Annotated in this window: 93 protein-coding genes and 2 tRNA genes (1 of these 95 running past the window's edge); 54 read left to right on the top strand and 41 right to left on the bottom strand. The window is 57.4% G+C overall.

Annotated features, from left to right (window positions below):
- Positions 1 to 640, bottom strand: the start of a protein-coding gene (locus OHL21_RS16010; protein WP_263418284.1) for a glutamate synthase-related protein. It extends 3,839 nt beyond the left edge of the window; 640 of the gene's 4,479 nt are visible here — the first part of the coding sequence; its start codon is at positions 638 to 640; its stop codon lies off the left edge, out of view.
- Positions 641 to 970: 330 nt separating this feature from the next.
- Between OHL21_RS16010 and OHL21_RS16005 the strand changes: the two genes are divergently transcribed.
- The 7 genes from OHL21_RS16005 (at position 971) to OHL21_RS15975 (ending at position 7,693) form a co-directional block, all read left to right on the top strand.
- A complete protein-coding gene (locus tag OHL21_RS16005; RefSeq protein ID WP_263418283.1) occupies positions 971 to 1,411 on the top strand; it encodes an arginine repressor in 441 nt (146 codons plus the stop codon).
- Positions 1,412 to 1,414: 3 nt separating this feature from the next.
- Positions 1,415 to 2,500, top strand: coding sequence for an N-acetyl-gamma-glutamyl-phosphate reductase (argC, locus tag OHL21_RS16000; RefSeq protein WP_263418282.1), 1,086 nt, complete (start codon positions 1,415 to 1,417; stop codon positions 2,498 to 2,500).
- Complete coding sequence (argB, locus tag OHL21_RS15995) at positions 2,497 to 3,279, top strand: acetylglutamate kinase (RefSeq protein WP_263418281.1); 783 nt, start codon at positions 2,497 to 2,499, stop codon at positions 3,277 to 3,279. Before argC ends, argB begins: the two co-directional genes overlap by 4 nt.
- A 29-nt stretch (positions 3,280 to 3,308) precedes the next feature.
- A complete protein-coding gene (locus OHL21_RS15990) occupies positions 3,309 to 4,559 on the top strand; it encodes an aspartate aminotransferase family protein (RefSeq protein WP_263418280.1) in 1,251 nt (416 codons plus the stop codon).
- Complete coding sequence (argF, locus tag OHL21_RS15985) at positions 4,552 to 5,616, top strand: ornithine carbamoyltransferase (RefSeq protein WP_263418279.1); 1,065 nt, start codon at positions 4,552 to 4,554, stop codon at positions 5,614 to 5,616. The genes OHL21_RS15990 and argF overlap by 8 nt, the downstream gene beginning before the upstream one ends.
- 84 nt (positions 5,617 to 5,700) lie before the next feature.
- Positions 5,701 to 7,101, top strand: coding sequence for an argininosuccinate lyase (gene argH, locus OHL21_RS15980; protein ID WP_263418353.1), 1,401 nt, complete (start codon positions 5,701 to 5,703; stop codon positions 7,099 to 7,101).
- Entirely contained in the window at positions 7,094 to 7,693 is a 600-nt protein-coding gene (locus tag OHL21_RS15975) for a GNAT family N-acetyltransferase (RefSeq protein WP_263418278.1), read from the top strand. Before argH ends, OHL21_RS15975 begins: the two co-directional genes overlap by 8 nt.
- A 60-nt stretch (positions 7,694 to 7,753) precedes the next feature.
- Here the strand turns inward: OHL21_RS15975 and OHL21_RS15970 are convergent, their stop codons facing one another.
- From OHL21_RS15970 to OHL21_RS15875, 20 genes are all read right to left on the bottom strand, one after another.
- On the bottom strand, positions 7,754 to 8,623 hold the full coding sequence (locus OHL21_RS15970) for a dioxygenase family protein (RefSeq protein WP_263418277.1): 870 nt from the start codon (positions 8,621 to 8,623) through the stop codon (positions 7,754 to 7,756).
- 108 nt (positions 8,624 to 8,731) lie between these two features.
- Complete coding sequence (locus OHL21_RS15965) at positions 8,732 to 9,565, bottom strand: ABC transporter ATP-binding protein (protein WP_263418276.1); 834 nt, start codon at positions 9,563 to 9,565, stop codon at positions 8,732 to 8,734.
- 228 nt (positions 9,566 to 9,793) lie between these two features.
- Positions 9,794 to 10,945, bottom strand: coding sequence for an aminofutalosine synthase MqnE (mqnE, locus tag OHL21_RS15960; RefSeq protein WP_263418275.1), 1,152 nt, complete (start codon positions 10,943 to 10,945; stop codon positions 9,794 to 9,796).
- 35 nt (positions 10,946 to 10,980) lie between these two features.
- Complete coding sequence (locus OHL21_RS15955; protein ID WP_263418274.1) at positions 10,981 to 13,014, bottom strand: beta propeller repeat protein; 2,034 nt, start codon at positions 13,012 to 13,014, stop codon at positions 10,981 to 10,983.
- A 76-nt stretch (positions 13,015 to 13,090) separates the two neighbouring features.
- On the bottom strand, positions 13,091 to 14,695 hold the full coding sequence (locus OHL21_RS15950) for a hypothetical protein (protein WP_263418273.1): 1,605 nt from the start codon (positions 14,693 to 14,695) through the stop codon (positions 13,091 to 13,093).
- A gap of 178 nt (positions 14,696 to 14,873) precedes the next feature.
- Positions 14,874 to 15,491, bottom strand: coding sequence for an NADH-quinone oxidoreductase subunit B (locus OHL21_RS15945; protein WP_263418272.1), 618 nt, complete (start codon positions 15,489 to 15,491; stop codon positions 14,874 to 14,876).
- A 95-nt stretch (positions 15,492 to 15,586) separates the two neighbouring features.
- Positions 15,587 to 16,267 carry a hypothetical protein gene (locus OHL21_RS15940; RefSeq protein WP_263418271.1) on the bottom strand — a complete coding sequence of 227 codons (681 nt, stop codon included), beginning with the start codon at positions 16,265 to 16,267 and terminating at the stop codon, positions 15,587 to 15,589.
- Complete coding sequence (gene glnD / locus OHL21_RS15935; RefSeq protein WP_263418270.1) at positions 16,257 to 18,878, bottom strand: [protein-PII] uridylyltransferase; 2,622 nt, start codon at positions 18,876 to 18,878, stop codon at positions 16,257 to 16,259. Before glnD ends, OHL21_RS15940 begins: the two co-directional genes overlap by 11 nt.
- 62 nt (positions 18,879 to 18,940) lie before the next feature.
- Positions 18,941 to 19,279, bottom strand: a complete 339-nt coding sequence (locus OHL21_RS15930) for a P-II family nitrogen regulator (RefSeq protein WP_147648226.1) — start codon at positions 19,277 to 19,279, stop codon at positions 18,941 to 18,943.
- A gap of 31 nt (positions 19,280 to 19,310) precedes the next feature.
- Positions 19,311 to 20,672, bottom strand: a complete 1,362-nt coding sequence (locus OHL21_RS15925) for an ammonium transporter (protein ID WP_317889990.1) — start codon at positions 20,670 to 20,672, stop codon at positions 19,311 to 19,313.
- Positions 20,673 to 20,825: 153 nt separating this feature from the next.
- Entirely contained in the window at positions 20,826 to 21,110 is a 285-nt protein-coding gene (locus tag OHL21_RS15920; RefSeq protein ID WP_263418269.1) for a hypothetical protein, read from the bottom strand.
- Positions 21,107 to 22,036 (bottom strand): alpha/beta hydrolase, encoded by a 930-nt coding sequence (locus tag OHL21_RS15915; protein WP_263418268.1) that lies wholly within the window; start codon positions 22,034 to 22,036, stop codon positions 21,107 to 21,109. The genes OHL21_RS15920 and OHL21_RS15915 overlap by 4 nt, the downstream gene beginning before the upstream one ends.
- 227 nt (positions 22,037 to 22,263) lie before the next feature.
- On the bottom strand, positions 22,264 to 22,749 hold the full coding sequence (locus OHL21_RS15910) for a hypothetical protein (RefSeq protein WP_263418267.1): 486 nt from the start codon (positions 22,747 to 22,749) through the stop codon (positions 22,264 to 22,266).
- A gap of 70 nt (positions 22,750 to 22,819) precedes the next feature.
- Entirely contained in the window at positions 22,820 to 23,014 is a 195-nt protein-coding gene (locus OHL21_RS15905) for a hypothetical protein (RefSeq protein WP_263418266.1), read from the bottom strand.
- Positions 23,015 to 23,120: 106 nt separating this feature from the next.
- Positions 23,121 to 24,590, bottom strand: coding sequence for a rhamnulokinase (locus OHL21_RS15900; protein ID WP_263418265.1), 1,470 nt, complete (start codon positions 24,588 to 24,590; stop codon positions 23,121 to 23,123).
- Positions 24,587 to 26,785, bottom strand: coding sequence for a bifunctional rhamnulose-1-phosphate aldolase/short-chain dehydrogenase (locus OHL21_RS15895; RefSeq protein WP_263418264.1), 2,199 nt, complete (start codon positions 26,783 to 26,785; stop codon positions 24,587 to 24,589). Before OHL21_RS15895 ends, OHL21_RS15900 begins: the two co-directional genes overlap by 4 nt.
- A 591-nt stretch (positions 26,786 to 27,376) precedes the next feature.
- Positions 27,377 to 28,021, bottom strand: a complete 645-nt coding sequence (locus OHL21_RS15890) for a LutC/YkgG family protein (RefSeq protein WP_263418263.1) — start codon at positions 28,019 to 28,021, stop codon at positions 27,377 to 27,379.
- The gene (locus tag OHL21_RS15885) at positions 28,014 to 29,465 is read right to left on the bottom strand and encodes a LutB/LldF family L-lactate oxidation iron-sulfur protein (RefSeq protein WP_263418262.1); all 1,452 of its coding nucleotides are present in this window, start codon (positions 29,463 to 29,465) and stop codon (positions 28,014 to 28,016) included. Before OHL21_RS15885 ends, OHL21_RS15890 begins: the two co-directional genes overlap by 8 nt.
- Positions 29,462 to 30,199: a (Fe-S)-binding protein gene (locus OHL21_RS15880; RefSeq protein WP_263418351.1), complete on the bottom strand. Its 738-nt coding sequence runs from the start codon at positions 30,197 to 30,199 to the stop codon at positions 29,462 to 29,464. The genes OHL21_RS15885 and OHL21_RS15880 overlap by 4 nt, the downstream gene beginning before the upstream one ends.
- Before the next feature lie 124 nt (positions 30,200 to 30,323).
- Positions 30,324 to 30,674, bottom strand: a complete 351-nt coding sequence (locus tag OHL21_RS15875) for an FtsB family cell division protein (RefSeq protein ID WP_263418261.1) — start codon at positions 30,672 to 30,674, stop codon at positions 30,324 to 30,326.
- A 93-nt stretch (positions 30,675 to 30,767) separates the two neighbouring features.
- On the opposite strand from OHL21_RS15875, the gene cutA reads away from it, so the two are divergent.
- The 3 genes from cutA (at position 30,768) to proC (ending at position 33,331) form a co-directional block, all read left to right on the top strand.
- Entirely contained in the window at positions 30,768 to 31,106 is a 339-nt protein-coding gene (gene cutA, locus OHL21_RS15870; RefSeq protein ID WP_263418260.1) for a divalent-cation tolerance protein CutA, read from the top strand.
- Positions 31,107 to 31,487: 381 nt separating this feature from the next.
- Positions 31,488 to 32,339: an MqnA/MqnD/SBP family protein gene (locus tag OHL21_RS15865; RefSeq protein ID WP_263418259.1), complete on the top strand. Its 852-nt coding sequence runs from the start codon at positions 31,488 to 31,490 to the stop codon at positions 32,337 to 32,339.
- Positions 32,340 to 32,467: 128 nt separating this feature from the next.
- Complete coding sequence (gene proC, locus OHL21_RS15860; RefSeq protein ID WP_263418258.1) at positions 32,468 to 33,331, top strand: pyrroline-5-carboxylate reductase; 864 nt, start codon at positions 32,468 to 32,470, stop codon at positions 33,329 to 33,331.
- A 67-nt stretch (positions 33,332 to 33,398) separates the two neighbouring features.
- Here proC and OHL21_RS15855 read toward each other — a convergent pair whose 3' ends face one another.
- Positions 33,399 to 34,724 carry a hypothetical protein gene (locus tag OHL21_RS15855; RefSeq protein WP_263418257.1) on the bottom strand — a complete coding sequence of 442 codons (1,326 nt, stop codon included), beginning with the start codon at positions 34,722 to 34,724 and terminating at the stop codon, positions 33,399 to 33,401.
- Between the two features lie 522 nt (positions 34,725 to 35,246).
- On the opposite strand from OHL21_RS15855, the gene smc reads away from it, so the two are divergent.
- From smc to OHL21_RS15815, 8 genes are all read left to right on the top strand, one after another.
- Positions 35,247 to 39,125 (top strand): chromosome segregation protein SMC, encoded by a 3,879-nt coding sequence (smc, locus tag OHL21_RS15850; protein WP_263418256.1) that lies wholly within the window; start codon positions 35,247 to 35,249, stop codon positions 39,123 to 39,125.
- Between the two features lie 176 nt (positions 39,126 to 39,301).
- Positions 39,302 to 40,234 carry a YihY/virulence factor BrkB family protein gene (locus tag OHL21_RS15845; RefSeq protein ID WP_263418255.1) on the top strand — a complete coding sequence of 311 codons (933 nt, stop codon included), beginning with the start codon at positions 39,302 to 39,304 and terminating at the stop codon, positions 40,232 to 40,234.
- Positions 40,235 to 40,415: 181 nt separating this feature from the next.
- The gene (locus OHL21_RS15840) at positions 40,416 to 41,309 is read left to right on the top strand and encodes a phosphoribosylaminoimidazolesuccinocarboxamide synthase (RefSeq protein ID WP_263418254.1); all 894 of its coding nucleotides are present in this window, start codon (positions 40,416 to 40,418) and stop codon (positions 41,307 to 41,309) included.
- Between the two features lie 49 nt (positions 41,310 to 41,358).
- Positions 41,359 to 41,892 (top strand): CvpA family protein, encoded by a 534-nt coding sequence (locus OHL21_RS15835; protein ID WP_263418253.1) that lies wholly within the window; start codon positions 41,359 to 41,361, stop codon positions 41,890 to 41,892.
- Positions 41,893 to 41,926: 34 nt separating this feature from the next.
- A complete protein-coding gene (locus OHL21_RS15830) occupies positions 41,927 to 42,217 on the top strand; it encodes a helix-turn-helix domain-containing protein (protein ID WP_263418252.1) in 291 nt (96 codons plus the stop codon).
- Positions 42,218 to 42,356: 139 nt separating this feature from the next.
- Complete coding sequence (locus OHL21_RS15825; RefSeq protein WP_263418251.1) at positions 42,357 to 44,201, top strand: type II and III secretion system protein; 1,845 nt, start codon at positions 42,357 to 42,359, stop codon at positions 44,199 to 44,201.
- A gap of 56 nt (positions 44,202 to 44,257) precedes the next feature.
- Positions 44,258 to 44,332, top strand: a tRNA-Gly gene (locus OHL21_RS15820).
- A 38-nt stretch (positions 44,333 to 44,370) separates the two neighbouring features.
- Positions 44,371 to 44,445, top strand: a tRNA-Cys gene (locus OHL21_RS15815).
- A gap of 159 nt (positions 44,446 to 44,604) precedes the next feature.
- Here the strand turns inward: OHL21_RS15815 and OHL21_RS15810 are convergent.
- The 5 genes from OHL21_RS15810 to OHL21_RS15795 all read right to left on the bottom strand — a co-directional run bounded on the left by OHL21_RS15810 (position 44,605) and on the right by OHL21_RS15795 (position 48,988).
- Entirely contained in the window at positions 44,605 to 44,817 is a 213-nt protein-coding gene (locus OHL21_RS15810; protein ID WP_263418250.1) for a hypothetical protein, read from the bottom strand.
- Positions 44,818 to 45,059: 242 nt separating this feature from the next.
- On the bottom strand, positions 45,060 to 45,203 hold the full coding sequence (locus tag OHL21_RS24530; protein WP_399258745.1) for a hypothetical protein: 144 nt from the start codon (positions 45,201 to 45,203) through the stop codon (positions 45,060 to 45,062).
- 300 nt (positions 45,204 to 45,503) lie between these two features.
- The gene (locus OHL21_RS15805) at positions 45,504 to 46,928 is read right to left on the bottom strand and encodes a neutral/alkaline non-lysosomal ceramidase N-terminal domain-containing protein (RefSeq protein ID WP_263418249.1); all 1,425 of its coding nucleotides are present in this window, start codon (positions 46,926 to 46,928) and stop codon (positions 45,504 to 45,506) included.
- A gap of 162 nt (positions 46,929 to 47,090) precedes the next feature.
- Positions 47,091 to 47,591, bottom strand: a complete 501-nt coding sequence (locus OHL21_RS15800) for a chitobiase/beta-hexosaminidase C-terminal domain-containing protein (RefSeq protein ID WP_263418248.1) — start codon at positions 47,589 to 47,591, stop codon at positions 47,091 to 47,093.
- A gap of 119 nt (positions 47,592 to 47,710) precedes the next feature.
- A complete protein-coding gene (locus tag OHL21_RS15795) occupies positions 47,711 to 48,988 on the bottom strand; it encodes a hypothetical protein (RefSeq protein WP_263418247.1) in 1,278 nt (425 codons plus the stop codon).
- Between the two features lie 411 nt (positions 48,989 to 49,399).
- Here OHL21_RS15795 and OHL21_RS15790 point away from each other — a divergent pair, with 411 nt between their 5' ends.
- Complete coding sequence (locus tag OHL21_RS15790) at positions 49,400 to 50,584, top strand: aldose epimerase family protein (RefSeq protein WP_263418246.1); 1,185 nt, start codon at positions 49,400 to 49,402, stop codon at positions 50,582 to 50,584.
- 179 nt (positions 50,585 to 50,763) lie between these two features.
- Here the strand turns inward: OHL21_RS15790 and OHL21_RS15785 are convergent, their stop codons facing one another.
- The gene (locus tag OHL21_RS15785) at positions 50,764 to 52,734 is read right to left on the bottom strand and encodes a glycoside hydrolase family 30 protein (RefSeq protein WP_263418245.1); all 1,971 of its coding nucleotides are present in this window, start codon (positions 52,732 to 52,734) and stop codon (positions 50,764 to 50,766) included.
- 228 nt (positions 52,735 to 52,962) lie between these two features.
- Between OHL21_RS15785 and OHL21_RS15780 the strand changes: the two genes are divergently transcribed.
- On the top strand, positions 52,963 to 53,769 hold the full coding sequence (locus OHL21_RS15780; RefSeq protein ID WP_263418244.1) for a TIGR03435 family protein: 807 nt from the start codon (positions 52,963 to 52,965) through the stop codon (positions 53,767 to 53,769).
- 20 nt (positions 53,770 to 53,789) lie between these two features.
- Here the strand turns inward: OHL21_RS15780 and OHL21_RS15775 are convergent, their stop codons facing one another.
- On the bottom strand, positions 53,790 to 55,895 hold the full coding sequence (locus tag OHL21_RS15775) for a beta-galactosidase (RefSeq protein WP_263418243.1): 2,106 nt from the start codon (positions 55,893 to 55,895) through the stop codon (positions 53,790 to 53,792).
- Positions 55,896 to 56,186: 291 nt separating this feature from the next.
- Between OHL21_RS15775 and OHL21_RS15770 the strand changes: the two genes are divergently transcribed.
- The 8 genes from OHL21_RS15770 to OHL21_RS15735 are packed head-to-tail and all read left to right on the top strand — an operon-like array spanning position 56,187 to position 67,267.
- Positions 56,187 to 57,635, top strand: coding sequence for a B12-binding domain-containing radical SAM protein (locus OHL21_RS15770; RefSeq protein ID WP_263418242.1), 1,449 nt, complete (start codon positions 56,187 to 56,189; stop codon positions 57,633 to 57,635).
- Positions 57,629 to 59,191, top strand: a complete 1,563-nt coding sequence (locus OHL21_RS15765) for a B12-binding domain-containing radical SAM protein (RefSeq protein ID WP_263418241.1) — start codon at positions 57,629 to 57,631, stop codon at positions 59,189 to 59,191. The genes OHL21_RS15770 and OHL21_RS15765 overlap by 7 nt, the downstream gene beginning before the upstream one ends.
- A 15-nt stretch (positions 59,192 to 59,206) precedes the next feature.
- Positions 59,207 to 60,694, top strand: a complete 1,488-nt coding sequence (locus OHL21_RS15760) for a B12-binding domain-containing radical SAM protein (protein WP_263418240.1) — start codon at positions 59,207 to 59,209, stop codon at positions 60,692 to 60,694.
- Positions 60,691 to 62,088 (top strand): B12-binding domain-containing radical SAM protein, encoded by a 1,398-nt coding sequence (locus tag OHL21_RS15755; RefSeq protein ID WP_263418239.1) that lies wholly within the window; start codon positions 60,691 to 60,693, stop codon positions 62,086 to 62,088. Before OHL21_RS15760 ends, OHL21_RS15755 begins: the two co-directional genes overlap by 4 nt.
- Positions 62,085 to 62,891 (top strand): class I SAM-dependent methyltransferase, encoded by an 807-nt coding sequence (locus OHL21_RS15750; protein ID WP_263418238.1) that lies wholly within the window; start codon positions 62,085 to 62,087, stop codon positions 62,889 to 62,891. Before OHL21_RS15755 ends, OHL21_RS15750 begins: the two co-directional genes overlap by 4 nt.
- The gene (locus tag OHL21_RS15745) at positions 62,888 to 64,351 is read left to right on the top strand and encodes a B12-binding domain-containing radical SAM protein (RefSeq protein WP_263418237.1); all 1,464 of its coding nucleotides are present in this window, start codon (positions 62,888 to 62,890) and stop codon (positions 64,349 to 64,351) included. Before OHL21_RS15750 ends, OHL21_RS15745 begins: the two co-directional genes overlap by 4 nt.
- Positions 64,348 to 66,237: a methyltransferase domain-containing protein gene (locus OHL21_RS15740; RefSeq protein WP_263418236.1), complete on the top strand. Its 1,890-nt coding sequence runs from the start codon at positions 64,348 to 64,350 to the stop codon at positions 66,235 to 66,237. The genes OHL21_RS15745 and OHL21_RS15740 overlap by 4 nt, the downstream gene beginning before the upstream one ends.
- Complete coding sequence (locus OHL21_RS15735; RefSeq protein ID WP_263418235.1) at positions 66,230 to 67,267, top strand: radical SAM protein; 1,038 nt, start codon at positions 66,230 to 66,232, stop codon at positions 67,265 to 67,267. Before OHL21_RS15740 ends, OHL21_RS15735 begins: the two co-directional genes overlap by 8 nt.
- 108 nt (positions 67,268 to 67,375) lie before the next feature.
- On the opposite strand, the gene OHL21_RS15730 is transcribed toward OHL21_RS15735, so the two are convergent.
- The 4 genes from OHL21_RS15730 to OHL21_RS15715 form a co-directional block, all read right to left on the bottom strand.
- Positions 67,376 to 67,882: a DinB family protein gene (locus OHL21_RS15730; protein ID WP_263418234.1), complete on the bottom strand. Its 507-nt coding sequence runs from the start codon at positions 67,880 to 67,882 to the stop codon at positions 67,376 to 67,378.
- Between the two features lie 10 nt (positions 67,883 to 67,892).
- Positions 67,893 to 68,282, bottom strand: a complete 390-nt coding sequence (locus OHL21_RS15725) for a M14 family metallopeptidase (RefSeq protein ID WP_263418233.1) — start codon at positions 68,280 to 68,282, stop codon at positions 67,893 to 67,895.
- A 56-nt stretch (positions 68,283 to 68,338) separates the two neighbouring features.
- Positions 68,339 to 69,481, bottom strand: coding sequence for a PepSY-associated TM helix domain-containing protein (locus tag OHL21_RS15720; RefSeq protein WP_263418232.1), 1,143 nt, complete (start codon positions 69,479 to 69,481; stop codon positions 68,339 to 68,341).
- Positions 69,482 to 69,647: 166 nt separating this feature from the next.
- Complete coding sequence (locus OHL21_RS15715) at positions 69,648 to 71,195, bottom strand: cation:proton antiporter (protein ID WP_263418231.1); 1,548 nt, start codon at positions 71,193 to 71,195, stop codon at positions 69,648 to 69,650.
- Between the two features lie 214 nt (positions 71,196 to 71,409).
- On the opposite strand from OHL21_RS15715, the gene OHL21_RS15710 reads away from it, so the two are divergent.
- Both OHL21_RS15710 and OHL21_RS15705 read left to right on the top strand, forming a co-directional pair.
- The gene (locus tag OHL21_RS15710) at positions 71,410 to 73,977 is read left to right on the top strand and encodes a TonB-dependent receptor (protein WP_263418230.1); all 2,568 of its coding nucleotides are present in this window, start codon (positions 71,410 to 71,412) and stop codon (positions 73,975 to 73,977) included.
- An 83-nt stretch (positions 73,978 to 74,060) separates the two neighbouring features.
- A complete protein-coding gene (locus OHL21_RS15705) occupies positions 74,061 to 74,948 on the top strand; it encodes a LysR family transcriptional regulator (RefSeq protein WP_263418229.1) in 888 nt (295 codons plus the stop codon).
- 65 nt (positions 74,949 to 75,013) lie between these two features.
- On the opposite strand, the gene OHL21_RS15700 is transcribed toward OHL21_RS15705, so the two are convergent.
- Entirely contained in the window at positions 75,014 to 76,000 is a 987-nt protein-coding gene (locus OHL21_RS15700) for a beta-propeller domain-containing protein (protein WP_263418228.1), read from the bottom strand.
- Between the two features lie 209 nt (positions 76,001 to 76,209).
- On the opposite strand from OHL21_RS15700, the gene OHL21_RS15695 reads away from it, so the two are divergent.
- The 12 genes from OHL21_RS15695 to OHL21_RS15640 all read left to right on the top strand — a co-directional run bounded on the left by OHL21_RS15695 (position 76,210) and on the right by OHL21_RS15640 (position 93,164).
- Positions 76,210 to 77,469 carry an efflux RND transporter periplasmic adaptor subunit gene (locus OHL21_RS15695; RefSeq protein WP_263418227.1) on the top strand — a complete coding sequence of 420 codons (1,260 nt, stop codon included), beginning with the start codon at positions 76,210 to 76,212 and terminating at the stop codon, positions 77,467 to 77,469.
- Between the two features lie 26 nt (positions 77,470 to 77,495).
- Positions 77,496 to 78,206: an ABC transporter ATP-binding protein gene (locus OHL21_RS15690; RefSeq protein WP_263418226.1), complete on the top strand. Its 711-nt coding sequence runs from the start codon at positions 77,496 to 77,498 to the stop codon at positions 78,204 to 78,206.
- Positions 78,207 to 78,210: 4 nt separating this feature from the next.
- Positions 78,211 to 78,576 (top strand): hypothetical protein, encoded by a 366-nt coding sequence (locus OHL21_RS15685; RefSeq protein WP_263418225.1) that lies wholly within the window; start codon positions 78,211 to 78,213, stop codon positions 78,574 to 78,576.
- 64 nt (positions 78,577 to 78,640) lie between these two features.
- Positions 78,641 to 81,193 (top strand): ABC transporter permease, encoded by a 2,553-nt coding sequence (locus tag OHL21_RS15680; RefSeq protein WP_263418224.1) that lies wholly within the window; start codon positions 78,641 to 78,643, stop codon positions 81,191 to 81,193.
- Positions 81,194 to 81,212: 19 nt separating this feature from the next.
- Positions 81,213 to 81,920, top strand: a complete 708-nt coding sequence (locus OHL21_RS15675; protein WP_263418223.1) for an ABC transporter ATP-binding protein — start codon at positions 81,213 to 81,215, stop codon at positions 81,918 to 81,920.
- A complete protein-coding gene (locus tag OHL21_RS15670) occupies positions 81,917 to 83,815 on the top strand; it encodes a TolC family protein (protein ID WP_263418222.1) in 1,899 nt (632 codons plus the stop codon). The genes OHL21_RS15675 and OHL21_RS15670 overlap by 4 nt, the downstream gene beginning before the upstream one ends.
- Positions 83,816 to 83,831: 16 nt before the next feature.
- A complete protein-coding gene (locus tag OHL21_RS15665) occupies positions 83,832 to 85,238 on the top strand; it encodes a sigma-54-dependent transcriptional regulator (protein ID WP_263418221.1) in 1,407 nt (468 codons plus the stop codon).
- Positions 85,228 to 86,679, top strand: coding sequence for a sensor histidine kinase (locus OHL21_RS15660; RefSeq protein WP_263418220.1), 1,452 nt, complete (start codon positions 85,228 to 85,230; stop codon positions 86,677 to 86,679). Before OHL21_RS15665 ends, OHL21_RS15660 begins: the two co-directional genes overlap by 11 nt.
- Before the next feature lie 154 nt (positions 86,680 to 86,833).
- Positions 86,834 to 89,365: an ABC transporter permease gene (locus OHL21_RS15655; RefSeq protein WP_263418219.1), complete on the top strand. Its 2,532-nt coding sequence runs from the start codon at positions 86,834 to 86,836 to the stop codon at positions 89,363 to 89,365.
- A gap of 186 nt (positions 89,366 to 89,551) precedes the next feature.
- Positions 89,552 to 91,366, top strand: a complete 1,815-nt coding sequence (locus tag OHL21_RS15650) for an alginate lyase family protein (RefSeq protein WP_263418218.1) — start codon at positions 89,552 to 89,554, stop codon at positions 91,364 to 91,366.
- A gap of 113 nt (positions 91,367 to 91,479) precedes the next feature.
- Positions 91,480 to 92,367 carry a VOC family protein gene (locus OHL21_RS15645; RefSeq protein ID WP_263418217.1) on the top strand — a complete coding sequence of 296 codons (888 nt, stop codon included), beginning with the start codon at positions 91,480 to 91,482 and terminating at the stop codon, positions 92,365 to 92,367.
- Positions 92,368 to 92,420: 53 nt separating this feature from the next.
- On the top strand, positions 92,421 to 93,164 hold the full coding sequence (locus OHL21_RS15640; protein WP_263418216.1) for a 3-keto-disaccharide hydrolase: 744 nt from the start codon (positions 92,421 to 92,423) through the stop codon (positions 93,162 to 93,164).
- A gap of 12 nt (positions 93,165 to 93,176) precedes the next feature.
- On the opposite strand, the gene OHL21_RS15635 is transcribed toward OHL21_RS15640, so the two are convergent.
- Both OHL21_RS15635 and OHL21_RS15630 read right to left on the bottom strand, forming a co-directional pair.
- On the bottom strand, positions 93,177 to 94,250 hold the full coding sequence (locus OHL21_RS15635) for a D-arabinono-1,4-lactone oxidase (RefSeq protein ID WP_263418215.1): 1,074 nt from the start codon (positions 94,248 to 94,250) through the stop codon (positions 93,177 to 93,179).
- The gene (locus tag OHL21_RS15630; RefSeq protein ID WP_263418214.1) at positions 94,247 to 94,531 is read right to left on the bottom strand and encodes a hypothetical protein; all 285 of its coding nucleotides are present in this window, start codon (positions 94,529 to 94,531) and stop codon (positions 94,247 to 94,249) included. Before OHL21_RS15630 ends, OHL21_RS15635 begins: the two co-directional genes overlap by 4 nt.
- 273 nt (positions 94,532 to 94,804) lie before the next feature.
- Here OHL21_RS15630 and OHL21_RS15625 point away from each other — a divergent pair, with 273 nt between their 5' ends.
- The 5 genes from OHL21_RS15625 to OHL21_RS15605 all read left to right on the top strand — a co-directional run bounded on the left by OHL21_RS15625 (position 94,805) and on the right by OHL21_RS15605 (position 101,037).
- Complete coding sequence (locus OHL21_RS15625) at positions 94,805 to 95,086, top strand: hypothetical protein (protein ID WP_263418213.1); 282 nt, start codon at positions 94,805 to 94,807, stop codon at positions 95,084 to 95,086.
- A gap of 219 nt (positions 95,087 to 95,305) precedes the next feature.
- Positions 95,306 to 96,697 (top strand): chloride channel protein, encoded by a 1,392-nt coding sequence (locus OHL21_RS15620; RefSeq protein ID WP_263418212.1) that lies wholly within the window; start codon positions 95,306 to 95,308, stop codon positions 96,695 to 96,697.
- A gap of 217 nt (positions 96,698 to 96,914) precedes the next feature.
- Complete coding sequence (locus OHL21_RS15615) at positions 96,915 to 97,565, top strand: tetratricopeptide repeat protein (protein WP_263418211.1); 651 nt, start codon at positions 96,915 to 96,917, stop codon at positions 97,563 to 97,565.
- Positions 97,562 to 99,280, top strand: coding sequence for a chloride channel protein (locus tag OHL21_RS15610; protein ID WP_263418210.1), 1,719 nt, complete (start codon positions 97,562 to 97,564; stop codon positions 99,278 to 99,280). Before OHL21_RS15615 ends, OHL21_RS15610 begins: the two co-directional genes overlap by 4 nt.
- A gap of 167 nt (positions 99,281 to 99,447) precedes the next feature.
- Entirely contained in the window at positions 99,448 to 101,037 is a 1,590-nt protein-coding gene (locus tag OHL21_RS15605; protein ID WP_263418209.1) for a hypothetical protein, read from the top strand.
- 52 nt (positions 101,038 to 101,089) lie between these two features.
- Here OHL21_RS15605 and OHL21_RS15600 read toward each other — a convergent pair whose 3' ends face one another.
- Positions 101,090 to 103,990, bottom strand: coding sequence for an FAD-binding and (Fe-S)-binding domain-containing protein (locus OHL21_RS15600; RefSeq protein WP_263418208.1), 2,901 nt, complete (start codon positions 103,988 to 103,990; stop codon positions 101,090 to 101,092).
- Positions 103,991 to 104,183: 193 nt separating this feature from the next.
- Positions 104,184 to 105,668: a MocR-like pyridoxine biosynthesis transcription factor PdxR gene (gene pdxR / locus OHL21_RS15595; protein WP_263418207.1), complete on the bottom strand. Its 1,485-nt coding sequence runs from the start codon at positions 105,666 to 105,668 to the stop codon at positions 104,184 to 104,186.
- 107 nt (positions 105,669 to 105,775) lie between these two features.
- Here pdxR and OHL21_RS15590 point away from each other — a divergent pair, with 107 nt between their 5' ends.
- The 6 genes from OHL21_RS15590 (at position 105,776) to msrA (ending at position 109,237) form a co-directional block, all read left to right on the top strand.
- A complete protein-coding gene (locus OHL21_RS15590; RefSeq protein ID WP_263418206.1) occupies positions 105,776 to 106,240 on the top strand; it encodes a carboxymuconolactone decarboxylase family protein in 465 nt (154 codons plus the stop codon).
- Positions 106,241 to 106,249: 9 nt separating this feature from the next.
- A complete protein-coding gene (locus tag OHL21_RS15585; RefSeq protein ID WP_263418205.1) occupies positions 106,250 to 106,630 on the top strand; it encodes a cupin domain-containing protein in 381 nt (126 codons plus the stop codon).
- Positions 106,631 to 106,712: 82 nt separating this feature from the next.
- Entirely contained in the window at positions 106,713 to 107,156 is a 444-nt protein-coding gene (locus OHL21_RS15580) for a DoxX family protein (RefSeq protein ID WP_263418204.1), read from the top strand.
- A gap of 255 nt (positions 107,157 to 107,411) precedes the next feature.
- Positions 107,412 to 108,059: an HD domain-containing protein gene (locus OHL21_RS15575; protein ID WP_263418203.1), complete on the top strand. Its 648-nt coding sequence runs from the start codon at positions 107,412 to 107,414 to the stop codon at positions 108,057 to 108,059.
- Positions 108,060 to 108,255: 196 nt separating this feature from the next.
- Positions 108,256 to 108,708 (top strand): peptide-methionine (R)-S-oxide reductase MsrB, encoded by a 453-nt coding sequence (msrB, locus tag OHL21_RS15570; protein ID WP_263418202.1) that lies wholly within the window; start codon positions 108,256 to 108,258, stop codon positions 108,706 to 108,708.
- 1 nt (position 108,709) lies between these two features.
- The gene (gene msrA / locus OHL21_RS15565; protein WP_263418201.1) at positions 108,710 to 109,237 is read left to right on the top strand and encodes a peptide-methionine (S)-S-oxide reductase MsrA; all 528 of its coding nucleotides are present in this window, start codon (positions 108,710 to 108,712) and stop codon (positions 109,235 to 109,237) included.
- A gap of 360 nt (positions 109,238 to 109,597) precedes the next feature.
- Here msrA and OHL21_RS15560 read toward each other — a convergent pair whose 3' ends face one another.
- Entirely contained in the window at positions 109,598 to 111,793 is a 2,196-nt protein-coding gene (locus OHL21_RS15560; protein ID WP_263418200.1) for a glycoside hydrolase family 3 C-terminal domain-containing protein, read from the bottom strand.
- Between the two features lie 393 nt (positions 111,794 to 112,186).
- Here OHL21_RS15560 and OHL21_RS15555 point away from each other — a divergent pair, with 393 nt between their 5' ends.
- The gene (locus tag OHL21_RS15555; RefSeq protein ID WP_263418199.1) at positions 112,187 to 112,831 is read left to right on the top strand and encodes a YqaA family protein; all 645 of its coding nucleotides are present in this window, start codon (positions 112,187 to 112,189) and stop codon (positions 112,829 to 112,831) included.
- A gap of 46 nt (positions 112,832 to 112,877) precedes the next feature.
- Here OHL21_RS15555 and OHL21_RS15550 read toward each other — a convergent pair whose 3' ends face one another.
- Entirely contained in the window at positions 112,878 to 113,681 is an 804-nt protein-coding gene (locus tag OHL21_RS15550) for a hypothetical protein (protein WP_263418198.1), read from the bottom strand.
- Positions 113,674 to 114,993, bottom strand: coding sequence for a multicopper oxidase family protein (locus OHL21_RS15545; protein ID WP_263418197.1), 1,320 nt, complete (start codon positions 114,991 to 114,993; stop codon positions 113,674 to 113,676). The genes OHL21_RS15550 and OHL21_RS15545 overlap by 8 nt, the downstream gene beginning before the upstream one ends.
- Positions 114,994 to 115,343 lie beyond the last annotated feature (350 nt).

Genomic DNA, 115,343 nt, shown 5'->3' with positions numbered 1-115,343 from the left:
GAGCGAAGGACGTCACGAAGGCTTGATTGGCCAGGTCAGGAAAGAATTCCGGCAGCAGGCGGCCGGCGCACATCGACTTGTACACGATGGTCTGAGTCGAGAGCGAACAAAGGTATCCGTCGGCTTCACCCGAAGCCAGGAAGCCGTCAAACTTCTTGCGCGCCAGATACAGCCGACGCTCCACGTCTGTGGACGTATCGTCGGTGGTGGCGATCACCTGCTTGATGACAGGCATGGTGGAGAGGGCGATCTCTCCCAGCGTCTCCGGACGGGTCGGCACCGTACGCCACGCCAGGACCTTAAACGACTGAAGCTCCAGCGAGCGGACAATGGCGGCCTCAGTTTTGGCCGAATCCACCGGCAGGAAGCACATGCCGACGGCCAGCGGTTTGTCCGCCGGGAGGTCCAGTTTCAGCTCTTCCAGCAGCAACGCACGCGGTACTGCCGCCATAATCCCTACGCCATCCGACGATTTGCCATCGGCCGCGACCGCGCCGCGGTGGGCGAGACGGGCTAGGGCGGTCAGCGCTTTGGCCAGAATGTCATACGACGGTGTGGCAGACACCTGGGCGACGAATCCAACGCCGCAGGAGTCATGGTCAAAGCGAGAGTCGAGAAGCGAGGGCACTGACATCTTCATAGCGATGAACCTGGGTAAAGCCTTCCTGTCATTCGGGGACACCTGCAGGTAGACGCTCGCGATGGCGCGTACACTTCGCCTTGAAAAGCGGCACTGCTGGGGTCCAGTCTGTATTCTACGCCGATTTCCCATCCGGATAGCGTCCGGAAGCATGGATCTCGACCTTGAGAGCAACACCGCCCGGCACTTGACATAGCGGCTGTGAATATTTATACATGATCTTGTATTTTTATGCATCAACAACGTAGTGCCGGCTGTCAAAAGCAGGTGCTGCGTTTTTCTGCTGTTCAAAGCGGCAGAGGATGCAGGATGGATGAATAGAAATTCAGGATGAAACAGCAAAGGCACAGTGCAATTCGAGAGCTTCTGGTGACGGCGACGATCACCAGCCAGGATGAGTTGCGCAAAAAGCTGGCCAAGCGTGGTTTCAATGTAACGCAGGCTACGTTGTCCCGGGATATGCGTGAATTGAACCTCTACAAGGGCCCGAACGGATATACGCTCGCCAACGTCGCAGCGACCGAGGATGACCGGTCTCCGGAGATCGATGACCTGTTGCACAGCTTTGGCCTGGAAGTGCGGCAGGCCATGAATCAGGTCGTCATCATCACGACGACTGGCGGGGCTCAGCCGGTAGCTGCCGCCCTGGACTACGAAGATTGGGAAGAGATTGTAGGCACCATTGCCGGGGATGATACCGTGCTGGTGATCTGCGGCGATATCGAGCAAGCTAAAACCATAACCGCACGGATTGCGGAGCTTATCAGGTAAGAGATGACGACGGCGACAGAGGTAAAGACGGAGATGACAGCAACAACGGGCGGCGTGCGCACGGCGGTTGCGGGCGTGAGCGGCTATGCCGGCGGAGAGCTGGCGCGGCTGCTGCTGAAGCACCCCCGGTTGCAGGAAACCAGGCCCATGTTTATTGGCCGTGAGGCGACCACGCTGAGCGAGCTACAACCGCATCTCTACGCCATTGACGAGCAGGAGCTGCCCGTAGTTCCCTACCCCGCGTGGAGCGAGCTGAAAGCCGCCGGAGTGGAGATCATCTTTCTGGCGACGCCGCATGAGCAGTCGCGGGAATGGGTACCGCAGATTCTGGATGCCGGACTTCGGGTGGTGGATCTGAGCGGCGCCTGGCGGTTAAAATCGGCCTCGAACCGGGCTGTCTATAAGCTGCACGATGCCGATGCGGAACTGGCGGCGAAGCTGGATGCCGAAGCGGTCTTCGGCTGCCCGGAGTTGCACCATGACGCCATTCGCAATGCACGTCTGGTCGCCAATCCTGGCTGCTACGCCACCAGCATCATTCTGGCGCTGCGTCCGCTGGTAGCCGCGGGGCTGGTGGACATCGAACACGGTATCGTCTGCGACGCTAAGAGCGGCGTAAGCGGCGCCGGCAAGGCTCCGACGGCAAAGACACACTTTATGCACGCCGCCGACAACCTGAGTGCCTATGCCGTCTTCGGACACCGGCACACAGGCGAAGTTTTGGAGCAGGTGGGTCTGCCGGCGGATGCGCTGCAGTTCACACCGCATCTGCTGCCAATTCCCCGCGGCATTCTGTCGACGATCTATCTGCGGCTGAAGTCGCGGATGGACAAGGTAGCCGTGGAGCAGGTCTTCCGCGAGTTTTATGCCGGCCATCCGCTGGTGCGGGTCTTCAAGGCCGGGAGCCTTCCACAGATCCAGTACATCGTGCGGACGAACTATTGCGATCTGGGCTTTGAGCTTGCGGCCGATGGCCGACGCATGGTGCTGGTGAGCTGTCTCGATAATTTGCTGAAGGGCGCGGCCGGACAAGCCGTGGAGAACATGAACGTGATGTGTGGATGGAAGGAAGAGGAGGGCCTGCTGTGAAGTACGTCGTGAAATTGGGCGGTGCGGGCCTGGAGAGCGAGAAGTTGCGGATGGATTGCGCGCGCGCCATTGTGGAACTGGCCAAAGATGGCCACCAGGTGGCCGTGGTGCATGGCGGCGGTGTACAGCTAACCAAGACGCTGACGGCTCTGGGCAAGAAGAGTGAGTTTATCCATGGGCTGCGCGTCACAGACGCCGAAACCCGCGATGCGGCCCTGATGGTGCTCGCAGGCCGGGTCAACAAGTCGCTGGTAGCGGCTTTGGGGCAGCTCGGCCAGCAGGCCGTCGGGCTTGCCGGCGGTGATGGCAATGTCTTCCGTGCACGAAAGAAGAAGACCAATCCGGACCTGGGTTTTGTCGGCGAGATTGCCGCAACCGATCCGACGTGGCTGGACGCTATCTGGAAGATGGGCGCCATTCCGGTCATCTCATCTATCGCTTTAGGTTTTGACGGTGAGTACTACAACGTAAATGCAGATGAGATGGCCTCCGCTGCCGCGGTCGCCACGAAGGCTGATGCCCTGGTGTTCCTGACAGATGTTCCCGGAGTAAAGGGAGCGGACGGAGCGGTGATGCGATGGCTTTCGTTGAAGGAGATTCCTCAGCTCGAAAAGAGCCAGGTGATCTCCGGTGGAATGCTGCCCAAGCTGAAGGCGTGCAAGGATGCTCTTCTGGGCGGTGTAAAGCGGGTTCGAATTTTGCCGGCGGAGGCAGCATCCGTGCTGCCGGATCTCGTCCATACACGAGTCAACGACGGTACAGAAGTGATGGTGGCGTAGAGATGAACAACCAGGAAAGGGTGAAAAAAATGGATCTTGCATCGATTCAGGCGGCGGAAAAGAAGTTCCTGCTTGAGACCTACGAACGCAACCCGGTGATGTTTGTAAGCGGCAAGGGCGTCTATCTGCGCGACAGCGAAGGCAACGACTATCTGGACCTGTTGAGCGGTATCGGTGTTTCGGCCCTGGGGTACGGGCATCCCGCGATTGAGAATGCGATCGCGGAGCAGTCGAAGAAACTGCTGCACACCTCCAACCTGTTCTTTCATGAAGGCACGGCCACGCTCGCGCTCAAATTGACCGAGCTGACCGGCATGGACCGGGTCTTCTTCTGCAACTCGGGTACAGAGGCCTGGGAGGCGGCGCTGAAGCTCGCCCGCGCCCACGCCGGCGTACTGCGCGAAGAGGGCAGGACGATCGGGACGAAGTTCCTCGCGCTGGAGCACAGCTTCCATGGCCGGACAATGGGATCGGTCGCCACAACGCATAAGGACAAGTACCGCGAGCCCTTCGCTCCCGTGATGCCCGATGTTGAGTTCGTGCGCTTCAATGACATCGAAGACCTGAAGGCAAAGTTCTCCGACGACGTCTGTGGCATTTGCATTGAGGTGCTGCAGGGCGAGGGTGGCATTCACCCTGTCTCGAAGGAGTTCTTCGCAGCGGCACGCGCGCTGTGCGACTCGACCGGCGCCCTGCTGCTGGCCGATGAGATTCAGAGCGGGATGGGCCGGACGGGCAAGTGGACGGCGTACCAGCACTTCGGTGTTCAACCCGACATTACGACCCTGGCGAAACCGCTCGCGGGTGGCCTGCCGATGGGCGCCATGCTTTGCAGCGAGGAAGCTGCCCGTGCCATGAAGCCCGGTCTGCATGGAACCACCTTTGGCGGAGGCCCGCTGGCCTGCGCCGTAGCTACAGCGGTGATCGATGAGATCGAGAAATCAAACCTGCTGGCTCATGTGACCGAGGTCGGTAACTACTTTATGGAGCAGTTGCAGGCCCTTGCTGTAAAGCACCCTGAAATCATCTCGGTACGTGGTATCGGTATGATGATCGGCGCGGAGATCAAACACCCTGAGTTGGCAAAGCTGGTTGCCACGCAGATGATGGACCGCCGTATTCTAATCAACCGCACCAGTGAGACGGTACTGCGGTTCCTTCCGCCTTACCTGATCGAAAAGAAACATGTAAACATTGCAGTAAGCGCTCTGGACGAGATTTTGAGGCAAGCCAAGGACGCAACGACTCCAGTGCTTGCCGGTGAGGCAGCCCATGGATAGCAAAACCATCGTCATGAGCCCGAGGAATGAGGGAGTAGCAGTGCCGAAAGTATCATTGGGAATTCAAAGCGATAGCGCATTCAGCGAGGCCGCAAAGCGCTTGAAGGGCCGCGATCTGTGTTCGATCGCCGATCTGACGGTGGAAGAGATGGCAGCCATCATGGAGCTGGCTCATGCCGTCAAAAACCATCCGGAAGATTTCAAGACAGCCCTCGATGGCAAACAGATGGTGATGTTCTTCGAAAAGGCGTCGTTGCGTACGCGCCTGACCTTCGAAGCCGCCATCAATACCATGGGCGGCAACGCCATCTTCGTCGACCAGACGCAGAGCCCCCTGGGTGAGCGCGAGAGCCTGGCCGATATGGCCCATAATCTTGAGCGCTGGATGAGCGTGATTGTCCTGCGCACGTATTCGCACGACACCATCACCGAGATGGCTGCTTCCGCCAAGGTGCCTGTCGTCAATGCCCTTTCGGATTATGAGCATCCGTGCCAGGCGATTGCCGACTTCCTGACGCTGGAAGAGAAGTTCTCAACCTGCGAAGGCCTGAAGTTCACCTACGTCGGTGACGGCAATAACGTCTGCCACTCCCTGATGCTGGCCGCGGCGCAGCTCGGCGCACATTGCACCATCGCGACGCCGAAGAATTACGGACCGAAGCTGGACGTGATTCACAAGGCCATCGAGATCGCGGAGCAGACCGGCGGAAGCATCACGCTGACGCAGGACCCCATCAAGGCCGTCACCGGCGCTGATGCGATCTATACCGATGTCTGCACTTCGATGGGCTTCGAACACGAGGCGACCAAGCGCGCACCGATCTTCAAGCCCTACCAGGTCAACGACGAGCTCATGTCGCATGCCAACGATCAGGCCGTCTTCATGCACTGCCTGCCGGCACACCGCAACGCCGAAGTGACCGACGCCGTGCTGGATGGTCCGCAGTCGATCGTCTTCGATCAGGCGGAGAACCGGATGCATGCGCAGAAGGCCATCCTGCTGATGCTGCTCGGAGGCGCCAAGCGCATTCCGAAGGCGAAGAAGCGGTTCGTCTAACAGACAGGCGGTAGAAACACCGCACTCTGTCCGGTCACCTGCACGCAGGTGACCGGACGCAATGAAAGAGGTTGTGACGTGAAAATGTGGTCTGGGCGGTTCCGGGAACCGCTCAATCGCAAATTCGAGCTGTGGCAGCGGTCGTTTCCCTTTGACTGGCGGCTGATCCCCCAGGAGATCCGTGCGTCAAAGGCTCACGCGAAGATGATCGCGGCCGCAGGCATTCTGACCGAGACCGAGTTGGCGGAGATTCTCGCCGGGTTGGATCGCATCGGCGCAGACTTCGCCGCAGACACATTGGATCTCGCATCGGAGACGCCCGAAGATGTACATCACTTCGTCGAACTGGAGCTGACGAAGCACATTGGCACGCTGGCGCTTAAGCTGCATACCGGCCGTTCGCGCAATGAACAGATCGCGACCGACCTACGCCTCTTCGTGCGCGACTCGATCGACCAGGTGCTGACCGATCTGGCTGCATGGGCCGATGCTTTGCTGGACCAGGCGGTTAAAGCCGGCGACGCCGTGATGCCTGGCTACACACATCTGCAGCGCGCCGAACCGGTTCTTCTGGCGCACTGGCTGCAGGCTTATGTGCAGATGATCCTGCGGGACGCCTCCCGCTTTGCCGATGCTCGCAAGCGGATGAATCTGTGCCCGTTGGGCTCAGGGGCGATTGCCGGTGCAACGCTCGCACTGGACCGTAACATCGCAGCAGAGGCACTTGGCTTTGATGCTCCGACGGCGAACAGCATGGACGCCACCAGCGACCGCGACTTCGCCCTGGAGTTCTCTCAGTGCGCTGCCGGACTGGGGCTGCATCTGTCTCGCTTCGCCGAGGAGATCACGCTCTACGCGACCCAGGAGTTTGGCTTCATCGAACTGCCGGAGGCGTTCTCGACCGGATCGTCGGCCATGCCGCAAAAGAAGAATCCTGACCTGACTGAGTTAGTCCGCGGCAAGAGCGGTCGCCTGCTCGGCGCTGCGACGACCTTCGCAACCATCATCAAGGGGCTTCCTCTGGCCTACAACAAGGATATGCAGGAGACCCAGGAGGCTACCTTCGAGGTCGCTGCCACCCTGTCAGGAATGCTGCCCCTGATGGCGCCCTTCACCACCGCCCTTCAGTTCCGGTTAGACCGGATGGAGACAGCAGCCTCGACCGGCTACCTGAATGCCATGGCCGCAGCCACCTATCTGGTGCATAAGGGAGTTCCCTTCCGCAAAGCGCATGAGAAGATCGGGAACGCCGTCCGCTATGCTTTAGATAAGGGTTGCGAGCTGAACGAACTGACTTTGGACGAGCTGAAACAATTCGGAGATGAGTTTGGCGTGGACTTCCACGAGGCCATTACGCTGCAGGCGACCGTGGACTGCCATGACGTCATCGGTGGCACAGCGACGGCGCAGGTGGCGGCATCACTGGCTCTGGCGCGCGAGAAGATCGCGGCTCTGACTCCACAGCAGGAGCAGGTCCATGTCTAGTGTGATCAGTGAATCGACCGTGTCGACGCGCCCACGCGTCAACGGCGCCCAGGTGCGTAAAGCGCGCCTGCAGGATGCGAATAATATCTTCGACATCGTCAATTCCCTGTCGGGCGACGGCACACTGCTTCGTCGCAGCTATGCCGAGATCTGCGAAAACGTTCGCGATTTCACTGTCGCCGAATCAGAGAGCGGCATCTTCCTTGGTTGCGGAGCACTGCACCTGTACGGACCGCATCTAGCCGAGGTCCGTTCCATCGTCGTAAAACCTGAGGCGAAAGGCCAGGGAGCAGGCGGCAGAATCCTGCGTGCCCTGCTGGAAGAGGCCGACGATCATGGAGTTCCGTCGGTGTGTCTCTTCACCCGGATCCCCGACTTCTTCTTCCACTTCGGCTTCCGCATCACGATGGATCGCGCGGCTCTGCCGGACAAGATCTACAAAGACTGCCAGAACTGCCCTCGCCTGCACGCCTGCGATGAAGTCGCCATGGTGCGTGGACCGATTCCTCGCGTCGCTGTACTCGGTCCCAGCCGGGTGCAGGACACAGAGCTGGTTCCCATCCAGATTCCATTTAGCGGCGAACGGCACTAGTCGAACAAAGGACGATACACGAGGCGGAGCAAAAGCTCCGCCTCGTGCGTTTTAGATGTTCTAGCTCGAAAACGGAAGACCGATTCCGTACGCGCTGCTCGTGTATCCCGCACTCACGGAACCACTCAGACTAAGCAGTAAGGACGCTTTGTAAATCGAGTCGTTAGTGTTGTAGGTATCGCGAGTCTTCGATCGCGTGTAATACGACGAGTTGCTGTAGACGAGGCTGGAGATCGCGTCGTCAACGAAAACCTGTGTGGTGACGTTTGTCGCAACGTTGCCCGAGGAATCATAGGTACGAATACGCAGATGCACATGTGTCGTCCGGCCGCCATACCATCCGGGAAAGATCGACGTGAAAGAAACCAGGCCACTGGAATCGGTAAGTTGATATCCCCGAAGGAAGTTATCGTTTGACGTATCTTCGGTTGTCTCCGACTGAGAAGATTCCTGGGAATAAACCCCTCCGGCATCCGCATGCCATACGTCGACACGGGCATTCTGCAGCGGTGTACAACCGCTCGACGAATACTGATAGATCGCGAAGTTCATGTAGAACGGCACACCCGATAGTCCGCGTGACGATGCAGTACCGACCGTGTCAGGGCGGATATCACTCCGCAGCGGAGTAGCGGTATCACCATCTACCCAGTACGGCCCTTGAGTCGTGCTACTGCCCTGGGAGCACGTCGTCGTGCTACTGCTGGAGCTTGTCGAGCTGCTGCTGCTTGAGGAAGATGAACTACTGCTCGATGAGGATGAGGCCGTGGTTGCTGCGGTTCCACCGGAGCCGCAGCCTGCAAGCGCTGCCAGACCCGCTAAACCCATCAGTTTTACTGCGCGCCTGCGAGAAGAGGCGCGCACAATTACTGCAATTTCGGGAGGCAAAACTCCCATACGAAGATATTGATCCGGGGCAATGTCACACATGGCCGAAAACTCCTGAGTCGTTGCCCCTGCGCAGAGACGATACGCCATGAATAGACGCAAAGTATGCCGCGGGGATTACCCAAAAGCCATGCCATCCATCCTGATTACCTAAGCCATGGAATAAAAGCCGTCACGCTCCCGAAGCTCAACTTCGGTATCAAAAAGCTGAGAGAGCCGCTTACCAGTCAACAGATCGCGTTTTGCGCCATCGGCGACAATACGTCCATCGCGCATCATGATGACGCGCTCGATCTCCGGCAGAATGTCTTCGATGTGATGCGTGATGAGCAGAATGCCGGTTCCCCGCTGTGCGAGGCTCCGTAACGTCAAACGCAGACTGCGTTGGGCAGCGATATCCAGCGCGTTCGACGGCTCATCCAAAAGCAGCATCTCGTTGCTCCGCACCAAAGCGCGCGCAATCATGACACGGCGCTGCTGACCGGCAGACATTTGTCCAACAAACTTGTCAGCCAGCACTTCCCCCTCGACCAGGCGCAACGCATCTTCAGCCTTGCTTCGCATCTCGTCCGTTATGGTGAGATTGGGCCAGAGCGTCGAGCTCGAAAAGAAGCCGGAGACCACAGCGTCCAGGCCGGTGGTCTTGAGTGTTGGCTTGCCCGGCAGTTCCGGAGAGACCACACCCAGCCGACGCCTTAGCTCCTGTAGATCCCAGCGCTCACGGCCAAAGATGCGGACACGCATTCCGGGCTCGAACAACGGATAGATCTCGCAGGTCATCGCTTTGATGAGTGTGGACTTGCCGCAGCCATTCGGACCGAGAATCACGACGTTCTCACCCGGGCGAATGCTGAGGTTGATGTCATGCAGCACCCGCTGAGAACCGCGTGCAACATTTACATGTTCGAACAGGAGAAATGGCTCAACGCTTGCTTCGCACATCAGGCCTTCAGGATATCGTCCTGAAGGCCCAGGGCGTGTCATCAAATTCCTGTCAGTCAGCGCCGGGAGCAGATTGTGACGAAGAGATCGGGAAAATCTGCCGCGGCCCTTCGGGTTGCGGCGGAAATTGGTCCATACTTCGTTGTCAGCCTCGACGGTGGACCCGCCACAGTCATCGGCCTCCGCCTCGTCTGGAGCAATTTCCGCTCGCAACGCTGACTGACAGGAATTTGATGACACGCCCTTCGCTTATGAGTCTTGAAGAAGTCGTTATACCGCGATGGTGAAGCTGTCTTCGCTGCGGGTGACGGCGCGGTACATGGTGTCTCGCTCAAACGGAACACGGCCTGCTTCGCGAATCAGGCGCTCCAGTTCAGCACGGCGCATGCCCTGAGGAGTAGTGGCGCCGGCATCGTGATAGATCTTCTCTTCGACTACTGTGCCATCGATATCGTCCGCGCCAAAACGCAGCGAGATCTGGGCCATCTTCGGTGTCACCATCTGCCAGTAGCTCTTGATGTGCGGGAAGTTGTCCAGCATCAGACGGCCGACGGCAATTTGCTTGATGTCGAGCATGCCGGTCGTACGAGGCAGATGTCCCAATGGCGTGTTGTCGGGGTGGAAGGCCAGAGGGATAAAGGTCTGGAAGCCTGCGGTCTCGTCCTGAACGGCACGCAACTTCAAGAGATGATCAACCCGATCTTCTTCGTTCTCAATATGGCCATAGAGCATGGTGGCATTCGAGCGCAGGCCTGCCTTGTGGGCAAGACGCGCTGTCTCCAGCCACTCGGAGCCATCGATCTTGTGGTCGCAGATGATGTGACGAACTCGGTCAGCAAAGATTTCTGCGCCACCGCCCGGGCAGGAATCGACACCGGCAGCCTTCATGCGCTCCAGCACCTCAGGAATCGAAAGCTTCGCTCTCTTGGCAAGAAATGCGACCTCAACCATGGTGAAGGCTTTGATATGCACCTTCGGAAAGCGCTCTTTCAAGCCGCTGACCAGGTCCATGAAGTACTGGAATGGCAGATCCGGATGGAGACCACCAACGATATGAAACTCCGTGACCGCTTCGCTATACCCCGAAGCCGCCGCTTGCCAAGCCTCTTCCAGGGCCATTGTGTAGGTGCCGGGAGTATCTTTCTTGCGGCCGAAGGCGCAGAGGCGGCAGCTTGCGACACAGACGTTCGTCGGATTGATATGCCGATTGACATTGAAGTACGCCACATCTCCATGCAGCTTTTCGCGTACCGAATTGGCCAGCCAGCCTACGGCCAGAATGTCCGGACTGCGATAGAGGGCTAGGCCATCCTCATACTCCAGCCGCGTGCCGGAGAGGACCTTGTCCGCAATGGGCTCAAGGCGTGGGTCATCTGTCTGAAATGCATGGCGCGGCCGCGAGGAGATTGAGGTAGCTGTCATCGCACTTTCCATTCTAATCCTCCTTGCGGCAGCCGTTATCTTACCGCGGATTCAACCATCCGAGGCTGAACGACGATCCCGTCATAAAGGGTAGCGCCGATCAGGTGATCTCCCACAGGACGGACAAAGCGAAGATGCCATCCCGTATCCCAGAACGAGATATGGTCATCCGTGAGGCTCACAGCATAGGTCAGGGTCGTCGAGCTGTTAGCCGAGATCAGCATCCGCTTCCCCGCGCCGTCGTAGAAGATGCTATTGACGTCTGCAACGTGAAGCTCCGGGAGACCTTGCCAGCTTGTCCCGGTATTGGAGCGGAAGACACCCTCGCGGCCGCCGGCCCAGAGCCGCCCTTTGTCATCGACTCCAATCGCGGTGATCTGGGCAAGTCCGCCAGGCACCGAAGCCTCCGTCCACTGCTGCGTCAAGGGGTTCAGAAATGCGATCCGATGAAGACCCGCAACTACAACGTTCCCGCCTGGCGCCGCCCCGGAATAACGGAAATCCTCGCCGGTAAGAGACGTGATCCGCCATGTGGTTCCGGAATCGTTGCTCTGCAATATGCCAAGAGGAGTCGTGGCATAGAGCATGTTGCCGGAGCGCACGATGGAAGAAGCCGGAGCATCCAGAACACGGCTTGGTCCCAAAGGACGCGGCACAGCCTGGCGCACAGGAACAGGACGGCGCGTCTTCGCTGCGCTTTGACTGCCAGCACTCCGCAGCCCCACGGCACTCTTCACAGGGGCTACTGCGGGTTTCATAGCTGCATTTCCAACAATCGTTCCGCTGGGAACCCAGACGGCTCCCTGCAGGCGGAAGATACCGTGTGAAGTTCCGGCAATAACGGTGCCATCCGGAGCCTGCACCAACGCGAGAACATCCAAGCCATTCAAGCCGGAGCTGAGCTGATCCCAGGTCAGTCCTCCGTTGGCGCTGGTGAAGACACCGCCGGAATCCTTGTCATTGAGCACACCGATATAGAGCTTCGCCGGGTTAACGTAGTCGGCGGCATACGCCGTAATTTGACGAGAGGTGAAGCCGGAGTTGGATGTGCGGAACGAGAAACCGCCGTCATCACTCATCAGGACGCCGCTGCGATCTGTCGCGAGCAGTACATGTTCTGGATTTTCCGGATCGACAAAAACGTCATTCACGATCGTGGTGGGGTCAGTGGTGCGGCGCCAGGTTGCCCCCGCATCGGAGCTGCGCCAGAGCCCTTCGGTCGTACCGGCAAACACGGTATCAAGATGCTTCGGATCCTGCATCAAGACACGCGTCCGACGTGCTGAAGATGGAATGCCCTGTACCTTCGTGAAGCGATCTCCGGCGTTCTCGCTCTTGTAGATACCGGAGCATGCGCTGGCATAGACAATCGATGGAGTCTTTGGATGGACGATGATGGAAAACACGTCCGAATCATCGATAATTCCGTCTTTGATGTTCTTCCAGTTGAGTCCCCCATCAGTCGTCTTCCACGGCAAGTGCCAGGTTCCGGCATAGATCGTATTAGGATCCTTCGGATCGATTGCAATGGATTCGACCTCATGAATCTCTGTGCTGCCTACCGGGCTAATCTGCTTCCAATGCTGCCCGCCATCCGAACTCCTGAAAATGCCATCGAGTGTCCCAGCAACTAATGTCTTCGGCGATGAGGGAGAAGCTGAAAGTGAGCGAATCGATTGGCCGTGCATCGAGGGTGATTCCACCCATGTCATACCGGCGTCGCGGCTGATATAGAAAGCTCCATCCGTGCTGCCGAGCACCCAGGCACCGGCGTAAAGCACATTCGGCTCTGAAGCGTCGACCACGATATTGTCGATCACCAGGTCGTCACGCTTCCCCAGACGAGCAAGCCGCTTCCAGGTACGACCGCCATCATGGCTGTCGTACATCCAGCCGATGGCTGTTCCCAGATACACATGCTTGTGATCGTGTGGATCCTCCGCGAAGGCACGAGCATCGCCCCCATCCGGACCAAACGGGAACCACGTCACAGCGTGTAGCCAGGAAGACACCAGAAACGGAATAGAGAATGCAGCAACGCGGATTGCTCCGCCAAAGGACTTTCTCATTAACTTATTTTCTCTTAAATAAACCAAGGGCCGGCTGGCATATCGCCAGTCGGCCCTGAGCCTTTATAGGTTCGTTTTACTTCTTCTTGGCAGCGTGCTTGCGAACCGGCTTGGCAGGCTTGACCGGCGCAGTCACTTCCGTGAGGCCGCTGGTGCTGAAGGTAGCGCCAGCAGGGATCAGCGTGGTGGTGACGGTCTTGCCTTCGGTGGTGGAGGTGTAGGTGGCAACGCGGGAAGCGTCGATACCCTTATCCTTCACCAGGTACTCCTTGGCGTTCAGAGCACGCTCAGAAGCTACCGTGTCACCGTGCTTCTCCTTCGCGTCGGCGGAGCCGGCCAGAGCAACCTTGGCATCGGACGAGCGCTGCAGGTTCAGAGCGACATCGTCGAGGCAAGCCTTGCCCTCGTTGTCAACACGGGTCGGACGCTTCTTATCGCGCTCGAAGTTGACCGTGCAGAGGCTCGAGGTCTTCGGAGCCGGCGGCGGCGGCGGAGCAACAACGCTGACCGAGGTCGTAGCCGAAGCGGTCTGGCCCTTATCGTCAACCACGTTGCAGGTGACGGTAAGGGTGCCAGGCGCAGCGCCGGCGGTGCTCAGGGTCGCGGAGGTTCCGTTGCCGGAAACCGAACCGGAGGTCGAGCTGTAGCTATAGGTCAGAGGACGGTTCTGCGGGCTGACGCCATTCGCAGTGATCGTCGCAGACTCACCCGGACGAACGCTGGACGGGCTGGCCGAGCAGCTGATGGTCGGCGGCTCGAAGGCCTTGACCGTGAACGGAGCCGAGCAGTCAGCAAACTGGCCAACCTTCTTGCCCTCTTCCACGTGACCCTTGACGGTGTAGCTGCCGGGGTTCAGCGACTTGGTGTCAACGTTCGCGGTGCTGGAAGTACCGGAAACAGTGCCGGCATCCGAGGTCCAGCTATAGGTCGCGGTCTTCTTCGGGTTCAGGTTCGCGGCAGTGCCGGTCACCGTGACAGGATCACCCGGGAACACGGTCGCAGGCGACGCGACGCAGGAGTAGGTCACCGGCGGCGGAGGAACGATGCTTCCAATGTGCCACAGGATACCGCTGCTCAGCTGTGCAGCGCTGATGTTAGCGCGTCCACCGAGCATGCCTGAGGCAGGGATGGCCGGACCAAAGTTGTCGTGGATGTACTGATAGTCCGCCTGGAAGAGGCGAATACCTAGCTTGTGATTGAACAGCGGCGTGTCATAGTCCATACCGCCGCCTGCCGTCAGAGCAGTACCCCACTTCGTCGGGTTGTAGCCCGCAATCGTGTTCGGCCCACCGAGATTTGCGCCGCCAACCAGACCGTGAGCGAAAACGGTAAAGTTCTGGGCGGGGTAACGGAAGATCGGACCGGCAGAGATGGTATAGAGCGAGTCGTTCTTACCATCCGGGTGAGCTGCGAAAACAACCTCGCCGCCGACATACTTATTGAAGTAGTAAGCACCACTACCGATCGCACCAAGGTCGATGGAGCTGTACTGGATGTTGGCAGGCTTGATGGGGCTATGCGTACCGAAGTACGAGTATCCCAGGAAAATATCAGCGCGCGACGGGTTGGGTTCCGACGGAGCCGCCGGGGCCGTCTGCGCTTGCAGCCCGGTGACCCCAAGGCTGACGGCGCAGGCAGCGAGTAGAAGTCTACCGATACTGCGAACTGGGCGTTCGAACATTTATTTCCTCCGCGAATACTTACATGTTGTGCTCTGAGCTCAAATGCTTACAGACTCAGTGGCTTACGAATTCCCCAAAAGTGTAGCGCACCTGTGTTTCAGGTTCAGCTACAAATTCCGGGCGGTACTCAACTTACTACCCCGTTTTACGGTATTTTTACCCCATGAAACGAGTTTCTCAGGCAAGGTTCAACGCTTTCTTCAACGTTCCCCTCTCCTTTTGAATCTTTTCCTGCAATAAGGTAATGGCATAGATGAGCTGTTCTGGACGGGGCGGGCACCCTGGCACGTAGACGTCGACCGGAATAACCTGGTTTACGCCCTGCATCAGTGCATAGTTATTAAAGACGCCTCCCGAGGTTGCGCAGGCGCCCATCGAAATAACCCACTTCGGCTCCGGCATCTGCTCATATAAGCGGCGGATCACAGGAGCCATCTTCTGTGACACGCGGCCTGCGATCACCATCAAATCGCTTTGCCGGGGCGAAGGCCGGAAGACCTCAGCGCCAAAACGCGCGATATCGTACCGCGAGCCCCCCATCGACATCATCTCGATCGCACAGCAAGCCAGGCCGAAAGTCATAGGCCATACCGAATTCTTTCGAACCCAATTAATGGCCGCATCCATAGAGGCCAAAACGACGCCTTCTGGCTGATCGTAGCCCCAGGACACCTCTTCCAGCTTTTCGCGATTCTTGCCAAAGCTGTCCAAATTGCCAAAGAGATAACGGTCATTCTTTTCGGGCCCATTCATCGGGCGGCCATTGCTCGTGGTTTCCTGCGCCGGAGTGCTCATACTCTCAATATATCGAACGGATTACGCGGATGTGGAACAAGCCAGAATCTCCCCTATCTGTCATGATGCCTGTGGAACCTGAGATGTTGCCTGTTTTATCTGCAGAACACCGTATTTCCTGTGTTCTTTTCCGGCAACCTGAGCGATATTCGGAATCGAAACCATGTAATGCGCCCCAGGGGGGAAATCAGTTCACCGTGTGTCGGTACTACTGAATGGGCGGTTTCACTGAGGTGCGAAGCGACCATTGCCGCCGAGCCTGCCTGATCTGCCGTGCCAGCGACGATCCTGGCGTCCAGAATACGGAGTTCCCCCGACTGCGTCTGCTGCACCAGGGAGGTCAACCGCCCTTCTGCCGAACGCCGTGAGACAGGATCCTGAGCCCCGATGTAATTGTTATAAGCCACCATGAGCCTGTTGAAAGCATCAGACGCTGCCACAAAACGGAAGTTGCGCGGATTCCACGCGATCGCATCCTGTGCGCGAAAGCTGTAGTCCGTCGAAATCGCCAATGGCGTCACCGACTGATACGGAGGGGTTGCAAGTTCGGCATAATCATGCTGCGGACGAGGTTTGCCCGCCGGCAGCACACGCAATAGCCATCCAGAAGGTAAAGGGTCGAGTACGAGCTCCAGATTACTGTTGATCGCATGGTGATAGCTCTGGCCATATGAAACCTCACCCTCGAAGCTCGAGACCGTGCACTGCTGGTTCTGCCCCCAGGCTGTTAACGAAATGCAAAACAGCGCAAGGGTACTGAGGGCCCTAGCTCGCATTATCCCTGACCGCCTTGAACAACGTTTCCTTCAGCCGGGCCTGATCGGTCTGGCTGAGTTTGCCCCCTTCGTGCGTTAGATAAAACACGTCGATGGCGGTATCACCTTCGGTATCGATCAATGCGACCTCAATGTTGCAGCCAAACGCCGCCAGAGCCTCACTGAGCGCATGAAGCAAGCCCGGGACATCCTGGGCTACCACCTGCAGCAGTGTGCAGTGCGTAGAAGCGATGTCATCGAAGCTGACGGTTGTCTCTACAGTGACGAGCGGGGCGCGTCTCCTGGTGCGGCGCCGCCCGGCAAGAAACTTCGCCAGCGGAATCTCCCCGCCGGCTACCTTTCGTACGCTTTCCAGGAACGGCTCACGTTCGCTGGGATTGAGCTCCAGGGTCCGGAAGCTATCGGTGAAGTGAAAGCTGTCGACGACGATTCCGCTGGCGTCAGAGAAAGCGTCCGCAGTCACGATATTCATGCCCCAGCCTGTGAGAGCGCCGGTCATAGCCGCAAAGAGCATGGGACGGTCTTTGGCAATCAGCGTTATCTCCCAGTCAGCGCTGCTCTGCTGAAGACTGAGCTGAATCGAACCGTCCTGAGCTTTTTCCGCCATCTGAAAGTGCACCCGGATCTCCTCCGGAGTTCTTGTGTGCAGGTAACGCTGGGGAAAGCCATCAAGAAACTCGCGGATGGATTCGGCCTTGGATGGCTGCAGTGCGGTGACACGACGGACGAGCTCGCGCTCCATCTTCGTGTCCACGCGGTCTTCATCCACGCTGCGATCCAGATAGTTGGAGGTTGCCATATACAACCGCCACAGGTTCTCGGCCTTCCATGGGGTCAAGGCATCAGGATGGACGGCATTGATGTCGGCGTAGGTGAAAACAACCAACATGCGGAGCTGCTCATGTGTCTGCACCTTGGAGGCAAAGATGCGTACCGTCTCCTGGTCAAAGATGTCGCGGCGGAGAGCATTCGACATCTCCAGATGATTCTGGATGAGCGACAGGACCAGGCCGGTTTCATGAGAATCGAACTCCAGACGCGAGCAGACGCTCTGCGCCATGCGTGAACTTTCGACCGCATGGTCGTCACCGCTTCGTCCTTTGCCGGTATCGTGCAGCAGCGCTGCCAGATACAGCAGTGCCGTGTGCTCGATCTCATCGCGAATGATTCCGAACTTCTTCGCCCAATCCGCCAGTGGACCCTCAACAACCCGCGGCAGGCCATGCAGGGTGTCAATCAGCAGGAAAGTATGTTCGTCGACGGTGTACCGGTGGTAGGCATCGCGAATCACCAAAGCGTCGATGCCATGAAACTCAGGCAACATCAGCTCCAGGATGCCCAGGGCATGCATGGTACGCAGCGCCTGGCCGGCAAAGGGACCGGTCAGGATGGCACTGAGGTGCCTCCACAACGCGGGCCCATCTTCGAGGCTCGCAGAAAGCATCGGAAGCGCATCGGCGAGGCGCATCTCCGCATTACGGTTAAGGCGCAAGCCCTGAGCGGCGATCGCTTCAAAGATCGCGAGCACGGTCTCCATCTCATGCGCGGGATCCATTCCCTTTTCCGCTTTGTCGAGAAAGATAATCCCGCGCTCCGCACGAAAACCGTGGGGCGCCTGTTTTCCGCCGGGCTTCAGTCCCAATGCAAGCGCCGCGAGGCTCTTCTTCTGCGGAATCTCATCGAGCAGTTGCAACGTACGGCTCTCAATGCTGCGCGCATGGCGGAAATAGTTCCGCATCCAGTAAGCGGCATCCGCCTTCCCTCGCCCGCTGAGACCGATGCGGGAGGAGGCGGCTCCATCCTGCGCCTGCCAGTCCAGCACATTGTCATCCCGGTCATGACGGTAATGCAGGTATGCCCGCACGGTCTTTAGAAAGTCGACCGCTTCAGAAAACTCGGCATCGTCTGCAATCGGGAACTCAGGAACGGGCTTCCCCTTGCCATCCGCCGCCAGCTTGAGGATCCGCGGCAACCAGCCGCAGACGTGCGCATCACGAAGGCCGCCCGGGCATTCCTTGATATTGGGTTCGAGATGGAAGAGCGTGTTGCCATAACGGGCATGGCGCTCCGCGGTCATCTGCTGCAGTTGGGCCAGAAGTCCCGCACTTTCCTTTGCCAGAAGACGCGGCAACAGCCTATCGCTGAGCGTAGCGTAAAGTTCCTGGCTACCCGTAAGGAAACGATGATCGAGCATGGCGATGGCAAACTCGACATTAGTCGGGTCGAACCGTTCGCATTCCAGCAGAGACCGCGTTACCGGAGCCAGACGAATACCGCAGTCCCACATCTGCTGCGAGAGCGTCCGCACGCCATCGGTCAGAGCTTTGGTTGGCCTGGCGTCAGTCAGCAGCACCAACAGGTCGACATCCGAGCAGGGATAGAGCTCCTGACGGCCGTAGCCGCCGATCGCAATCAGCGCAGCCGCATCTCCAAGGCCGGTGGATTGCCATAGCGCTCGTACAACTTCGTCGACGGCAATCGACCGGGCGGCAACCATGCGTGAACCGTCGGGCAACTTCTCAAAGACCTGCCGGACTGTCTCCATCTGATGCTCGTAGATCTCGCGCACCGGAGATGTGACCTTACTTGCGGGCTGTGACTTAAAAGACATTCGCTGTATGCAGAGTATGAAGCTCCAGCATACAGCGAAGAGAGGTGGATGTTGTGGAGGAGTTAGATAGCGATCTCACCGCGTTCTTCGTTACGAATCCGAATCACCTCTTCCACGCGGGAGACAAAGATTTTGCCATCGCCGATCTTGCCGGTCTGGGCAGCCGCGATGATGGCATTAATTGCCTTCTCGGCAATATCGTCCGCAACAACGGTCTCGATCTTGATCTTTGGGAGCAGGTCCACGGAGTATTCGCGACCGCGATAGAACTCCGTGTGGCCCTTCTGGCGGCCGTGGCCGCGTGCTTCCAGGATGGTCATTCCCTGCACGCCGATCTCGACCAGAGCGTCTTTTACTGCGTCCAGTTTTCCGGGTTGAATCACCGCTTCAATCTTCAGCATCGTTTCAGTCCTTTTTCCGTGCGGCGCGTGCTTAGTGCGCCGAAGCCTCTGCGTGGTAGCCCTCTTCTCCGTGCTGCGACAGGTCAAGGCCAATCGCCTCATCTTCCGGCGAAACCCGCAGACCAATCAGCTTATCAACAATGAAGAGCAGGATGAGTGTTCCGACGATAGAGATACCCCACGCCAGCCCCACCCCGATAGCCTGGTTCAGGACCTGCGTATGGTTTCCCTCGAAGAAGCCCGTCGCCTTCCCTGCCCCAAGCAGCGGATTGATGGAACTGTTGGCAAAGATACCGGTCAGGATGGCGCCCAGCGTTCCGCCTGCGCCGTGGACGCCGAAGGCGTCCAGAGAGTCGTCGTAACCGAAGATGGTCTTTACCTTCACCACCATGTAGAAGCAAAAGACACCGGCAATCGCGCCGATCGCCAGAGCGCTCATCGGAGTCACAAAGCCGGCTGCCGGGGTAATGGCAACCAGGCCGGCGACAGCTCCAGAGATACCACCCAGAGCGGAAGGCTTACCGTTGCGGAACCACTCCGCTGCCAGCCAACCCAGAGCCGCAGCCGCGGCGCCAAAGTGCGTCGCTACAAAGGCGGAAGTTGCCAGGGTACCGGAGGCCAGAGCGGAACCGGCGTTGAAGCCGAACCAACCCACCCACAGAAGACAGGCGCCGATGAAACTGAGGACGACCGAGTGCGGCGGCATGGGCTCCTTCGGGAAGCCGATGCGCTTGCCGAGATAGATAGCCGTCACCAGAGCCGAGACACCTGATGTCACGTGCACCACGGTGCCGCCGGCAAAGTCCAGGCATGGGAACTTACCGCCGAGCGCTGCGTTCAGCAGACCACCCTCGCCCCAGACCATATGTGCCATTGGCGAGTAAATAAAGAGCGCCCACAGAATACTGAAGACCAGCATGGCCGAAAACTTCATACGCTCGGCAAAGGCGCCGGTGATAAGCGCCGGCGTGATGATGGCGAACATGAGCTGATAGACCATGAAGGTCTGCTCGGGAATCGTCGCCGCATAGGTCGGATTCGGCGTAAGGCCAACACCTTTGAGAAACAGGTGGTGGAAGCCGCCGATGAATGCATTTCCATGGCCGAAGGCGAGAGAGTACATCACCACTGCCCACAGAACCGTGATCACCGCCATCATGGCGAAGGTCTGCATGAATGTACCGAGTACATTCTTCTTACGCACCAGGCCACCGTAAAAGAGAGCAAGTCCTGGACCGCTCATCATCAGCACCAGAGCGGAGCTGACCAGCATCCAGCTATTGTCGCCTGAGTCGACTTTGGGAGTGCTTGCTGCCTGTCCAAATGCAGGAGCGGTCGCCAGAACCAGCCCCAGAAGTACCGCTAGATACACTTTCACACTACGAAGACGCATGGACATATCACCTGTTCTTCTACTAAGGCCCGAAGGGCTACCGAAAGCTCTGCAAACGGGGCTGACGCCAACCGAAAGCATGCAGATGTTTCGTGGATGGCTCTACTTTACACAATTGTGAAGACACCACAAAAGCTTTCTCTCCAGGGCGTGTCATCCAATTTCCGACGCCAGCAGAGACTCGGCAATAGACCGCCATTCCTCTTCGAGAGATCCCCGGAAGACGGGCTTCCCTGCCCGGCGGTACCAGTAACCGGCGTTCCCGTCGTCGCCTTCCTTGCGGTGCAGGTAGGCATGGACCCAGGCGCAGTCACCAAACTCTTCTACCTGGGCCGTCTCGTGAGCCGCATTCCAGTCACCATGGGCATCGTGCCACAAGGCACGCAGAGCTCGCGGCAGGCCCTCAGGCCTGCCTGCCATCATCTCTTCGACCGTCATGGCTTCGCCGCCCATCCATTGGCCTGGAGCCAATGCAGCAACAGGTTTGGCCACTCGCGAAGAGCCGGATCTGCCTGGGCAAGACCGCTGCCGTGCGAGCCGTGCTGGAAGGCATGCAGCTCCACTGGAATCCCGGCCTTTACCAGTGCCTCGTACCACAGAACACTATTCATGACCGGCACGGTCTTGTCGTCGGTCGTGGTGTAAAGGAAAGTTGGCGGTGTCTTTGAGTTCACCAGGCCGGTCAACGACATCTTCTCGACCAGCGCATCGTCCGGGGTCTCCCCAAGCAGCATCTTGCGCGAGCCGGAGTGCATGTATGGCGCGTCCAGACGAATGACGGGGTAGCACAGAATGACGAAGTCCGGACGGCTGTTCTCATGATCAATGGAGTCACCGGTTGCAAGACCATCGTCGAACAACACACTGGTAGACGCCGCCAGGTGGCCTCCGGCGGACGATCCCATCATGCCGACCTTTCCTTTATCGATGCCCCATTCTGCCGCACGTGCGCGCACGGTACGAATCGCACGCTGTGCATCACCAATCTCGATGGGATGGTGATATTTCGGCCCGAGCCGGTACTTGAGTACAAATGCCGCGACTCCCTGCGCATTGAGCCACTGCGCAAACATGGTTCCCTCTTTTTCAGTCGCGAGGTGTGTATATCCCCCGCCGGGAGCGACAACAACTGCGGCCCTGGTCGGGTTTTGCGCAGGAATAAAGGCCGTCAGGGTGGGTTTGTCCTCATCAGCATCTCCTTGCGCTCCAGGGGCGCCATTCGGCCAAAGCAACATCGGGGCTGGAACCGTTGTGGGAGTTGCGGGACCTCCTGGAGGATAGGCAACGGCGGGAGGAGGGGTTTGAGCGTGTATGGAGACGGCCGCTGCAGACAGGACAAGACTCACAAGGGCGGAACGGAGCATCGACGAAGATCACCTCTCGCCATACACCATGCCCGTTTGGGCGCATGGCTTGCAACTGGAAATGGCTGTCGTGTTAGGAACCGTCTCATTTCGCGAGAGGATTTCCACAACTAAGAGCCTAAAAGGGATGGGGCATCCCACACCAGGTTTCCCCTTGTCCATTGGTACGCACTACAGAATGCTGACGTTGACCTGCCGTGAGATTTTGATGCCTAAGGCTCACGAGACTAAATACTGTCCTGAAACGCCGGCCACCAAATCTGATTTTCGCCACTTCCCCACTGATACGTAATGACCTGAGTACCCGGTCCCCAGCCTCCTGCACCGTAGAGCGTCATGACACAGATTGGAGAGGAGCCTGCTTGCGATGAGATAAAGGGAAGATAGCGTGGCATTCGACCCGACACTGGTGTCCCTAAATTCCAACCTGCCCATTCATCAATCTGTGATCCATCGACAAGGCTCACGCCTCCGCCATTCGGCATGCCTGAGTTACAGCAGATGTATTTGCCATTGAGTTCGCTGCGGATACCGAAACCCTTAAAAACAGATTCCCCGTTGAAAAAAGGAACAAACCTCCACAAGTACTTTTTGTAGATGGTGGGTGAACCCGGCCCAGTATCTACCGTAAGGGACGACGCGTCTGTGGCCACGGCAGCAAGATTACTTGCCCCGCAAAGGAGCAAGAAAGGCTTATCAATGTAGAGTGACATGGCGACCTGTATACCACACGCATGGAAGTACCCGACATAAATTTCGTCAGGCACTAATAGGAGCGCGTTTCTAACTGCTTTGGCCCTCACACAACCATTTCAAGCCGGCGTCTGCAAAATCTCCCATCGCAGGCTGGTCTATTCCACGATGATTTGTGACGATAACCGTCTCTTCCGAACCGCGAACCCGCACCGCAAACATCCGGAAGCTGCGGTTGGAGCCGTCTTCCAGACCACCGTGCGCTCCTTTCCGTTCAGAATCCATGCGAACGCTCGAGACATGATTGCCTCATACGGTGACGAGGCCCCATCGGTTCTGTGCGAAGAAAAAGGCCGCCATCGAGGCAGCCTACCTGTCGTAGCGAGAATGGTTATTTCATAGCGGCATTGCAGAAGAGACCGGCCCAGTCGACAACGCTTTCGGCAAAGACTCCTGTGACCTTGTCTCCCATACCTTCCAGGCACGCCATCTGCACAGCGAAGTTGCCGATCGTCGAGCTCTCGACCGCACCACGATGTACGGCGAGTCCAGTAGCCTCCGCCGTGAGACGGTTAAGAAACTCATTCTGACTGGCGCCGCCGACGATATACAGCCGCTTGAACTTCTTGCCGCTGTGTAGCGAGATGCGATCCAGCACCTTGGCATATCGCGCAGCGAGCGAGTAGAAGATCAGACTCGCGATGACCGGTGCACCCGCCGATGAGGTGTCGAGGGCCGGCAAGCCTTTCTTCGCACGTTGTGCATTGATGCGCTCCGGCATTCGCTCGGGCAAAAGCAGGTCTTCATCATCCACATCGAGCAGAGCATCCGGCTTGCCAATCTGTTCGGCAGCCTTTACCAGGTCCGCAATATTCCATGGTTTACCTTTGGCCGACCAGTACGCCATGGATTGCTCGATAAGCCACATGCCATTGACGTTCTTATGGAAGCAGATACGGCTTCCCACAGCTCCAAGGTTAGTAAAGTTGTCTGCCTTAACGGCGTCGCTGTTGCGGGGCTGCTCCAGCAGCGTACCAACCAGCGACCATGTTCCCGAGCTGATGTAAGCCCAGTCACGGCCGGAGGCAGGAATACCCGCGATCGCTGAAGCGGTGTCATGGCATCCGGGAGCAATGAGCCTGGTTCCCTTAAAGGCTGGTAATTCGGCAAGTGGGCCGCGTACCTCGCCGAGATCCGATCCTGGAGGAACAATCTTCGGCGCGGAAGCGAGATCGAGACCGACGGAGGTGAAGATCTCATGGCACCACTGCGGACGGTACAGCTCTACCAGTTGCGTGTGCGTGGCGTTGGTCAACTCAGCTACACGAGCTCCTCCCCATCGTGAGAGGAAGTACTCCGGCAGATTCATCCACTGGTCGCCTTCAGGAACGCCGGCCAGTTGATCGGCATGGAGCTGATAGAGAGTGTTAATGCGAATGAGCTGGATACCTGTCAGCTCACGCATGCGGTCAGGACTGCAGCGGCGATGCACAGACTTCTCGGACTTGATCGTCCGCTCATCGCGATAACAATACGGATCTCCAAGGGGATTACCTGACGTGTCTATGCGCACGTAGTCGACGGCCCAGCCATCCACAGCAATCGCGCGGACACCCTCGGTCGCGATCTCGGCCGCTTTGCGCAAACCCGCCTCAAGTCCCTCGGTGATCATTGTGAGATCCCAGAACAGACCCCCATTGATCTCACGCGGCGCATTGGCGAAGCGATGCACCAGCGAGATCTGCGGCTTATTCTCAACCCACCGAAGCAGAGAAACCCTGCAGCTACCCGCGCCGAGGTCAACTGCGACCAGAGCGCGGGTATCTGAAGGGCGAAGGGTTTTAGGTGCGGTGCGTCTCAACGGAGATAAGCCTCCACCAGACCACCATCCACCGGAATCAGATGTCCGGTGGTTACCGGAGTCTTTGGACCAGCCAGGAACAGGATCGCCTCGGCGCAGTCCTTCGGATCGATCGGCACGTGAGTCAACGTGCGCTTCGCGTAGAAGCCAGCCAGCTTGTTGCGTAGACCGTCGTCCGTCTCATTCTCTTCGAAGGCGATGTTGTACTTGGCAAGCGATGCCTTTACACGATCGCGCGGGAACATGGTCGATCCCTTCACGACCGTTGCCGGGCTGATGCCGTTGACACGGATCTTCGGCGAGTAGGTGACAGCAAGCTCCCGTACCAGGTGGCTCAGGGCCGCCTTGGAGACGTCGTACGCTTCTGTTCCCTTCTTGGCAACAACCGCGTTGGCGGAGCTGGTCAGCACCATGCTGCCGTCCAGCCCCTGCTTCGCCAGGACCTTCTGCGCCTCATCCGTGAGCAGATAGTTCGCCGTGACGTTGATCTCCAGCGTCAGAGCCCACTGTGCGTCACTGATGACGCCATCGGGAGAAGACGGGAAGATGGCGGCGGTATTGATCAGGATATCCAGTCCGCCAAACTTCTCGATGGTGGCATCGAGGGCTGCGCGGATGGCGTTGCGGTCGCGGATGTCAATCGAAGCGAAGGTCACGACTTCCTTGCCGGCGATGGCCTTGCACTCTTCAGCAACCTTCTCGGCTCCAGCGACATCGCGATCGGCGACGACAACGTGTGCGCCACGCTCTGCTGCGAGCAGAGCGACCTCACGGCCGATGCCCGAACCGCCACCGACAACGAGGGCGATGCGGCGGCTCAGCTCTTTCTCAGGAGGCATGCGGCGAATCTTGGCCTCTTCCAGTGCCCAGTACTCGATGCGGAAGGCCTCGCTGGGCGGCAGCGCAACGTAGTTCTCGTAGACGGTGAACTCACCTGCGCCTGCGGCCGGACCGGCCTGCGGAACATCGACACAGTCAACACCGGAACCAAGAGAACCGGCGCCCTGCATCACGTGGATGGCGTTAGTGTAGAACTCACCCGTCAGGCGCGACTCGGTCTTGTTCTTTCCAAAGGTGAACATGCCGACACCGGGGACAAGCACTACCGTTGGGCTGGCATCACGCATTGCGGGTGAATCCGGCAGAGCGTGCTTCTTGTAGTACTCCGCATACTCATCGCGATAGGTCGCGAGCGTGGAGTCGACCAGCGATTCCAGCTCCTTCGGATCGCCCGCCGGGTTCCACTCGAGATACATCGGGCGGATCTTGGTACGGATGAAGTGATCCGGGCAGCTTGTCCCCAGATGCGCCAGTTTCTTGGCCTGCGAAGAGTTCACAAACTCCAGCACGTCCGCACCATCGAAGTAGGTGCCAATCCAGCGCTGCTTGCGCGAAACGGCGCCGCGGATGACCGGGAAGATTTTCTTCGCGATGTCGGCGCGATCTTCGCGGGTCTTGAATTGGGCACCACCGAAAGCCGGAACGTTCTTTGCAACCGCGTGCTTCTCGATGAACTGGCCGATCTGATCAATGATCGTGATGGTGTTCAGGTAGCTCTCGCGCTGCGTATTGCCCCAGGTGAACAGGCCGTGTCCACCGAGGATGATGCCATCGCAGCCGGGGTTCGACTCAACGGTGCTCTTCAGCATCATGGCCAACTCGAAGCCGGGGCGCTGCCACGGCACCCATGCCAGCTTATGGCCGAACTCCTTGTTGAACTGCTCCATCTTCTCCTTGCCGTTGGACGAAGCTGCCAGAGCGATTCCCCAGTCGGGGTGCAGGTGGTCGACGTGCGGGAAAGGCAGGTAGCCGTGCAGCGGCGTGTCAATGGATGCGGCGACCGGATTGTTGCCGAAGGTGATCAGCGGATACATCGCGACCATCTCGTCTTCGCGGGCTACGCCGGGATAGATCTTCTCCATGCTGAGCAGGCGATCCATATACAGGGTGGCAAAACCGGCACGCTTGATGCTGCCAAGGTCACCGCCTGATCCCTTTACCCAGAGCACCTTGACCGTCTGACCGGTCAGGGGGTCGACCTGGTCGAGCTTCGAGCTGGTATTGCCACCTCCAAAGTTGGTGATGCGCAGGTCCGAGCCCAACAGATTGGAGCGGTAACGGAGGAGCTCCGGTTCATCCAATTTCGACGCGATTGAGTCGTCCCAACGATCTTCCAAGAACTTTAGACCTGACATCTTTCCCTCTGTTTCGATTCACTTTTGTGGATTGCGCGCTTGGCGCGACACGGTGATTCTACACGCGAAAATACTGGTAAATCCCTGCGCTGGGCCACTCTACACCTGTCCCCGGCGGTATGTCATGCCAGTGGTTTGCAATCGCCGGACATCCTCCTGCAAAACACGAGAAATTGGTCTGACCACGGAGCTAAGGTTACAATCGCGTGGCTGCGGTGGTATTTTTCGCATTGTTCTGTGTCGCCGCTGCCAAGACCGATAAACGCGCAGACTTCTTCGAGTGAGGAATTGTTCCCGAAATCCAGGGTGAGCCGTTGAGGCGAGCCTGTGGCTGGTCAACCAGTGGTGAGGAAAAGATTTTTCGAAAAAATTTCTCGAAAGCAGCGATGCGACCTCGATATCCGCTGCCAATCTCCGGCAAAACTCGAAGCCCGCTCACGCTAAGCATGAGCGGGCTTCGATAGCGAATTCGTGTTGCGTTAGAGCATTTTCCCTGTAGGAGTCCAGAGGTTTCCGCATCTATGTGCGTTTTCCGCAAAGAAAACGCAGCTGCAGGCCCCTTCCGGGATACCCAGCAACAGGAAAAAAGCTCTAGTCCAGCACAAGAACGACATCCAGAAAGCGCGGACCGTGGACACCCTTAATACGAGTCATCTCGATGTCGGCCGTAGCCGATGGGCCGGAGAAGAATGTAATGGGAGCGGTATTCCAGGCCTGTAGCAGGCGCATCGCCTCAGGTACCGTCTTCACGACGGAGCTCGCAAAGACAACGCAGAGGTGATAGTCCGGCACCAGGGTAATAGCCCGGCGTCCCTGCCCTGCTGTGTTGCGGACGACGATGCTGCCCGTATCGGCAATAGCCACCGTGCAGCCGGTCAATACACCGTCCACACGATCCAGTTCGCCGTAGGGCAGATCGTGATCGACAACAAAATCGACTCCCTCGGCAGGCAGCCATGTGGGGTCCGTTCCCTCAGGAATGGCCATCCTCGACTTACCGCGCTTATCCAGCAGAGCTTTCACAACACCGGCGATCTCACCAGGAGCACAACGCTCGACGGCTGCATCGTAGTCCAGCAGGCGATCTTCCAGAAGATGCAGAATCTCCTCACGGCTCAACGCTGAGCCGGCAAGGAAGCCGCGCGAAATCTGATGCCAGGCGGTTGCCTTGTCTCCGAAGCCCGCAGGCTTCACAGCACGGATCTTCTCAAGAATTGCAGAACGAGCATCAGCCATTGCGGACCTCCTTCTTGTCGCGCTTCTCCCACCACTCGCGGAAGGTCTCATCGGGCATGGCCTGCAGGTCACGGGCCTGAGTCCAGCCACCCAGCATTCCGGGCAGCCACCCGATCCAGCCGTCACGGTTCACCAGCGGCTTCTCGGCGGTACGGCCGAACTTCTGTGCCGCGCGGAAACGGGCTTCACTTCGGAAGATGTTGGCCATCACGCGCATCGCAACCGCTTCAGGATTGAGTTTGCCGAGACCTTTGGTCTGCTTCTCCACCACCTTGTGGCGCAGGTGGATCAGCACCTCGGGGATGTTGATCTTGACCGGGCAAACCTCATAGCAAGCGCCACAGAGAGACGATGCATACGGCAGGCTCTCCGCATGATGCAGCTCCTGCAACTGCGGCGTCAGGATGGCGCCAATCGGCCCCGCATACACACTGCCGTAGGCGTGACCGCCGGTCTGGCGATAGACAGGGCAGGCATTCTGGCAGGCGCCGCAACGGATGCAATGCAGCGTCTGGCGTCCCTCTTCGTCGGCCAGAATCTCCGTACGAGCGTTATCCATAATGACGACGTGGAAGTTCTTCGGCCCATCGCCCTCGTGCACGCCCGTCCAGATCGAGTTGTACGGGTTCATTCGCTCGCCTGTGGCGGAACGCGGCAGCGTCTGCAGAAAGACCTCGAGGTCCTGGAAACGTGGAATCACTTTATCAATGCCGGCGATGGTGATCAGTGTCTCCGGCAACGTAAGGCACATACGTCCGTTGCCTTCGCTCTCGACGATGCAGACACTACCGGTCTCAGCAATCAGATAATTCGCGCCGCTCACTGCCGTTGGCACAGTAAGGAACTTATGACGCAAGTAGGAGCGTGCGGCTTCGGCAAGATCGGCAGGAGTATCGCCGAGATCTTTGAGTCCCATCTTCTGCTTGAAGATCTCACGCACCTGGTGCCGATTCTTATGCAATGCGGGAACGACGATATGCGACGGCTGATCTTCGCCGAGCTGAATGATCAATTCGGCGAGATCGGTCTCAACCGCCATGATGCCGGCGGCTTCCAGCGCATTGTTGAGGTGGATCTCTTCCGAGGTCATCGTCTTGATCTTGATGACTTCCTTGGCGCTAACCTCCCGCGCAAGACGGGTTACGATCTCGCAGGCCTCTTTGCCGTCGCGCGCCCAATGCACATGACCGCCGGCTTTGGTGCAGTTCCGCTCGAACTCTTCCAGATACTGATCCAGATAGCGAAGCGTATGCTGACGAATCTGACTGCCGCTCTCGCGCAGCTCCTGCCAGTCATCGCGCTCTTCCACCATCCGCTTGCGCTTCGCTTGAATGACGTCGGTAGCATGGCGCACATTGCGGCGCAACTGCTGATCGCCAAGAGACTTCTTCGCCGCCTTCGGGAAGGCCGGCGACGTGGCCGGATCGAGTGGGATACGGCTCATTGCCCTGCCTCCTCGCCGGCGAGGATCTCCGCCAGATGAATGGTATGCACGCCGGCCTTTTGACGATGCAGAGAACCCTCCAGGTGCATCAAGCAGGAGTTGTCGCAAGCGGTGCAAACCTCAGCACCGGTCTTCAGCACAGAACCGATCTTCTCTTCCAGCATGGCGGTTGAAGTATCAGGATTCTTTACGGCGAAGGTTCCTCCAAAGCCGCAGCAGCGATCGAGATTTTCGATCTCAATCAACTCAAGGCCCTTCACCTGACGAAGCAGTTCCATGGGACCGCCCTTGATGCCGAGGTTGCGCAGACCATGGCAGCTTGCGTGATAGGTCACCTTGTGCGGATAGTAGGCGCCCACATCTTTCAGACCAAGACACTCGGTAAGGAACTGAGAGAACTCCCACACCTTGGGCAGTAGCTGTTTCAGCTCTGCCTTCAGTGTTTCATCCTTCAACTGCTCCGCCATCAGCGGATAGTGATCTTTCATCATGGCAACGCAACTGCTCGACGGCACCACGACTGCTTCCGCATTACGAAACTGCTCGACAAAACGCTGCACCAGCGGAAGTGCTTCCTTCTGGTAGCCGGTGTTCCAATGCATCTGCCCGCAGCATGTCTGGCCGGCAGGAAACTCCACCGTATGACCTAACCGCTCGAGCACACGTACAACCGCCTTCCCTGTTCCGGGAAAAAGCGTGTCGTTATAACAAGTGATAAAGAGTGAGACCCGCAGAACGCCTCTCCTTGTTCCAACGGTATATGCCCCAAGGAGTTGATGCAGTGCAATGACACCGTTAGTCAACACTGCTTTGTCCTGGAACCAGTCAATCGGAACGAGTCAATCTTACTTGCAGCAACTACTTTTTGGCAGGCGGGGCAGGCAGTGTATAGATGACTTCACCGGGGCGGGTATAGTGCAGTTCTTCCCTTGCCTGATGCTCAATGGCACTCGGGTCATTCTGCAGACGCTCGATGTGACCTGACATCTGCTCGTTCTCTTTTTGCAGACGCTTCAGCTCTATATCCAGCTCTTTGGCTTCACGTTTCTTCTGCTCATACATGGTCAGACCATTCTGGCCGAAGATGACGTGATACCCGAGTGAAACCGCCAACCCCACAGCCGCAACAGTTGCAAGCTTGCGGCGACCGCTATAGAGCCGTTCACCCGCGCCGATCAATCTGTTCCAGAGGCTGGAAGAGTTCCTCATACAGTTCCAGAAGTATCGACGACCCTCGCTGCGGTCAAGCAAAACTCTTTCCCCGGAACCCGGCTAGATACAGGGCGTGGAATACTCCTATGCATGACAGAGCCCGTCTTAGTTCTGACAACCGTCGGCACGCGGGAGACCGCGGAGGCGCTAGCGGACATTCTGGTGCACGAAAACCTGGCCGCATGCGTGAGCATCAGCGGACCGGTACGATCGGTCTATCGCTGGCAGGGCGTCATCGAACGCAGCGAGGAATATCAGCTCACGATCAAATCGCTCGGAACAAATCTCAACCGGATCGACGAGAGAATCAACAACTTCCATGCCGAACGTCCGGACGGATATTCCTTACCGGAGTTACTGGTCGTGCCACTGACAGGAGGCAGCGCGGCGTACCTTGCGTGGTTACGGGAGAACGCGCAGCCCGGCTAGCTACGCTTTGATATCCTTTTCATTGTCTGATGCAGATTCTTTTCGCAGTCGCCGTGCTTTCCGTGTGCGCTCTTCTATGGGCGTCCTGGGCTATTGCGCGTCACGTCCGCAAAGCCGCTTCGGCAGGCCAAAAGCCTGGGAATCTGACCGCAGAAAATATTTTTGAAAAGCACCACGACGTGTCGAACATCGAACACAAAGAGAGTGTTATACCGATGCGTCGCCAGCCGCACGGACGACCGTGGTCATCGAATGACGCGGGCGATCTGAGCGACCCGTACCAGCGACCGCGCTCCGTGCAGCGTCGCGCCGCACACTGATCGACATCCGCAAGTCCACAGACACTAACCGCTGTATCCTTTCCAGAGGTCATCCGATTGTATGAGTAGTTCCGCCATTCGCGAGATCACCATCGCGCACTCTCCTGATTCCGACGACGCATTTATGTTCTATGGCCTGGCGACGAACAAGATTCGAGTCCCGGGCTACAAGTTCAGCCACACGTTAACGGACATTGAGACTCTGAACCGGAAGGCCATGAATGAGGCCTTTTACGATGTGACCGCCATTAGCTTCCACGCCTACCCCTATCTGCAGGACAACTACGCGCTGATGGCCTGCGGCGGCTCCGTTGGTGATGGCTATGGTCCGATGATCGTGGCTCCGAAGAAGCTGACTACGGATGAGGTCAAGAAGGTGAAGATCGCGGTTCCGGGTACATTGACGACTGCCTACCTGGCCCTGAAGCTCTTCGCTCCTGATGTTGAGACCGCAACCATTCCCTTCGATGAGATTATTCCGCGTGTCGCCGGCGGTGAGTTCGAGGCGGGGCTCATTATTCACGAAGGACAGCTCACCTACGGAAACAGCGGACTGCATAAGATTCTGGACCTTGGGCAATGGTGGCGTGATGAGACCAATGGTTTGCCGCTGCCGTTGGGCGGCAATGCAATTCGCCGCTCGCTCGGCTCGGATGTCATGAAAACTACGACCCAGGCGCTGCGTGACAGCATTCAGCATGCCCTCGACAACCGCGAGGCGGCGCTGCAATATGCCATGCAGTTTGCGCGCGATCTCGATACCAGCCTGGCGAACCGCTTCGTCGGCATGTATGTGAACGAGCGCACCCTCAACTATGGCGATGATGGGCGTGAAGCGATCAAGAAGCTGCTCGAACTCGGTTACGAGCGCGGCATCATTCCGCACAAAGCCAAGGTTGATTTCATCGACTAGAACATTTTTCCTGTAGGTGTAGTTTAGGGCTTCCGCATCTATGGGCGTTTTCCGCAAATGAAAACGCCTCGCACTTCCTCTCCCGGGATACCCAGCAACAGGGAAAATGATTCTAGTACGACACACTTATGGCGAACGACGATCTGAAAATCGAGATACCCACCCTCGGGCCCGCATCCTTGCCCGGCATCAAGGTCGCTGTCCTTGGCGCCGGCAAGATGGGCGGCATTCTGCTGCAGGCCTTCCTGAAGAACAACCTGCTGCACCCGGAACAGATTATTGCCACAGTGGCACATCCGGAGCGCGCACAAGCCCTCTCCGTCCAGTTCCAGGTGGAGGTCACGACCGATAACCTGGCGGCAGCCAGAGCGGCCGACATCCTTCTGGTCGGCGTAAAGCCGACTCAGGTTCCAGCGCTGATCGAAGAGATCAAACCGGCGCTGACGCCGCAGAAGCTGATCGTCTCTTTTGCCGCTTCGGTAAAGACCAGCGCGATTGAAGAGGCTGCCGGGATTAATATTCCGGTGATCCGCGCGATGCCAAACACACCTTCCATGCTGGCAGCGGGCGTTACGGCGCTTTGCCCGGGGCGCTTCGTCTCTGGCGATCAGCTTGTGACGGCGCAGAAAATCTTCAATACGGTAGGACGTTCCGTCATCGTTGATGAAAAGCATATGGACGCGGTGACGGGGCTTTCCGGCTCAGGCCCGGCGTATGTGTACATCATCGTGGAATCCCTGGCTGAGGCCGGCGTAAACGTCGGGCTGCCCCGCGATGTGGCCACACTGTTGGCCGCGCAGACGGTCTTTGGCGCCGCGCGCATGGTGCTGGAGACGGGGTACCATCCAGCCCTGCTCAAAGACCAGGTGACAACGCCCGCCGGCTGCACTGTGGATGGCATTCTGGAGCTGGAGGAGGGCGGACTCCGGGTGACCCTCATCAAGGCCGTAAAACGGGCTACAGAGCGAGCTAAACAGCTCGCAGCGGGGTAAGGACAACTTCAAGGGAAAGAAGAAGGGCAGCCCCTCGGGGCTGCCCTTCTGTTTCTCTGGACCGCAATTACTTCCTGCGGGCCGGGGCGTGGTGTACCGGAGCCTTAGGCTTCGCCGGAGTCTTCTTCGGCTGGTCCACGACAGCGTCCTTCATTGTGATCATTACCGGAACGGCCTGTCCGGGGCTCTGGGTGTAGGAGTCATAGGTACCGGCAACGGTGATCTTGTCACCAACTGCGGGAACCTTGGTGAGAGGTTCCTTCAGGTTGAAGGTAAAGTCGGCAGTCTTGGCCTGGACGGCATCATCGGAGACGGAACCCTTGATGACCGACTCCGTCGCTTCAACCACAACCACGTCAGGAATCTTTACGTCCTTACCCTGCAGCACAGCCCACATCTTGTCGGCATCTTCCTTCTTGCCGTAAGCCAGGATGAACTCGCGGTCGCTGAGAGCCAGCGTCGAGAGGTCCGGGGTGGAGGAGATGGTCTGGGCAACGATATCAGCCGGCGAAGGAGCCGGATCGATCTTGAAGTCAGCCGGAGGATTCAGGCTGGACTTGACAGCGGCCTGCACGGTCTCATAACCATCGGCCTTGCCGTGGTACTTGGTGTAGCAGTACTTGGCGGTAGGAGCGTACTGGCTCTTATAGGGCTCTGGAGCGATCTCGACGAAGCGGGTGGTGTACCAGGTGCAGTTCACGTAGTCAGGCGGAGTGGACTGCAGATAAGCCAAGCCGAGGAAGAAGGTGTCCTGCAGGAAGGGTCCGGGAGTAGCGGTCTGCTCGACCGGAACAGCGGCCAGCTCCTTCTTGTAGTTGTCGATCGCTGTGGCAGTGTCCTTCTTGTTGAGGGCGGCAGAGGCGATTGCGCTGTACAGGTACGGTGTCGCCTGCTTGATCATCGCATCCCAGGTCGCCTGATCGATGTCCTTACCCTTCGTCGCGGTCAATGCCTTCTTGGCGGCATCGGCGGCCTTGTCGAGTTCAGCCTGCTTCTCTGCCGGATCCGTCTTCTGATCGGCCATACCCTTGTGCAGACTCATCTCAGTGGTAAGGCCGCGAAGATTCTGCGGATTTACCTGCAGGAGTTTGTCAGCAGCACTAAGCATACCGGCAGGATCATTGAGCTGACCGTAGGTGCCCATGATGAGCTCCAGGACGCCCTCTTTCACGCTGCTCTGCGGATACTTGTCGAGGTATGCCTGCAGAGCGGCAACCTTGGCCTTCGGATCGGCGGTCTTCGTGGCCGCATCGTAAGCGTTGTACTCTTCCTGCGACATCTGCACGCCGCCACCCTGGGCTTGGCCCATGTTGGCCGTTGCTGCCACCAGGGCGATAGGGGAGGCCGTGACCGCGGCGGCCGCCAGGAACGAGGCGAACAAAACCTTCTTCATTTGATAAGGCTCCTAAGTACTCTCAAAATCTACTGTGCGATGTCTATGAAGGTACAGCAGGGAGAATTTTTCCCCGATGGACCAGAGGTTCACTGCACGACAGCGATTGCGCGCTGCGCCGCTTCGCCCTGCCATAGGGGGTTGATGCGGATTATAAGAAGCCCGTTGCTCTCTGGCAAGAGGTCGAAAAGAGCCGGACGTAACGAGGAACTGCGGCATATCCTTCACCGTCACAGTGGTTTGACCACCTTGTAACGGGATCATGACAACCTATAGACGCTCTCTTCGGGAAACTGTCACTGTATTTGTCCGACAGGCCAGGAGCTGACGTTGCCCCTCTCCGGGCGGACCTTTCGAGTGTAACCTGCGCCCATTTGTGGGGTTACGGCCGCTTTATCCACAAAATCTTGGGTTGCCCTTGTTGATTCATGCCGCCCGCCATGCACACAATTGATATGAGGCTCTGGAGCGTCCAATGTTCAAGGACCCTCACGGCCTGTTTCGGTTGGAGGCACCCATTCCATGCTCAAGTTGAAGCGCATTCAGATTCTCGGCTTCAAGTCTTTCTGCGATCGCACCGAGGTTCAACTCGCCGGCAACGGCATTGCGGCCATCGTAGGCCCGAACGGTTGCGGCAAGTCGAATATTTCGGACGCCATTACGTGGGTACTGGGTGAACAATCCGCCAAGAGCTTGCGCGGAACGAAGATGGAAGACGTCATCTTCGCCGGAACCCGCGACCGCAAGCCGACAGGCATGGCCGAAGTCTCTCTGACGCTGGTGGACCCCGAGGTCTATGACGGCCAGTTGCTGGCGCCGGGCGAGACACCCGAGATCGAGATTGAAGACGAGCATCCCGAAGACAGCACGGCTATCAAGCCCAACGGCGACTGGGATGAAGCTGCCCTGCGTGCGGAGCGCGCCGCGGAGACCGAAGCCGCGGTTCTGGAAGCGCAGCCTGGCCAGGTAATCGATGGCGAAGCGCATCCCCAACAGCAGCTCGAGGGTATTCCCGAGGGCGATGCGGCCAACAACGTCGTTCTGAAGATCCGCCGCCGCAAGTTCAATCGTGCCCCTGTGCGCGCCGGCGAGATCACCGTAACCCGCCGTTTATTCCGATCCGGCGAGTCCGAATATCTGATGAATGGCAAGATCTGCCGCCTTCGGGACATCCAGGACGTCTTCCTCGGAACCGGTCTCTCCGGCGAGAACTACGCCATCATCGGTCAGGAGCGCATCGGCCAACTGCTGAGCTCGAAGCCTCTGGACCGCCGCTCCATCATCGAAGAGGCTGCCGGCGTTACCCGCTTCAAGACCAAAAAGCGTCTGGCTGAGCTTCGCCTTGAAGCTGCAAAGCAGAACCTCGCCCGCGTCAACGATATCTTCGACGAAGTCACACGCCAGATGGCCAGCCTGAAGCGCCAGGCGGCCAAGGCAGAGCGTTATGTGGCCCTGCGCGATGAGCTTCGCACCAAACTGCGGGTTGTGCTGGCAAGCAAGTTGGCGCAGATGGACGCAGAACAGGCGAATACGGCCCAGCAGATCGCTTCTCTGACAGAAACAATCGACACTCAGGCCGCGGAGATCGAAACTTTGGACGCCGAAGCCAGCACCGGCCGCGCCCGCGGCTATGAGCTGGACGCCGCCATCCGCGAAGCAGGTGTCCGCTCCAACCAGACGGCCGTCGAGCTTGAACGCGTGGTGGCTCGCACTGCCTCGAACACCGACCGCATCTCCGAGTTGGAGACGCGTCTTGAGACAGGCAACGCCGAGCTGGCCCAGATTCGCCAGCAGATGGAGACTCTGGCCGCTGAACGTGCCGAGACACAGTCGTTCCTGGAGTCGGCAACGGCTGAAGCTACTGCAGCCCGCGAACTGGCTCAGCAGAAGCAGGCTGAAGCCCAGGAAGCGGTGCGTGCAGTAGGGTCCTCAGAACGTGAAGCCGAGGCACACCGTCAGCAGGCCATCCAGTGGATGCAGCGCACGTCCCAGGCCCATCGCGAAGAGGCGCAGGCCGCTGAGTCGCTGGCCGGCCTGGAGCGCGAAGCCGAGCGCCTGACGGCCGAGTCGGAGACAGCCCGGCAGGAGCTTGAGGCTCTGGGGCAACGTCGTGGACAGGTTTCGATGGAGTTTGAGTCGGCCACCGACCGCCTGCAGCGCCTTGAAGCAGAGATCGCCGATCTGCGCATTCAGCTTGAGAGCAAGCGGTCGGAAGAGGCTGAGACCAAGCGCCGCGGCGATCAGCTTCGCGCCGAGGTTGCTACCCTGCTAGGCCGCCGTAACTCACTGGAAGCCCTGATCCGTGAGCACAGCTATTCGACGGATACTGTCCGCAACATCTTCCGCCACAATGCAGCGGCCAGCGCGGTTGCGCCCATCGGAACTCTTGCCGACTTTCTGGAAGTTGATGGCCAGTATGAACAGGTCGTCGACGAGTTCCTGCGTGACGAGTTGAACTACATCGTCGTCAAAAGCTGGGACGCCGCCGACCAGGGCATGCAGATGCTGCGGTCGGATGTTGAAGGCCGTGCGACGTTCCTCGTGCATCCTCCGGACTCACAGGCCCGCTTCCCTTTCACTGCGGGCATGGAATCCACGGCGAACACAACCGGACATTCCGGCATTGTGCCGCTGAAGAACTGCATTCGCGTCTTGAACGGTTTCGGCAAATCCCTTGAGGTTGTCCTGCCGAAGCTACGTGAGGGATATGTCACTCCGGACTCTTCCACCGCGCGTGACCTTGCCCTGCAGAATCCCGACGCCTTCTTCCTGTCGCCCTCCGGTGAGACCTTCCATAACGTCACGGTTACCGGTGGACGTCCGCGCGGCGAAGGACCTCTGGCCCTCAAGCGCGAGCTGCGTGAGATTCAGACGAAATTAGAAGCTCTCGAAGCAGAGCTGTCGCAAACCGAGATTCATGCGGCTACCCTGGCCCGTCAGATCACTGAGCTGACGCAGCTTCTGGAGCATAAGCAGGCTGAGCGCCGCGAAGCCGAGCGAGAGTCTGCCAACCAGGGTGCCGCCCTGCGCCAGATGGAGTCAGAGGCTGCCCGCATTGAGCGCCGCCTGGCAGACTGGCAGCTCTCTGTCGAGCGCAACCGCGAGGCTCGCAACGCTAAGCAGGACCTGATCAGCCGCAAGCAGGAAGAGGCTGCGAAGTACGAGGCCGAGCGTGTCGCCGCTGAAAGCCGTATCGCCGAATTCACAGCACGCATGGACGAGCTGCGTCTGAGCCGCGAGGTGCTGCAGTCTGAAGCCGCCGCTGCGTCAGCCCAGCTCGCCGGCCTGGAAGAACGCCGTCGCAACGCAACGGCCGCCTTTGAACAGAACCAACGCATGTTCAACGGCCAGCAGCAACGGCTCCTCCAGATGGAGCAGCAGCTTACCTCCGGAGCTACGGAGAAGCAGCGTCGTGAAGAGGAGAACCTGCAACTGGCCGAACAGCAGACCGTGCTGGCAGCGCAGCGGGAGCAGGCGATCTCCGAACAGCAAACACTCACCTCTGAAGCGACTGCACTCCGCGCCTCGCTGACGGAGCTCGAACAGAGACTGAAGACGCTGCGTGCCGAGACGGATGCGCAGCGGGAAAAGCGCAGCGCACTCACCGCACAGGCAGCACGCCTGAGCTCTGATATCGAACATCTCGAAGCACAGACCATGGCGGACCTTGGCGTGGAGGCAGCCGAACTGCGGGCTGACGAACTCACTCTGCGTATTAGCGGCGATGAGCTTGCCGCCGCCGGCGAAGAGACAGGCAATCTGAAGCAGAAGCTCGAGAACATGGGACCGGTCAACATGATGGCCTTGGAAGAGTTCGCCGAGACCGAGCAGCGCCACGGCTTCCTCGAAAGCCAGCGTAAGGACCTGCTGGACTCGATCGAAAACACCCAGCAGTCGATCAAGGAAATCGACGAGGTCTCGCGTACCAAGTTCGAAGAGGCCTTTGCTCAGATCAACGAGAACTTCTCAACCACGTTCACCAAGCTCTTCAATGGCGGCCAGGCCATGATGAAGCTGACCGATCCGGACAACATCTCCGAGAGCGGTATCGACATCATCGCTTCGCCTCCGGGCAAGAAGCTGCAGAACATTCTGCTGCTCTCCGGTGGAGAAAAGGCACTTACCGCCTTCTCCCTGCTGGTCGGCATCTTCCTCTACGCTCCGGCGCCGTTCTGCATCCTGGACGAAGTCGATGCGCCTCTGGACGAAACCAACGTTGGCCGCTTCGCCAAATTGGTAAGCGAGATGTCAGCAAATACCCAGTTTGTGGTGATTACCCACCACAAACGCACGATGTCAGAAGCCGACATGATCTATGGCGTCACCATGCAGGAGCCGGGCGTCTCGCGCATTGTCAGCGTGAATCTGAACCGGGCGGACCGGACGACGAACGCAGCCTGAACGTGAACGACCGACGCACCAGGGGCCTCCATCGCGAGGCCCCTGGTCTTGTGTGGGATACCCGACATGACATCCCATCCAAACCTTCCTGCAATCCAGCCATCCAACGTAGATGCATGTTGCTGGGTGCCCAACCCGAGCCGAGGAGTCCATCCGCGCCGGAGTACGTGTGGGATATGGTCAATCGGTCTCCGCTGCGGTCTCTATGGAACCTGGAAGGCATCAGCCTGCGCGTAGTGCTGCGGCGAACCGCGCGATCGTTCCTGAAAGATGACTTGTTGGGCCGCTCAGCACAATTGGCGTATTACTTCCTGTTTGCAGTCTTCCCGGCTCTTATCGCAACCAGTTCCCTGCTCGGCATTGCGGCCAAATCTGCGACAGGGTTTTACATGAAGATCCTGCAATATCTCGCCAAGGTGATCCCGCCAGAGGCATTCGACCTGGTATTGCGAACCTTTCATCAGACGACGGCACATTCCACGACCGGAAAGGTCACCATCGGCTTGCTAGCGGCACTATGGTCTGCCTCCGTCGGTGTTTCGGCCATGCAGGAGGCGCTCAACTCGGTCTATAACATCCGGGAATCGCGCTCATACCTGCGCGCGCGTCTCTCAGCCATGGTGCTGACGGTCGTGATCTCCATCATCCTGACCTTCTCTCTGTCATCCATGCTGGGAGGCGACCTGCTCGGACATTGGCTTACGGCAACGATTCACCTTCCGTCAGTGTTGGGTTGGACGGCGCGGATTCTGGGATATGCCGTGGGCGGTTCCTTCCTGGCATTAGCAATCGCCTTGCTCTATTACTTCGCGCCAAACTTCACGGTCCGCGCCTGGCGATGGCTCACCCCTGGAGGAGCGCTCGGCATCTCCTGTTGGCTGCTGGCATCTATCGGGCTGAGAATCTATCTTCAATTCTTCAACAACTACTCTGTCACCTACGGCTCTCTGGGCGCTGTCATCATCCTGCTTACGTGGTTTTATCTGACAGCCCTCACAATCCTGCTGGGGGCGGAGTTTAATTCAGAGCTTGAGGCGGCAATCGCCGAACGCAAGCTCGCGCGGGAACAGCTCTCGCATCCGGCTAAGCCACGGAATGAAGCGGCCTAGAACATTTTCCCTGTAGGTGTAGTTCACAGCATCCCCATCTATGGGCGTTTTCCGCAATGAAAACGCCGCAGCACGCCCCTTTCGGGACACCCGACGACAGGGAAAATGCTCTAGAACGTATTCGCGCCGCGGTATCTTCGCGCAGCCAAGTAACCGCTTGATACACTCATGTTTTCCCCATATGCATCAGGCGTTACTTCAAACCGACCTGCCTCTGCCGCTCACTGCTCGCGGTAAGGTACGCGATATTCTGGCGGTCAGCGACCGCGAACTTCTGTTCGTTGCCACCGACCGCATCTCGGCATTCGATCATGTGCTGGGCTCTGGCATTCCGGACAAGGGTAAGGTGCTTACGCAACTCTCTCTCTTCTGGTTTGAGCACCTGAAGGAGATCGTCTCCAACCACCTGATTACCGCCGATGCCGCAGCGTACCCGTTTCCGTTGCCGGAATATGCCACGCAGCTCCAGGGGCGCTCGATGCTGGTAAAGCGGGCGGAGATGTTCCCGGTTGAGTGTGTCGTTCGCGGATACATCTCCGGTTCCGGTTGGAAGGACTACCAGAATACCGGCATGATCTGCGGCATTCCGTTACCCAAAGGCCTTCGCGAGTCCGACCGGCTGCCTGAACCGATCTTCACCCCCGCAGCCAAGAACAACGTTGGGCATGATGAGAACATCTCGTTCGAGGATGTGATCCGGGTGGTCGGACGCGAAACGGCGACCAGGCTGCGGGATCTGACACTGGCCATCTATGCCAAGGCCTCGGCTCATGCCGAATCGAAGGGGCTGATCCTGGCGGATACCAAGTTCGAATTTGGTGTGATCGATGGTGCTATCACGCTGGCGGACGAGGTGTTGACGCCGGACTCCTCACGTTACTGGCCCGCCGATCTGTACTCGCCGGGCGGGGCGCAACCCTCCTTCGACAAGCAGTACGTGCGCGATTACCTGGAATCGATCCACTGGAACAAGCAGGCTCCGGCGCCCGCTCTGCCAGAAGAGGTCATCGTCAATACCCGCGCCAAGTATCTCGAGGCCTATCAACGCATCACCGGCCACCCTCTTGAGGTGTAGCCAAAGAGTCAACAGCTAAATCCACCGGGTGTCACTCAAAATAGGAGTAATGACCCCGGTGGACTATGCCATCGTCGCTTTGCTTGCCTGGTCGGTAATTGCCGCCTTTCTCCGCGGCTTGATCCGGTCACTGTTTTCTTTGGCAGGCATCGCGCTCGGCATCGTGCTGGCGGGTGTGTACTACGAGCGGGTAGCCGCGCTTCTGACCCGATGGGTCACAGCCCGGTCGGCCGCTGAGACGGCGGCGTTTCTGATCATCGCCTTTGCGGTCATGCTTCTGGCAACGCTGGCCGGCTTTGCTATCCGTAAAAGCTGTGAGGCCATTGGACTTGGCATGGCTGACCGTCTGGCAGGCGCCTGTTTTGGATTTCTGAGGGGTTGCCTGGCGGTTACGGCAATTGTTATGGCCATTGCGGCTTTTTTGCCCAAATCGACGCTGTTTCGCCAGTCGTACCTGGCTCCCTATTTCCTAACCGCATCGCATGGGGTATCCTTCATCGTGCCAACTGATTTTCAGCAGCGCGTGATGAACGGTGTCTCGCAACTCAAAAATGAGGCCGCTATGGTCTCAGGACATCGGTAGTAAGAAAACGACTGCAACTTCGAATGAGGAAGAAATGAAGCGAGAACTCGAGACTTTAGTCGCACAGATGCACAATGCAGGAATCAGCTATACCGATGCTGTGCGCGAGTTCAAGAAGCGCTACATCCTCGAAGTGCTTGCTCGTCATCGTGGCAACCAGTGCAAGGCTGCTGAAGAGCTGGGCATGCACCGCAATACGCTCTCTCGTACCCTGGCGGAGCTGAACATGGACTCGCACGCCATCCGCAATGGTCTTCGCCGTCCCGTGCGCAGTGAGCGCAATGTGGAGCGGCCGGCATTCAATGTTGTTGCCGGCGCACGCTAGAGCATTTCCCTATAGGTGTAGAGCAGGGCTTTCGCTCTATGGGCGTTTTCGGCAATGAAAACACCGCTGCACACCAATTCCGGGATACCCAGCAACAGGGAAAACGCCCTAATCTCGTTCTTTCGCGTCTAACTCTTCGATGAAGCATCTTCGCATCACCGTGGCCGCAGTCTTGTTTGCCGGCGCCGCGTGGTCGTATGTCGGTGCGCAGACTCCCACCAAACCAGTCTCCGCCAAACAGGCGAGGAAGGCCGCCGATGCTTACCTGGAGGGTGCGCGGGCGCTGGACCGGAACGATCTGGTTGCTGCGGAAAAAGCGTTTGCCAGGGCTTTCAAGCTGGATCCATCCAAGGCTGAATATGCGGCCGCCGCGCTCACCGCCCGGGAACACCGGGTCACGGGGCTGGTACAACAATCAGCCAATGCCGGGCTCTCCGGCAACCTGACGGATGCATCCCGGCTTCTGGAACAGGCTCGTGCTCTCGCTCCGGACAATCCTATCGTCACGCAGCACTTCGCCAACCTCGACACGACGCCACGTGTTGAGGCGGTGCCCACCTTGCCTGCCGATGCGACACCACAGCTTGCGGGTCCGATCTCCCTGGTCCTCAAAAACACCCCGATCAGCCTGCATCTGCGGGGAGGAGCGCGCGAAGCCTATGTGGCAGCCGCTAACCAGGCCGGTCTTCACGTTACCTTCGGCAACGGTCTCAGCGGCGAACAGACAAAGATCGATCTCGACGGCCTGACCTATCAGCGTTGTCTCGATATTCTTGGCCAGCTCTTCCATACCTTCGCCGTACCCATTGACGAACACACGATCGTCGTTGCCAACGATACCCTTGAGAATCACGACCAGTACGAGCATCTCTTTCAGGAGACGGTATACCTTGCCGGCTTGAACAACAATCAGATGACGGAGCTGGGTAATGTTGTGCGTCAGGTCTTCGACATCAAGCTGGCGACCGTCCAGGTCAATTCAGGGAACCTGGTAGTACGAGCGCCGGAGCAGTCCATCAAGGCCATGAATGCGGTGCTCAGCGATCTTCTGGATGGCGGAAGCGAAGTTGTCTTTGACCTGAAGGTCTATGCCCTGGACACCTCGCGTACGCGGAATGTAGGCATCATTCTTCCAACGCAGCTTAGCGCTTACAATCTTGCCTCACAGGCGCAGAGCATCATATCGGCAAACCAGAGCCTGATCAATCAACTCTATGCAGCCGGCATCTTCACCTCTTCGACAACACCGACCCAGATTGCGCTGTACCTGCTGGCGTCGGGCGTTGTCAGTTCCAGCCTGTTGTCGAATTCGTTCCTCGCTGTTGGCGGAGGCCTGACGACCACTGTCCTGTCGGCCGGACTCACACCGATACTGAACCTGGGTTTCACTTCATCCGACTCGCGTGCGCTGGATGACGTAATGCTGCGTGTTCGCGATCGGGAGCAGTCCACTTTCCGGGCGGGAACGCGGTACCCGATCGCGACCTCTCTCTATTCGGATCTCACTTCGTCATCAAGGACCTCTTCCCTTTTGTCCCAATATCTGGGAACCAACTCCTCATCGAACCTGCTGAGCAGCGCTATCCCGCAGATTCAATATGAAGATCTGGGACTGACCTTCAAGGCTGAGCCGACCATCCAGAAGACCGGGGACATTCACGTCAAGATGGACTTCAAGATTGAAGCCCTGGCTGGAAGCTCACTGAATGGCATCCCCGTGCTTGCAAGCCGGCAGTACGCATCGGACGTTACGACGCAGGACGGAGACACCATCATGCTGGTCTCAGCCATGTCGGAGCAGGAGGCATACGCGGTAAGCGGCCTGCCGGGGCTGAGCGAGTTGCCTGGCTTTGGCAGCACAACGAACAAGCAGAGCTCGCGCAGCAAGAGTGATCTCGTTATCTTGCTGACGCCGCACATCGTTCGCAGCCGCCGTAAAGGAAATGCCGGCCCCCTGGTTCCGATCACCGTTTCCAACAACTAAGTTATGGGCGGACTTGATTGATTTCGCCCCAATCGATATAGTTGTTCTTGGAACGGGCGGGAGTAGCTCAGTGGTAGAGTGCTTCCTTGCCAAGGAAGATGTCGCGGGTTCAAATCCCGTCTCCCGCTCCAATAAAGTCCCTCCACTGCTGTCAATCCCTACAGCATTCGGCGCGGTACCCAAGTGGTAAGGGAGAGGTCTGCAAAACCTTTATGCGTCGGTTCGATTCCGACCCGCGCCTCCAAACTCCCCAACAACTTAGAAATTCAGCAAAAGCTTCTAGACTAGTCCAGCGTGCACGATGGCCCCTTGTGGCGATTCGCGTACCAGACTAGAGGAACATTTAAGCAAGGTGATGTTGGGCCGCAAGGTGTCATATTTTAGACACCCTGCAGCCTTGATGTTAAGGAACGCGTATCGCTTTTACCGTAAGGTTGGCTGGAGCAGGAGGGCCAAAATTTCCCGTCGAAGCAGGTCCGCCGGTCACGGTGAACTGAATCTCGTCTTCCGTCATTGTGCCTTTGTAGTACTGCTTTGCAGGCTGGTCGCTTCCCCTCCAGACATAGAATGAGATCGTGTCCCCGTCTACTTTGGCGTCGAATACCTCATTAGACACAGGAGAACCACTCCCGGCATCCAGCCGCGCGGGCGCGAGTGTTCCTGAAATCTGATTCCCGGCTTGGTTCAGTTGAAGAATTACCGTCGCCTCGCCTCTTCCCATAGGAATTTTGAGAGCCCACTTGCCTGAGAAGTTTGCAGCGAACGCTGAGGCTGAGGAAACCAAACACACGAGGATGATGGCTCCTTGAATGAATCTTCTTCGCATTACGTTGACCCTTTCTTTTCGGAAGCACTCGGTTAGATGGTGAGGATAAAGCGGGCGTACCTCGTCAACGTTGGCTTACCGGAATCTCTCACCGAGCTGATGATATGAGTCGTGTCTCCGGGGTTTGCATTCGATGGGACTTTGACATCGACGCACGTTCGCGACCGTGCTCCAATGCAGCAAGAGAAGTGTAGCCCCTGTCATTTACCTGTAAGGAGCTTCTAGATTCAATAGTTTGGTTTGACGATCTTCATTCTGCACGAGTCATCGATTGGCGCGTAGCCGAACACGAATCCCATTTCGCCGTTCCAAAACTCCGATCGTAGCGGGTGTTCCCTGTCCTCCGAAGTGATTGCTACGGCAATCAAATAGTATCGAGAGCCGCATGGCCGTCATACGCTCTCGAGCCAAACCCTCTCGCAAAACTGATTGACTGAGGCCAGGTTCAAACAAAGAACCTGGCGTCCTTAGCACGCTTATTGGTCGGCTTTCCGCATAAGATCTAACGCCGCATCGGTGATTTTGTTTTCAGCGCAGCCGGGCTTCAGCCTCGAACCAATCACCTGAAACGAAAGGTGGCTATAAGCATCGTCTGAGTAGATATAGCCGGAGTTTGCCCCGCCGTTCGTGAGCGTTGAGATAACGAGCTTATTCGCCGGGGCCGTGTTCTTAATCTTCAGTCCGATATTTGTGTAGACTTCCCCATTGATCCCGGTGAAATAGATGTCACCTATGCGAACCAGACTCACCATCAGGTTTACGTCAGCGCCATCTTTATAGGGTGGCATCCCGTTCTCACGGATGGGATGATCCGTGTCCAAACGGTCGCGTCCGGGACAGGTGAACTTTTCCTGGCCGCCCCAGATGCGCGCCTCGGCAACAGGTTGAATGTCATGACGCATGAGATAGAGAGTTTTCTCGGCGATCAATACACCCATCATCGTCACATCTGTGCTGGTACGATCAATTGCTTTCCGATACGCAGCGAGATTCTGCTCCGGCACTGGCTTCAGGCCTGCGGCAGCAGTAGCGGGGTTGAAATTGCTGGCTGGAGCTGGCGGAGGAGGCGGTGCACCGATCGTCTCGGTGCCAGGCACTGTCTCTCCCCGGAACGCGGTCAAAAAGTTTTCGCGTAGCATCGGGTTCTGATCCCCCGAAGTTCCCTGTGTGAAGATAGCGACTGTCCCGTGGTCGAAATGTTCTTCGATCGTGCGCGATGCTTCTCCTGGGAAATCTGCGCTGATGACACCTGAAAGATAGAAGTTGATCGGGTGCATGGCGTAGTTCATATAGACGCCAATCGGAATGTAGTCAGCCCCAATGAACTCAACGACGGATAAGGTCTTGTCTGAGATGCCCTGCGGGTTAGGCTCTTGCCTCCACTCCAGCTTGCTGTTGAATAGATCCCGATTTACATTCAGATCGACGTTTGCGCGCCCATATCCGACGGTTGCCGGCGCTAGCTTCGCTTTTGCCTCCGTAGCAGCCTTCACTATCCCATCCGCGACCGTGGCCGAGGATGGTGCACCGCCAAAGCCATCGGTCGATCCGCTATGAGTGTGCGTTGCGGAAATCAAGATGTTTTCCTTCGCACACCCAGTCGCGGAAGCTACCCGCGGGAGTGCAGCGTCATACATGTCTTTGCGGATCGCCCCTTGATCGACACCAATCAACACCGCGCAACTGTCACCCGAGTCGGCAACGATGGCACGTGCATACAGATGATCCCGGATCGTGTCCGTCTTGAGCTTCAGTTCGTCTGGCTTCGGCGTAATATCGATCATCGCCGCACCCGCCCGCAACGAGTAGATCATTTGCGCATTGCCAATACCCGCCATACTGCACGCCAGAGCGGTTCCCAGAACGATCACTGAGGCCTTCGAAAGGCTAACGTTTTGCACGGTTCTCTCCTGAATTTATGGTTGTGAAATGCAAGGTATAGGTAGCGGTTGATTTGCCATTCGGTGAAGTTACGACGATCCTGGCATCTCCCGAGACAGGAATATCAATGTTCTTTGCAGCTAAGAAATCCGCATTGTTCACGGTCAATGCAGATGTCCGGCCTAAGGTACATATTTTTGACTCCCCCTAATCAGGAACATCTTGTCGTTATCGGAGTCTCGTGCCATGCGGACACCCGGTACGATCTCTTCTGACACATAAGCTGTACGGTCCCGGCGATCGATCGTGTACTGAAAGTTCGCAACGTCGCTATTTGTGTTGCCCTCCTTCATTGCGACCGCACGCAGTGTGTACCAGGTCTTCAGGCCATGGTTCCCCTCATAAACACCGCCGACAAAAAGTACCTGTAATGGGTCATAGATGGAACTCTTCGATGTGGGTTGGCTACCGTCCCAGGTGTAGTGGATAGTGACGCCCGGCTCTGAACTACGCAGCGTGACCGACTCTGTGGTCGAATAGGAGCCCGGAGCGGGAAAAGCCGTGGGAGGAGGAAGTTTAGGTCCATGCCCTTGCGGTTCCTGGGGACCGAACTGCGCCCACAACAGCGATCCAGTCATCGTGAGTACGAGGGGCCATGCTTGCTGCACGATGCGTTGCTTCATAAGGGAAAGTAGAGATCTTGGGCCCCAGCAGCGAAAGGTCCTTTACCTGCTACTTACAGGAATCATGCTCTTGCTTTCAGTGTTTCGAAGGGCAGACCGGAGCATCAGACTAGTCCGGTTTACCAAAAGGTGGCCTTCAAAATGCGGGTATGGCCGGGGATTCCATTGACCACTTCGGTGGCAAGAACGGCTTCCACGTTCGCGCCTTTCCATCCCTTGGGAGCAAGCGCAAACAGTTCTCTGGATCGCTCTGGGATGGCAGAAAACTCCGCCGCGGCTTCCGTGCTCATGGGACCAATCCCCGCGATCACAACGACGGGGCCGTCCGTGATCTCGGAGTTGAATCGCGCCACAATGCTGTAGTCGGTTGTGATTTTGTTACGCGGCATGGAGAAGTCGACGCCTCCGACATGGCTGCCGTCTTTCGAATCGAGGATGCACTTACAGGCCAGATCCCCAAATCGATATGGAAGCGTCTGAGTCACGCGCAGGACCCAAGGGTTGTTATAGGCGCCCACAAACAGGACGGGGCGGGCATGCACGTTGGAGAGATCGGTAGCCAGGACAGCCTTCATCTGACAATCTGCCCCGATGCGGGCCAGAACCAGGCAAGCACGCATCGCCGATGATGCGTCTCCAACGGAGACGTAATGATTCGTACGGTAGATATCCGATGACAGCGGCGGATCGGAATCCATGGACTTATCGTCGGCATGAGGAGTCAGTTGTCCGACCACGGCCAGTACCTGACCATTGCCAGAACCGGCAAAGCCGCGCCACAAGGCCGGAACCTGCCGCCTCGACTGAAAGCTCATTACACCCCAGACGCAGGCCGCGATAATTGCGACAGAGACAAAAACCTGCGCGAAAACTGGAATCGGGCGCCGTTTCCTCCGGGCGATCGCACCGGGTTCATGCTCGCCAGGAACTGTCTGAACGGCCATAGCGGGAGCGGCAGAGACCGATTCAAGGCGCGTGTCTGGTTGAATCGCCGCCAGAGGCATGACATGGGGCGGCTCCGGAAACCGGAACTCGGCTACATAGCTTCCCGGCGGCAATGAGATCCGGACCCGCGCCAAGTCGCCGGCGATGTCATAGTACTGCGCCAGGCGCTTTCGAATCTCGCTCGCGCCCATACGAACAATCGGATCGGAACTCGTCTCGTAACCGGGAGTGCGGGAGAACAGTACGATTCCGAGCTGACGTTCGCGGAGCTTCTCGGTTTCGCCGTCCAGCGTATGGCGGACGCAATACTCCAGCATCGCTGGATAGCGCTTGCTGCTGCGAAATGGAGCACTTTCCAAAATGAGCGCCAGCTCGGAAAGGATCAGGGCCTTTTCTTGGGCAGAGAACGAAATGGTAGCAGGAGTAGCCATTGCCTGTTCGAGACGAAGCACATTTTATGCGCCTTCAACTCAAACTCACAACAACCATATAGAACTGCAATGAGCCTTTCCCTGCGTGCTCCCCCAGATACCGAGCCGTCCTGCCGAGTGGTCAAACCTTTCGCAGATCGTAAAGTCCTGTCAGGTCTGTAAACCATACACATGGTGACCATTGACCCAGACAAGAGTATGAAACAGGTCCGGCGTCGTATTCGCCTTCAGAACGGAAAGCGTCTCCCGCGCAACACACTTCCCGGCCAGTTGCTGCCCCAATTGCGGTCGCCACACAGCGTGGAGGGCTCTGGCCATTCAAGCGGGACGACGCCGGCTGCAGCAACGAAACATTGATGAGGAGCGCATTCGTGCGCCGACTCCGAGCCGTCCTCAACGTTTTGGCTTCAATCTCATCTTTCCTTATTCAAATTGGCAGCAATTTTTATCGATTCGGATATAAGCTGGGCGAGATTGCAAACGAGGACTACACCGATGCCGGAAACTCCTATGTCCATTTCCCACCGAACGCGATGGCTACTTTGTGCTGTAGCGCTATTGCTGGGGGCTTGGACATCCGCCTCGAACGCGGAAACGATCGTCTCAAAAGAAAACTGGGGCAGCTTACCCGACGGCCAGGCAGTCGAACTCTTCACCATGCGCGATGGTCCGCTGATCGTTCAGGTTTCCAACTACGGTGCGCGAATCGTAGCGATACGCGTACCGGACCATAGTGGTCAGACCGGAAACATCGTTCTCGGCTTTCCAGGTGTCGAACGCTATCTGGAACCACGCAATGCAGTGATGGGTGCAACGGTCGGGCGATTCGCAAACCGGATCGCGCGTGGGCACTTCGCGCTGGACGGAAGCGAATACACCATCCCGCCCAACAACAATGGCAACGCTCTCCATGGTGGGCCGCTTGGCTTCAATAAGAAAGTCTGGACCGCCCACGTGCTCAAGAATGGAGTCGAGATGTCGCTGGTTTCCCCTGATGGCGATATGGGATTTCCAGGCAATCTTTCTGTTCAGGTCACATTCACACTGGTCAAACACGGGCATGACCCAGCCCTCTCGATCGTCTATCGCGCGAGTACGGACCGTACTACGGTGATTAATCTCACCAACCACGCCTTCTTCAATTTATCCGCGACAGGAGAGGACCCAGTGTTTGATGACGTTGCATGGATTGATGCGGATCGATATACCCCGGTAGATTCCAACGGTATCCCAACCGGTGAGATCGAAACGGTGCATGGAACCGCCTTCGATTTCACAACTCCTCACGCGATTGGCGAGAAAGCTCCTGAACGTGGCTATGATCAAAATTTCGTACTTAGTGTGCATCACAACACATCGCCAAATGCGGAGATAAGAGATCCGAAGAGTGGCCGCACCTTGCAAGTGATCACGGATCAGCCTGGACTACAGTTCTATGTCCCAAGGCTGCCTCCTTCCGCGTCCGTTGCATCCCGACCCGGAATTGCCGCCTTCTGCCTGGAGACACAACATTTCCCCGATTCGCCAAACCACCCAAACTTTCCTTCGACGACGCTCCGCCCCAAACAGCTATTCAAGTCACAAACGCTCTATGTATTCCGGGTGGACAAGAAATAGAGCATCTTTCCTGTTGCTGGTGATTCCGGAAAGGGTGTGAAGCGGCGTCTTCATGCGGAAAACGCCCATCGATGCGGAAGCCCTAGTCTTACACCTCCAGGGAAATGCTCCAGGCACGTGAGACCAAGATCTCACGTGCCGATGAGGTCCTTTGTAGTTCCTCCCGCACAGAATGTTTCCTATTTACTTATTCTGAGGTTGTCGAATTGCACGTTCGACCAATCGCTTCCAAAGCCGGCCATTCCTGCAGAGTGTGCGGTATCTTGAACCAGCGAAAGTTGCTTCCCGTCTAAGAACGCGGTAATCGAGGCTCCCTGGAATTGCAGTTCCATCCGATGCCAGCCTTGCTTGAGATCAGTATGTCCCTGCGCCAGAGCTGCCGGGGAATTTTTGAATCGCGTCGATAGTAATGACCAGTTCCCATTCGCTGCAACTTTGAGAACATAACCGCTGGGATAGAGAGCGTTGTGATCCTGGAAGACGTCCGCGGAATCTATCCGGCCCTGCACTGTTGCGATACCGTCCTTAGGCAGCATCACATCGATACCAATTTTGTAGTCGGTCCACTTGACATCACCAGCCATGGTGAATGGATCGGGTCGCGGCGACCATGGCGTTGGCCTTTCCGTAATCTTCTGTTGTACGCAGCGGCCGGCGCGTCCCTCACATGCAATCGCCTCAAATGCACCGTCCTGATCGCTCAGATACTTCGCGGTTCGACCGATCTCGACTGCTTCAAAATCGTCAGAATACGGAAAAGGAAATGCCGCGGCCGCCGGCGGATGGCTTGTGCCGCGAGTTTGTCCGGTCGTTGTCGTGACGGTGTAGATGGAGCCCGGTTCAAAGTCATACGTCACGCGCCCATCTTTCACCGGAGTAGCAGCAACCTGTTCAAACGTCTTTGTTGCATTCGTCTGCCAGACGAACGCCGTTCCGTTGCTCAGCCCCTTACTCAACTGCAGTGTGACGTGTTGCACACGGTTCGCGGATGTGGTCTCCAGGATGATGCTCCAATCCGCAGGCTTGCTCCCTGATAGAGGAGCGTGCATGGCCACATAGGTACCGCTATCGTCAGGCAAATAGCCCGTAGCAGAATCCATGTACTTCCATCCCGGTTCGACGAACTGTGTCGTATGCGCCGTTACCCAGATTGTGGACTGGACTTCGTAGTTTCCCGACCAGGGCGTATTGGCGTACATCAGACCGGAGTTCGGCGCCGCAAGCAGGTCGTAGTACGAAGTGATCGGACTCCATATCTCTGTTTTCGTAAAGTGCGCCTTAATGTAGTTCTCGTTGTAGCGCCGCGCCAGGATACGTCCTCCATGCGCCCAATCGCGCGCGATAAACGGGCCGCTCCCAGGGTTTGGTTGATCTTCACTGGACCAGACCCGGCGTTGCGTATCCTGAATCGCTGCCGGTGCGATCCCCGGAACCTCGGCAGGATAATGCACACCAATCACATCGACTGCTTTGTCCAGTGCCGGGTCGGCGTTCACTTTATCCAGCACCGTGTACATGCCTGAGTTCGGGGTCATATCGCAGCAAACGATCTTGGTCTTCAGGCCATGCTGGTCAAGCACCGTGCGCAGCAACTTTACCCATTCATAGTCAGGACGGCGCTCATTCCACGCTCCGGTGTATTCAATATTCAAACCTTGTTTCTGCGCACCCTCCAGGAAGTCGGCGACGTATTCCGCCATGTCCTTACTGAAAAACTTGCCATGTCCCACCCAGCCAGGAGCACCCCACGCGAGCGTATCCAACACAATTGCCGGGTTGCGCTTCCGGGCTTCCTTCATCAACCACCATTCATATCCACGGGAATAATCATGGTCATTCGCTGAACGCATGTGGCTGGGCTCGGACCCATCCGTGGAATTAACGTCCGATCCAATTTCAACCTTCAAATGTTGCAGTGAAGCACCAAACTTCGGCTTGAACAAGAAGTCCAGGATCTCGGAGCGCTGCGGCTCCGGATAATCAATCAACAACCGTGAACTGGCTCCGGCACTCACCGCGCCCAATCCTTCAAATACCTTGCCAGAGCTGGTTGCGTCCAGGTGGATCGTCGTCTGTGCCACGCCACGTGTCCCCGACAGGAGCCCGGCTACAGCAGTTAAGACCAAAAGAGCGCGGTGCATGGAATTCATAGTGCCCCTTTTTTGCTGGGAAAACATACTTAAAACGATCTGGAAGAACCACGAAGTCGGTGGACCGCTTGGAAAACAGTTGGTTTCCGATGCGTTCATCGCAGGTTTCGAATGACAGAGATGAGCAAGCAGCCACTCGGAGATATTACCTTTGACGAGGGGAACTCTAGTGGAACGGATACAGTATATGGCGGCTGATGAGCGTCCGGGACTGGATATACTCGTCCCATGCTGAAGAGATTGCTCACCTCTACCCTTCTCTTGATGCCGATTATGGGATTGGCTCAGCTGACTGCCCAGACTGCCATCCACCTCGACGCTGTCTCCATGAAGGAAAATCGATCCGGCAACGAACAAGGTTATCTCAGCATTCCCCCCAACGGAAACAGAATTGTCGTCACAAACTCCCCGATGTTTCGGATCATCGGTTTTGCTTTCAACAAGCAGCGGAATGATCTCATTGAGGGATTACCTGAGTGGGCTGAAGACCTGCGCTGGGATATCGAAGCGACCATCGCCGAAGAGAGTGTAACGACCTTCAGACAGATGCCATTCGAAGAGCAAAAGACAGTATTGCAGCAAATACTGAAAGAGCGGTGTGGTTTAGTCGCTCACAATGGCAAGAAAGAAGCTCCGGTTTATGCCCTCGTCCTTTCCAAATCTGGACCAAAGATAAAAGAAATCTCTCCCGCTCGCGCTGACGCGAAAAGCCCAGGATGGAACCTGACGCAGAGTACAGGCAAGATCGAGGGGCGGGGTATTCCGATGGATGCTCTCATCTACGCGCTGAGCAAAGTCGGACTCGAACGGCAGATCATCGATAGAACAGGATTGGTGGGACAATACGATATCTCGCTGACATGGACTTCTGACAATACCTTGCCGAACGCTCAAGATGGGTCGGAAAAAGATGGCGTTTCCAGAGCGTCTATCTTCACAGCCTTGCAGGATGAGCTTGGTCTGAGATTGGAAGCGATGAAAGCGGATGTTGATGCCGTAATCATCACACATATCACTCGACCTTCAACGAATTGAGATGCCCTCAGTGGGAACTATTACTGACTCTCCTCCACAATCGCGACTCCCCATGGAGCAAGATCCAACGCCCGTCCGCGGCTGATCTGTTTTCCTGAAAGAAGATCACTTCCGTTTTGATAACCGTAGCTCACTTGCTGCTTATCCTTCGAGTAGTTCAGGAAATAGTGAACCAGATGGCCATTCTGCAACGTTCCGCTGCGGACAATCATGGGGAAATGGGCGCCCGGCAGCGACTCGACACCGGCTCGTTTCACAGCATCTTCGAGGATCTTTTCAGCCGTCGCATCCGTCGGCATAAAGCCGACGTAAGTGACTTCGCCTTTGCCGTAGGTATTGCGTGTCACGGCGGCATATGCGGGCCACGACGAGTGCTTGTAGCGTGCAAGAACAGTTGCTGTTGTAGGATTCAGAAACTCCATCCACCAACGCACCTTATTGTCCTGCTCGCCGACACCGAAAGGATCACCATCCAACGTGACACCCTCCGGAATCGCGAACTCACTGTATTTCACGCCCGCAGCTTCAGAGATGCCACCAGGTTGCGCAGCATAGCGCACCTTCGTGTTCTCGTCGGAGAAGCCGCTCTTGAAGGTGTAGACCAGGTGCCCTCCCGCTTTGGCGTAGGCATTCAACTTCGCGATCTCCGCGTCACTGGCTGAGTACAGCGCAGGTACAAGGATCAACTTGTAGTCGCTCAGCGGGACCGTCGACGACGGGGAGATGAGATCCACCTCCACGTTCATGCGGTAGAGCGCATCGTAGAGCGAGCGGAGTACATTGTTGTAGCCGATGCCCCCATCTGTATTAATGCGGAATGCGTCGAAGCCATCGAGCGCTGTATTGCTCACATACATGGCGACCTGATTGTGCTTCTTCATATTGACGAGCTTGCTTCCAAGCCGCTGTAGATCGGCGCCGATGGTCTTTGCTTCTTCGTAGGTCGGGTTAGGCTGGTAGTCCTGCGTGAGCACTCCCCTCCAGTAGGTCTCGATCCCGTTGGCGGTTGTGGCCCAGTGCCAGTACTCCACCATATTCGCGCCGGAAGCGATGTGGCTGAACGCCTGCAATCGAAGCTGGCCGGGATAGGGCGTCCAATTCGGAAACCCCTGTGCCTCGGTCTCCATGAGCAGGAAGTTCTTCCCGTTCTTCATGGAACGGGCGACATCCCCGCCAAAGGCAATCCCCGCGCCGGTAAGTTTTTCCTGGCTGGGATAGTAGATATCGATCCCGGCGACATCGAGCGCCTTGGCTGCCTCCCAATGGTTTACTTCGGGCTGAACGCCGTACGAGTAGCCCTGCCAGCTTAGATCGAAGTTCTGCGTGATGAACTGTCCAGGCCGATAATGAGCGCGGACCAGACCGGCCTGCCAGGCAAGATACTCCGTCACCAGTCCCCGCTGAAATTCCGAGAACGCATTGGAGAGGCTGGCATTGATGGAGGCGTCGACCGAGGGAAAGTCCTCCCAGCGATTGATCCGGTTGCTCCAGTAATCAAGACCGAAGGCATGGTTCAGAGTGTCCAGGCTAGGGAACTTACGCTGCATCTCCTTGACGAACGCTGTCTGCACATTCGCTCCGGTATTGCCGTATGCCTTCGTTTCGTTGTCTACCTGGTATCCGATGACGGCAGGGTTGTCCTTGACGTGATCCACGAGAGCGACAATCACCCGCTCAGCCTCCCGCCGGAACTCGGGATTGGTGATGTCCATATTCTGGCGAGGGCCGTAACGGGCCTGGCCTTCCCGACGGACGACCAGGATCTCCGGATGCTGACGCGCCAGCCACGTCGGAATCGCGTAGGTCGGCGTTCCAACGATAACCTTGATCCCGCTCCGCTGCATGGCGGCAAGCGTGCGGTCGATGTGGGAGAAATCAAAGACACCGGGCTGCGGTTCCAGGGTTCCCCACGTAGACTCCGCGATGCGAACGACTGTGATGCCGGCTGCCTTCATCATCCGTGCATCTTCTTCGACGCGATCGACCGGTGTGTATTCGTCGTAATAAGCAACTCCGAAGAGGATCGTATCGGGCAGTTGTGCCATTGCCCTGGAAGCAGCCAGCCCAACCAACACAAAAAGAATCATCTTGCCGATCGAAGCAAGAAAACGTTTACTTCCCACCATCTGTATCTCCAATTCACATCGATGTTTCCGCCGTCCCATCACATCAAATCATGGCTCTTGTTGCAAGACATTTGAAATCGGATACATGCGAACTCACTGTCCCGCCCAGTGACAAAGCAAAAACAAGTCGCCCACACAGTTACAAATCGCTGACATGCAGGTGACATTGCCATGAGACCGGGTCTCTATCGTTTTTCTTGAACGAGCGAAACGAGGTATCCGAAACTGGCACGCTCCCGCAAAATCGTCTTCTTCTTCCCGTCGTTCGCAAGTACGGAAGCGACGGCGCCTTTGGGTATTCTTGCGGTTTCGACACCGTTGGAGCGCGCCGGCTACCAGATCTGTCTCGTCGATTCGACGATCACACCGGACTTCCAGAAACGGGTTCTCGAAGAGGTAAAGGACGCCCTCTGCCTCGCCGTCTCTCTGGTCACCGGACCGATGATCCGGGAGACCGTTGCGATCGCCAGAGCCGTCAAGGAATGGAAGCCGGACTTTCCGGTCGTCCTGGGTGGCTGGCATCCGTCGCTGCTGCCGCAACAGACGCTCGAAGCCGCCTGCGTGGACTACGTCGTCCGTGGCCAGGGCGAAGACGCGATGCTGGAGCTGGTGCAGCATCTCAGCAGCGGATCGGCGCCGGACCTGATCGCCGGTATCGGCTTCAAGCGCGACGGCCGCATCATCTTTACGCCAGAGAGACCGCTGCGCCCCATCGTGGAGATGCCGCCGAAGGCCTACCACCTGGCGGACTTCGACGCCTACGAGCGATCCTGCGGACGCCGCTGGGCAATGTACACCTCCAGTCTCGCCTGCCCCTTCAACTGCGCCTACTGCACCAACGGTGGCGTCTATGGCAGAAAATGGAATGCCCTCCCCCCAGAACAGTTTGTCGAAGAGACCGTGGATCTGAGCCGGCGCTATGAGCTGGAGATGATCTGGGTCGTCGATGATAACTTCCTCGTCGATCTTGACCGTGCGCGCGGCATCGCCGAAGGTCTGGTCCGCGAAAACTCGCATTACACCTGGAGTATTCAGGCAACAACGAACCTGGTAGCAAGGCTGTCACTGGAAGATATGCGTTTGCTGCGCCGGGCTGGACTGCGGCAGGTATGTCAGGGCGTCGATTCAGGATCGCCCACGATCCTGAAGGCGATGAACAAGGACTTCCAGGACTTCGACTCGATCTACGAAAGCGCAGCGCGCTGCCTGGAGGCCGGCATTCGCCCCTCCTTCAACATCATCTTTGCCTTCCCCGGCGAAGGACCGAAGGAACGCCGCGAGACTGTCGAATTCATGCTCGACGTCTGCCGCAAGTTTCCGGGCGCGGAGTTCTGGACCAACATCTTTACGCCCTACCCGGGCTCTCCGATCTTCAAGCGCACAGCGGAGATTGGCATCGAGCCGCCGACCACGCTGGAGGGCTGGGCAGACTTCTTCCCCCGTTACACCGAACTGCCCTGGCTGAAGGGTGAAGACCATAAGCGGCTTCAGGACACGCGCGAGTACCTGCGCTTGGCCTTCAACCGTATCCCCATCGCCGCCGACACGCGCCCACCGATCATCCGGTTGGCACAGAAGGCCATCTCCTTCCCGGCCCGCTGGCGTCTTGATCACGACGTGTACCGCTTTCCGGTCGACATCTGGCTGAATAACAAGCTGAAGAAACGGATTCCCAAAGGAAAACCGGCTGTGGATGCCAAGCGGCTTGCCCGCACCCCGGCGGAGGCGGCGGCATGCTGAACGTGCTGCCAGCCAGCGCCATCCGGCCGGCTCCGGTGCACAGTTCGCTATGCCCCTCGCCCGGCCGGGACAAGGTGGTGCTGTTCTATCCGCCCTACGACGGCCCCCCGCTCGGAGCTCCGCTCTGTCTTCTGGCGCTCGCCGGAGTTCTGCGTGACGCCGGTTTCAGGATCAGCATCATCGACGCCTGCATTCATAAGGACTATCTACAACGCATCGTCGCGGAGAGCGCTGACGCTGTCTGCGTTGGGATCTCTGTGCTGACGGGGCCGATGATCCGCGGGGCGATCGCCGCAGCGAAAGCACTGAAGGTTTCCCGCCCCGAACTTCCGGTGATCTTTGGAGGGTGGCATCCCTCGCTGGAACCCGCCCAGACCGTGCGCGAGCCGTACGTCGATGTCGTGGTACGTGGACAGGGAGAGCTGACCATGCTGGAACTTGCCCAGGCCTTCTCTCAGGGCAGTTCAGTTGGCCCGATCGCAGGCATTCATTGGAAACAGGACGGCGAGATCATTGAGAATCCCGAGCGCACCGTCGCTCCCATCGGCAGCTTCGCTCCGCCCGCTTACGACCTGGCGGACTTCGACGCCTATGAGCCGCTCAATGGACATCGCAAGCTGGCCTACGCCACCAGCGTGGGCTGTCCCTACGCATGCAACTACTGCACCGACATGGTGGTATACCGGCGACGCTTCAATGCCTATGACGCGGACCGGGTGGTGGGTGAGCTCGTCGATCTGGTACGCAAGTACCGGATCGACGAGGTCGCCCTGCTCGACTCGAACTTCCCGGTAGATGTAAAGCGGGCATTGGCGATCGCCCGCGGAATCGTAAACTCCGGAGTTCGCTTTCAGTGGACCTTTCAGGCCTCGACCGATTTCCTTTGCCGCATGACCCAGGATGAAGTGCAACTCCTGGCCGATAGCGGCGTAAAGGTGATGGGCTTCGGGACCGAGTCAACCTCAGCACGGGTGCTAAAGCTGATGAACAAGCGCCATCAGCGCGTGGACGAGATGTATGAGACGGCACGCAAAGCGCACGTCTCCGGCATCAAGATCAACTTCAACCTGATCTTTGGATATCCGGGGGAAACAGAAGAAGACAGGGTACTTACCTTCCAGACCATGAGTGACATCGTGGAGCGCTACAACAACGTCCAGTTCTCGCCAAACCTGTTTACCCCTTATCCCGGCATTCCCATCTGGCCTCAGCTCCGTGAGCTGGGAGTGCGGGAGCCCCAAACCCTGGAAGAGTGGATCAAGCTGCCGCTCAGCGTGAATGCCTTGCCATGGCTGCAAGGCGAGGAGCTTGAGCGCCTGAAACGGATGACAGACTACTTCCTCCTGAACGGCCAGGTTCATCGTCGACACGAAAAGGAAACCCTGAAGACAGCCGCCCTCCGCCGATTGTTCAAACAGACCGTAAGCTGGCGCGTCCGTTCAAGCCATTACGGCTTTCCCTGGGAACTCTGGGCGTCCAGACTCTCAGGACCACTTGCATCCCGCAGATCGTTGGTGACCGGTCAGGATCTTCCTGACCAGGCAGCCGCTTGTTAGCACGGAGTACCCACGATGACCGATATCCTTCTCACTCACTCCTATCACCTGGCTAACGATCCGAAGCAACTGCGGAAGATGCAGCCCTATGCCCCTTTGGGCACCCTCTATGCCGCCGCGGCTCTCCGTGATTCCGGCGTCTCGGTAACGGTCTTTGATACCACCCTGAAGAATCCGCTCCGGAGTCTAAAGACGGTCCTTAATCGAGAAAATCCAAAGGTACTAGTGATTTACGAGGATGACTTCAACTTTCTCTCGAAGATGTGTCTGCTCTCCATGCGCCAGACAGCAGAACAGATCGCACGGCTGGGAAAGGCGGCAGGAGCCGTCGTCGTGGGTCATGGCTCCGACGAGACCGACTTCGCGGAAGAGTATCTGAAGGCCGGTGTGGACTACATTCTGACTGGCGAGGCTGAGGGTACCCTTACCGAGTTATGCCATGCCCTCCTTGCGAATCAGGATCCATCCGGAATCCCGGGCCTGATCTGGAAGGATACGGCAGGTTCGCTTCACCGCAGCGGAAGCAATCCGGTTCGTAATAGCGACTGGTCCAAGATGCCGCTGCCGGCGCGTGACCTCATCGACATGGGCCTCTACCGCGATGCATGGACCGATGCTCACGGGCGCTTTTCCGCGAATGTCGTCGCCAGCCGGGGCTGTCCTTATTCCTGCAACTGGTGCGCGAAGCCGATCTCCGGCAACAAGTATCAGCTTCGCCCTGCAGCCGACGTCGCACGGGAGCTGCGCGACCTGAAGCTGTACTACGGCGCGGAACACATCTGGTTCAGCGACGATATTTTTGCCCTGAACCGGCACTGGCTGCATGACTTCGCCCGGTGGGTGCACACCTACGAGGCGGTCATTCCTTACAAGATCCAGGCGAGAGCCGATCTCCTGCGCGAGGATGTGGTTTCCTTGCTGGCGGAAAGCGGATGCGACGAGGTCTGGATGGGCGTCGAGTCAGGATCACAGAAGGTTCTGGATGCGATGGACAAACGACTTCAAGTTTCAGACGTAGTCGCGGCAACCACTCATCTCCGCACTGCCGGCATCAAGGCATGCTTCTTCCTGCAGCTTGGTTATCCGGGCGAAGGATGGCGGGAGCTGCTGGAAACAGTTGCTTTGGTCCGCGCCACGCGTCCGGATGATATCGGTGTCAGCATCTCGTACCCCCTGCCGGGAACGGTTTTCTATGAACGCGTCCAGGCCGAGCTGGCGGCAAAACGTAACTGGAAGGACAGTGACGATCTGTGCGTCATGTTCTCCGGCGCTTACTCCGACAGCTTCTATCGCACGATTCGCGATGCGCTGCACTTGGAAGTCAGCGGATGGAAGAGCGGTTCGGACCATGAGCCGCAGGTGGATGCCATGTGGAAACACATCGCCGCGCTTGAGCCGCAGGAACGGAGAGACATAGAACACATACTGCAGCCACGTTCCAGCAAGGACTCAGCAAGTTTCCTGCCGCTTCATGCACTCACACCTGCTGGAGGCGCCGTATGACTCCTGACCTGCTGTTGGCCCACGGCTACTTTCTCTACGAAGACCCCAAAGAGCTGCAGATCATGAAGCCCTATGCCCCACTGGGCATTCTTTATCTCTGCTCACATCTGCAGGCAAAGGGGTTCGATGTCGAGGTCTTCGATACGACCTTCTCGTCGAAGGCGGCCCTCATCGAACGCCTGCAGACAGGGACACCGTCAACGCTGGGCCTCTATGCCAATCTGATGACTCGTAGCAATGTAGTGGAGCTGCTGCGGATCGCACGCGAGGCTGGATGGCGAACGATCGTCGGAGGTCCGGAGCCCGGGGCCTACGCCAAAGAATATCTTGATGCCGGCGCCGAGTTTGTGGTTCTGGGCGAAGGCGAGCTGACGCTGGAAGAGTTGATGACCGCCATCCGTTCAGGCGGACTCGATCAGGTGAGCAAGATCGATGGCCTGGCCTACCTCGAAAACGGAGAGCTTCGCCAAACTCCACCGCGGGCACAGATCAAGTGCCTAGACGACCAGCCCTGGCCTGCGCGCAAGATGGTGAATATCCAGAAGTACGTGGATACCTGGCGTACACACCACGGCAAAGGTTCCGTCAACTTCATCACGGCACGCGGATGTGCCTACCGCTGCCAGTGGTGCAGTCACCAGGTCTATGGCAACACCCATCGCCGCCGCGATCCGCTGCTGGTGGTGGATGAGGTAGAGTGGCTACTCTCGGAGTACCAGCCGGACATGGTGTGGGTCTCGGACGATGTCTTTACTATCAACCACACCTGGTTACGCACCTATGCCGCCGAGATGAAGCGCCGCGGCCTTCGCATTCCGTTTGAATGCATCTCACGAGCCGACCGTCTGAATGAAGAGGCGATGGACCTGCTGGCTGAGCTGGGCTGCTTCCGCGTCTGGATCGGATCGGAGAGCGGTTCGCAGCGCATTCTGGACTCCATGCAGCGCGGCGTCAAGCTGGACCAGGTGCAGCGCGCCGTTGAACTGAGCAAGACCCACGGTATCGAGAGCGGAATGTTCCTGATGTGGGGCTACGATGGCGAAGAGATGGAAGACATCGAAGCCACCATCCAGCATGTAAGCCGGACGCAGCCGGATATCTTCTTCACTACTGTCTCCTACCCAATCAAAGGAACGCCCTACTACAAGAAGATCCAGGATGACCTGGTTCAGCTTGCACCGTGGGGCACGAGCTCTGACCGGGAGATCAAGATTCGCGGCCGCCATTCCCGCCGTTATTACAGTTTCGCTGACAAGCTGCTCCGTAGCGAAGTCGCTCTCGCGCGGATGAGCGGTACAAGCACACCCGACGAGCAGGAGGTCAGCCGCCTGGCTGAAGAGATACGCAATGCCCGGACCGGCCTGATGGATGCGGCTGCAGAGGTAGAGGCATGATTGCGGAACACCCAGCCGGCCGGGCGTTCGATACGATGGCCGACACGTATGACGACGACTTCACGCAAAGCGATGTCGGGCAGGCACAGCGTTCCGCAGTGATGAAGGATGCGTTTCGTATCTTTCCAGGCCGTAGACGGCTTCTGGAACTGAATTGCGGTACCGGCGAAGACGCTCTCCGTTTCGCAGAGAATGGCTGGAGAGTGCTGGCTCTGGATGCATCGGAGAGGATGATCGCCTGCGCCCGGGTTCGGAGGGAGAACCTTGGAGCACGAGACAATCCGCAGTTCAGGCAGGTAGCCACCGAAGACCTGAGAGAGATTGCTGGGGAGTTCGACGGCGTCTTCTCGAACTTCTCAGGCCTGAATTGCGTTCGCGATCTGGCTCCGGTCGCTCGCATGCTGGCGGAAAAGACCACGCCAGGCTCTCCGTTGCTTCTCTGTATGTCGACCCGTGTCTGCCTGTGGGAGACCGCGTGGTATCTACTGCACGCCAAGCCTGCTAAGGCTTTTCGTCGGTGGACGGGAAGACATCAGGCAATGCTGCAGGGCATGCCGGTGGACGTTTACTACCCTACGCTGAACACTCTCAAACAGGCTTTCCGTCCACACTTCAGACTCCGCGGCGTGCGGGCGATCGGACTTTTCGTGCCGCCGTCATACGTCGAATCGTGGATACAGAAACGCCCTCTTCTGCTTCGGATCTTTGTCCGGCTGGATGCGATGTTCTCCCGCTTGCCGCTGCTGCGCAAACTTGGAGATCACATGCTGTTGCACTTTGAGAAGACTGGGGAGGCTGTATGATTCTCCTCTTTCATCCTCGTGCCGTGAAACCTCGAAGCCGCCGGCTGCCTCTCGCAGTGCTTGCCCTGGCGGCCGTGCTGGAAGGTCGTGAGGAGTATGAGATCGTCGACGGCAATGTCGATGACGACCCATTGGGCACGCTGCTCAGCCTGATCGACCAGCATCGCGTGGAGTTGCTTGGTGTGTCAGTGATGCCCGGGCCGCAGATGGCTGCCGGCATGGAGGTCTGCCGCGAGATTCGCAAACTGCGGCCTCACGTTCCGATCGTCTGGGGAGGCTACTTCCCTTCCATCTATCCCGAAGCGACGCTCAATGCGAAGTACATCGACTTTGCGGTCCGCGGACAGGGGGAGGACACATTGCTCGAGCTGCTGGAGGCGCTTCGTGGACAGCGTACCTTCGACAGCATCCTAGGGCTCTCGCACAAGGACCAGTTCGGCTTCCATCGTAATAACGCCGAGCGCCCGATGAAGGGGCCGGACGCATTTCCGTGGTCACCATTCCACCGGCTTCCGGTCGAGAAGTATCTTCGTCCCTCATTTTTCGGCAAACGCACAGCGGTGCACCACGCCAGCATCGGCTGTCCCTTCAACTGCAGCTTCTGTGGCGTGCATGCTGCATACGGCAGAACCGAAAAGTTTGAGTCTCCCGCGCGTACCGAAGCGATTCTGCGTCACCTAGTCGACCGCTACGACGCCGACTCCGTCCAGTTCTACGATATGAACTTCTTTCTGAGCGAAGATCATGCCCGGGAGCTCATGGATCGCATCGCCCCTTTGAAGTTACGCTGGTGGTGCGAAGCTCGTGTCGACATTATGTCGCGTTACAGCGATGAGACCATGCAGGCCATCCGGCGTGCCGGCTGCAAGATGATCTTCTTCGGCGCCGAGTCAGGTTCAGACTGGGCGCTGAAAGAGATGCAGAAAGGCATCACCACCGAACAGACGCTGATCATGGCGCGCCGGACACGCGAGGCCGGCATCATTCCTGAATTCTCCTTCGTTGTCGGTAATCCAAAAGACCCCGAGCGCGATACCCGCGAGACGCTGGCGTTCATTCGCAAGATCAAGCGCATCAACCCTGATTCGGAGATCATCATTCAGCACTACACGCCGACACCGCAGCGCGGTTCGATGTACGGTGACGTCGACGATAAGATCAGCTTTCCAACCAGCCCGGGAGAGTGGGCCGAGAAGAAGTGGATGGATTTCACCCTCCGCATCGATACCCGCGCTCCGTGGATGAAGGACAAGACCAAACGCCTGATCGATAACTTCGAGATCGTTGTCGCTTCGCGCTGGCCGACGGTGCAGGATATTCGCGCACCGCGCTGGGGACGGTATCTGCTGCAGACGCTCAGTGCATGGCGTTATGCATTCCGTTTCTATACCGCTCCTCACGAACTGGTACTGGCGCAGCGGTTCATTGATCTTAGAAAGCCCAAACGGGAAAGCCTATGATCGCGGCTCCTGCAACTCCCGCAGTCTTTGATGAATGGGCACCGGTCTATGATGATGCCCACAACCCATTCTGCGCGTTAGAGGTAAGACTGCTTCGGCAGCTTCTGCCATCATTGCGAGAAAAGACAATCCTCGATGCCGGCTGCGGAACGGGAAGACACTTCCCGCTTCTGAGCAAGCTGCAAGCAAAGTGGATCCACGCCGTAGACTACTCTGCTCAGATGCTGGAGCTGGCGAAACAGCGGCTTCCAGAGAACGCCACAATTCACCAGGCAGACTGCACTGCGGTTCCGATCTGTGCACAGTCCATCGACGTCGTCCTCTGTTCCCTTGTTCTGGGATACGTGAGCGATCTTCCAGCTTTCTGCAATGAAATGCGGCGGTTGCTTCGACCAGGAGGCCAGATTATCCTGGCCGACATCCATCCCGATACAGCACAACGGCGAGGCTGGAATCGCTCCTTCCACCAGCATGGCGAAGAGATCACGATTGGCTGGAACCGGATCGGACTGGAAGACCTGAGAGCCATCTTTGCGGCTGAAGGGTTCCATTGCGTATGCGATCTCGAACCTGGATTTTCGGAAGCGGAGCGCGGGATCTTTGTACAGCAAGACCGGGCTTCTGCCTTCGAAGAACTGATGGAAGAGCCGGTGATGTATCTGCTTCAACTTGCGCGGGAAGACCTGAAACAAGAGCTTGCCATTAGCGGAGCACGATGCGCTCTATCGGCCTATGATGCGCTGCCGCGCACACTGACCGTGGAGAGAGGGCGTGTACGCTCTATCCTTTGCAGTTCACCTGAGCCGCAGCCACAGATATCCCTGGATGGATATCTCCTTCTTCCTGGGCTGATTAATGCGCACGATCATCTGGAGTTCGGTCTCTTTCCCAGGTTGGGAGACGGCACCTATGCGGATGCACAGGAATGGGCCGCCACAATTCAGGTGCGTTATGCCGAAGCCATTGCACTGCACCGCAGTGTCCAACGGGAGGCACGTATTCAGTGGGGAGCGTTGAGGAATCTGTTGTGCGGGGTAACAAGCGTCTGCCATCACAATCCCATCACAGGCGCGATGCGAGAGCCAGAATTCCCAGTCAGCGTGGTGGAAGAGATGCGCTGGGTGCACTCCGCGGCATTCGATTTTGCGGGGCTTCAGGAAGAAGCGTCGATCGGTTCTGGAGAGATTCTGATCGTACATGCGGCCGAGGGCGTAAGCGAACGAGCAAAACAGGAGATCGAAATACTGCGGGCGTTAGATCTGCTGCAGCCTTCGACGATTCTTGTTCACGCACTTGCTGTTACGCCGCAAATGATCACAAGCCTAATCGAAGCGGGTGTCGGTTTAATCTTCTGCCCCAGTTCCAATGAATTCCTCTTCGGAACGGTTCCAGCCGCAGCACTGATCGAGGACTTCGAAAATGCTGCCCTTGGCAGCGACTCCCCACTTACCGCCTGCGGCGATCTGCTGGACGAAGCAGCCTTCGTCATGGCGCGATACGATCTGCCGGCGGCACGGCTCTACTCCCTGCTCATGGAGAACCCAGCAACCATGTTGCGGCTGACCGATGGTCAGGGGAAGATTCAAATTGATGGCCGGGCCGATCTGATCGCCGTACCCGACCGCGGCCTCTCACCCGCAGAGACGCTCCGTCATCTGACATGGCAGGATGTTCACTTCGTGATGCGGAACGGCGTTGTCCAGCTTGTTGCGGAAGAACTCGTACACATTCTGCAGCCATCGGAGCTTTCCGCTTTCACCGGGATACAGGTCGATGGCCGGCGACGTTGGATCAGAGCAGATCTTCGTCCTGCGTTTGAAGCTGCCGCCAAGCTGCAGCAAGATGGCGTACTCCGCCTGGGAGAAAGGACGGTGGCTCTTGCCTGAGACAGCCGCAATCGCGGAGACACCGCAAATAGAGAAGCACCGCATGACGCGGATGCCGATCCTTCTGCTGCATGTGCACAGCCGCTGCAACTGCCGGTGCGCCATGTGTGACATCTGGAAACGCGAGGAGAACCAGGAGCTCGACCTCGCCGTTCTGCAAAGGCAACGTGAGTCGCTGCTCGCGCTGGGTGTAGAACAGGTCGTCTTCACCGGTGGCGAAGCATTGATGCATCGAAGGCTGCCACAGCTCACGCACTTCTTTCGTGAGATCGGAGCGAAACTAACCCTGCTTACCAGCGGGCTCCTGCTGGAGAGGCATGCTGTCCTGGTCACAGCCGAGTTCCACGAGGTTATTGTCTCTCTCGATGGCCCGCCCGAGGTTCACGATCAGATTCGCGGTGTCAAAGGCGCCTTTGCCCTGCTCTCTCGCGGAGTCCATGCACTCAAACAGCACGGTGCACTTCCGGTCAAAGCGCGCTGCACCGTTCAACACGCAAACTTCGCTCATCTGGCTGCCACCGTGGACGCCGCGATCGATGCCGGGTTGGATGGAATCTCTTTCCTGGCTGCGGATCTCTCGTCCACCGCCTTCAACCGGGAGCTGGTTTGGCCCATTGAGCGGCGCAATTCGATTCAGGTGGACGCCACCGAGCTCGAGACCCTCAAGCGTCAGTTCGATCTCGTCGCCGAAGCGCGTGAGCGGCTGGCCCCGGGGTTCTTGATCGCAGAGAACCGGAAGAAGCTGCAGCGCATTGCGGACCACTTTGCCGCAGAAGCCGGCCTGATTCCACATCGAGCTCCGGTATGCAATGCTCCCTGGGTCTCTGCTGTATGGGAGGTGGACGGGACCGTAAAACCCTGTTTCTTCCACCAGTCCATCGGCAATCTGGCACACGGAACGCTGGAAGATATCCTTCACGGCAGTAGCGCCTTTGAGTTCCGGTCGCAACTGAAGGTCGATGAGAACGAGATTTGCAAGCGTTGTGTCTGCTCTCTCAACTACCATTCATCGAACGAAAACAGCTTCTAAAGGCGCCACTTTCTGTAGGGCGAATCGACAAATAACTGGAGATTGAAAGGCTATTCAGGCTCTGTTTGGAATCTAAAATTACTATATGCCGATGGGCTCTAAAGCCTGTCAAGGCTTCCGGTTTTGCTCGCGATAAAAGGAAATCAGATCCATGGACTTCGGCGGCGCCGCACTCAACTGTCGTAGCATCGTGGTGATCTGTCCGCGATGATAGGTCCCATGATTGACCATGTGCTGCAGCATCTGCCAAAGCACGTCTGATTGATCATTACCACGCAGGTCCTGGTACTCGATCACGCGCTCTACAGCTTCCGGCCCCAATCTTGCGAGCTGTTCGCGCATCTCAGCCTCCAGTTCGGCCCATTCCTTACGAGCCGCGTGAACATCGGGAAGGCGATCCGGTTTCTGAATTCCCTGCAGCTTTTCTCCCTTCAATCGGGTGATCCAGATGCGCTCGGCAGCGCAGATATGCGCAACGGTGTCGCGTACCGAGCTGAAGCTGTTCCCCAGAGGACGTGTGAACTGCTCGGGCGTGATCGCGCTTACCGCTTCGAGCACGCGGTCGCGCGCCCAATAGTTGTAGTCGACGAGGAGATGGAGATCATCGTAGGTCATCGGGTTCAGTCTAGAACAGGATCCTCGTTGCGAATTGAATCTGACGGGATGGGTCGCTGTTCTGAATACCTGCCTGCGGCAACAGGAAGGTGCTGCCCGCGGTCGCTGTGTTTCCGTACGTCGTCGTCAGTTTCACAAAGTTATTGTGATTGAAGACGTTGGCGAACTCGGCCCGTGTCTCGACTCTCACCTTTTCAAAGAAGGAGAAAGTCCGAGTCAAAGCCAGGTCCGTCTGAGCCTGCAGCGGCCCATGGAACGAATTGCGCGAAAGCCCGATAGGACGATCACTTGCGATGCCATCCCCATCGTTGTCAACACCTGTCAGCGGATTCACCGGCAACCCACTCGCAGCGGTTGTGGTTCCGCTGAGCCGGAATGCATACGGAAGCGGCGTTTTCATTGCGGAAAACGCCCATAGATGCGGGATCCCTACGCTACACCTACAGGGAAAATGCTCTAGACGGCCTCTAGCACTGGAGCTCGCTCTCTCGCACGAGCCTTGCGCGTTCTCCACGCCACATACCGGCGAAGACTGAGCGCAAATCCTGTCCAGACGAGCAACACAGCGGTTAGGGCGGCGAGAAAGGCAACACTCTGCCCTATCCATCCGAAGATCTCGCCTGTATGGAGAAAGCGCCCATAGAGCCTCCACTGTCTACCGCGCGGAAGCTTGTCGAAGGTGTCAAACTTCGTCAGTTTGCCGTTCTTCGACAGCACAAGCTGCGTCTTCTCCTGTGGCCGCGAGCCTGATCCCTCATCGAGCGCGAAGGGAACGCTATTCGCAGCGATGGGAAAACGTACCGTCAGGCTGTTCCATTGCGGATCTGTTTCTTTCGCGAGAGGAAGAAGCTTATCCAGCAGTTCGACATTTCCGAGGTTAACCGCCTTCGGCCTCTCTTCTTTCCCCTGCGGCGACGGCGTCCCCGCCGCGCGGTAGAGCAATGCATTGACCCAGTCATAGGCCATCACCGATCCGGAGAGCGAGATCACCAATAGTGGAAGAGCTAACCAGAAACCACCAACCGTGTGCAGATTCCAGTCACGCGCACGAGCCTTGAGATCGCCGCGAATAACTAAAGCGTTTCGCAGATGTACCTTCTTCCACTGACGCGGGATCCAAAGGATCAAGCCGCTAAGAATAAGGATCGGAAATCCCAGATTGCCGGCAGTGGTAATGGAATGCAATGCCTCATAGCGGGTTCCGCCATAGGCGGCGTAGCGATGAAGGTCTCTGACGTGCGCAAAGAACGCGCGCACCCGGCTCGGTCCGTTTCCAAGCAACTCGCCGGTGCAGGCATCCACTAAGAAAACCCGGTCTGGGGCGGTCATCACCTGGGCCGGCGTGCGAGGATTCGCGAACGCCTCAAATGAGGTCGGCGGAGCGCCAATCTTTCCCTGCAGCTTTCTCAGTGATTCGCTCGGAGCGAGACACATCGCGTCCGGGAGGTGCTCTGGAACGGAAATCTTCCGCTCAGCAAACGCGATGATCTGTGGTTGGAATGCCATCAGGCTGCCGGTCGAAGCAAAGAAGCAGATCGTCAACCCAACGACGAGGCCGATAACAAGGTGAAACCAAAAGAGTACTCGTCGAAGGTTCATGCGATGTCGATCTGCCCAGGTTTTTTGGAATGAAAGGACCTGCCTCAACCCAAATAAGGATCGAAACAGTCCAATATCAATACAAATATACGACAGAAATAGTCCTGAATCCTCGCAGGAATGTCAGCGATGAACAAAAATAATGCGAATTGCGCGATAAACGGCGCTAAATCTCTTCGATGCGGCGCTCTTCCCCGCGCAGGAAGGTAAGCTCCAGCCAGTCGATCTGCTCCTGCGACTCGAGGTACGCCTCGGTGCTGATCGCGTCCTCGTCCCGCAGGCGCTCCAGCTCCTGGCGTTGCGAGAGTACCGACTCCAGCCCGAGCTCCCGCAGCCTCTGTAACCCAACGGAGTCCTGCCGCTGCATACAGGTGTCCCGTACCAACCGAAGCCGGAATCGGATATTGTCTGCCTCGCAGCCGGTCTTATCCGAGAGCGCGTTGAGAGCCGCATCCGCGAGCTTCACTCTAATTGCTAAGGCCTCCGCCTCCTTGGCCTCTTTCGAACTGAGACACAGCACCTGGATCATCGGAGCGAGTGTCACTCCCTGCACTACCAGCGTCGTCAGCACAACCGAAAACGCCGCCAACACCACGGTATCGCGGTGCGGAAACCCCTGAGGCAGCGCGAGGGCCGTCGCCATCGTGACAAACCCTCTCATACCACACCAGCCAATGAAGAGACTCTCCCCCAAAGGCGACGGCTGGCATCTCTGCCCCATTCGCGCCTGAAGACAGCGGACGGCCCGAAAGGTGAGAACGATACATGGGCGGACAGCGATTACAACAGCAACAACAATACCCGCAAAGATAAGGGCGTTGTGAAGCTGCGACCTCTCCATTCGTCCAAGAATGACGCGCGCCTGCATACCCATCAACAAAAAGGCAAAGACATTCAGCGTGAAGACGACTGCACTCCAGACGGCATAGGACTGAATGCGCATGCGGGCATCGAGGGCGCCTGCATTTGGTTCGGTCCGATGCGCTGCGGTCATGGCAAAGGCAACGGTGGCAAGAACCGCCGAAAGTCCGAGATGCGAGGCGATGATCCAGATGGCATACGAGAAGACAAACTGAAGGAGGTTTCCTCCCAGCGTCCCCCGCACCAGCGGATTCACACGCATGATCAGATAGGCGCTCGCAACACCGAACAGAATTCCTCCGGGGGCGGCGAACACCAGGCGAGTCACACTTCCCGCATCCATGTGATGGTTCACGAAGGCAAGCCCGGCGCTGAAGAGCAGCAACGCCGTCGCATCGTTGAAGAGGCTCTCACCCTGCAGGATGCTATCGACCTCACGAGGAATCGAAAATCGCCTCAGCACAGCCGTAGCCGCGGCGGCATCGGGCGGCGCGACAATGGCGCCCATTACAAGAGCTGCGGAAAACGGCAAGCCAAGATACAACTTCCCGATCCACGCCACGACCAAGGCCGTAATCACAACCGCGACCACCGCATAGAAAAAGAGTGGAAGAAACAGGCGACGTGCAGCACCGAGAGGAAAATCAAAGGCTGCATCCACCAGGACAGGCGCGATCAGCAATGCGAGATAGGTCTCCGGCTCAATCTCGATCTTCGGAGAGCCTGGGAGTAGCGCAATAAGCACCCCCGCTGCCGCCAGCAAGGCGGGATAAGGCAGCGACAGCCGCCGTGCCAACTGCAGCAGCACAATAGCCGCAAACATCAGAAGAAGCAGGCTTTCAAAGAAGGTCATTCGACGTCACCAGAGCGTATCTTCTACAAAGGACGCTGCTCCCCACATACTACCGGCCACGTAGTGCTTCCATCGCAACGTAAAACTCACTGCAAACTTGCGACCGCCGGCATCCGGTCCGCCCGCTTTAGTGAACGGAGAGTAATTTTTCGCGCACGGTGTTCCCTTTCTCTGATATTTAGGCTAGCCTAAATATCAACTTAGGCCCACCTAAATGATCCGGCTCAGACTCACTTCCGCCCTGGCGCTCGCTCTTCTGTTCCTGCTCGACGCCTTTCTCTCTGCACAGAGCGGCATCTCTGCGGCTCTCTCAGGAGTGGTTACCGATGCCACCGGCGCCGCGCTTCCAGGGGCGAGGCTGACTCTCACCTTTGAGAGAAGCGGCGCGGAACGAAAGCAGGTTGCCGGCCCTGATGGTGGATTCGCGTTTCTTCAGCTCACCACCGGCGAGTACCGCCTGGGAGTTGAGGCCATTGGTTTTGGATCAGCGCAGCAGGCTGTTTCCTATCAGGGCGCCCCGATTCATCTGACCATTCCGCTTGGAGCCGCCGCCAGCGGCGAGGTCACGGTTGCAGCAACAGACATTGCCGAAGAGCCGGCAGCACCGGCGCATGTGTTCATCACGCCAGAGGAGATCGATCGCATGCCTTCACAGAGCGTGAGTGCTCCCTTCAGTTCCCTCATCACCATGACGACACCGGGAGTCTCGGCCGACTCCAACGGGTCCTTCCATCCCCTCGGCGATCATGCGGAAGCATCTTTCTTTGTCGATGGCCAGCCGATCACGGATCAGCAAAGCCGTACCTTTTCGACACAGGTGTCGCTCAACACACTGCAGTCGGTCGATGTGCGCGAAGGTGCTCCGGGTGCGGATGTGGGCGACAAAACCAGCATGATCATCGCGGCTCAGACGCGATCCGGACTGGATCAGCGCAAGCCTTCGGGAACGCTCCAGTTCAGCCGCGGCTCCTTCTCGACCAGCAATGCGAGCGCCAGCCTCGGATTTGGAACGCAACGTTTTGGCTCCTTCACCGCCGCGGATGCGGTGAACAGCGCACGTTTTCTCGACACGCCGGAAACTGTGAACCTGCATGCAAATGGCAACGCAGAAAACGCCTTCCAGCGATTTGATTATCGTCTGACGGATCGGACGATTCTCCAACTAAGTACCAGTCTGAGCCACTCATGGTTCCAGACTCCGAACACCTTTGACCAGCAGACGCTCGGACAAAATCAGCGGCAGACGATCGTAAGCTTCAACGTCGCTCCGCAACTGGTTCATACCTTCAACGATCACGCCTTCCACCGCATCAACTTCTGGGTGCGGCAGGATAAGGTTCGCTATCGCCCCTCCGGAGATATCTTCTCCGACTCTCCGGCATATCTGGCGCAGGCCCGCCGCCTGACCAATGCGGGAACACGCACGGAGTTCACCTATACCCACCGCCGGCATAATCTTGTTGCCGGAGGCGAATATAAGCACACGTTCCTGACGGAGCAGTTCGCGACAGGGCTGACCGACCCTACTTATAACAGTCCATGCCTGGGCGCGGATGGCTCGCCGTCCTCCGACACCACGGTGCACGATCCTTCGCAATGCGCCAAGGCCGGACTCACAGCCAACGCCGACTACCTCCCAGGCCTGCTCTCGGTCGATCTCACCCGCGGAGGCTCCATTTACTCGTTCCGCGGCAGAACCGACATTAAGCAGCTAGCCCTCTTCGGACAGGACTTCATTCGCTTAGGACAGCTTCAATTCAAGCTTGGCCTGCGCTACGACAAGTACAACGGCATGGTGAGCACGAACGGTATCCAGCCTCGCGTGGGAATAACCTACGGAGTCCAGCGCATCCGCACCACCTTCCGAGGAGACTATTCCCGCGTCTTCCTGACGCCGTACAACGAGAACCTCATCGTGGCCAGTTCCAATGGTCCGGGATCGCCATCAGCGACCCTCGGAGCCTCGGATTCGCACGTTCTCAGCACCGCAACCAGAAACCAGTTCAATATCGGCTTCACTACGGACCTGAAACGCGTCTCCTTCACCGGAGAGTATCTCTGGAAATTCACCTACGGCGCTTACGACTTCGATGTGCTCCTTAATAGCCCGCTGACCTTCCCCACGCAATTTGCAAAGTCCAAGATCGACGGTGGGCTGGTGCGGGTAACTCTTCGTCCCTATAGAGGATTCGCCGGCTTCGTCACCGTGAGCCATACGCGATCTCGCCTCTTTGGTCCGCAGTTGGGAGGCGTCAGCTTCAGTGCACCGTACAGCGACGTTGTGCGGCCAGACCACGACGAGGGCCTGGCAATGAATCTCAACGCGCGTTATCAGTTCGGCAGGCGCGGCCAGTGGATCAATGCATCCTACCGCTACGATGGAGGGCTGGTTTCGGTCGCCACACCTGACATTCCCACAGTGCTCAAACGCAGCGGAGATGAACAGCAACAGATGGGTCTTCACTGTGGCGGAGTCTTTGCAACAGTCTCCGCGCCAATTCGTTCCTGCGATAGAGCGATCCGTGCGACCCGCATTCGCATTCCACTTCCAGGCACGTATGACGCGGACCGCAATCCTTCCCGCATCGCCGTTCGCAATACCGTCGATCTCTCCATCGGCAAAGACGATCTGATCTCTCGCGAAAAACAGAGCGTGGGCATACGGCTCGATATCGTCAATTTGAACAATACCAGCGCTCTGTACAACTATCTCTCGACGTTTTCCGGAACACACTTCCTGACGCCCCGCGCCATGACAGTATCAATCCGGTATACGTTCTGAGCCCTGCTGCAGATTTTCTGATTGATATTCTTGCGCCTCCGGTATGCTCTTATACCGATATAAAACGAGCACCCGAGGGATCGATGAACCTTAACCATCTGAAGATGCTGCTGGTATTGGAGCAAGCCGGTTCCATCTCAGCGGCGGCGGAAGAGCTTGCGACTTCGCAGCCCCGCTTGACCCAGCAGCTTCAGCAGGTAGAGCGCGAGCTTGGAACTACACTCTTTCACCGGTCGCCTCGCGGCCTGGAGCTCTCTGAATCGGGCCGGGCTTTCCTGGTCTATGCCAAACGAATCAGTGCGATGTACGACGCCGGGCATGCCGCGGTTCGCCGCCTAGGCGAGGGCGCAGACAAGACGCTTCGCCTCGGAATCAGCATTACTGCTTCCGTGCAGCTATTGCCTCCGGATCTTCTTGCCTTTCATAAAGCGCATCCGGATGTACAGGTCAGCGTGACCCGGAGCTTATCCAAGCATCTTATCCGCGGGCTCGAGAATGAGCGATTTGATCTTTGTTTGGGACTCGAACTTCCTGACTCCCCGCTCTTTGTTCGGGAAGTTGTCTTCAGAACGCGCATGGTGGGCTTCTCTTCACGAGATCTGGCAATACCCGAGAATCTCACCCTGGAAGAGTTCTGCCGTCAACCGCTGGTCTTGCCTCCCCGTACCTGCGGAACGCGCACGCTGATCGACGATACATTGCGGCGATTGAAGGTGAAGGCCCAGGTCATCATGGAGATCGATGACATTGCCACCATCCTGAACGTGGTGCAGGCGGGCGTGGCCGCCGCCATTTTGCCCAGCACCGTGGGCTCGAAGATGCTGCAACTCTCAGAGTTGCGCGACTTCGAAGAAGACGCCAAGGGATACTTTCTCTATCCGCGCAGAACTACCCCAGAGGCCGAGACCTTTATCCGGATTGCTCGGGAGCATCTCCGCTCTCATCCGGAGCCCGCGATGGCGGAGATCTGATTTCTCCACCTTCCGCAGCCGTTTGGATGGCATCCGGCTTATATTGCTATATCGGCGAGTCCCGTCTATTGGATCTCACCGAAGTGGACTGCCTCCGGAGCGGAAGGCTGATCCAGAAACTGAAGAGTGGTCGAGGGGCCCAGGTTTGTGGGAGGATCCCACTCCCGCAACGCCCACACGACCTCCTTCTCCGGCGTAACCTCGATGGCCTGGATAGTATGCGGCCCAGCCGTCGCATAGTTCTTGCTCCATTCATTGACCCAGTTGTTGATGACGGTATTTCCGTTCGGCAATCGCCACGCCTGCTGCAGGCTGGTGAAGTGATACTCAGGCGCTTCCGCCGGAGTAAAGGACCACACGGTATCTCCGCGGCGGGTTACTTCCCGGACACCGACGCGGTCGGTGATCAGGACGTTGCCATTCTCCAGCGGCGAAACACCCCAGGGACTGGTGGCCGGAAACGACCAGAGTTCGTTGCCGCCCGCGTCGTACTCTACAACCTTATTCAGATCCATGTGAGCGACAAGCAGCGTTCCCTGGACCGTCAGCCGAGCATGCCGGAACTGGGTATGAACATGAACCGGATGTTTGACGGCGAGCGTGAGCTCTTTTTCAACCGCGCCGGTGTTGGTATTGACCACGCGCAGTAAAGCGGAGGGATCGCCGTTCTGGATGTAGAGCACATGAGACGCACCGATAGGAACCGCGGTATGAACTTCGTGGCCGGCGGGCGGATCATAACTCCACAGAATCTTCTTCTCAGGCGAGATGAGCTTAACGCCGTACTGATGAGCAATGAGAAGGTTGCCGCTTGAAAGCAAAACGGCGTCGCTGATCTCTCCCTTCCCTTGGGGGTCGTCGTAGTTCCAGTCGATTTTGCCGCGTCGGATGAGAAAGACCTTTCGGTCACGAGATTCGCCGGCATAGAGAAAATCGTGACCGGCAAGACCTTTCCCAGGAAGCGATATGGAAGAAGGCGCAGAAACTTGTGCCTGTGTTCCGTAAGCCCACAGGACAACGAAGATCATGCCGAGGGATCGGGATGGAAACATGTGTTCTCGCGGAAACGGATGAAATGGCGAACGTCAGCCATTCTCTGCTACGAAGACACATCCTTCAAGCACGAGAAAACTAATTCGCTCCTGTCCATTTCCGGACACAAGGATGCGTTTGCGGACACCACAGCATTGAAGGAGCACTCGCAACTTGTTGATATCGCTTGAGTTAATTTGGCACAAAAGGTGCTCCAGTATTTCTACGTATGGACATCCAAAGACCTGATATCAGGCTAAAAAAGCAGCGGCGGCAGTGGATCCTGGGTGGCGTTCTGGTCCTGGTGCTGTCGGTCGTGGGATGGGCTGTTTCCCGCCTGAAGCCTGCCGCGCCAACCGTTGACCGCGCGACCGTGTGGACGGACACCGTAAAGCAGGGACCGCTGCTCCGCCAGGTGCGCGGTCCGGGCACGCTGGTTCCACGTGAAGATCGAATTCGCCTGATCCCCTCCGAGACGGAAGCGACCGTTGTCCGCATCCGGGTTCTTCCCGGCGCGAAGGTCGAGCCGGACACGATCCTGATGGACCTGGTCGATCCAACCGTGCAGCAGGAGTTGCTGGATGCTGAACTGCAGTGGAAGGCGGCGCAGACCGACCTGATGAACGTAAAGGCGAAGCTCGACAGCGATCTCATGACACAGAAGGCTGCAGCCGCAACCGTCAGCGCCGACTACAAACAGGCGAAATTGCAGGCTCAGACAGACAAATCGCTCTTCGATCTGGGCGTAATCAGCGGTCTGACCTACAGCGCCTCCAAGGGCAAGGCCGATGAGCTTACGACGCGCGACGAGATTGAGAAGAAGCGGATCACCGTCAATGAGAAGGCGATCGAGACGCAGATTGCCGTCCAGCAGACCAAGGTGGATCAGGCGCGAGCGCTGCTTGCCCTGAAACAGCGGCAGCAGGATGCCCTCAGCGTCCGGGCCGGCATCAGCGGTGTCCTCGTCGACCTTCCCCACCAGGTGGGCGAACACGTGGCGCCGGGCACGACCCTCGCCAAAGTCGTCCAGCCTGACCAGCTGAAAGCCAGCCTGAAGATCGCTGAGACCCAGGCGCGCGATATCCAGATCGGCCAGCCCGCTGAGATCGACACCCATAACGGTGTCATCCCCGGCAAAGTAATGCGAATTGACCCAGCCGTAGTGAACGGAACCGTGACCGTTGACGTAGAACTAGCAGGCGCTCTTCCGCAGGGAGCGCGTCCGGACCTCAGCGTCGATGGCGAAATTGATCTAGACCGGCTGTCCAACGTACTGTTTGTGGGCCGTCCCGCATTCGGCAACGAGAACAGCACGATCAGTCTTTTCCGCCTGGGACCTGATGGAAAGACCGCAGTTCGGGTTCCGGTCAAGGTAGGCAAAGCATCGGTGAACGCAATCCAGGTCATAGAAGGATTGCAGGCCGGAGACACCGTGATCCTTTCGGACATGAGCCGATGGGAGAACACAGACAGAATTCGCCTGGAATAGGCAGCGAAGCGACAAGGAGAGATTAGATGGCAGAGACGATTATCGAGATCGAGCAGCTCACCAAGGTCTTCTATACCGACGAGATCGAGACGCATGCACTGTCCGGCGTCCACATGCAGATCCAGCGCGGCGAATACGTGGCCATGTCCGGTCCATCCGGCTGCGGCAAATCAACGCTGCTCTCAATCATCGGTCTTCTGGATACCCCGACGAGCGGACGCTACCAGTTGAATGGAAAGGAAGTCGCGAATCTCAACTTCTCCGACCGGTCACGCATCCGTAATCAGGAGATCGGGTTCATCTTCCAGAGCTTCAATCTGATCGGCGACCTAACTGTTGCCGAAAACGTAGAACTCCCACTCACCTACCGTAGCGGCATGCCGGTTGCAGAGCGCAAGAAGCGTGTGCAGGAATCGCTCGAACGTGTCAACATGGCGCACCGCATGCGGCACTATCCCGCGCAGCTCTCGGGCGGTCAGCAGCAGCGTGTTGCCGTCGCACGCGCTCTTGCCGGCTCACCCTCTATCCTTCTGGCCGACGAGCCTACCGGAAACCTTGACTCCAAAAATGGTGAAGCCGTCATGCAATTGCTGAAAGAGCTGCATGACGAAGGCGCCACCATCTGCATGGTGACGCACGATCCACGCTTTGCCGCACATGCCGAACGACAGATTCACCTCTTCGACGGCAAGGTCGTCGCGGAGGGTGAGCTGAGCCATCTGATGGCGGAGGTTTAATGCCATGCGTAATTTGTTGAAAGATGCAGGCGACTCACTGTATCTCACACCCTGGACAGCAGCGGCGCTTGTGTTGATCGGGCTGCTGTCCAGCCTTTCTATCCATGCAACCACCATTAGCAATACCGAGGCAGACCGGGTAAGCCTGGTCGTTACCTACGGCGAGGACACCGTGCTGCAGGCCGTGGCACACGACCGGAACAGCACGCAATCGTCCAAAGCTACGTTATCGCGCCTCTCCTTTGATGCAAGGCTGGGAAGCCTGTCTCTCCGGCTGAGCGTGCCATCTGCGCCGACGCTTCCTCTACTCAGGGAACTCCCCGGAGCGCCTGCCGGAAACCCTTGCCCCATGGCAAGAAGCGTTGCTTAAGACTGAACCCCTTGCATGCGGTACACATTGACCGGATTCTCAGCCGGTGAAGGAGAGGTGCACGATGAATCGACTGGTGCAGGACATCAAGTTCGCGCTGCGGCAGCTCAGAAAGTCGCCTGGATTCACCATCACCGCGATCGTGACCCTGGCTTTGGGCATCGGCGCCAATGCGGCGATCTTCACGCTGGTGCACGCCGTGCTGCTCAAGAATCTTCCCGTCTCCGACCCCAAACTTCTGGTGCGTGTCGGCGATACAGACGATTGCTGCGTTGAGGGCGGCGTTCCCGACCAACGCGACTATTCGATCTTCGCCTTTGAGCTTTATCAGCACCTGCGCGAAAACACACCCGAGTTTGAGAGCCTGGCAGCCATGCAGGCAGGCGTTGGCTATGCCGGCGTAACAGCGAGAAGCAACAAGCCTGGCGATCTTCCGCGTGCTGAGCGCGGCGAGGTAGTGACAGGCAACTACTTTCAGGTGCTGGGCCTGCAGCCCTATGCAGGACGACTCATCCTTCCCTCGGACGATGTGCAGGGAGCACCGATGGGTGTTGTCATGAGCTATCAGGCCTGGCAACGTGACTACGCCAGCGATCCTTCCGTTGTAGGAAGCACCTTCGTACTGAACACCTATCCGGTCACAATTCTCGGCATTACGCCTCCATCCTTCTATGGCGATCGCATGACTTCAGCACCGCCGGACTTCTACATCCCCATGGTGATGGAGCCGAACTTCGGCCCTGGGAACCCTACCAGTCTGCTGCACCGTAGAGATGCAAACTGGCTCTACCTTCTGGGGAAGATCAAGCCCGGGACGGATCTGAAACAGCTCGAGGCAAAGATGAGCGCCTCGCTTCGCAACTATCTCGCAACCTTGCCGCTCTATCAGCGCCAGGACCGGCAGGCGGATCTGGCGGGTGCGCATGTGGTTCTTACCCCAGGTGGCGCGGGTATCGAAAATATGCAGCAGGAGTACGGCGTCGGCCTGAAGATGCTGATCACGGTCTCGGCACTCGTGCTGCTGATCGCCTGCGCCAACATCGCCAACCTGATGCTGGTGCGCGGTATGGCGCGCAGAGCTGAAACCTCCATTCGCATGGCTCTGGGAGCGCAACGCGCAAGGCTTATCCGGCAGATGCTCACAGAAAGCGTCGTGCTCTCCTGTCTCGGCGGCCTTGCCGGGCTTCTCGTTGCCTATGCCGGAACCAAGGTTCTGTTGGCAATGGCGTTTCCCCATGCGCAGAGCCTTCCTATCGAGGCGACGCCCTCTCTGGTGGTACTTGGGTTCGCCTTCGCGCTTTCTCTTCTCACAGGCCTGATCTTCGGTGTAGCGCCCGCATGGGTCACGTCACACTCGCAGCCGGCCGATGCCCTGCGGGGGTCGAATCGCACTACATCAGACCGGTCGGGTTGGCTGCAGCGGTCATTGGTGATTCTGCAGGCTGCGCTCTCTCTGATTCTGCTGGTTGGTGCGGGGCTGATGGCGAAGAGCCTGAGCAAGCTGGAGAACCAGGACTTCGGTGTCGTCACCCAGAATCGCGTCGTGGTGCACTTCAGTCCTGAGAGCGCAGGCTACAAGCAGGAGCAGCTTCAAGGTCTCTACGACAAAATCATCAATGATCTGCATGCGCTACCCGGCGTAGACAAAGCAGCTCTGTCACTTTACACGCCGCTCGAAGGTAACAACTGGGGAGAGGGTGTATATATCCAGGGACGTCCTGAGCCTGGCGCTCAGGCAAAGAACGGCGCCTCATGGTTGCGCGTAGGACCGGAGTACTTCGATATCGTTGGTCATCGTGTGTTGCGTGGCCGCGGAATTACAGCGCAGGACACTGCGACTTCCCTCCCGGTCGTTGTCGTAAATGAAGCTTTCGTGAAGAAGTTTTTCTCGAATGGAGAGAACCCCCTCGGAGCACATTTCGGCATCTCCGGCATGGAGAGTGTGGGCGACTGGGAGATCGTCGGCGTTGTCTCCGACATCAAGTACAACGATCTGCGCCGGCCTACGAGAGCCATGTACTTCCGGCCGTTATTACAGGTGGCGCATACGAAGTCGCAGACCGATACCCGGTCTCTGTATGCCGGAGCCATCATGCTCACAACCAAGGGCCAGGTGGGTAACCTGGAATCACAGGTGCGCCGGACCCTGGCCAATATCAACCCGAATCTCACCGTGGTGGACTACAACACCTTCGAGGCGCAGGTCCGTGGCCAGTTTGACCAGGAGCGGATGATTGCCCGGCTCACGCTAATGTTCAGCCTGCTGGCGCTGATGCTTGCTGCGGTTGGACTCTATGGCGTTACCGCTTACTCCGTCGCGCGACGCACACCCGAGATCGGGGTACGCATGGCTCTGGGCGCGGGACGCGGCAACGTAGTTGCCATGGTAATGCGCGAGGCAATGCTTCAAGCCATCATCGGCCTGGCCATCGGCATTCCTGCCGCGTGGCTTTGCGTTCGTCTTGTGCAGTCGCAGCTTTACAACGTCGGCGGCCATGATGCCATGGTCATGACTGGCTCTGTCCTGGTGCTGACGATCGCAGCGCTGCTGGCAGGGTTGATTCCCGCCCAACGAGCCGCATCAACCGATCCCGTAAAAGCATTGCGAACAGAGTAGTAAAGCAACTGGAGACACAATGATTGACCTAAGGAATGTGGAGCGGAGTTACCGCGCAGGCGGTACCGAGACCTGGGTGCTGCGGCGAATCTCGCTAACCATCCAACCGTGGGAGTTTGTCACCATCATGGGCCCTTCGGGTGCGGGCAAGTCGTCATTGCTGAACGTACTCGCGATGCTCGATGACCAGTGGAAGGGTGAGTTCGACTTCGATGGCGTAGCCGTACACCGTTTGAATCGTAAACAGCGGGCCGACCTCGCCCGGCAGAAGATCGGTATGGTCTTCCAGAGCTATCACCTGCTGGATGACATGACGGTGGCCGAGAACATCGACCTTCCCTTGTCCTACAAAGACATCCCGCGCAGCGAGCGGCAAGCGATGGTGGCAGACACGCTTGACCGCTTTCAGATAGTCGCAAAAAAGGACCTCTACCCGCACCAACTCTCCGGCGGACAGCAGCAACTGGTAGGCATCGCCCGCGCCATGATTCATAAGCCGGCACTGCTGCTCGCCGACGAACCGACAGGCAATCTGCACTCAAAACAGGCACAAGAGATTATGGAGATGTTTCGGCAACTGAATCAGGAAGGCACGACGATCGTACAGGTCACACACTCTGAAACGAACGCCGCCTACGGCACACGCATTATCGAACTGCGCGACGGCTGGGTCCACTCCGACACCGCCGGCACGGCACAACCTCCGCTGCAGGAGGTACGTTCGTGATCGGAAGAAGACTGGGATCGGCCGCACTGCTGGCGGCGGTGAGTGTCACGGCAACAGCACAGAACGCAGCGCCAACATCACAGGCGCCGTCACCGGCGTTACGTCTGGATATTCCTCACTCCAGCAACCCGATCAATACCTATCGCGCGGTGAGCGTTCCCCCTCCGAACCTCTCCAATACGCCGCGCATCGATCAATTGATCCACAATGGCGTGCTGGAGCTCAGCCTGAAGGACGCGATCACACTCGCATTGGAGAACAACCTCGACCTGGCAATCGCGCGTTACAACCTGCCGATTGCCGAAGCTGACGTTCTCCGCACCCGCGCCGGCGGATCGTTCCGCGGCGTCAACACCGGCGTCGTACAGAACACACCGGGCGGAGGCGTTGGAGGTTTCGGTACAGGGGCAGCAGGAGCTGGCGCCGGTGGAACTTCGGGTGGCGCAGGCGGAGCGGGATCGGGCGCGTCCGGCCTGGTGCAGTCGACACTCGGTACCGGCACCAATGTGCCGTCGTTCGATCCCTCCCTTACCGGCACCGCCAATGTCGAACACTATACGCAGCCGCTGTCGAATATCTCTACCTATGGCGTGCAGGAACTGCAGCTGAACACGATAACGGGTAACATCGGCTACTCGCAGGCCTTCCCCACCGGCACGACGTTTTCGGCAGTCTTCAACAATGACCGCACCGCGACTAACAGCCCGCGCAGCTACCTCAATCCCACGCTGAATACCTACTATCGCGTCGCGCTGCAACAGCAGTTGCTGGCCGGCTTCGGCTTCGGGCCGAATCTCCGTTATCTGCGCATCGCGAAGAATAACCGGAAGATCTCCGATGAGGCTTTCAAGTTGCAGGTAGTCAGCACCATTACCCAGATTGCCAATATGTACTGGGACCTGGTTGCCGCTTATGAAGATGAACAGGTGAAGAGCAGCACCCTCGCATTCGCACAGCAGACGCTGGACAGTGCGCGCAAGGAGCTCGCTCTCCAGGCAATTCCCGCGATGGATGTGCTCAAGGACGAGGCTGAAGTCGCCAATCGGGAGCAGGACCTTACCGTGGCGAAGACAACCCTGCAGTTCCAGGAGCTGTTGATCAAGAATGCTCTGACAAAGAACCTCGATGACCCGACCCTGGAAGCGATGCCAGTGAAACCGACCGACTCCAGCTCAGTCGATAACGCGCCCGACGCCGCCTCCGCCGCAACCGCTGACAGCATTGCACTCGCGCTGAAAAACCGCATTGAACTGATTGAGTCGGATATCGACCTGCAAAACCGCGGCATCAGCCTTGGCGCAGCACGCAATGCTCTGCTTCCTACCATCTCGCTCACAGCGTTTTACGGTGGCAGCGGTTTGGCAGGTCCGCCGAATCCCTCCGCAGGTGTTGCGTCTACCCAACCCATGGACTGGCATGGAGCGGTAAATGGCGCCTTCAACAACTCCGCTCCGGATTACTATGTCGGTCTCAACGTCAATATCCCTATCCGCAACAGGGTTGCCAAGTCAGACCAATACCGCGCAGAGCTGGAAACGCGCCAGGCGGAGCTGCGCACTCAAGAGCTGAAAAAACAGATCCGCATCGAAGTGCGCAACGCGCAGTACACATTACAACAGAGCCGTGCCCGCGTGGAGTCCGCCCGCAAGGCGCGTGATCTCGCACAGCGTACCTTCGATATCACCGCCAAGGAGCAGGAGCTGGGCGCTGGCTCAAATCTGCAGACACTCACCGCTCGCCGCGACCTCTCCACGGCCGAGTCCACCCTGGTGGCCGCGATGACGGCCTACCAGAAGGCAAAGGTCGAGCTCGACCGGACCCTGGGTGTCACACTGGAATCGCACAACATTTCGATAGAATCAGCGAGAACCGGAACTATTCCGGGCGGACAGTAAATAGTTGGATTGATATATGGCAGAGGCAGTAATGGTTTCGGATGCGAAAGGATCGGATCGAAGGCAGGCCGGCAAACTACTTGTCGCCGACGATCAGCCGCATATTCTTGAGGCCATTCGCCTGCTTCTCAAACCCGAAGGCTACGATCTGGAGCTGGTTCGAACCCCGGCTCTGGCACTGGAAGCGATTGCGCATGAGGAGTTCGACGGCGTCCTCATCGACCTGAACTACGAGCGTGATACCACCTCCGGCCAGGAAGGACTGGAGCTGGTTGCCCGTATCAAAGAGATCGACGCACAGCTTCCAGTCATCGTCATGACGGCGTGGGGCAACATCGATCTTGCCGTCGAAGCGATGCGCCGGGGAGCCAGCGACTTCATCCAGAAGCCCTGGGAGAACGCCCGCCTGCTGAACGTTCTCCGCACGCAGACAGAGCTCTATCGCAGCCAGCGGCGCATGCAAAAGCTGGAGGCGGAAAACCGTCTCCTTCGTACTTCAGGTGCTCCGGACTTCATCGCTTCGGCGCCGGCCATGCGCGGTGTGGTCGAGATGATGGCACGCATAGGCCCTTCCGACGCCAATGTGCTGATTACCGGCGAACACGGCACCGGCAAGGAAGTTGTCGCCCAGACACTACATCGGCTCTCGAACCGCTCCGACCGCGCCATGGTTGCCGTCAATACCGGCGCTCTTCCCGAAGGTACCTTTGAGAGTGAGCTGTTCGGCCATGTGAAGGGCGCCTTTACCGATGCCCGTACCGACCGTATTGGTCGTTTTGAGCTTGCGAGCGGCGGAACGCTCTTCCTGGATGAGATTGCCAATATCCCTGTCCGCCAGCAGTCCAAGCTGCTGCGCGTACTCGAGACCGGAGAGATGGAGCGCGTTGGATCGTCGCGCACCCAGAAGGTGAATGTACGCATGCTGTCGGCGACCAATGCCGACCTGCGCGCCGAATGCGAGGCTGGCCGGTTCCGCGAAGATCTGCTCTTCCGGCTGAATACGGTCGAGATCTCTCTTCCGCCGCTGCGCGATCGACGTGAAGATATTCCCGCGCTGGCAGCACACTTCCTCGCAAAGTACGCCGCCCGCTACCGTCGTCAGCTTGAGGGCTTCGAAGCAAATGCCCTGCAACAGATGCTGCAATATGGCTGGCCGGGGAATGTCCGCGAACTCGACCATACGGTGGAACGTGCCGTGCTGATGGCGCGAGGAACCCGGATTGAAGCGTCAAACCTCGGTCTGCAGGCGCAGCATCGCAGCACTGCTTCACAGAGCCTTGACGAGATGAGTCTTGAAGCCGTTGAGGCTATTCTTATTCGGAAGGCGCTCGCCCGTGCAAACGGAAATGTGAGCCATGCAGCGGATGCCCTGGGCCTAAGCCGCGGAGCGCTCTATCGCCGTATCGAAAAGTATGGACTCTGACCACCAGCCCGCGAGCGGACCGACGATACAACGCATTCCGTTACAGCGTTCGGGAAGGCGGCTGAGTTTTGAGGCGCGTCTACGGATGCTCTTCTGGCTGTTCGGAACTCCCGGCATGGTCCTCTGCTGGTGGTTGTTATACGCCAATGCCGTCGATCCGATTGTGACAGGCATCCTGCTCGCCTTCTATCTGTTGCTCTGGGCCTTTCTCGCCTCGATCGCGATGGAGCAGATCACGCGTCCTCTGCAGACACTGACCAACGTCGTAGCGGCGCTGCGGGAAGACGATTATTCCTTCCGTGCACGAGGTGCGCGACGCGAAGATGCAATCGGCGATCTCGCCATCGAGATCAATGCCCTGGCCAATATGCTGCAGTCCCAACGGGCTGGTGCTCTGGAGGCGATTGCCCTTGTTGAGCGCGTCGTCGACTCCATGCAGTCGCCGGTCATGGCGTTCGACCCGGATGGGCGTTTGAAGCTGCTGAATACGGCGGCAGAGCATGTCTTTGGGCTGGAGATACGCACCGCGCTGGGACGCACCGCCCAGGAGCTGGGTCTGGAGCGTTTCTCCGGCGCTGCCGATGAAGATCTGCTCACGATGGATACCAGCGCTCAGCCCGGTCGATGGATGGTGAAGCGCACCGGCTTTCGTCTTCACGGCATTCCTCATCAATTGCTGGTGCTGGCCGATGTAAGTTCTGCGTTACGAGAAGAAGAACGATTGGCGTGGAAGCGGCTGATCCGCGTGCTTGGCCACGAGATCAATAATTCCCTCACGCCGATCAAGTCCATTGCCGCCAGTCTGCGCGGACAGTTGCGGCCAGGTATTAGCGCCGCGGATCTGGAAGACTTCGATCGCGGCCTCGAGGTTATCGAAGATCGTTCCGAATCACTCAATCGATTTCTGCAGGCCTACCGTCAGTTAATGGGCTTGCCTGCTCCACGTCTTGCTCCCGTGGAGATCAATAGTCTGCTCCAGAGAGTCGCCAAGCTGGAGACCCGGCTTCGCGTACGCGTGATCGATGGCGAAGAGTGTGTCATCCAGGCCGACGCCGATCAGTTGCAGCAGGCGCTCATCAATCTTGTGCGCAATGCAACCGAAGCTGCGTTAGGCCCGGAGGCCGAGAATGCAGCCACTGCGAGCGTATCCATCGCATGGCGCCGAGTTGACGATGAGGTCACCATCTCCATTCTCGACAATGGTCCAGGGTTGAGCAATGCGAGCAATCTCTTTGTGCCCTTTTACACGACGAAACCGACCGGAACAGGTATAGGACTGGTGCTCGCGCAGCAGATCGCCGAAGGGCACGCCGGAGCGGTGAGGTTGGCGAATCGTACGGATGGAGTGACAGGCTGCGTTGCCGAAGTGCGACTCCCGGCAGGAACCGCTGAACGGGCAGGTCTCCCCCAGATGGCTGCAAACAGCGCGAATAAGTTCTGATCGGGCTGTCCGGAACTGGACGTCCCATTTCACTTCCGGACATGACAGCAGGTGACTTCGCGATTGAAGTCTTTGATTTTTCGTGGTCGCCAACGATGATTCGCGTGGCCGTTCACATGCAGCAAACTCATTGACTCATGGAGGAATGCCTGCAATGACCACGCTCGCTCAGGATCTTCGCTATGCCGTGCGGCAGTTAAAGAAAACGCCCGCGTTTACGGTGACCGTGCTGCTTACGCTTGCGTTGGGGATCGGAGCGAATGCGGCAATCTTCACCTTGGTCAACAGCGTTCTGTTGCGGAGTCTCCCTGCAGCCAATCCATCAGCGCTGGTGCATGTCGGTGATTCGAACGACTGCTGTGTCGGCTCCGGTTGGCGGAGCGATGGCAACTATTCACTCTTTTCGACCACAACGTACGAGCAGATGAAGAAGGGCGCACCGGAGTTTGAGGAACTGGCAGCCATCCAGGCAGGCTTCACCTTCCGTCCGGTTACGGTGCGAGGAGATGAGCCCGACGCTCTGCCGAAATCGGTCATGGGAGAGTATGTCTCCGGCAACTACTTCCGAACCTTTGGACTGCGCCCCTATGCCGGGCGTCTGTTCACCGATGCGGACGATACAAAGGGCGCGCCGATGACGGCGGTGATCAGCTATGCCGCCTGGCAACGGGATTTTGCAGGCAATCCCAAAGTGGTGGGTAGCACCTTCTGGGTGAATACCAAGCCGGTCACCATCGTTGGCATCGCGCCCAAGGGGTTCTATGGCGACCGCCTTGTGGCTACGCCTCCGGACTACTACCTGCCGATCGAGACGATGCCTGCGATCATGAACGTGCCGTATGTCCATGATCCCAGCACAAACTGGCTGTACATCGTAGGTCGTGTGAAGCCAGGAACCGCAATGCTTCCTCTGCAGGAGAAGCTGAGTGGCATTCTGCGGCAGACACTGCTGCAGACACGGCTCAACTTTACCTCGGAAGCCGGCAAGACAAGGCTGGCCCGTTCTCACGTAACACTCACCCCTGGAGGAAACGGCATCCAGGTAATGCAGGAGGCATACGGCGCCCATCTCCACCTGTTGACCTGGATCGCAGCGCTGGTGCTTCTGGTGGCGTGCGCGAATGTTGCGAATCTGCTACTGGTGCGCGGCATGGCGCGAAAGGTCGAGATGTCGGTACGCGCAGCCATGGGTGCGGGGCGCGACCGTCTCATCCGTCAGTTACTGACCGAAAGTATTCTGCTCTCAGGAATCGGCGGCCTTCTCGGCCTGGTGATCGCGTACGGTGGAGCGCGAATCCTGCTGGCGCTGGCGTTTCCCGGCGAGCACGGAGTACCGATCGAGGCTGCTCCTTCCGCTACAGTCATTGCATTTGCCCTCGGACTCAGCCTACTGACTGGGCTATTGTTCGGTCTGGCTCCTGCGTTCGTTGCATCGAGGACGGAGCCGGCGGACGTACTGCGGAGCGGAGCCAGAACGACAACCGGCGGTACTCCCAAGCTGCAGAAGGTGCTGGTTGTCATTCAGGCGGCGCTCTCGTTTGTACTTCTGGTAGGCGCGGGACTCTTCGCACAGAGCCTGCGTAAACTCGAAAACACCGACATGAAGCTGGAGACACAGAACCGGTATATCGTCCATATCAATCCTCAGGCAGCCGGTTACAAGCAGACTCAGCTCGAAGCCCTGTATCGCGAGATGGAGGACCGATTCCACGCGGTTCCTGGAGTACAGAAGGTCGGCATCACCAGCTACACGCCGATGGAAGACAACAACAACGGCTGGGGTTGGAACGCGGAAGGTGTGCCGAATGTTAGCCACGGCGCCTCGGTCATACGTGTCAACCCGGAGTACTTCGACTCTGTCGGAACCAAGGTGCTTGCCGGGAGAGACATCGGCATCGGCGATACGCCGACAGCTCCCAGAGTTGCCGTTGTGAATCAGTCATTCGCGAAGAAGTTCTTCGGGGATAGCAATCCGATTGGCAGGCGTATTGGTACTTCCGAAACTCACCCTGGCGATTACGAGATTATCGGCGTGGTGCAGGATACGGTCTATACCACGGTGCGATGGACAGACCATCTCATGGTCTTTCTCCCAACGCTGCAACGAGTAGCGACGGATGGCCCCATAGAGGATGACCTCGGCCTCTATGCCGGAGCTCTGGTACTGCAGACCGATCGGCCCATCCGCGAGATGGAGACGATTGCTAGACGAACTCTCGTCGCCATCAACCCTAATCTAACCGTGGTAAAGTTCCAGACCTTCGATGAACAGATCGCTGATCGCTTCACCGAAGAGAGAATGCTCTCACGGTTAACGATGATGTTTGGCGGCCTGGCGCTGTTGCTGGCGGCTATCGGACTGTACGGAGTAACCGCATACACTGTCGTGCGCAGGACAAACGAAATCGGTATACGTATGGCCCTGGGAGCGGATCGGGGTGGTGTCATGGCCATGATCCTGCGTGGCGCCCTTCTGCAGGCAATCATCGGCCTTGCGATCGGGATTCCCGCCACTCTGCTCTGCGTGCGCTTTGTTCAGTCGCAGCTTTACGAGATCACGAGTGTAGACGCCGGCATTCTGCTGGGAGCACTCGCCGTGCTTGGTCTGGCGGCCTGCGTCGCGGGTCTGGTTCCTGCAAAACGTGCGGCATCCATCAATCCCGTGGAAGCTCTAAGGATTGAGTGATTGCATCGCCTACCAGATGGGCCTCCGAATCGTCTCATTTTTCTAAGAAGGGATAACTCGGTAAACAACCGATTGTTTATTTAGTTCGAACTTGACATTTATCTTTTGGCAATGCTCCTATGGTGCCGCTCAAAGCTGGCCAGCTTCGGCACCATGACGTCCCAATAAAATTCGAGGAGCATCTGCATGAGAATCACTCCCTTCAGCAGGCCAATGGCTCTGGCCTTCGCCATCGCTTGCGCCGTCGTCTTTGCCAGTACTATCGCTGACGCCCAGACATGGGTTCATCCAGGTATCGTCGTTAGCCCGCAACAACTTCTGGCAACCCGGAACGCGTATCAGACCGGAGATGCCACAGTTGGCAACCAGGTCAGCAAAGCCATGGCCTCCACCTATGGGTCCACGACATACGCCGTTCAGGGCTACTACCCCGGCGGCGTCAACCAATGCGGGGCAAATTCCAATCCCAACCACGGCTGCCAGGCTGCCGACAACGACTCGAACGCGGCCTATGTTCAGGCGTTACTCTGGTACATCACCGGCAACCAGACCTACGCCAACAATGCGATGAACATCCTGAATGCCTGGGCAAGCTTCCAGGGTTATGCCGGAACCAACGGTATCCCCTGCCCGAGCGGTACCGACTGCTCCAATGGTCCACTCCAGTCCGGCTGGGATGCCGAGAAGTGGCCACGCGCTGCCGAGATCCTCTACTACGGCCGCACATCCTCAGGAGCCAGCTCCGGGTGGTCCAGCACCAGCTTTAACAACTTCAAGAATATGCTGGTCAATGTCTATCAACCCGTTATCCAGAATGGATCGGGAGTCAACGGGAACTGGGACATGAGCATGATCGATGGCACCATGCAGATCGCCGTCCTGACCGAGAACCGCTCACTACTCAATCAAGCCCGCACCATGTGGCTGGGCCGGGTTCCCGATCTCTTCTATCTCAACGCGATTGATGGCTCCAGTCATGCGGCTTCGCCACGCGGTAATCCAAGCTGGTTCGGCCAAAGCATCTTCAACGCATCCACGGAGAATGTGAATCAGGAGACCTGCCGTGACCTTACGCACACAGAAGACAGCATCTCCTCGACCATCATGACCGCTGAGACCGACTGGATCCAGGGTGGTGAACTCTACACCGACACAAGCAATTCCACAGAGACCGGAGCCCAGGTCAAAGCGGAGGATCGGATCGTTGGCGCGCTGAACCTTATCTCTGGTCTCGAAGCACAGAACCCGGGGCAGAACAACATCATCACCGCGCCCTTCGACTTCTGCACCAGCTCCGGCGGAGTCGGTATCAACCAGATCAAACTGGGCTATGGCGCTACGTATGTCATCGGTTACAACGCCTACCATAACCGCCTAAATGTCGCCGCCATGCAAAACCAGCATGGAACAAGCGGCCAGCACGGTACCGCGAATACCTACAACTGGATCCAGAACAACGGCCTGAACCTTGCCCAGGATACCGACCACGGAAATCACATGACGTTGTTCGAGGCGCTGACACATACAGCCGAGGTCTGCACCCAGGCAAACAACTCCTCCTGGAATAGCATCGCCTACATTGCGCAGACCGGCTCTCCGACGGTGAAGTTCAACGCAACACCGTCGCAAAATAACGCCAATACGGTTGTGGGCCTCAGCAGCGGCACGCCGGCCGCATATGCCCAGCTAGCGGCTATCGTCCGTTTCAACCCATCTGGCTTCATTGACGCTTACAACGGCAACATCGGGGGCTATGCCGCGGTAAATTCAATTCCCTACACCGGCGGAACGAAATATAGCTTCTGGATGATTCTCAACATTCCCAACCAGACCTACGACGCCTACGTCACTCCCGACGGAGGGTCACAAGTGCAGATCGCCTCCGGCTACAAGTTCCGGCTGACCGCCACGACACTTGACCACGCGGTTTTGCATGCCGAAGTCGGCACGGACAACGTCTGTAGCTTCAACCTCCCTTTGGGAGGGAACTTCCCTCAATAAATCAACCTCTACCCCGATCTGGTGCCCCGGCTGGAACTGGGGCACCAGATCTTTACCTCGCAATTGACGGGAATCTAGCCGCAGAAATGGAGACGGACTATGATGGTTGCGCGATGAAGGCACCCACTCTACTCCTCCTTTTCGGCGCTCTTCCCCTTGCGGCGCAGCAGCGGCCCGCGATCGACGGCATCTCTCATATCGCTGTCTATGCGCGCGATATGGCCGCCGCACAACGATATTACGAACATGACATGGGCTTGAAGAAGGCTGCGGATCCGGAGAATTCGGCCGGCACCCGTTATTACGTCAATGCGACACAGTTTGTGGAGGTCCTGCCGCTGCCCGCACAGGCCGGCATTACCCGGCTGGATCACCTTGCCTACAAAACGGTCAACGCCGCAGGCCTGCGGTCGTATCTCGCTGCGAAGCATGTCGAGGTCCCCGCAACCATTCAGGCGTTGAATGATGGATCAAAAACCTTCTCGGTGAAAGACCCCGAAGGCAACACGGTGGAGTTCGTACAACCCGGAAAAGCAGACCTCAGTGGAGCCCAGCCGATCGGCACAAGGATAATCCATGTCGGCATGGTGGTGCATGACCGGGCAAAGGAAGACACCTTCTACCGTGAGATCCTAAACTTCCGGCCCTACTGGTATGGAGGCGGCACCGACGGCCGTACGTCCTGGGTCTCGCAGCAGACACCCGATGCTAACGAATGGCTGGAGTATATGTTGCCGCGTGAGGGCCAGGAACTGACCCAGAAACAGGCGGGCGTCATGAACCATTACTCTATCGGCGTCGTGAACATGGAACAGGCTGTTTCAACGCTGGCAGCGCAGGACCGCCTCAGCACCGAACATAGCCCCATGCAGATTGGCCGCGACGGAAAGTGGCAGTTCAACTCTTACGATGATGAAGGCACACGCACGGAGCTGATGGAGTTCACTCCAGTGATGACGCCATGCTGCTCGCCCATCACCGCTCCCCACCCGAAGCCTTAGCTCGTCGGCACGCTATGACAATACTTGCGACACAAACGGAGGCACTTCGACCGATGCGTATTGCAGCCTGTATCTGCGCAGCGGCGCTACTTGGCAGCACGATTCTCGCGGTAGGCCAGTCACCGGAGATACCCAAACACGGACGCGCGGTGAAGTTCTTTGACGGGAAGGACCTGGAAGGCTTCGATACGTTCCTCACCGGTGAGGGACTGAACTCCGATCCGAACCACGTCTTCACCATTGAGAACGGTGTCGTGCATGTTTCCGGCATGGAGATGGGTTACTTCATCACCAAGCAGGAATACTCCAACTACTATCTGCGCGCCGAGTTCAAGTGGGGTGAAGGAACTTACGGCTCACGGCAGGGCAAGGCGCGCGACAGCGGCATTCTTTACAACATCCAGGGCCCCCACAAGGTGTGGCCACGGTCGGTCGAGTTTCAGATCAATGAGGGATGTACAGGCGACTTCTGGATGACGGACGGCGCGGCGCTAACGGGCAAAGATGGTGTGCGTGTAACCGGTCCTGATGGCAAGGCTCTGAAGATCGATCGCTTCAACAAAGGGCCTTACCAGAACGTGGTGGGATATCGCGACCCGGTAAACGAGGTCGAAAAGCCGCACGGCGAGTGGAACGTGGTGGAGCTGGTCAACCGCAACGGTCACGTATGGCAGTACGTAAACGGCAAACTCGCCAACGAAGGGACGAACGCCTTCCCGTCCAGAGGCAAGATTCTCTTCCAGTCAGAAGGCGCCGAGATCTACTTCCGCAATATGAAGCTGTACCCGCTTAAATAAGATGTTCCACCCTTATGCGCCAAGGACGTTCTGCAGATAGGTATTGAAAAACTTGCGATTAGGATCATAGCGCGCGGTCAATGCGCGAAAGTCGTTAAGCCGTGGGTATAACTCGCTGAGCCGCTGATGTGACATGGTGAACACCTTCGCCCAGTGCGGACGAGCATCAAATGGGGCGAGCTTCTCTTCAATCAGAGGAAGTACACTCCGTACTGCCTTCTCTTCCGGCTTCCAGGTGAAGTGGATTGCCACGGAATCGCGCTTGTAAGCCGTGCTGAGCCACAAATCGTCCGCAGCGATGGTACGCAGCTCCGTAATGAAAAGATGGGGCGTAATTTTGTCACGCAACTGCTCCACCGCCAGAATGGCCTTATACGCCTGCGCGCGTGGCACAAAGTACTCCGACTGCAGTTCCGCGCCGCTGGATGGTGTGAAGTTCATGCGAAAGTGTGGAAGACGCTCGTACCATGGTCCCGGAACGCCAAGCTGCTCGGTGCAGTTCTCCGGGGAGTGTCCGGCCAGAGGATGGAGCTTCGTTTTCTGCAGCGTGGCGCCATAGAAGAGTGGCGGAAGAGCTGGCGTCGTCGAACCGGTGATGCTCTGTTTCAGCCATACCTGGGTCGCGCGATGACGCTGCCAGTCCGTAAAGAGACTGACGCTGTAACCCGAGCCGAAGATCGCATCCAGGTTGTGCTCCAGTTGATCGAACGACAGATTCTCATAGACGAGCTGCGAGATCTGAAATGTGGGCACAACTGCCAGCGTAATGCGGGTGACGACCAGTGCGCCTAGCGCCACAACAGCTCCATTAAACTCGTCACCATTGGCACTGCGTGAAAGTGTCTTGAGCTGCCCCGTGCCATCCACAAATTCGATAGCGCGAACCGCTGTGGAGAGGTTTCCATTGTGAATGCCAGAACCGTGTGTGGCCGTAGCACAGGCGCCCACGACAGAGACATGTGGCAGAGAGGCCAGGTTGTGCACGGCGAACCCTTGTGCGTCGAGCCACGGCGCAAGCTTCCCGTAGGTCACTCCAGCCGAGACCGTGACCGTGCCCGCTGCCTTATCCAGCGTCATCTCGGTCATGTTTTAAGTGAGATCTGATCGCCGGAGGAGTCGGCGATATCGTTGAACGAATGGCGCGCGCCGAGAGCCTTGGCATTTCTGAGAGATGCGACCAGTCGCTGCACCTCCTGCACGCTTCCAGGTTCATCCAGATGTGCAGCCTTATAGGTGTAGTTACCAGCCCAGTTGGTCCGGTTTGCCTTAGCCGCCGCCTGTTTTTGCTCCTGCCCGACGCCTAACCGCGAGAGCAGGGCTACCGCCATTACGGAACCAGACGTCTTCAAAAACTCACGCTTATTCATCGCCGCGCCTTTCTTTATAGCCAGTCACACTGCGGCTGTGTCGCTTGGTAGCGGTCGCAGTTTGTCTCATTCCTCAACCGAAATGCTTCATTGCTCGTTGCGGAGCGTTCCGATGCTAGTAAAGGTCCGCGGACGTCGTCAACAGTACCTCCGCCGGATGTTGCGCTTGCAGCCTGCGATGCGCGCGAGCCACGATTTCATTGGATACAGCAGTCAGATCGAATTACGCTTGAGTTTCGGCCGGGAAATGAATCGTGTTACGATATAAATGTAATGAAACGCTCCCCCAGAACGATTGAACGGAGGCAGATTCAGCTACTGGCTCCGTTCAATCAAAAAATCGGGCGTTTTCTCCAATTTAGTCAACAATTCGTAGTGAAGGCGGGCCTGCAGTCGCAACAGCGTCAGCCCTTGTTGCAAATTTCCGGCGCTCCGGATGGCACCCTGGCGGCGATCTCTTACATCGCAGATGTGGTGCGCCTTCGACACAATTCCGTGGTTGAGCGTCAAGGCAAATCAACTCCTCAAACGGCTCTCGCTATACCGGGCCGATGAAAGAAGGAAACCTTGCAGTCGGAACCATCGATACTTAGAGATTTCACAGTTGATAAACGAGTTTGGCTGCTTTCTGGCGTCGCAGTCGGCATCGGTATCTGTGCAACGCTGTTGGCGGTCCTGCTTCTACGCTGTATCGCATTTTCAACCAATATTTTTTACTATCACCGTTTCAGCAGCGCCCCCGTGTCTCCCGCAGGTAGTCCTCTAGGACACCTGATGGTCTTCGTTCCAATTGTGGGCGGCCTGCTGGTAGGTATTATGGCTCGCTTCGGCTCCGACAAGATTCGGGGACATGGTATTCCGGAAGCAATCGAAGCCATCCTGCTTCGCCGCGCGAAAGTCGATCCAAAGATCGCGATCCTGAAACCTGTCTCGGCGGCAATCGCCATTGGTTCGGGTGGTCCGTTCGGTGCGGAAGGTCCAATCATTATGACGGGCGGCGCGGCAGGATCACTGGTTGGACAGTGGATGCATGTTACCGACGCCGAACGAACCACGCTGCTTGTTGCCGGAGCCGCTGCTGGTATGTCGGCTACCTTCGCAACACCGCTGGCCGCTATTCTTATCGCGGTTGAGCTTTTGCTTTTTGAATGGCGGCCGCGCAGTCTGGTGCCAGTTGCGATTGCGAGTGCTACAGCCGCGCTCTTCCGTGTCTATTGGCTGGGCGCAGGGCCACTGTTCGCTATGCCCGCCATTGCGGAAGTTCATTTCGCTACCCTGTCCGTTGCGTCTCTTTTCCTGGGCGCATTCATCGGCATCGTCGCGGCGCTTATGAGCCGCATGATGTACGCCTTCGAAGACCTCTTCGAGCATCTGCATCTCCACTGGATGTGGTGGCCTGCAATTGGTGGTATCGGCATCGGTCTGGGCGGCCTTTTCTTCCCCCGTGGCCTTGGCGTTGGGTACGAAAACATTGCCGAACTGCTACAAGGGTCTGCACCACTTGCCCTGATCGTTGGAATCCTTCTGGCGAAGTCGCTGATGTGGGCTTTCTCGCTGGGATCGGGGACCTCCGGCGGTGTTCTTGCGCCGCTCCTCATGATCGGAGGCGCCGTTGGAGCGCTTGCTGGACATCTGGCTCACGCTTCGGCCGAAACCCAGGCTTTCTTTGCCTTAATCGGCATGGGATCGATGTTGGCCGGCTCCCTCGGTGTTCCCTTGACCGCAATTCTCTTCAGCCTGGAAGTAACGCATTGCCTGCCCGCGCTGCTGCCTCTTTCGATGGCCTGCATCGCGTCTTACCTGGTTACAGCGTTGATCATGCCTCGATCGATCCTGACCGAGAAACTCAGCCGGCGGGGCTTCCACCTCACGCGGGAATACGGTGTTGACCCGCTTGAGCTCGTGCTTGTCCGTGAAGTGATGTCTCCTCTCACAGCCGATCCCCCAGCCAACGCGCTCCCGCCTTTCTATGCCTATGACGATTCAACGACGCGCGGAGCAGCGGAGATTATGGCAACTGAAGGAGTAGAAGCATTACCGGTCGTCGAGCGGGCAACGGGACAGATATGCGGCGAACTCTCCATCAGGGGCCTGCTACGAGGCAGAGAACGCTCGATTGAGCGTGAAAACGAGCGTCTCCGTCTATTCGGATACGATCTCGACTAGCAGGAGATAGCGATCTCTATCGATCGGAGTGCTGGCGGATTAGAAGCTGCCGTGGCTGCCCAAAGCATTTCCCTGTTGCTGGGTGTCCCGGAAGAGGAGTGCAGCGGCGTCTTCATTGCGGAAAACGCCCATAGATGCGGAAACCCTACACCTACAGGGAAAAAGCTCTAAGCCGTCAGCGACTAAGATTCGCCACGCTACGCGCAGGATGGATCATTTGGCCCATTACACTGGTTCCGTGGAGACACACAAGCTCACTCGGCGTGAACTTTTGCTGCATGATGCGCTGGCTTTTTTCGTGCTGACGCTGATAACAGTGGCGCTGTTTGTGATGACACTGTTGCTGTTCCGGAGCTTTACAAACCATCGTTCAGAGCAGGCTCGCTCGTGGACGGCAAAGGGGCAAATGGCGCTGAACGCCGGGCACGCGGAAGATGCAGTGAAAGACTTTCGCACCGCACTGACATTTGCTCCGGGGGCCTCTGTGAATGAGCTATTGCTGGCACAGTCACTCGCCGCGGCAGGACCAAAGCATACCGATGAGGCGTACAACGCCTTTCTGGAGCTATGGGATGTCCACCCGGGCGACGGGCTGATCAACTTGCAGTTAGCGCGGATCGCGGCACGACGCAAAGACCCGACAGCAGCAGTCAGGTATTATCGCGCGGCGATTGATGGGCGGTGGGACGAGAATGGAGCAGTACACCGGCGCGAGGGACGACTGGAGCTAGCCCGATATCTGATCGCACAACATGATGAACCTGCGGCTCGCGAGGAACTGCTAGTCGTGAGAGGAAACTGGCCCAGAGACCCGGCAGTGCAACGAGAAGTCAACGATCTGCTCGCAAAGGCCGGTGCCGGTCAATGAGCGACACGACGCAACAGATGCCAGAGGAGAGCCCGTTGGATCCAAGGCAGCAGCAGCGGCGTGAAGAGCGGCTGTTTCTGCTGCTGTCGATTTTTATTGGAGTCATTGCCGGCTTACTGGTCGTATCGTTCCGGATGGCGATTGAATGGCTCCAGGTACTACTACTGGGATCGGTATCGGAACCCCATCAGCTGCGCATGATCCTCGTGCCTGCCGGTATCGGACTTGTCGTCGCAATTGCGACACGCTATGTATTTCCCGACGTTCGCGGCAGCGGTGTAAATCAGACGAAGGCAGCGCTATACATCCATAACGGATACATCTCCTTCAGGACAACGATTGGAAAGTTTCTGCTCTCGGCGCTTGCGATTGGCAGCGGGCACTCTTTAGGTCCGGAAGACCCCTCATTACAAATCGGCGCGGGGGTGGCCTCGCTGGTGAGCCGGCAGGTGGGAATCTCACGCAGGAAACTGCGGATCTTCGCACCGGTCGGCGCGGCGGCGGGTTTGGCTGCTGCATTCAATGCGCCAATCTCAGCAATCTTGTTCGTGATTGAGGAGGTCATCGGCCAGTGGAGCGCGGCGGTGCTGGGCTCCGTAGTGCTATCGGCTGTCGCAAGCGTCGTAGTAGCACGTGCATTTTGGGGCTCGGAGCCGATGTTCCGCATTCCAGAGGTGATGCTGCGCGATCCACGTGAGCTACTTGCGTACGCAGCGCTAGGATTTGCGGGCGGTGTTGCAGCCCTGATCTTCGCGAAGACCATTGGCTGGCTGCATCCGTGGTTACGGAAGCAACCACCGGCATTACGAATGCTGCAACCAATGCTGGCCGGTCTGATCGTGGGGACAATTGGCTATTTCGGTTTTCCCCAGGTGATGGGCGCGGGTTATGACGCCATCGATCAGGCAATGCACTCCCAGTTCACCTGGGAGATGCTGCTGATGCTGGCTGGCCTGAAGATTGCGGCAACGTCACTTTCTTTCTCCAGCGGAACGCCCGGGGGAATGTTCGCACCAACCTTGTTCATCGGTGCAACTCTCGGCGCGGCGCTCGGAGTATTTGAGAAGAAATTCTTCCCCGGCCTGACTGGCTCCACCGGCTCGTACGCGCTCGTAGGAATGGGCGTGTTGTTTGCCGCTTTCCTCCGCGCACCGCTGACCAGCGTCTTTATGGTGCTGGAGGTAAGCCAGAACTATTCAATCGTTCTGCCGGTAATTGTGGCGAACACAATTGCGTATACGTTGTCGCGGAGTTTGCAGCCGGTGCCAATCTTCGAGTTATTAACAAAGCAGAGCGGATTGGTGCTCCCCTCGATGGAGGAAATCCGCGAGGAAGACGAGCTGCGGTTGGAAGATGCGCTGCAACCCGTGACCGTGCCCGTGATCGAGGACTCCGTCAATGTGGCGGACGCGATGCAAGTGATGGAACAGGACGGCATAGCGCTGGTGCATTGTGCGGATGGACGATGGTATGTGATGCAGCGCGACGAGCTTGAAAACGCAGAACGCGAGACTCGGATCAGCGACTTGATGCACGGGGAGCGGACACCCGTGCTGTATCCGGATCAGCCACTGGCGAAAGCACTCCCGCATCTTGAACGGTGGGATCTTTTGCCGGTAATTAGCCGTGCAGGAGGGATGCTGGAGGGTGTCGTTACTCTTCCGGGGCTGATGAGACGCGATCCAATGGACTTAGCGGAAACCGACAAGCATTGACGCGCTCTCCGGGGTTCTGGGATCTACATGCCAGCAAAAAAACAGGGGACAATGGAGTCAACTGTGCTGTAAATTCGTGTTCGCACGTATTCAATCTGATCGAAACTTACCGAGCAATGATGCGGATTCGACTCGTAAGAATACGAAAACATATTGGAGCCAGCATCATGACATCTCGCCTTTCGTCCCTGCACTCCTGGCAACTCGCATTGATAGCCGTTGCTATCGCGGGAGCCCCCGGCAATATCGATGCACAATCTGCTCTCAATCCAAAGCAGATGAGAGCTCTGGGACAGGTTGATCCGCGCTTCGTCTCCTATAACGTAGAGGCCGTTGAGGTGACTGGCGGCCGCTTTTGGGCTCCCTTCAAGTCTTTCTCCAAGACTGCGCCGCCAGCTGCACCTGGAGATTTTGGTGGTATCCGCGACACCAACGAACCGCGCTTTAAATATCGCCCGCCGATTGATCTGTCCAATGCGAAGCTTCGGAAACTGGCGGCCGCGCTTGGACCGGCGTATGTTCGCGTAAGCGGAAGCTGGCGGAATTCGACGTATTTCCAGGATGACGATCAGCCCGCTATAAAGACACCTCCACCCGGCTTCCAGGGCGTGATGACCCGCGCGCAATGGAAAGGGGTGGTGGAATTTGCCAAAGCTGTCGATGGCGAGATCGTAGCTTCGGTTGCAACTAGTCCCGGGACACACAATGCCGAGGGCGTGTGGACCACAGATCAGGCGAAACAGTGGTTCGACTACACCAAATCCATTGGTGGACGTATCGCGGTCACTGAATACATGAATGAACCGACCCTTCTGAGCGTAGGTGGCGGCGGTGGCCAATATGGAGCAAAGGAGTATGCGAGAGACAGTAAGATCTTCGCCGAGTTCCTCAAGAAAGAGTCTCCCGGCACCATCTACATCGGCCCAAGCGGCGCCGCCGAAGGAGTCCCTCAAACACCAGATCTTCCCGGATTGAAACTAACCCCAACTGCCACCCTGATGACAGAGATCGGACCGCTGTTCGACGGCTTCTCGTATCACGTCTACTACACGCGCTCACATCGCTGTGCCCGTAACGAAGGCACGGAACTGAATGAGCTTCTTACCCAGGATTGGCTGGACCGCGGCAAGGTAGCGAATGCCTACTTTACCGCGCTTCGCGATAAATTTCTGCCCGGTAAACCAATCTGGCTCACAGAAACCGGCGAGGCTTCCTGCGGTGGTGACACCTGGGCGGCAGAGTTCGTGGACAGCTTCAGGCTCCTGGACCAATTCGGAAACCTGGCGCAGAGCGGTGTGAAGTCGATCATGTACAACACACTCGCGAGCAGTGATTACGGCCTCATCGACGAGGAAACCTATGAACCCCGCCCTAACTATTGGGCTTCCCTGCTGTGGAAGCAGACGATGGGGACACGTTCTCTTGATCCTGGACTTCCGCAAACTTCAGAGATGCGCACGTACGCGCAGTGCATGAAAGATTCGGCTGGAGGTGTCTCCATCCTTTTATTGAATCTTAGTAAAACAAATACACAAACAATACAGGTACCGACCTACGGCAGCCGATACACGCTTACATCACCAGACCTGTTGAGTAAGACAGTCTTCCTGAATGGACAGGAACTTCGGCTCGCTCAGGACGGCACAGTACCGCATTTGGAGGGAACAAAATTTCGAAAAGGTAAAGTTACTCTCCTTCCCCTTTCGATCAACGTTTTGACATTGCGCGGTGCCCACAATCCATCTTGCGGGAAGTAGCCTGCGCTGGAACAGCTCCTGTAATCCGTTCCCAAAATCTCTAACAGCTAGACTAAACTTCGCCCGCAAGCACCTGAGACAGATGGACGGCTCGCCGCGAACTGTTCTGTTCTACTGCCTCGCGGCAGGAGAACCCGTTCGCGACGACGATGTCTTCTGGACGCGCAGATCGGACCGCGGGAAGCAGGACCCGTTCGGCGAGCGTCTGAGAGACATCATAGTGCCCGGCCTCAAAGCCGAACGGGCCTGCCATACCGCAACATCCGGAATCGAGCAGATCGACCTCAGCGCCGGTGGCGCGCATAAGATCGACATCGTGTTTCATCGTCATCAATGACTTTTGATGGCAATGCCCTTGCACGACCAAGCGCCGGCCGGTAAGGTCTGGAATCTTCCAGCCACGTCGATTTTCGGCAAGGTACTGACTCAACATCATTGTCTGCTTCGCAAGTCGTTGCGCACGCGGATCCTCTGGAAAGAAGTTAAGAAGTTCATCGCGAAAGACACTGGCGCAACTTGGTTCGAGCATGACGACCGAGATGCCTGCCATAATTTGCGGGGCGAAGGTGTCGAGGATTTGACTCAGATAGTTCTTTGCAGCATGAAGAAAACCAAAATCGTAAAGAGGACGACCGCAACAGACGTGATGTTGAGGAACAGTAACGGGTATTCCGGCGTCCTCCAGCACACGATGCGCAGCATGGAGTGCATCGGGATGGAAGTAGTTGTTCCAGGTGTCCGGCCACAACAGGACATCTGCCTGTGCATTTGCCGGCTTCCATCCGTGTCGAGTGTTCCATTCCCTACGGAAGTTTCTCCTGGCAAACTGCGGAATCTTACGTTGCGGGGCAATGTGGAGAAGACGGCGCATCAAGGAGGAGGTAACACCGATCTTGCTGGGCAGGTTCGCAAGTCGAGGCGTGAATGAAGCGAACCGGGCCCAGCGGTCCATGAACCCGAAGACATAGTGCCGCATGGGATGGTTATAGTGCCCATAATAATGGGCAAGGAACTCTGCCTTCCACGTAGCCATGTCAACGTTTACCGGGCATTCAGTCTTGCAGGCCTTGCAGGAGAGGCAGAGGTCGAGTGCTTCACGCACTTCTTCGTTTTGCCATCTGTCCTTGATCGTCTCTCCCTGAAGCATTTCGAAGAGCAGGTGCGCGCGGCCTCGGGTGGAATGCTTCTCTTCGCGGGTTGCCATGTACGATGGGCACATGGTTCCCTGATCGACCTTGCGGCACGCTCCCACCCCCACGCACCGAGTGGTCGCTTCGCTAAAGAGTCCTCTGTCGCCGGGATAGGTAAACCATGTCTTCGGGGTCGCGGGCGAGTACGCTGGACTGATGCGCTGGTTTTCCGTGGCGTCATAGACGCGAACAGGATCGATCATCTTTCCCGGGTTCATGGCATTTGTTGGGTCCCACAGCGCCTTGAAGTCGCGAAAAGCCTCCATTAATTCAGGACCGAACATCTTCGGCAGCAGGAATCCGCGGGCCTGGCCATCGCCATGCTCGCCGGAAAATGATCCACCATATTTCAAGCAGATCTCAGCCGCTTCTTCGAGAAATCGACGAAAGTTCGCTACGCCCTGCGCACTACTGAAATCGAAGGTGATGCGCATATGGACGCAGCCTTGCCCGAAGTGCCCATAGATCGGAGTGCTGTAACCGTAGGAGCTGATCAGATGGAACAGGTCGCGGAGATATTGGCCGAGATTCTCCGGCGGGACAGCAGAGTCTTCCCAGCCCTCCCATCTATGGCGCTCACCGGGGACAAAGACGGTCGCACCCAAAGCCGATTCACGCACCTTCCAAACCCGAGCGGCCTCGGCGGGAGAATAGCGATCGACACTGGGATGCTCAGGGTAAAACTTTGCATCTTCCACGAACCGGTCAACGATGGCCTCCACCTCTTGCGGCGAGTTCGCCCCAAACTCACACAGCAGAAACCCGCGCCCTGGAGGCAGAAGCTTAACATCATCCACTGCGAGATTCTTGCGCAGCATGTAATCCACCAACAAACCATCGAATCCTTCAAGTCCGATCGGTTTGTGGCGGAGTACAAGGGGAACATGATCCGCAGCGAGAAAGGCATCCTTGAAGCCCAGTACAACCAGACGGCGATGCTGTGGGCTCGCCTTCAGCTCACAGGTCGCGCCGAGTATTGTGACACAGGTTCCCTCGGTTCCGACGAGAGCACGTGCCACGTTGAATCCGTTCTCGGGCAAAAGCTGATCGAGGTTATAGCCTGAGACGCGGCGAGGGATGTCGGGATATCGCTCGCGGATAAGTTGCGCGTATCTATCGCGGAGACGTTTGAGTCCGTCGTAGATCTGCCCTTTCCGACCACCGGCCGCAATGATGGTCTCAAGCTCCTCTTCACTGGTACGGCCCACGGTCATCCGCGTGCCGTCATAAAGCAGGATGTCAAGCTCTTCAATGTTGTCGACGGTCTTGCCGCCCATAAGAGCGTGTACGCCGCAGGAGTTATTCCCGATCATACCGCCGAGTGTGCAACGACTATGAGTAGCGGGGTCCGGTGCAAAGGTAAGCTCGTGTTTCTCGGCTTCGGTTCGGAGCGCATCGAGCACGATGCCAGGCTCTACATGTGCGAGACGCCGGCTCGGATCGAGCCAGGTAATGTTTCGCAGGTACTTCGAAAAATCGAGTACGACCGCTACGTTGCAGCATTGGCCGGCAAGGCTGGTGCCGCCTCCACGTGATAGTACGGGAGCGCCGAACTCTCGGCAGGCCGCTACCGTAGCAATCACATCTTCTATGGTGCGAGGAACAACGAGACCGATGGGGACCTGGCGATAATTGGATGCATCTGTCGCGTAGAGAGCGCGAGACGCTTCGTCGAAGCGGACCTCTCCTTGTACCACCTGCCGTAGGCGCTCTTCCAAACGCCGGGCGTCCCTGAAGAACTCATGGGGGTGCGGTAGGATCATCGGTTCCCGCGGTAGAACGACGAAGGGCGATGAAGCTTTCTGCATAAAGAGCCTACGGACCTCAACGAGGATGCTTACGAAGCGCTACGAGCAAGCAAGGATATCAGACTACCGACAGTCGGTATTGATGCAATCCGCAATAGGTGTATAACCCTTACCCACCTTTCTGCATGGTTTGTTGGCATGGACGCTACTATCGACTGCCTCTGAGATCAGTCGATAGTACAGAGACGCCCCTGCGGAGCTCGTGTGGAGTACAGCCGGCAAATCCAAGAATCAGGCCGGGCTTTTGTGTCTTCTTGAGTGCGAATGCTGAGAGCGCGCTCACCTCAAGTCCAAGCATGCTCGCCTGTTTTGACGCGAGCTTGTCGGATGCCCCGGCCGGAAGCCAGCCTATGGTTCGCATGCCCGCCGCAGCATCCTCAATGGTCAGCAAACCATCGAGGTGCTTTTGTGCTGCCTCCTTAAGGACGGATAGGCGTTCCAGGTATGTCTGACGCATCTTTCTCACATGAAGACCAAAATGCCCCTCCGTAATGAACTCGGCAAGAATGGCCTGGTCAAGCGTTGGGGGATGGCGATCTACAAAGCTGCGCGCGGCTTCGAATGCGTTCGCCAATCGCTCCGGCACCACCATGAAACCCAAACGAAGCGCATTGAACAGCATCTTGGTGAAGGTTCCGATATAGATGACTGAACCTGAGTGATCCAGGCTCTGCAGCGCGGCAACCGGACGCCCGTGATAGCGGTACTCGCCGTCATAGTCGTCTTCCACAATCCAGGCACCGATGCTCGCTGCCCAGTTCAAAAGCTCCAGGCGGCGATCGGCAGACATGGTAACGCCCAGGGGGAACTGATTTGCTGGGGTCACGTATGCCATTCTCGCCTTGGGGGAAAGTTTGCGTGCGGCTTTTACGTCGAAACCATCCTGATCGACCGGCACCGGAATGATCTTCGCTCCGGCCGCCCGTAGGGTCTGCGTGGTTCCGGAATAACCAGGATCTTCCATCCAGACGTGATCACCCGGGTCCAGCAGGAAGCGCGCAGCCAGATCCAATGCCTGCTGCGCTCCCGAAGTGACAATGATCTGCTCCGGCACACAACGTACGCCACGCGCCCCGCCAATATATTCGGCGATTGCGCGCCGCAGGGGCTGATAGCCTCCGGCAGCCCCGTGCCCGTAGAGCGAACGCGGTGCATGCCTGAGTACTCTCGACGCAACCCGGGACCACAGTTCCACCGGGAAGAGATCGATCGCCGGTTCGTAGGATCGGAATGCCTTACCCACCGAGTGGGACGGCGCCAGAAGATCGATCCCGTGAATCATCGCGCGGGCACGCTTCGACAGCGTTGCCTTGGAGGCGGGCACTTTCAGGGTGGAGCGCCTACGATTCGCCTGCAACCACTGACCCGGCATGATGGGGGCGACATAGGTACCGGAACTGACCTGGGTGCGAATGTATCCCTCCGACAGCAGTTGATCGAAGGCTGCGATGACGGTTCCGCGAGAGAGGCTGTATTGCTTCGCCAGACTGCGCGTGGATGGAAGCCGTGCGCCGGGCTTCAACCTGCCGCCGAGAATTGCGGCGCGAAGCTCGGTATAGAGCCAGCGCCACAGCTCCTGCTCGCCTTTGAGTGCGGGCAGGGACAGATCCTGAAATGTTTCCTTCTTTGGCATCGTTAATTAGATACCCCATCGCAAAGTGGACTACTCAACATTTCGATTATGGACCTTTCCGATGGTCCGTCGAACTCTATTCTGGAGGGGAAAGGAAGATCTACGAGATGCAATCACGACTGGACGCTCAGAAAACCTCCCCTGCGGCTTATAACGCGATGCTTGGTCTGGAGGCATTTCTCTGCAAGGCCTCAAAGCTGGAACCGTCACTGCTCGAACTGATCAAGATGCGCGCCTCCCAGATCAACGGGTGCGCCTTCTGCCTCGACATGCATTCGAAGGATGCGCGTGCACAGGGCGAGAGTGAGCAGAGACTCTATACGCTTTCAGCCTGGCGCGAGGCTCCGTTCTTCACTGATCGCGAGCGCGCTGCCCTGGAATGGACAGAGGCTCTCACGCTGATCACGGACGGACATGCGCCCGATGATACATACGAACGGGTTAAGCGATACTTCTCCCCTGAAGAGCTCGTTAACATTACCCTAGCGATCATCACCATCAACGGGTGGAACCGTATCGCAATCGGCTTCCGCTATGTTCCTGGTGAGTATCAGCCTGGTACCCACGAATAAGGAGGAAGTATGAAGAAAATACTCATGTGTTTATGGCTCATGGCAGGCACACTGGCAGCACAGGAAGCCAAAGTGACACCTCTACTCTCCAAAGACCTTCCGGATCTTCCAGGCAAGGAAGGCAGAATGCTCATCGTGGACTATTTGCCGGGCGGATCTTCGGCAGTGCATCGGCATAATGCCGACGTCTTTGTCTATGTCATAGAGGGCTCGGTAGTGATGCAGGTAAAAGGTGGAAAGGAAATGACGCTTACCGCCGGACAAACCTTCTATGAGGCGCCTGGAGACATTCACCTCGTCAGTAAAAACGCCAGTACGACGGCTCCGGCGAAGTTCGTCGTCTTCTTCGTGATGGACAAGGGTGCTCCCACTTCTATTCCCGTCAAATAGGGTCCCGTCAGCACCTGGAAGGATCCAGGTACTGACCACAGTTATCGAAGCATCTTTAGGACAGGTTTCGAGAGGATTGAAAATGGACAAGAAATGGCAGGCGAAAGACATCTATATCGTCTTCCTGAGACTGGCGCTTGGGACAGCATTCCTCTCCGCGGTCGCGGATCGCTTCGGTTTATGGGGGCCACTCGGAACGGGAAACGTGGGATGGGGCGACTTCTCCCACTTCATCACCTACACCCGGAAGCTGACCTCGATGATGCCAGCTTCCTCCGTACCAGCACTGGCCTGGATCGCAACCATCGCGGAGATTGTCTTCGGAATCGCCCTTATCCTGGGATGGCAGACGCGGCTCGCGGCCTTTCTCAGCGGCCTGCTGCTTCTTGTCTTCGGTCTCTCGATGATCTACGGACTTGGACTAGAGCCACCGCTGAGCTATTCGGTCTTTTCGGCATCAGCCGGCGCGTTTCTGCTTTCAACCTGCGACGAATACAGATTCAGTCTGGACAGCGTCAGTTCATAATGCTCACTCCGGGCGCAAGACTCATATCAACAGGATCAATCGAGCTTCTTCCTAGTGTCCTGAATCTAAAGTTAGCGCCATAAAGTAATGAGTGCGTTTGCTATCCAGAGCTTTAAAAAGCAGGTCCTTCACTTTGTTCGGGATGACAAACTTCGCTAAGAATTTCAGATTCACCATGCTAAAGTACCGAAACAATTCTGGATAGTCTGGGTGCCCCATCCATTGCATCGCCAGGTACCATCAAGGGTATAAGCGATGATCCAGGAATCCTTCCACCCCTACGACAAACTCTTCCTCCAGCTTGAGGGTTACCTCCCGTCAGCAGAGGACGGAGCCCACGATCTATCTCATCTTCAGCGGGTATGGCAGAACGCAAAAGCCATCCAGAAGTTAGAAGGCGGCGACCTGGAGATGCTGGCCGCCGCGGTACTACTGCATGATTGTGTCCAGGTTCCGAAAGATTCCCCACTCCGCTCTCGTGCCGCGGCTCTGGCCGCCGACCAGGCCCGGATTGTTCTGAAACAGCTCGAGTGGCAAGCAGATAGGATCGATGTGGTTGCCGCCGCAATCGAGAGCCATAGCTATTCGGCGGGTGTGACGCCTACCAGCCTGGAAGGAAGCATCCTCCAGGACGCTGACCGCCTCGATGCGATTGGATACGTCGGAATCGCACGCTGCTTCTATACCGCCGGCCGTATGGGCTCCGCGCTCTACCATCCCAATCAACCGGAGCCAATCGACAGGCTCGCAGATGATAAGCGTTTTGCACTCGATCACTTTCCGAAGAAGTTGCTCATCCTATCCGAGGGCTTTCGAACGCCCACCGGCAAACGGCTGGCAAAGGAGCGCCATACCAAATTGCAGGAGTTCTACACGGGGATGCTCGCCGAAATCGCACATTAGAGCATTTTCCCTGCAGATGTAGCCCAGAGCATCCGCATCTATGGGCGTTTTCCGCAATGAAAACGCCCATAGATGCCTCTTCCGGCATACCCAGCAACAGGGAAAATGCTCTAGAACCCTCCAAGCTAATTTAAAGTCACTTGTAACCGAAACGCAGATTCCTCAATCAAATGTGGAGAAGGATTGGTACCAAACAATGGCAAATTACACGAAAGACCCAGAAGCCGTTGCACGTCTGACACCTCAGCAGTTCCACGTTACCCAGGAAAGCGGAACCGAAAGACCGTTTCAAAACGAATTCTGGGATCATCACGAGCCTGGAATCTACGTTGACATCGTCTCCGGCGAGCCGCTCTTCTCCTCGTTTGACAAATTTGACAGCCACTGTGGCTGGCCCAGCTTTACCAAACCGTTGGAGAGTGAACACGTCGAGGAGTTCACCGATCGTACGCACGGCATGGTTCGTACCGAGGTACGTTCTGCACATGGGGACAGCCACCTCGGCCACGTCTTTGACGACGGCCCCAGTGACAAAGGCGGCCTTCGCTATTGCATCAATTCAGCCTCGCTGCGTTTTATTCCTGTAGACAAGCTCGAGAGCGAAGGTTATGGCGATTACCTGAAGCTATTCAAGAAGGAGCAAAAATAATATGAGCCAAGAGACTGCCATCCTTGCCGGCGGATGCTTCTGGGGAATGCAGGACCTGCTGCGCCGTTACCCCGGCGTCATTTCGACTCGCGTAGGCTACACCGGCGGTGAAGTGCCCAACGCCACTTATAGAAATCACGGCAGCCACGCAGAGGCGATCGAAATCATCTTCGATCCCGCCAAACTGAGCTATCGAAAGCTGCTTGAGTTCTTCTTCCAGATTCACGATCCCACGACACGCAATCGTCAAGGCAATGACGTCGGCACCAGCTACCGTTCCGCAATCTTCTTCACCACGGACGAACAGAAGCAAATCGCCGAGGACACCATCGCCGACGTGAATGCTTCCGGCCTCTGGCCAGGAAAGGTCGTCACGGAGGTCGCTCCCGCAGGTCCTTTCTGGGAAGCGGAACCAGAGCACCAGGATTACCTGGAGCGAATCCCGAATGGATATACCTGCCACTTTATCCGGCCGGACTGGGTGCTTCCGCACCGCTCGCAGCCTGAGGTTCAACAAGTAAATAATTGAGACCGCGAGAAGTTGCCCCGTTCTTCGCAGTTTTATCGCGAAGCTGGGGTCCCCGGTGAACTTGTTCGGTGGGTTTAGCGTGGGGTGTCGCGCTTCGCGCGAATAGAAGAGATTGATACGAGTGGTCGGGAAAATGAAGGCCGGGCCCATGTCTCCGAGCGACACCACCCAACGAACGGGTTCGTTGGTGCCCCCCGGACATGGGGTACCCCATGCATGGACTAGAGCATTTTCCTTGTTGCTGGGTATCCCTGAAGGGGCGTGCAGCGGCGTTTTCATTGCGGAAAAACGCCCATAAAATGCGGATGCGCTGGACTACACCTACACGGAAATGCTCTATCCCGAATTTTTCGATATATCCTAGTTTTTCACCGGACTTTTCGTTGCGGTAGCAGCCGCTCCCACGCGCACGCTTCCGCGCAGCCGGATGTCGTCTGAAGATGCACCGATCATCACATCGAATATGCCCGGTTCGACAATAAAGTCATGGCGCGTGACGTCGTAGTATGCAAGATCTTTGACCGGCACCGTAAACTCCACGTGACGCTTCTCCCCCGCCTTCAGCTCGATGCGTTCGAATGCCCGCAACGATTTGATCGGTTGAGCCACCCTGCTGGCCCGCTGATGAGTATAGAGTTGTGGCACTTCGCTGCCAGTCAACTCTCCACTGTTCTGAACATCGAAGGAGATGGATATCTTCCCGTTCTGCGTCACAGGCCCAGGAGAAACCTTGAGATCACTGAATTCGAAGCGGGTATAGCTTAGTCCGTGCCCGAATGGATACAAGGGCACTCCCTTGAAGTACATATAGGTGTAGCCCTTCGAAACGTCATATTCGTTCTGCGGAGGAACGCCGTCGAGACTGGCGTAGACGGTATACGGCAGGTGCCCTCCCGGATTATCCATCCCAAAGAGAGCCCGAGCGATTGCTGTCCCACCGAACTCACCTGGGTACCAGGCCTCAAGAATCGCCGGAACATGATCTTGCGCCCACGTCGATGCGATAGGCCCCGCGTTCATCAGCACAACAGCCGTCTTCGGGTTTGCGGCAAACACAGCCTCGAGCAGATTTTCCTGATAGCCGGGAAGGTCCAGACCGCGGCGATCATGCCCTTCCGCCTCGACTCGAGCATTGGTACCGAGACAAAGGATAACAACGTCTGCCTGTTTCGCAAGGCTTATTGCCTTTTCCATTTCCTCGCCGTTTACTTGCTCCACGAAGCCAACGCCCTGAGCAAAATCGACTCGAACGGAATCCCCAAGCAACTGCTTCAATCCCGCAACGACGCTCGTTTTGTGCGCGGGAGTTCCGTAGTAGTTGCCGGTCTCGTATTCCTCTCCGCCCGCGGGCCCGATCACTGCAATCCTATGGACCGCGTCTCGGTGGAGCGGCAGAAAGCTTTGCCGGTTGCTCAACAGGGTGAGTGACTTCGCGGCCAGCTTTTGAGCGAGTTCGAGATGTTCTGGCGCACGAACCACATCCATCGACAGCCTGGCATACGGGCTCGCCTCGGGCGGATCGAATGCGCCGAGGCGAAAGCCTACGCGCAAAACGTTCCGCACTGCTCCGTCCAGTTCTTTTTCGGTGAGAAGTCCTTGCTTGACCGCAAGAGGAAGGTTCTTCTCAAACTCCGCATCATCCGAATCATTGCCTGCTTTAATAGCTTCGGCCGCAGCAGCAACGGGATCTTCTGACCATCTCTGACCAGGTTCCGAGCTATTCCGATTGTTCCCTCCACCCGTAAGAAGGTGAACCGCACCGAGATCATCCGTGACAAACCCGTCGAACCCCCATTTCTTTCGAAGGATGTCCGTTAGAAGATAGTGATTCACGGCGTCGGGTGTCCCGTTGATTGCGTTATAGCTGGACATCACGGACTGTGCGTGACCCTCCATGATTGCGGCTCTCCAATGAGGTAACCAATACTCAAAGAGGTTGCGTTCGTCGACTGCTGCTGAGAGATGTTGCCTGCCGGTCTCAACGTTGTTGACTGCGAAATGCTTTACAGTTGCCGCTAATTTAAGATGATTGATGTCGTCGCCCTGTAAGCCGCGGATGTAAGCAACTGCAAAACGGCTCGTCAGTAGTGGATCTTCGCTGAATACTTCCTGGATGCGGCCCCATCGTGGGTCACGGGAGATGTTGATCACCGGTGAGCGAAAAACAAGTCCATGCCTGGACCGCGGTCCATCCGCGCGGGCGTTATAGAGAGCGCGCGCTTCATCACTCATCTTTTCCGCCACAGTATGAACCAGTCCAGGATCCCAGGTCGCACCCATAGCTATGGGCGCAGGAAAAAGCGTTGTCGGTTGCTTGGACCAAACCCCATGAAGTGTCTGGTTCCATCCGCCCCACATTGGAATTCCCAACCTTGGAATTCCCTGGTTTAGATGATTCAGTTGCTGAGCCTTTTCCTCAAGCGATAGCCGCCCGATGAGATCCGTGATGCGTTCCTCAATCGGAAGCTTTGTATTACGAAATGCCGGCGTTTGTGAGTTCTGCGCCAGCATCACTCCTCCGAGACACAGGCACAGTACTGAAGCAAACAGTTTCATACAAGCTTCCTTTCAAAACACCACAGAGATTGCTGCGTCAAAGATCATCGGAATGAGGCCACATGCCTCTCGCGCACGCGACACGCCGATTCACCGTAAGATCAGACAGCGAGACGAAAGGTACTACCTTTACAGCAAAGACGTCAATGAGTATTTGATTCTGGGGCGTTATGCTATATCGCCAAAAATCGGAAGATTTCCTGAATTATCGACGATCAAGCGTCGCAGACAATCATCTGTAGCCCAAATGGATTGCCGTAAATGTACGCCCATTAGGAGAGAAATCACTCAGATTGGGGGAGGCTCCTCGGGCCATGTCTTCGATGACGGAAAGTCCTCAAAAAATCTTCGAATCAACGGTGCATCCCTCTTCCGATCTAGAATCAAAGATGCGTGCAGACCCCACTTCTCTCCCTCTTTCACAGTGGGACCGTCGCCATACTTGCTGCGTTGGCTCCCCTTGGTCTATGGGGACTGGGTGTGCTGGCGGCCATCGATTCTGCGTCGATCTACGTTCCGATTGACGCGCTCGTTATTGGATATTCAGTCCACGACCACCGTAAATTTCTTCTCTATTGTCTTGTTGCGGCATCGGGTGAGGCCTTCGGCAGCCTGGTTCCCTTTTATCTGGGCCGGGCAGGCGGTGAACTCTTCCTGATGAAGAAGATTGATCGCGCCCGATATGACAAGCTTCGCGACCGCTTCGAACGACAGGAGTTTCTAGCCATCATGATTCCTTCTATGATGTCGCCTCCGATACCGGTAAAGATTTTCCTGTTTGCAGCCGGGGTCTTCGAGATGCGGGTGATGTCGCTCTTTTGCGCCGTCTTCGCAGGGATGTTTATTCGCTTTGGCGTGCTGGCTATCATCGCGATGCTCTACGGTCCACGGATTCTTCAAATTATCGGGTCTGCGATGAAGGATCATAGAACGATCGTGCTGGCAGCAGCAGGAGTTCTTGTCTTACTGATCGTGATCCAGGTCGTTCGAAAGGTCCTCGATCGGATGAAAGGCGTACCGTTTCCGATGGAGGATTAGACGGATCCTCTGCATAGATCGAGGTGTAGTAACCCCTGAAAAGTCGCTATTCAATTTCGGAATGTTTGCCCCAGGAGAATCGTCTGCCAATAATGCCTTTGATAATCAGGTGATCTGTCGCGGAGGTCGCTCCGAGGCCGACTCCGAAGTTGATCTCCCATTGCGGCGAGACGTTTAGATCGCTTACGACGAAAACCTGTTGCTGCTGATTGTGCAGAACGTCAAAGCTACCTAGCCTTCCGTAGTCAGCGTAATATTCAACGCCGCCGCTGATGACGCGGGTGAAGTCATACCCCACCTTAACACCAGGGGCAAAGCCAAGCCCTTGATTCACATCCGGACCATGCCAAGTGCGCTCCAACGCAGGGTTCACAGAGAAATACCACCGTCCAATGGACTTATCGATGATCGGCCTTATCTCCCAGGTCCAGGTATCGGGGGAGTACATCGCTCGCTGATATCCCACCTCGGTAGAGATGCTTACCCCCACGGGCCAATGCCAGCTATCGGGAACGCGCACGCGCGGCCGAATATGGTCCCCAACCCATTGCAGGCCGTGGCCGTTCTGTTCACTGGTGAAAATATAGAAGCCCACCTCAGACCAGTTATTGATACCCTGCGTGATCTCAATCGTCTCGTGTTGCTGATGGTAGGTAGGGTAGACACCGTCGACGAGATACCGCTGCCCCTTGGCGGTGAAATTCGAATGGAGTTCCACCATTGTTGTTTTCGGTGGAACCGTATCCGATCCGTAGACCTGGATCTCATAGTTCCCTTGGCCATACGCCTTGAGGGAAAAAACACAGAACAACGCAGCGGCCAAGCGCAAGGCGAGACGCAGATCACGCATAACGGAACACCATCATGAAACCGAGATCCATATGATTCTGCTGATGGCAATGCAGCAGCGTCTGTCCAGGATTGTTTGCGACGAACTCGACTGACACCTCACTGCGTGACGGCACCAGCACCGTATCTTTCATAATGCCCTGTGTCGCACCCTTTCCAGGCAGGCTGCGAAGTTCAAAGACATGGCGATGCAGATGAATGGGATGATCATCGAGACTGGGGTTTTTTAAAAGAAGACGATATCGTCGCCCGGCGTGTAATACGGGAGAGTCGGTATATGGGTACGACTTGCCGTTGATGCACCAGGCCTCCATCGCTCCGTGACCTTTAAACTTCGAGGTAAAAACAAGAGGGATCTCCTCCACGTGCTCCTTCTGCTGCTGCTCAATTCCACCGAAGATCGCGTAATCCCACTGCAACGTCTGCGGCTGATGCCATTTTCGGGATCCGGATGAGCCGGCATACTCCACGACAACGCCCATACCTGCTGCCTGAACATGCTTGCGGACTTCGCCCAGAATCCACACGCCCGGATTGTTCATTGTCACCAATGCGGTGACTCGTTCCGCGGGTGCAAGGCGCACCATGGATACGGCGCGCGATTGTGGCACCGGGTTCCCGTCCAGTGCCACCACCTCGAAGGTATGTCCCGGCAGCGCAAGCCAATGTGTCTCCGTTGGACTGGAGTTCAGAAGGTGAAGCTTGATGCGTTGGTTTTGTCGCACACGCAGGGGAGGCCCGAAACCCAACATTTGGCCATTGATGGTGGATATATCGTAAGAGGGATTCATGGAACCATCGTCGCTGCCCATCATCTGCCCACGCCAATCGTGCAGGGTAAGAAAGAACTCTGCATCGAACGCCCCTTGCTCGTTCGCTGGTTCCACGTAGAGCAGGCCATGCTGGCCGGTGTACTGGCCCTTGTTAAGGTCATTCCCGGCAAACGTGTGCGTGTGAAACCAGCGAAAACCAGCCGGACTCGGAGAGAACTCGTAGACTAGAGAATCTCCAGGGGAGATCATCGGCGATCCCTCTTCCATGGCGCCATCCATTTCCGATGGTAGAAACAGACCGTGCCAGTGCACAATTTCAGGGTTGGGGCTGCGGTTTGTAACCTTGATGCGGACCGGCTTGCCTTCGCGAAGGCGTAACAACGGCCCTGGAACCCGACCGTTATAGGTAGTCGTCCGGATGGAATGTTTGGGAGAGAACTCAACCTTCGTGGTGGCAATTTCCAGGTTGTAGTCCGCGGGTAGCTCAGCCCCACGCAACGCCGTAGCTCCGGCCAGCAGGCCCACTTGCTGCACAAACATTCTTCGCGAGATCGTTCCCATTCTTATTCCCACACCATCTAATTCTGTCCGATAAGAATGGCGCAAAGCTCATCGTTCAACGGCTCATTCGCGTTGTAAAGCGGCAGACTCCCTGCCCGCCCTGCCACTGACATGAGCTCCTATGGCATCATGAGGCGGTGATATATCAATAGTGACGGAATGACCTTAAGTCCAGCTTAAAAGCACGTAGAGCAGTTCTTCTAAAGATATATAGAACGGAGTATCGGGGTCCCTGGCGAACGAGTTCGCTGGGGTGAAGAATCGGGGTCCTCAGCGAACGAGTTCAGGGTGAAGTTTTGGCCGGGAGAAACCGAAACCGTTCTCACGGC

The sequence above is a fragment of the Terriglobus albidus genome, assembly GCF_025685425.1.
Taxonomy (GTDB): Bacteria; Acidobacteriota; Terriglobia; order Terriglobales; family Acidobacteriaceae; genus Terriglobus; species Terriglobus albidus.
Note: the sequence above shows the minus strand (reverse complement) of the source record. Positions and strands in the feature narration are given on the sequence as shown.

Bases quoted from the DNA above. Each gene is read 5' to 3' on its own strand.
- OHL21_RS16005 (WP_263418283.1), top strand. From the start codon at position 971: ATGAAACAGCAAAGGCACAGTGCAATTCGAGAGCTTCTGGTGACGGCG.
- argC (WP_263418282.1), top strand. From the start codon at position 1,415: ATGACGACGGCGACAGAGGTAAAGACGGAGATGACAGCAACAACGGGC.
- OHL21_RS15990 (WP_263418280.1), top strand. From the start codon at position 3,309: ATGGATCTTGCATCGATTCAGGCGGCGGAAAAGAAGTTCCTGCTTGAG.
- argF (WP_263418279.1), top strand. From the start codon at position 4,552: ATGGATAGCAAAACCATCGTCATGAGCCCGAGGAATGAGGGAGTAGCA.
- argH (WP_263418353.1), top strand. From the start codon at position 5,701: ATGTGGTCTGGGCGGTTCCGGGAACCGCTCAATCGCAAATTCGAGCTG.
- OHL21_RS15975 (WP_263418278.1), top strand. From the start codon at position 7,094: ATGTCTAGTGTGATCAGTGAATCGACCGTGTCGACGCGCCCACGCGTC.
- OHL21_RS15970 (WP_263418277.1), bottom strand. From the start codon at position 8,623: ATGTGTGACATTGCCCCGGATCAATATCTTCGTATGGGAGTTTTGCCT.
- OHL21_RS15965 (WP_263418276.1), bottom strand. From the start codon at position 9,565: ATGACACGCCCTGGGCCTTCAGGACGATATCCTGAAGGCCTGATGTGC.
- mqnE (WP_263418275.1), bottom strand. From the start codon at position 10,945: ATGACAGCTACCTCAATCTCCTCGCGGCCGCGCCATGCATTTCAGACA.
- OHL21_RS15955 (WP_263418274.1), bottom strand. From the start codon at position 13,014: ATGAGAAAGTCCTTTGGCGGAGCAATCCGCGTTGCTGCATTCTCTATT.
- OHL21_RS15950 (WP_263418273.1), bottom strand. From the start codon at position 14,695: ATGTTCGAACGCCCAGTTCGCAGTATCGGTAGACTTCTACTCGCTGCC.
- OHL21_RS15945 (WP_263418272.1), bottom strand. From the start codon at position 15,491: ATGAGCACTCCGGCGCAGGAAACCACGAGCAATGGCCGCCCGATGAAT.
- OHL21_RS15940 (WP_263418271.1), bottom strand. From the start codon at position 16,267: ATGCGAGCTAGGGCCCTCAGTACCCTTGCGCTGTTTTGCATTTCGTTA.
- glnD (WP_263418270.1), bottom strand. From the start codon at position 18,878: ATGTCTTTTAAGTCACAGCCCGCAAGTAAGGTCACATCTCCGGTGCGC.
- OHL21_RS15930 (WP_147648226.1), bottom strand. From the start codon at position 19,279: ATGCTGAAGATTGAAGCGGTGATTCAACCCGGAAAACTGGACGCAGTA.
- OHL21_RS15925 (WP_317889990.1), bottom strand. From the start codon at position 20,672: ATGCGTCTTCGTAGTGTGAAAGTGTATCTAGCGGTACTTCTGGGGCTG.
- OHL21_RS15920 (WP_263418269.1), bottom strand. From the start codon at position 21,110: ATGACGGTCGAAGAGATGATGGCAGGCAGGCCTGAGGGCCTGCCGCGA.
- OHL21_RS15915 (WP_263418268.1), bottom strand. From the start codon at position 22,036: ATGCTCCGTTCCGCCCTTGTGAGTCTTGTCCTGTCTGCAGCGGCCGTC.
- OHL21_RS15910 (WP_263418267.1), bottom strand. From the start codon at position 22,749: ATGTCACTCTACATTGATAAGCCTTTCTTGCTCCTTTGCGGGGCAAGT.
- OHL21_RS15905 (WP_263418266.1), bottom strand. From the start codon at position 23,014: ATGGATTCTGAACGGAAAGGAGCGCACGGTGGTCTGGAAGACGGCTCC.
- OHL21_RS15895 (WP_263418264.1), bottom strand. From the start codon at position 26,785: ATGTCAGGTCTAAAGTTCTTGGAAGATCGTTGGGACGACTCAATCGCG.
- OHL21_RS15890 (WP_263418263.1), bottom strand. From the start codon at position 28,021: ATGGCTGATGCTCGTTCTGCAATTCTTGAGAAGATCCGTGCTGTGAAG.
- OHL21_RS15885 (WP_263418262.1), bottom strand. From the start codon at position 29,465: ATGAGCCGTATCCCACTCGATCCGGCCACGTCGCCGGCCTTCCCGAAG.
- OHL21_RS15875 (WP_263418261.1), bottom strand. From the start codon at position 30,674: ATGAGGAACTCTTCCAGCCTCTGGAACAGATTGATCGGCGCGGGTGAA.
- cutA (WP_263418260.1), top strand. From the start codon at position 30,768: ATGACAGAGCCCGTCTTAGTTCTGACAACCGTCGGCACGCGGGAGACC.
- OHL21_RS15865 (WP_263418259.1), top strand. From the start codon at position 31,488: ATGAGTAGTTCCGCCATTCGCGAGATCACCATCGCGCACTCTCCTGAT.
- proC (WP_263418258.1), top strand. From the start codon at position 32,468: ATGGCGAACGACGATCTGAAAATCGAGATACCCACCCTCGGGCCCGCA.
- OHL21_RS15855 (WP_263418257.1), bottom strand. From the start codon at position 34,724: ATGAAGAAGGTTTTGTTCGCCTCGTTCCTGGCGGCCGCCGCGGTCACG.
- smc (WP_263418256.1), top strand. From the start codon at position 35,247: ATGCTCAAGTTGAAGCGCATTCAGATTCTCGGCTTCAAGTCTTTCTGC.
- OHL21_RS15845 (WP_263418255.1), top strand. From the start codon at position 39,302: ATGGTCAATCGGTCTCCGCTGCGGTCTCTATGGAACCTGGAAGGCATC.
- OHL21_RS15840 (WP_263418254.1), top strand. From the start codon at position 40,416: ATGCATCAGGCGTTACTTCAAACCGACCTGCCTCTGCCGCTCACTGCT.
- OHL21_RS15835 (WP_263418253.1), top strand. From the start codon at position 41,359: ATGACCCCGGTGGACTATGCCATCGTCGCTTTGCTTGCCTGGTCGGTA.
- OHL21_RS15830 (WP_263418252.1), top strand. From the start codon at position 41,927: ATGAAGCGAGAACTCGAGACTTTAGTCGCACAGATGCACAATGCAGGA.
- OHL21_RS15825 (WP_263418251.1), top strand. From the start codon at position 42,357: ATGAAGCATCTTCGCATCACCGTGGCCGCAGTCTTGTTTGCCGGCGCC.
- OHL21_RS15800 (WP_263418248.1), bottom strand. From the start codon at position 47,591: ATGAAGCAACGCATCGTGCAGCAAGCATGGCCCCTCGTACTCACGATG.
- OHL21_RS15785 (WP_263418245.1), bottom strand. From the start codon at position 52,734: ATGAATTCCATGCACCGCGCTCTTTTGGTCTTAACTGCTGTAGCCGGG.
- OHL21_RS15780 (WP_263418244.1), top strand. From the start codon at position 52,963: ATGCTGAAGAGATTGCTCACCTCTACCCTTCTCTTGATGCCGATTATG.
- OHL21_RS15775 (WP_263418243.1), bottom strand. From the start codon at position 55,895: ATGGTGGGAAGTAAACGTTTTCTTGCTTCGATCGGCAAGATGATTCTT.
- OHL21_RS15765 (WP_263418241.1), top strand. From the start codon at position 57,629: ATGCTGAACGTGCTGCCAGCCAGCGCCATCCGGCCGGCTCCGGTGCAC.
- OHL21_RS15760 (WP_263418240.1), top strand. From the start codon at position 59,207: ATGACCGATATCCTTCTCACTCACTCCTATCACCTGGCTAACGATCCG.
- OHL21_RS15755 (WP_263418239.1), top strand. From the start codon at position 60,691: ATGACTCCTGACCTGCTGTTGGCCCACGGCTACTTTCTCTACGAAGAC.
- OHL21_RS15750 (WP_263418238.1), top strand. From the start codon at position 62,085: ATGATTGCGGAACACCCAGCCGGCCGGGCGTTCGATACGATGGCCGAC.
- OHL21_RS15745 (WP_263418237.1), top strand. From the start codon at position 62,888: ATGATTCTCCTCTTTCATCCTCGTGCCGTGAAACCTCGAAGCCGCCGG.
- OHL21_RS15740 (WP_263418236.1), top strand. From the start codon at position 64,348: ATGATCGCGGCTCCTGCAACTCCCGCAGTCTTTGATGAATGGGCACCG.
- OHL21_RS15730 (WP_263418234.1), bottom strand. From the start codon at position 67,882: ATGACCTACGATGATCTCCATCTCCTCGTCGACTACAACTATTGGGCG.
- OHL21_RS15725 (WP_263418233.1), bottom strand. From the start codon at position 68,282: ATGAAAACGCCGCTTCCGTATGCATTCCGGCTCAGCGGAACCACAACC.
- OHL21_RS15720 (WP_263418232.1), bottom strand. From the start codon at position 69,481: ATGAACCTTCGACGAGTACTCTTTTGGTTTCACCTTGTTATCGGCCTC.
- OHL21_RS15715 (WP_263418231.1), bottom strand. From the start codon at position 71,195: ATGACCTTCTTTGAAAGCCTGCTTCTTCTGATGTTTGCGGCTATTGTG.
- OHL21_RS15710 (WP_263418230.1), top strand. From the start codon at position 71,410: ATGATCCGGCTCAGACTCACTTCCGCCCTGGCGCTCGCTCTTCTGTTC.
- OHL21_RS15705 (WP_263418229.1), top strand. From the start codon at position 74,061: ATGAACCTTAACCATCTGAAGATGCTGCTGGTATTGGAGCAAGCCGGT.
- OHL21_RS15700 (WP_263418228.1), bottom strand. From the start codon at position 76,000: ATGTTTCCATCCCGATCCCTCGGCATGATCTTCGTTGTCCTGTGGGCT.
- OHL21_RS15695 (WP_263418227.1), top strand. From the start codon at position 76,210: ATGGACATCCAAAGACCTGATATCAGGCTAAAAAAGCAGCGGCGGCAG.
- OHL21_RS15690 (WP_263418226.1), top strand. From the start codon at position 77,496: ATGGCAGAGACGATTATCGAGATCGAGCAGCTCACCAAGGTCTTCTAT.
- OHL21_RS15685 (WP_263418225.1), top strand. From the start codon at position 78,211: ATGCGTAATTTGTTGAAAGATGCAGGCGACTCACTGTATCTCACACCC.
- OHL21_RS15680 (WP_263418224.1), top strand. From the start codon at position 78,641: ATGAATCGACTGGTGCAGGACATCAAGTTCGCGCTGCGGCAGCTCAGA.
- OHL21_RS15675 (WP_263418223.1), top strand. From the start codon at position 81,213: ATGATTGACCTAAGGAATGTGGAGCGGAGTTACCGCGCAGGCGGTACC.
- OHL21_RS15665 (WP_263418221.1), top strand. From the start codon at position 83,832: ATGGCAGAGGCAGTAATGGTTTCGGATGCGAAAGGATCGGATCGAAGG.
- OHL21_RS15660 (WP_263418220.1), top strand. From the start codon at position 85,228: ATGGACTCTGACCACCAGCCCGCGAGCGGACCGACGATACAACGCATT.
- OHL21_RS15655 (WP_263418219.1), top strand. From the start codon at position 86,834: ATGACCACGCTCGCTCAGGATCTTCGCTATGCCGTGCGGCAGTTAAAG.
- OHL21_RS15650 (WP_263418218.1), top strand. From the start codon at position 89,552: ATGAGAATCACTCCCTTCAGCAGGCCAATGGCTCTGGCCTTCGCCATC.
- OHL21_RS15645 (WP_263418217.1), top strand. From the start codon at position 91,480: ATGAAGGCACCCACTCTACTCCTCCTTTTCGGCGCTCTTCCCCTTGCG.
- OHL21_RS15640 (WP_263418216.1), top strand. From the start codon at position 92,421: ATGCGTATTGCAGCCTGTATCTGCGCAGCGGCGCTACTTGGCAGCACG.
- OHL21_RS15635 (WP_263418215.1), bottom strand. From the start codon at position 94,250: ATGACCGAGATGACGCTGGATAAGGCAGCGGGCACGGTCACGGTCTCG.
- OHL21_RS15630 (WP_263418214.1), bottom strand. From the start codon at position 94,531: ATGAATAAGCGTGAGTTTTTGAAGACGTCTGGTTCCGTAATGGCGGTA.
- OHL21_RS15625 (WP_263418213.1), top strand. From the start codon at position 94,805: ATGAAACGCTCCCCCAGAACGATTGAACGGAGGCAGATTCAGCTACTG.
- OHL21_RS15620 (WP_263418212.1), top strand. From the start codon at position 95,306: ATGGTCTTCGTTCCAATTGTGGGCGGCCTGCTGGTAGGTATTATGGCT.
- OHL21_RS15610 (WP_263418210.1), top strand. From the start codon at position 97,562: ATGAGCGACACGACGCAACAGATGCCAGAGGAGAGCCCGTTGGATCCA.
- OHL21_RS15605 (WP_263418209.1), top strand. From the start codon at position 99,448: ATGACATCTCGCCTTTCGTCCCTGCACTCCTGGCAACTCGCATTGATA.
- OHL21_RS15600 (WP_263418208.1), bottom strand. From the start codon at position 103,990: ATGATCCTACCGCACCCCCATGAGTTCTTCAGGGACGCCCGGCGTTTG.
- pdxR (WP_263418207.1), bottom strand. From the start codon at position 105,668: ATGCCAAAGAAGGAAACATTTCAGGATCTGTCCCTGCCCGCACTCAAA.
- OHL21_RS15590 (WP_263418206.1), top strand. From the start codon at position 105,776: ATGCAATCACGACTGGACGCTCAGAAAACCTCCCCTGCGGCTTATAAC.
- OHL21_RS15585 (WP_263418205.1), top strand. From the start codon at position 106,250: ATGAAGAAAATACTCATGTGTTTATGGCTCATGGCAGGCACACTGGCA.
- OHL21_RS15580 (WP_263418204.1), top strand. From the start codon at position 106,713: ATGGACAAGAAATGGCAGGCGAAAGACATCTATATCGTCTTCCTGAGA.
- OHL21_RS15575 (WP_263418203.1), top strand. From the start codon at position 107,412: ATGATCCAGGAATCCTTCCACCCCTACGACAAACTCTTCCTCCAGCTT.
- msrB (WP_263418202.1), top strand. From the start codon at position 108,256: ATGGCAAATTACACGAAAGACCCAGAAGCCGTTGCACGTCTGACACCT.
- msrA (WP_263418201.1), top strand. From the start codon at position 108,710: ATGAGCCAAGAGACTGCCATCCTTGCCGGCGGATGCTTCTGGGGAATG.
- OHL21_RS15560 (WP_263418200.1), bottom strand. From the start codon at position 111,793: ATGAAACTGTTTGCTTCAGTACTGTGCCTGTGTCTCGGAGGAGTGATG.
- OHL21_RS15550 (WP_263418198.1), bottom strand. From the start codon at position 113,681: ATGCGTGATCTGCGTCTCGCCTTGCGCTTGGCCGCTGCGTTGTTCTGT.
- OHL21_RS15545 (WP_263418197.1), bottom strand. From the start codon at position 114,993: ATGTTTGTGCAGCAAGTGGGCCTGCTGGCCGGAGCTACGGCGTTGCGT.